98 protein-coding genes (2 of these 98 running past the window's edge) are annotated in these 115,343 nt (G+C 56.9%); 47 read left to right on the top strand and 51 right to left on the bottom strand.

Annotated elements, in window-relative coordinates:
- On the top strand, positions 1–36 hold the final stretch of the coding sequence (locus RBB76_RS11450; RefSeq protein ID WP_429632615.1) for a threonine ammonia-lyase. It extends 1,197 nt beyond the left edge of the window; the window shows 36 of its 1,233 coding nt (coding positions 1,198–1,233); its start codon lies beyond the left edge, outside the window; the stop codon is at positions 34–36.
- A 26-nt stretch (positions 37–62) separates the two neighbouring features.
- Here RBB76_RS11450 and RBB76_RS11445 read toward each other — a convergent pair whose 3' ends face one another.
- Positions 63–698: an energy transducer TonB gene (locus RBB76_RS11445; protein WP_429632613.1), complete on the bottom strand. Its 636-nt coding sequence runs from the start codon at positions 696–698 to the stop codon at positions 63–65.
- Between the two features lie 46 nt (positions 699–744).
- Entirely contained in the window at positions 745–1,947 is a 1,203-nt protein-coding gene (locus RBB76_RS11440; protein WP_429632611.1) for a D-alanine--D-alanine ligase, read from the bottom strand.
- Positions 1,948–2,179: 232 nt separating this feature from the next.
- On the opposite strand from RBB76_RS11440, the gene RBB76_RS11435 reads away from it, so the two are divergent.
- Positions 2,180–2,629, top strand: a complete 450-nt coding sequence (locus tag RBB76_RS11435) for a DUF3253 domain-containing protein (protein ID WP_429632609.1) — start codon at positions 2,180–2,182, stop codon at positions 2,627–2,629.
- Here the strand turns inward: RBB76_RS11435 and RBB76_RS11430 are convergent.
- Complete coding sequence (locus tag RBB76_RS11430) at positions 2,626–2,886, bottom strand: hypothetical protein (protein ID WP_429632607.1); 261 nt, start codon at positions 2,884–2,886, stop codon at positions 2,626–2,628. The two genes, RBB76_RS11435 and RBB76_RS11430, sit on opposite strands and share 4 nt — an antisense overlap.
- A gap of 225 nt (positions 2,887–3,111) precedes the next feature.
- Here RBB76_RS11430 and RBB76_RS11425 point away from each other — a divergent pair, with 225 nt between their 5' ends.
- Positions 3,112–3,429 (top strand): hypothetical protein, encoded by a 318-nt coding sequence (locus RBB76_RS11425; RefSeq protein WP_429632605.1) that lies wholly within the window; start codon positions 3,112–3,114, stop codon positions 3,427–3,429.
- Positions 3,396–3,854: an MmcQ/YjbR family DNA-binding protein gene (locus tag RBB76_RS11420; RefSeq protein ID WP_429632603.1), complete on the top strand. Its 459-nt coding sequence runs from the start codon at positions 3,396–3,398 to the stop codon at positions 3,852–3,854. The genes RBB76_RS11425 and RBB76_RS11420 overlap by 34 nt, the downstream gene beginning before the upstream one ends.
- Before the next feature lie 123 nt (positions 3,855–3,977).
- On the opposite strand, the gene RBB76_RS11415 is transcribed toward RBB76_RS11420, so the two are convergent.
- A complete protein-coding gene (locus RBB76_RS11415; RefSeq protein WP_429632601.1) occupies positions 3,978–5,291 on the bottom strand; it encodes a hypothetical protein in 1,314 nt (437 codons plus the stop codon).
- A 277-nt stretch (positions 5,292–5,568) separates the two neighbouring features.
- Positions 5,569–5,958, bottom strand: coding sequence for a DoxX family membrane protein (locus RBB76_RS11410; RefSeq protein WP_429632599.1), 390 nt, complete (start codon positions 5,956–5,958; stop codon positions 5,569–5,571).
- 89 nt (positions 5,959–6,047) lie between these two features.
- Between RBB76_RS11410 and RBB76_RS11405 the strand changes: the two genes are divergently transcribed.
- From RBB76_RS11405 to RBB76_RS11370, 8 genes are all read left to right on the top strand, one after another.
- Positions 6,048–6,851 (top strand): SDR family NAD(P)-dependent oxidoreductase, encoded by an 804-nt coding sequence (locus RBB76_RS11405; RefSeq protein ID WP_429632597.1) that lies wholly within the window; start codon positions 6,048–6,050, stop codon positions 6,849–6,851.
- An 11-nt stretch (positions 6,852–6,862) separates the two neighbouring features.
- On the top strand, positions 6,863–7,723 hold the full coding sequence (locus RBB76_RS11400) for a hypothetical protein (RefSeq protein ID WP_429632595.1): 861 nt from the start codon (positions 6,863–6,865) through the stop codon (positions 7,721–7,723).
- A gap of 50 nt (positions 7,724–7,773) precedes the next feature.
- Complete coding sequence (cysK, locus tag RBB76_RS11395; protein ID WP_429632593.1) at positions 7,774–8,829, top strand: cysteine synthase A; 1,056 nt, start codon at positions 7,774–7,776, stop codon at positions 8,827–8,829.
- Positions 8,830–8,894: 65 nt separating this feature from the next.
- Positions 8,895–9,416: a 3-hydroxyacyl-ACP dehydratase FabZ gene (fabZ, locus tag RBB76_RS11390; RefSeq protein ID WP_429632591.1), complete on the top strand. Its 522-nt coding sequence runs from the start codon at positions 8,895–8,897 to the stop codon at positions 9,414–9,416.
- Complete coding sequence (lpxA, locus tag RBB76_RS11385; RefSeq protein WP_429632589.1) at positions 9,413–10,198, top strand: acyl-ACP--UDP-N-acetylglucosamine O-acyltransferase; 786 nt, start codon at positions 9,413–9,415, stop codon at positions 10,196–10,198. Before fabZ ends, lpxA begins: the two co-directional genes overlap by 4 nt.
- A gap of 50 nt (positions 10,199–10,248) precedes the next feature.
- Positions 10,249–11,400 (top strand): Gfo/Idh/MocA family protein, encoded by a 1,152-nt coding sequence (locus RBB76_RS11380; RefSeq protein ID WP_429632587.1) that lies wholly within the window; start codon positions 10,249–10,251, stop codon positions 11,398–11,400.
- Positions 11,401–11,416: 16 nt separating this feature from the next.
- Positions 11,417–12,283 carry an LpxI family protein gene (locus RBB76_RS11375; RefSeq protein ID WP_429632585.1) on the top strand — a complete coding sequence of 289 codons (867 nt, stop codon included), beginning with the start codon at positions 11,417–11,419 and terminating at the stop codon, positions 12,281–12,283.
- 127 nt (positions 12,284–12,410) lie between these two features.
- Entirely contained in the window at positions 12,411–12,959 is a 549-nt protein-coding gene (locus RBB76_RS11370; RefSeq protein ID WP_429632583.1) for a peroxiredoxin, read from the top strand.
- A gap of 76 nt (positions 12,960–13,035) precedes the next feature.
- Here RBB76_RS11370 and RBB76_RS11365 read toward each other — a convergent pair whose 3' ends face one another.
- The 3 genes from RBB76_RS11365 to RBB76_RS11355 form a co-directional block, all read right to left on the bottom strand.
- Positions 13,036–13,851 (bottom strand): hypothetical protein, encoded by an 816-nt coding sequence (locus RBB76_RS11365; protein WP_429632581.1) that lies wholly within the window; start codon positions 13,849–13,851, stop codon positions 13,036–13,038.
- A gap of 158 nt (positions 13,852–14,009) precedes the next feature.
- Complete coding sequence (locus tag RBB76_RS11360; protein WP_429632579.1) at positions 14,010–15,896, bottom strand: transglycosylase SLT domain-containing protein; 1,887 nt, start codon at positions 15,894–15,896, stop codon at positions 14,010–14,012.
- Between the two features lie 149 nt (positions 15,897–16,045).
- Entirely contained in the window at positions 16,046–17,338 is a 1,293-nt protein-coding gene (locus tag RBB76_RS11355) for a PP2C family protein-serine/threonine phosphatase (RefSeq protein WP_429632577.1), read from the bottom strand.
- Positions 17,339–17,729: 391 nt separating this feature from the next.
- On the opposite strand from RBB76_RS11355, the gene lepA reads away from it, so the two are divergent.
- Entirely contained in the window at positions 17,730–19,532 is a 1,803-nt protein-coding gene (gene lepA, locus RBB76_RS11350; protein WP_429632576.1) for a translation elongation factor 4, read from the top strand.
- 440 nt (positions 19,533–19,972) lie between these two features.
- On the opposite strand, the gene RBB76_RS11345 is transcribed toward lepA, so the two are convergent.
- Complete coding sequence (locus RBB76_RS11345) at positions 19,973–20,650, bottom strand: OmpH family outer membrane protein (RefSeq protein WP_429632574.1); 678 nt, start codon at positions 20,648–20,650, stop codon at positions 19,973–19,975.
- Between the two features lie 126 nt (positions 20,651–20,776).
- Complete coding sequence (locus RBB76_RS11340; RefSeq protein ID WP_429632572.1) at positions 20,777–21,472, bottom strand: OmpH family outer membrane protein; 696 nt, start codon at positions 21,470–21,472, stop codon at positions 20,777–20,779.
- A 1,030-nt stretch (positions 21,473–22,502) separates the two neighbouring features.
- Here RBB76_RS11340 and RBB76_RS11335 point away from each other — a divergent pair.
- A complete protein-coding gene (locus RBB76_RS11335; protein ID WP_429632570.1) occupies positions 22,503–23,627 on the top strand; it encodes a response regulator in 1,125 nt (374 codons plus the stop codon).
- 102 nt (positions 23,628–23,729) lie between these two features.
- On the opposite strand, the gene RBB76_RS11330 is transcribed toward RBB76_RS11335, so the two are convergent.
- From RBB76_RS11330 to RBB76_RS11320, 3 genes are all read right to left on the bottom strand, one after another.
- On the bottom strand, positions 23,730–24,098 hold the full coding sequence (locus RBB76_RS11330; protein WP_429632568.1) for a histidine triad nucleotide-binding protein: 369 nt from the start codon (positions 24,096–24,098) through the stop codon (positions 23,730–23,732).
- Positions 24,098–25,417, bottom strand: a complete 1,320-nt coding sequence (locus RBB76_RS11325) for a M48 family metallopeptidase (protein WP_429632566.1) — start codon at positions 25,415–25,417, stop codon at positions 24,098–24,100. The genes RBB76_RS11330 and RBB76_RS11325 overlap by 1 nt, the downstream gene beginning before the upstream one ends.
- Before the next feature lie 80 nt (positions 25,418–25,497).
- Positions 25,498–25,956 (bottom strand): DUF6249 domain-containing protein, encoded by a 459-nt coding sequence (locus tag RBB76_RS11320; RefSeq protein WP_429632564.1) that lies wholly within the window; start codon positions 25,954–25,956, stop codon positions 25,498–25,500.
- A 99-nt stretch (positions 25,957–26,055) separates the two neighbouring features.
- Between RBB76_RS11320 and RBB76_RS11315 the strand changes: the two genes are divergently transcribed.
- From RBB76_RS11315 to RBB76_RS11300, 4 genes are all read left to right on the top strand, one after another.
- A complete protein-coding gene (locus RBB76_RS11315) occupies positions 26,056–26,616 on the top strand; it encodes an RNA polymerase sigma factor (protein ID WP_429632562.1) in 561 nt (186 codons plus the stop codon).
- A complete protein-coding gene (locus tag RBB76_RS11310; protein ID WP_429632560.1) occupies positions 26,598–26,942 on the top strand; it encodes a hypothetical protein in 345 nt (114 codons plus the stop codon). The genes RBB76_RS11315 and RBB76_RS11310 overlap by 19 nt, the downstream gene beginning before the upstream one ends.
- A gap of 162 nt (positions 26,943–27,104) precedes the next feature.
- On the top strand, positions 27,105–28,856 hold the full coding sequence (locus tag RBB76_RS11305; RefSeq protein WP_429632558.1) for a metallopeptidase TldD-related protein: 1,752 nt from the start codon (positions 27,105–27,107) through the stop codon (positions 28,854–28,856).
- Positions 28,856–30,544 carry a metallopeptidase TldD-related protein gene (locus tag RBB76_RS11300; RefSeq protein ID WP_429632556.1) on the top strand — a complete coding sequence of 563 codons (1,689 nt, stop codon included), beginning with the start codon at positions 28,856–28,858 and terminating at the stop codon, positions 30,542–30,544. Before RBB76_RS11305 ends, RBB76_RS11300 begins: the two co-directional genes overlap by 1 nt.
- A gap of 5 nt (positions 30,545–30,549) precedes the next feature.
- Here the strand turns inward: RBB76_RS11300 and RBB76_RS11295 are convergent, their stop codons facing one another.
- Both RBB76_RS11295 and RBB76_RS11290 read right to left on the bottom strand, forming a co-directional pair.
- Positions 30,550–31,086 carry a septal ring lytic transglycosylase RlpA family protein gene (locus RBB76_RS11295; RefSeq protein ID WP_429632554.1) on the bottom strand — a complete coding sequence of 179 codons (537 nt, stop codon included), beginning with the start codon at positions 31,084–31,086 and terminating at the stop codon, positions 30,550–30,552.
- A 242-nt stretch (positions 31,087–31,328) separates the two neighbouring features.
- The gene (locus RBB76_RS11290) at positions 31,329–31,571 is read right to left on the bottom strand and encodes a hypothetical protein (protein WP_429632552.1); all 243 of its coding nucleotides are present in this window, start codon (positions 31,569–31,571) and stop codon (positions 31,329–31,331) included.
- Positions 31,572–31,813: 242 nt separating this feature from the next.
- Here RBB76_RS11290 and RBB76_RS11285 point away from each other — a divergent pair, with 242 nt between their 5' ends.
- From RBB76_RS11285 to RBB76_RS11275, 3 genes are all read left to right on the top strand, one after another.
- Entirely contained in the window at positions 31,814–32,659 is an 846-nt protein-coding gene (locus RBB76_RS11285; RefSeq protein WP_429632550.1) for a hypothetical protein, read from the top strand.
- Between the two features lie 54 nt (positions 32,660–32,713).
- On the top strand, positions 32,714–33,625 hold the full coding sequence (locus RBB76_RS11280; RefSeq protein ID WP_429632548.1) for a hypothetical protein: 912 nt from the start codon (positions 32,714–32,716) through the stop codon (positions 33,623–33,625).
- A 313-nt stretch (positions 33,626–33,938) separates the two neighbouring features.
- Entirely contained in the window at positions 33,939–36,029 is a 2,091-nt protein-coding gene (locus RBB76_RS11275; protein WP_429632546.1) for a radical SAM protein, read from the top strand.
- A 76-nt stretch (positions 36,030–36,105) separates the two neighbouring features.
- On the opposite strand, the gene RBB76_RS11270 is transcribed toward RBB76_RS11275, so the two are convergent.
- From RBB76_RS11270 to RBB76_RS11250, 5 genes are all read right to left on the bottom strand, one after another.
- Entirely contained in the window at positions 36,106–37,131 is a 1,026-nt protein-coding gene (locus RBB76_RS11270) for a TolB family protein (RefSeq protein WP_429632544.1), read from the bottom strand.
- Positions 37,132–37,319: 188 nt separating this feature from the next.
- The gene (locus RBB76_RS11265; protein WP_429632542.1) at positions 37,320–38,747 is read right to left on the bottom strand and encodes an MFS transporter; all 1,428 of its coding nucleotides are present in this window, start codon (positions 38,745–38,747) and stop codon (positions 37,320–37,322) included.
- Positions 38,748–38,798: 51 nt separating this feature from the next.
- Entirely contained in the window at positions 38,799–39,284 is a 486-nt protein-coding gene (locus RBB76_RS11260; protein WP_429632540.1) for a hypothetical protein, read from the bottom strand.
- A gap of 128 nt (positions 39,285–39,412) precedes the next feature.
- Positions 39,413–40,186 (bottom strand): YcbK family protein, encoded by a 774-nt coding sequence (locus RBB76_RS11255; protein ID WP_429632538.1) that lies wholly within the window; start codon positions 40,184–40,186, stop codon positions 39,413–39,415.
- 199 nt (positions 40,187–40,385) lie between these two features.
- Complete coding sequence (locus RBB76_RS11250) at positions 40,386–41,303, bottom strand: ornithine cyclodeaminase family protein (RefSeq protein ID WP_429632536.1); 918 nt, start codon at positions 41,301–41,303, stop codon at positions 40,386–40,388.
- Positions 41,304–41,358: 55 nt separating this feature from the next.
- Here RBB76_RS11250 and RBB76_RS11245 point away from each other — a divergent pair, with 55 nt between their 5' ends.
- The 3 genes from RBB76_RS11245 (at position 41,359) to RBB76_RS11235 (ending at position 47,134) form a co-directional block, all read left to right on the top strand.
- A complete protein-coding gene (locus tag RBB76_RS11245) occupies positions 41,359–42,069 on the top strand; it encodes a YceH family protein (protein ID WP_429632534.1) in 711 nt (236 codons plus the stop codon).
- Positions 42,066–45,104 (top strand): PAS domain-containing sensor histidine kinase, encoded by a 3,039-nt coding sequence (locus RBB76_RS11240; RefSeq protein ID WP_429632532.1) that lies wholly within the window; start codon positions 42,066–42,068, stop codon positions 45,102–45,104. Before RBB76_RS11245 ends, RBB76_RS11240 begins: the two co-directional genes overlap by 4 nt.
- 104 nt (positions 45,105–45,208) lie before the next feature.
- Positions 45,209–47,134 (top strand): glycoside hydrolase family 2 protein, encoded by a 1,926-nt coding sequence (locus tag RBB76_RS11235; RefSeq protein WP_429632530.1) that lies wholly within the window; start codon positions 45,209–45,211, stop codon positions 47,132–47,134.
- 422 nt (positions 47,135–47,556) lie between these two features.
- Here the strand turns inward: RBB76_RS11235 and RBB76_RS11230 are convergent, their stop codons facing one another.
- Entirely contained in the window at positions 47,557–51,159 is a 3,603-nt protein-coding gene (locus tag RBB76_RS11230) for a carboxypeptidase regulatory-like domain-containing protein (RefSeq protein ID WP_429632528.1), read from the bottom strand.
- 672 nt (positions 51,160–51,831) lie between these two features.
- Here RBB76_RS11230 and RBB76_RS11225 point away from each other — a divergent pair.
- The 5 genes from RBB76_RS11225 to RBB76_RS11205 all read left to right on the top strand — a co-directional run bounded on the left by RBB76_RS11225 (position 51,832) and on the right by RBB76_RS11205 (position 60,656).
- Entirely contained in the window at positions 51,832–55,407 is a 3,576-nt protein-coding gene (locus RBB76_RS11225; protein WP_429632526.1) for a TonB-dependent receptor domain-containing protein, read from the top strand.
- A 183-nt stretch (positions 55,408–55,590) separates the two neighbouring features.
- On the top strand, positions 55,591–58,494 hold the full coding sequence (gene gyrA / locus RBB76_RS11220; protein ID WP_429632524.1) for a DNA gyrase subunit A: 2,904 nt from the start codon (positions 55,591–55,593) through the stop codon (positions 58,492–58,494).
- Between the two features lie 287 nt (positions 58,495–58,781).
- Positions 58,782–59,327, top strand: coding sequence for a hypothetical protein (locus RBB76_RS11215; protein ID WP_429632522.1), 546 nt, complete (start codon positions 58,782–58,784; stop codon positions 59,325–59,327).
- Positions 59,328–59,529: 202 nt separating this feature from the next.
- Positions 59,530–60,102 (top strand): hypothetical protein, encoded by a 573-nt coding sequence (locus RBB76_RS11210; protein ID WP_429632520.1) that lies wholly within the window; start codon positions 59,530–59,532, stop codon positions 60,100–60,102.
- Positions 60,099–60,656: a hypothetical protein gene (locus RBB76_RS11205; RefSeq protein ID WP_429632518.1), complete on the top strand. Its 558-nt coding sequence runs from the start codon at positions 60,099–60,101 to the stop codon at positions 60,654–60,656. Before RBB76_RS11210 ends, RBB76_RS11205 begins: the two co-directional genes overlap by 4 nt.
- On the opposite strand, the gene RBB76_RS11200 is transcribed toward RBB76_RS11205, so the two are convergent.
- Positions 60,627–61,301, bottom strand: coding sequence for a hypothetical protein (locus RBB76_RS11200; protein WP_429632516.1), 675 nt, complete (start codon positions 61,299–61,301; stop codon positions 60,627–60,629). The two genes, RBB76_RS11205 and RBB76_RS11200, sit on opposite strands and share 30 nt — an antisense overlap.
- Before the next feature lie 78 nt (positions 61,302–61,379).
- Positions 61,380–61,913: a hypothetical protein gene (locus tag RBB76_RS11195; protein ID WP_429632514.1), complete on the bottom strand. Its 534-nt coding sequence runs from the start codon at positions 61,911–61,913 to the stop codon at positions 61,380–61,382.
- 377 nt (positions 61,914–62,290) lie between these two features.
- Here RBB76_RS11195 and RBB76_RS11190 point away from each other — a divergent pair, with 377 nt between their 5' ends.
- Positions 62,291–62,548 (top strand): DUF3606 domain-containing protein, encoded by a 258-nt coding sequence (locus RBB76_RS11190; RefSeq protein WP_429632512.1) that lies wholly within the window; start codon positions 62,291–62,293, stop codon positions 62,546–62,548.
- 90 nt (positions 62,549–62,638) lie between these two features.
- Here RBB76_RS11190 and RBB76_RS11185 read toward each other — a convergent pair whose 3' ends face one another.
- Positions 62,639–63,001 (bottom strand): hypothetical protein, encoded by a 363-nt coding sequence (locus RBB76_RS11185; protein WP_429632510.1) that lies wholly within the window; start codon positions 62,999–63,001, stop codon positions 62,639–62,641.
- A gap of 264 nt (positions 63,002–63,265) precedes the next feature.
- Here RBB76_RS11185 and RBB76_RS11180 point away from each other — a divergent pair, with 264 nt between their 5' ends.
- On the top strand, positions 63,266–63,442 hold the full coding sequence (locus RBB76_RS11180; protein WP_429632508.1) for a hypothetical protein: 177 nt from the start codon (positions 63,266–63,268) through the stop codon (positions 63,440–63,442).
- Positions 63,443–63,451: 9 nt separating this feature from the next.
- Here RBB76_RS11180 and RBB76_RS11175 read toward each other — a convergent pair whose 3' ends face one another.
- Both RBB76_RS11175 and RBB76_RS11170 read right to left on the bottom strand, forming a co-directional pair.
- Entirely contained in the window at positions 63,452–63,784 is a 333-nt protein-coding gene (locus RBB76_RS11175; protein WP_429632505.1) for a CsbD family protein, read from the bottom strand.
- A gap of 58 nt (positions 63,785–63,842) precedes the next feature.
- Entirely contained in the window at positions 63,843–64,523 is a 681-nt protein-coding gene (locus tag RBB76_RS11170) for a hypothetical protein (RefSeq protein WP_429632503.1), read from the bottom strand.
- Positions 64,524–64,748: 225 nt separating this feature from the next.
- Between RBB76_RS11170 and RBB76_RS11165 the strand changes: the two genes are divergently transcribed.
- The 5 genes from RBB76_RS11165 to RBB76_RS11145 all read left to right on the top strand — a co-directional run bounded on the left by RBB76_RS11165 (position 64,749) and on the right by RBB76_RS11145 (position 67,496).
- Positions 64,749–65,105: a hypothetical protein gene (locus RBB76_RS11165; protein WP_429632501.1), complete on the top strand. Its 357-nt coding sequence runs from the start codon at positions 64,749–64,751 to the stop codon at positions 65,103–65,105.
- A 52-nt stretch (positions 65,106–65,157) separates the two neighbouring features.
- Positions 65,158–65,559, top strand: coding sequence for a hypothetical protein (locus RBB76_RS11160; RefSeq protein ID WP_429632499.1), 402 nt, complete (start codon positions 65,158–65,160; stop codon positions 65,557–65,559).
- Between the two features lie 33 nt (positions 65,560–65,592).
- A complete protein-coding gene (locus RBB76_RS11155) occupies positions 65,593–66,054 on the top strand; it encodes a nuclear transport factor 2 family protein (RefSeq protein ID WP_429632497.1) in 462 nt (153 codons plus the stop codon).
- An 81-nt stretch (positions 66,055–66,135) separates the two neighbouring features.
- Entirely contained in the window at positions 66,136–67,026 is an 891-nt protein-coding gene (locus tag RBB76_RS11150) for a hypothetical protein (protein WP_429632495.1), read from the top strand.
- Between the two features lie 2 nt (positions 67,027–67,028).
- A complete protein-coding gene (locus tag RBB76_RS11145) occupies positions 67,029–67,496 on the top strand; it encodes a hypothetical protein (RefSeq protein ID WP_429632493.1) in 468 nt (155 codons plus the stop codon).
- A 358-nt stretch (positions 67,497–67,854) separates the two neighbouring features.
- Here RBB76_RS11145 and RBB76_RS11140 read toward each other — a convergent pair whose 3' ends face one another.
- Together RBB76_RS11140 and RBB76_RS11135 are read right to left on the bottom strand one after the other, a co-directional pair.
- Positions 67,855–68,100: a hypothetical protein gene (locus RBB76_RS11140; protein WP_429632491.1), complete on the bottom strand. Its 246-nt coding sequence runs from the start codon at positions 68,098–68,100 to the stop codon at positions 67,855–67,857.
- Between the two features lie 47 nt (positions 68,101–68,147).
- Positions 68,148–68,567, bottom strand: a complete 420-nt coding sequence (locus RBB76_RS11135; RefSeq protein WP_429632489.1) for a c-type cytochrome domain-containing protein — start codon at positions 68,565–68,567, stop codon at positions 68,148–68,150.
- A gap of 110 nt (positions 68,568–68,677) precedes the next feature.
- Here RBB76_RS11135 and RBB76_RS11130 point away from each other — a divergent pair, with 110 nt between their 5' ends.
- The gene (locus RBB76_RS11130) at positions 68,678–69,889 is read left to right on the top strand and encodes a DUF5715 family protein (protein WP_429632487.1); all 1,212 of its coding nucleotides are present in this window, start codon (positions 68,678–68,680) and stop codon (positions 69,887–69,889) included.
- Positions 69,890–69,992: 103 nt separating this feature from the next.
- On the opposite strand, the gene RBB76_RS11125 is transcribed toward RBB76_RS11130, so the two are convergent.
- The 4 genes from RBB76_RS11125 to RBB76_RS11110 form a co-directional block, all read right to left on the bottom strand.
- The gene (locus RBB76_RS11125; protein WP_429632485.1) at positions 69,993–70,994 is read right to left on the bottom strand and encodes a Gfo/Idh/MocA family protein; all 1,002 of its coding nucleotides are present in this window, start codon (positions 70,992–70,994) and stop codon (positions 69,993–69,995) included.
- A 44-nt stretch (positions 70,995–71,038) separates the two neighbouring features.
- Complete coding sequence (locus RBB76_RS11120) at positions 71,039–72,157, bottom strand: SurA N-terminal domain-containing protein (protein ID WP_429632483.1); 1,119 nt, start codon at positions 72,155–72,157, stop codon at positions 71,039–71,041.
- 22 nt (positions 72,158–72,179) lie between these two features.
- The gene (locus RBB76_RS11115; protein ID WP_429632481.1) at positions 72,180–73,181 is read right to left on the bottom strand and encodes a DsbA family protein; all 1,002 of its coding nucleotides are present in this window, start codon (positions 73,179–73,181) and stop codon (positions 72,180–72,182) included.
- Between the two features lie 72 nt (positions 73,182–73,253).
- Complete coding sequence (locus tag RBB76_RS11110) at positions 73,254–75,785, bottom strand: LPS-assembly protein LptD (protein ID WP_429632479.1); 2,532 nt, start codon at positions 75,783–75,785, stop codon at positions 73,254–73,256.
- A 225-nt stretch (positions 75,786–76,010) separates the two neighbouring features.
- Between RBB76_RS11110 and RBB76_RS11105 the strand changes: the two genes are divergently transcribed.
- Positions 76,011–77,417: an RDD family protein gene (locus RBB76_RS11105; RefSeq protein ID WP_429632477.1), complete on the top strand. Its 1,407-nt coding sequence runs from the start codon at positions 76,011–76,013 to the stop codon at positions 77,415–77,417.
- Positions 77,418–77,621: 204 nt separating this feature from the next.
- On the opposite strand, the gene bamA is transcribed toward RBB76_RS11105, so the two are convergent.
- The 6 genes from bamA to RBB76_RS11075 all read right to left on the bottom strand — a co-directional run bounded on the left by bamA (position 77,622) and on the right by RBB76_RS11075 (position 87,069).
- On the bottom strand, positions 77,622–80,588 hold the full coding sequence (gene bamA, locus RBB76_RS11100; RefSeq protein ID WP_429632475.1) for an outer membrane protein assembly factor BamA: 2,967 nt from the start codon (positions 80,586–80,588) through the stop codon (positions 77,622–77,624).
- A 220-nt stretch (positions 80,589–80,808) separates the two neighbouring features.
- Entirely contained in the window at positions 80,809–80,994 is a 186-nt protein-coding gene (locus RBB76_RS11095) for a CPXCG motif-containing cysteine-rich protein (RefSeq protein ID WP_179580454.1), read from the bottom strand.
- Between the two features lie 8 nt (positions 80,995–81,002).
- Positions 81,003–82,952, bottom strand: a complete 1,950-nt coding sequence (locus tag RBB76_RS11090) for a S9 family peptidase (protein WP_429632473.1) — start codon at positions 82,950–82,952, stop codon at positions 81,003–81,005.
- A gap of 115 nt (positions 82,953–83,067) precedes the next feature.
- Positions 83,068–83,805, bottom strand: a complete 738-nt coding sequence (locus RBB76_RS11085; protein WP_429632471.1) for a hypothetical protein — start codon at positions 83,803–83,805, stop codon at positions 83,068–83,070.
- Positions 83,806–83,867: 62 nt separating this feature from the next.
- A complete protein-coding gene (locus RBB76_RS11080) occupies positions 83,868–84,866 on the bottom strand; it encodes a threonine dehydratase (protein ID WP_429632469.1) in 999 nt (332 codons plus the stop codon).
- Positions 84,853–87,069 carry a molybdopterin-containing oxidoreductase family protein gene (locus RBB76_RS11075; protein ID WP_429632467.1) on the bottom strand — a complete coding sequence of 739 codons (2,217 nt, stop codon included), beginning with the start codon at positions 87,067–87,069 and terminating at the stop codon, positions 84,853–84,855. The genes RBB76_RS11080 and RBB76_RS11075 overlap by 14 nt, the downstream gene beginning before the upstream one ends.
- Positions 87,070–87,217: 148 nt before the next feature.
- Here RBB76_RS11075 and RBB76_RS11070 point away from each other — a divergent pair, with 148 nt between their 5' ends.
- Complete coding sequence (locus RBB76_RS11070; protein WP_429632465.1) at positions 87,218–87,835, top strand: TMEM175 family protein; 618 nt, start codon at positions 87,218–87,220, stop codon at positions 87,833–87,835.
- Here the strand turns inward: RBB76_RS11070 and RBB76_RS11065 are convergent.
- The gene (locus tag RBB76_RS11065) at positions 87,832–89,016 is read right to left on the bottom strand and encodes an acyltransferase family protein (protein WP_429632463.1); all 1,185 of its coding nucleotides are present in this window, start codon (positions 89,014–89,016) and stop codon (positions 87,832–87,834) included. The genes RBB76_RS11070 and RBB76_RS11065 overlap by 4 nt on opposite strands.
- A 216-nt stretch (positions 89,017–89,232) precedes the next feature.
- Between RBB76_RS11065 and RBB76_RS11060 the strand changes: the two genes are divergently transcribed.
- Positions 89,233–89,709: a YybH family protein gene (locus RBB76_RS11060; RefSeq protein WP_429632461.1), complete on the top strand. Its 477-nt coding sequence runs from the start codon at positions 89,233–89,235 to the stop codon at positions 89,707–89,709.
- Here the strand turns inward: RBB76_RS11060 and RBB76_RS11055 are convergent.
- The 5 genes from RBB76_RS11055 to RBB76_RS11035 all read right to left on the bottom strand — a co-directional run bounded on the left by RBB76_RS11055 (position 89,706) and on the right by RBB76_RS11035 (position 95,065).
- Positions 89,706–90,092 carry a PilZ domain-containing protein gene (locus RBB76_RS11055; RefSeq protein ID WP_429632459.1) on the bottom strand — a complete coding sequence of 129 codons (387 nt, stop codon included), beginning with the start codon at positions 90,090–90,092 and terminating at the stop codon, positions 89,706–89,708. The genes RBB76_RS11060 and RBB76_RS11055 overlap by 4 nt on opposite strands.
- A 151-nt stretch (positions 90,093–90,243) precedes the next feature.
- Positions 90,244–90,828 (bottom strand): ribosome recycling factor, encoded by a 585-nt coding sequence (gene frr, locus RBB76_RS11050; RefSeq protein WP_429632457.1) that lies wholly within the window; start codon positions 90,826–90,828, stop codon positions 90,244–90,246.
- A 133-nt stretch (positions 90,829–90,961) separates the two neighbouring features.
- Positions 90,962–91,231 (bottom strand): hypothetical protein, encoded by a 270-nt coding sequence (locus tag RBB76_RS11045; RefSeq protein ID WP_429632455.1) that lies wholly within the window; start codon positions 91,229–91,231, stop codon positions 90,962–90,964.
- Between the two features lie 11 nt (positions 91,232–91,242).
- On the bottom strand, positions 91,243–92,436 hold the full coding sequence (locus RBB76_RS11040; protein WP_429632453.1) for a pyridoxal phosphate-dependent aminotransferase: 1,194 nt from the start codon (positions 92,434–92,436) through the stop codon (positions 91,243–91,245).
- Positions 92,437–92,650: 214 nt separating this feature from the next.
- Complete coding sequence (locus RBB76_RS11035) at positions 92,651–95,065, bottom strand: TIM-barrel domain-containing protein (protein WP_429632451.1); 2,415 nt, start codon at positions 95,063–95,065, stop codon at positions 92,651–92,653.
- 247 nt (positions 95,066–95,312) lie between these two features.
- Between RBB76_RS11035 and RBB76_RS11030 the strand changes: the two genes are divergently transcribed.
- Together RBB76_RS11030 and RBB76_RS11025 are read left to right on the top strand one after the other, a co-directional pair.
- The gene (locus RBB76_RS11030; protein WP_429632448.1) at positions 95,313–95,789 is read left to right on the top strand and encodes a PepSY domain-containing protein; all 477 of its coding nucleotides are present in this window, start codon (positions 95,313–95,315) and stop codon (positions 95,787–95,789) included.
- Positions 95,689–96,570 carry a PepSY-associated TM helix domain-containing protein gene (locus RBB76_RS11025; protein ID WP_429632446.1) on the top strand — a complete coding sequence of 294 codons (882 nt, stop codon included), beginning with the start codon at positions 95,689–95,691 and terminating at the stop codon, positions 96,568–96,570. The genes RBB76_RS11030 and RBB76_RS11025 overlap by 101 nt, the downstream gene beginning before the upstream one ends.
- A 144-nt stretch (positions 96,571–96,714) precedes the next feature.
- Here RBB76_RS11025 and RBB76_RS11020 read toward each other — a convergent pair whose 3' ends face one another.
- Positions 96,715–97,833 carry a WD40/YVTN/BNR-like repeat-containing protein gene (locus RBB76_RS11020; protein WP_429632443.1) on the bottom strand — a complete coding sequence of 373 codons (1,119 nt, stop codon included), beginning with the start codon at positions 97,831–97,833 and terminating at the stop codon, positions 96,715–96,717.
- Positions 97,834–98,092: 259 nt separating this feature from the next.
- On the opposite strand from RBB76_RS11020, the gene RBB76_RS11015 reads away from it, so the two are divergent.
- On the top strand, positions 98,093–100,840 hold the full coding sequence (locus RBB76_RS11015; RefSeq protein WP_429632440.1) for an MGH1-like glycoside hydrolase domain-containing protein: 2,748 nt from the start codon (positions 98,093–98,095) through the stop codon (positions 100,838–100,840).
- Between the two features lie 3 nt (positions 100,841–100,843).
- Here RBB76_RS11015 and RBB76_RS11010 read toward each other — a convergent pair whose 3' ends face one another.
- Genes RBB76_RS11010 through RBB76_RS11000 form a run of 3 tightly spaced genes read right to left on the bottom strand, consistent with a single transcriptional unit; the run spans position 100,844 to position 106,631 of the window.
- Complete coding sequence (locus RBB76_RS11010) at positions 100,844–102,238, bottom strand: efflux transporter outer membrane subunit (protein ID WP_429632437.1); 1,395 nt, start codon at positions 102,236–102,238, stop codon at positions 100,844–100,846.
- Complete coding sequence (locus RBB76_RS11005) at positions 102,235–105,399, bottom strand: efflux RND transporter permease subunit (protein WP_429632434.1); 3,165 nt, start codon at positions 105,397–105,399, stop codon at positions 102,235–102,237. Before RBB76_RS11005 ends, RBB76_RS11010 begins: the two co-directional genes overlap by 4 nt.
- A 2-nt stretch (positions 105,400–105,401) precedes the next feature.
- Positions 105,402–106,631: an efflux RND transporter periplasmic adaptor subunit gene (locus tag RBB76_RS11000; protein ID WP_429632431.1), complete on the bottom strand. Its 1,230-nt coding sequence runs from the start codon at positions 106,629–106,631 to the stop codon at positions 105,402–105,404.
- A 458-nt stretch (positions 106,632–107,089) separates the two neighbouring features.
- On the opposite strand from RBB76_RS11000, the gene dhaL reads away from it, so the two are divergent.
- Positions 107,090–108,802 carry a dihydroxyacetone kinase subunit DhaL gene (gene dhaL, locus RBB76_RS10995; RefSeq protein ID WP_429632428.1) on the top strand — a complete coding sequence of 571 codons (1,713 nt, stop codon included), beginning with the start codon at positions 107,090–107,092 and terminating at the stop codon, positions 108,800–108,802.
- A gap of 402 nt (positions 108,803–109,204) precedes the next feature.
- On the top strand, positions 109,205–109,450 hold the full coding sequence (locus RBB76_RS10990; RefSeq protein WP_429632426.1) for a hypothetical protein: 246 nt from the start codon (positions 109,205–109,207) through the stop codon (positions 109,448–109,450).
- Between the two features lie 121 nt (positions 109,451–109,571).
- On the opposite strand, the gene RBB76_RS10985 is transcribed toward RBB76_RS10990, so the two are convergent.
- From RBB76_RS10985 to RBB76_RS10975, 3 genes are all read right to left on the bottom strand, one after another.
- A complete protein-coding gene (locus RBB76_RS10985) occupies positions 109,572–110,264 on the bottom strand; it encodes a hypothetical protein (protein WP_429632424.1) in 693 nt (230 codons plus the stop codon).
- A 147-nt stretch (positions 110,265–110,411) separates the two neighbouring features.
- A complete protein-coding gene (locus tag RBB76_RS10980) occupies positions 110,412–111,428 on the bottom strand; it encodes a pyridoxal phosphate-dependent aminotransferase (RefSeq protein ID WP_433963567.1) in 1,017 nt (338 codons plus the stop codon).
- Positions 111,429–111,573: 145 nt separating this feature from the next.
- Positions 111,574–114,054, bottom strand: coding sequence for a hypothetical protein (locus tag RBB76_RS10975; protein ID WP_429632418.1), 2,481 nt, complete (start codon positions 114,052–114,054; stop codon positions 111,574–111,576).
- Positions 114,055–114,329: 275 nt separating this feature from the next.
- Between RBB76_RS10975 and RBB76_RS10970 the strand changes: the two genes are divergently transcribed.
- Together RBB76_RS10970 and xylA are read left to right on the top strand one after the other, a co-directional pair.
- On the top strand, positions 114,330–114,611 hold the full coding sequence (locus RBB76_RS10970) for a hypothetical protein (protein ID WP_429632416.1): 282 nt from the start codon (positions 114,330–114,332) through the stop codon (positions 114,609–114,611).
- A gap of 326 nt (positions 114,612–114,937) precedes the next feature.
- A protein-coding gene (gene xylA, locus RBB76_RS10965) for a xylose isomerase (protein ID WP_429632413.1) crosses the window boundary here: on the top strand, positions 114,938–115,343 show its 5' end (the start). 914 nt of this gene lie beyond the right edge of the window; only the first 406 of its 1,320 coding nucleotides appear in the window; it begins with the start codon at positions 114,938–114,940; its stop codon lies off the right edge, out of view.

Raw genomic sequence — 115,343 nt, 5'->3', positions numbered from 1 at the left:
ACGGCTGGTGGTTATAGATACAGCCAGGTGATCTAGCGGCCCTTTGCCGAGATTCTGTGCGGTCAGGACCTTTCGTAGTGGAAGTGGAGTTCCTGCTCGCTGGCGACGGGCTGGCCGTCTTTCGTGGCTGGGTGAAAGGTCCACTGCTGGATGGTTGCAATGACGCTTTCGTCGATTCCGTGGCCGAGGCCGCTGGTCATTTTGATGTCGGCGATCTTGCCCGTGGTGTCGATGACAATGTCGAGGATGACGTCGCCTTTGGTGCCGTGCGGGAGGGTGGAGAGGTCGGGCTTCGGCGTGGGAAAGTAGCTGACCAGAGCGATGTTGATGTTGCCTGAGCCTAAGGAGTCGGCGCCAGCGGTAGAGTCTGGCTGTGTTGAGGCGGGTGAGTTGGTGTTGGGGGAGACAGTGGTCTCCTTCGGATTTTGCGTGACTGGAGTCGGCAGCGGAGTGGCGGACTCAGCCTGCTTGGGCGTCGTTTTAGGGTTTGGAGTGGAAGTTTGGAGAGGGGCTTTGCCTGGGGAATAAGTCAGAAGTAGATTGGTGCCATGTGGGCTGCCGGGGAGGCGGATGGGTGCGACCCACGAGGCGCGCTGGTGGATGAGCGCGACGATGAGAAGCAGATGCAGGAGGCAGGAAGCTATGGCGTACTTCGGTGTTCGACGCTGGGCTGTGATGGGTTTGCCGATGGTATCCATGCTCAATCTCCTCCTTTCTGCGATGTAGCTGCAAATACGTCTCTTGTTAGACGCGGGTGAAGGTGGTCTGTTGCTTTTCCTGGTGGCGTTCGGCGGCGAGCGAGATGAGGCGATCGATCAGTTGTTTGTAGGGTAGGCCGGAGGCTTCCCAGAGCTTGGGGTACATGCTGATGCTGGTGAAGCCGGGCATGGTGTTGATTTCGTTGAGGTAGATGCGGGCTTTGGATTCCCTGCCCTTTTTATTTTTGGTGGCGGGCTCCATGAGGAAGTCGACACGAGCTAGGCCGGCGCAGTCGCAGGCGCGGAAAGCGGCTATGGCCATTTCGCGGATTTGTTTTGATTCAGACTTTGAGAGTTGCGCGGGGATGATGGGGACGGAGGCGTCGGAGTGGTACTTGGCGTTGTAGTCGTAGAACTCGGCTCCGGGAACTATTTCGCCTACGACCGAGGCCTCAGGGGAGTCGTTGCCGAGAACGGCTACTTCGAGTTCGCGGGGTTTGGCGCCGGGGCCGCCTACTCCCTGCTCGATGATTAGCTTGCGGTCGAAGCTGGCGGCGAGGTCCATGGCGGGGGCGAGTTCGCTGCGGTCGTGAACTTTGCTGATGCCCACGGAAGAGCCTAGATTCGCGGGTTTCACGAAGACAGGATAGGTGAGCTTCTTTTCGATGCGCTTGATGCAGCGTTTGGTGTCGGCCTTCCACTCGCTGCGCAGGAGATTGACGTGGGGGGTTTGAGGCAGGCCGGCCGCGGCGAAGAGCTGCTTCATGGCCGTCTTGTCCATGCCCGTGGCCGAGCCTAGGACGCCGGAGCCTACGTAGGCGATGTCGGCTAGTTCGAAGAGGCCCTGGATGGTGCCGTCTTCGCCGAAGGTGCCGTGGAGGACGGGGAAGATGACGTCGAGCGATTGGGCGAGGGAGCCGTTTTGTTGCGCTAGGGCTTCATGGCCAGAGGCGCTGGCGCGGAGTGCTACGGATTTAGTGGCGGCGCGTTTCTTATGGATTGGCGCGGGTTTTGTGTTACCTGCGAGAAGGTGCTGGGCGTCGGTGGCGGTGAGCCACTGGCCTTGTTTGGTGATTCCTATAGGAATTACTTCGTATTTTGTCTGGTCGATGGCTTTGAGGATGGAGGCGGCGGAGAGGAGGGATACCTCGTGCTCGCCGGAGCGGCCGCCGAAGAGGATGCCAATGCGGAGTTTTTTGGGAGTGGGCTTCGTTGCTTGCTTTTTGGTCTGCTTCTTCTGTTTCGTCATGGATAGGTACAAGTCTCTCCTAAATTTGATCGGTTCTGGGGGAAAAAAATGTTGAGTAATCGAAGTGGTCTTTTTGCAGGGGGTTTTGCTGATTTTTGTGTTTTTGGTGGCGGTTTTTTGTGGTGAAGATGTGGTGATTTGCGTGGCTGACGTGGTGTTTTGGCAGTCACTTTTTGACGGTCAAAAAATACGCCACCTTTTTGTAAAATTTTTTCAGGATTCGCATTGGTGGGTGAATGACGCCGCTGCCTTCTGCATCTTTCTTTCTATGCCGGACCGGAGACGCAAACCCGAGCGCACTACGCCGCACAAGGAGAAGATCTGCAAGACCTGTGGCCGTGCCTTCGAGTGGCGCAAAGCGTGGGAGCGGGATTGGGACGTGATCAAGTACTGCAGCGATGCGTGCAGAGGGCACAAGCCTGGAGAGGCTGATGTGGAGCTTGAGAAGGCGATTCTGGAACTGCTCGTGGAGCGTGGGAGAGACAAGACGATCTGTCCTTCCGAGGCGGCGAAGGCGGTGGGAGGGCTGGAGAACCGGCGGGATTGGGAGGGGCTGATGGAGCCGGCGCGGGCTGCCGCGCGGCGCCTGGTTGCGGCGGGGAAGATTGTTGTGACGCAGCATGGGCACGTGGTTGACGCTTCCACTGCGAAGGGTGCGATTCGTTTGCGACTCGCTCGCTAGCCGGGCGGTAGGATGTCGGAGTCTCGCTTGGTAACAAAGCCGTCTCCGATCCATCCGGTGAGCAGAAGTAAAACGCCAGCTATCAATAGAAGATAGCCGGGACCAAGGAAGAAGTCTGCGGAAGAGTAAGTCAGCTGACTAGGGACCCTCGATTCCCATAGCCGAATGAAGAAGGCGAGCAGCAGCAGGAGCGCACCGGTAATGGCTGTTCTTCTACCAAGAGTGGTGATGCGTCGAAATCCTTCGCTGGCAGCCATTCAACCCTCCAGAATGGTTCGGGGAGAAGGAGAGCGTGTTGGCCCGTCCTTCTCGGCTTCGAGACAGAATAATGGCAGAGAAGGAATCTCTCAAGCAGAGTTTCCGCGATGATCGGTCAGGCGTGTTTCGTTCGCCATGAAAAGGTGTGTGCTGAGTTGTGACGGGGTTGAAACGAATCGTCTCTTTCGGAGTATTGGGCATCGAACCACTGCGTCCAAAGGACAATGACAACTGCAAAGAAGTCGGACCGAAAAACCTCCTCGAAGACCACCTTGTCTTCCTCCAAGAAGTCCTCTGACGCGAAGCGAAGCTCCCGGTGCTGGCCTGGATTTGAACCGGTTGCGGGGAAGGCTCCAGGCGAGAAGGGAAGTTGTAAGCCGAAGCCGGGAAAGAAGTCGGCTGCGGTGAAGCGGGCGGACCAGAAGGCTGCGGCTGCGAGCAAGCTGGAGAAGCAAGGCAAGCCGAATCCGCGTCGCAAGGCTGCTGGACCCCGCGCTATACTGCCGGCATGGACGCCGAACGTATCCGCGCGTATCTGCTGACGCTGCCGCATGTGGTTGAGACGGCGCAGTGGGGTGGCCTGGTCTTCTGGGTGGGGGATAAGGCGATTGGCGGGAAGATGTTTGTGATGTTGCCGCTCGATGAGAATGAGGGTCTGGAGCGGAGCGACAAGGCACGGGTTATCTCCTATCTGGTTGGAGCGGAGCGATATCCGGAACTGCTCGAAACTGAGGGCATCTTTCCTGCGCCTTACGTGGCTCGTATCTTCTGGGTGGCGGTGTCGGGGTGGGATGTATTTCGCAAGGCGGAGTGGGAGCGGGAGTTGAGTGCGGCGCATGCGCTTACGCTGGCGAAGCTGCCGCCGAAGGTTCGCGCTGCGCTTGCTTTGCCTGCGGCGCAACAGAAGCGGTTGATTGCGGAGCGACGGAAGGTATTGGCTGCGAAGGCTGCGGCTAAAGCGCGATGAGCGGCTCGTTTTGCAGATCGGAATGGATCGGATCAGACTGAGTTCGATGAGTGCGTCAGCTTAATGCACTCATCGACAGGGCGCAATGACTTATCTGGATACAATTTCCGCTTGATACGGAACTTATTCCTTAACTCCGTCATTGATCTGCGCGCAGTCCATGCGGAGGGTGCCGTTGTCGTTGAACACCAACCCGTAAAAGCGAAAGATACTGCCCGCGGCGAGCGAAGCCTTATTGAGCATCTGCGTGTTGCTGTCGGCGTAGACCACGACGGTGTTCGGATTCGTCAGCAGCGTCGTTTGTCCCGGCTGCACCGCGAATTGGGGGAACAAGTCGTATGGTTGGAGCGTCACCGTGTATTCGGTAAAGCTGCCCTCGTTGGAGATCGCACTGACCGTGCCGTTGATTGTTTGCGGCCGCAACACCATGGCAGTCAGCGGAAAATATAGAGGGTCGGGTAAATTGGCTGTCGCCTGTGTGGTTACCGTCACGTCTTGACCCGGCACAACAGTCGCGGAATTGAAAGTGGGCGTAAAAGGAAGGGACGTAAGATTTTTGTACTGGCCTGCCGTCTGGAACTGTGAGTTGTCGAAATTGACATAGCCAAATCCGCCGAGTCCTGTGGGCAGGTAGCCTTGTTGCGCCTGCCCAATGAGATTCGCGACCGGTGTGGTGTTGGAGACTAATATCAACGGTCCGCCAGCTACCGTGAGATTTGTCGTTTCCGTGCTGATTGCCGAAACTCTCGTAGCCACGAGCGAGCCATCCTGTTGAAGGGCCACGTCCATATCTACGGGCACTCCCGCGGCAAACTTGGATGCCCCCAAGATTCCCTGAAGGACGGTGCTGCTATTGAGGCTGACTTGCCACGTTGGCGGTGTCTGGCTGGTCACGAGGCCGTTGACCGAAAGCTCGGTCGCGCCTGAGCCGACCGAGCTAATCGTCCCTTCAAGACCAAGGGCCAACCCGTTTGTGCTGTTAGTTGGTTGTGCAGCGATAGTCAAAGGAGTGAGATCGAAAGCTGACGTGACCGGCGGAGCAGATGGAAATTCTGCCGCAGTTGGACATTTCCCGGGGTAGGGGTCCACCTTCAGGTCAAGAAGCAGCCCCATGGCCGTGCCGTCCACCGTGATGGAATTAGGCAGGTTGATGGTTTCGTTGGCTTCGCTCATAAAATAGTCGGTGTTACTGGTTCCGGGGTACTGTGCACTGCAAACGGGAGTGGCACCGCCGTAGGTTGCGCTGGCAGAGACGTAAGTGTCCTGTGGAATGCTCACTGTGGCGATCGGCTCGACATGGCCATTCAGGTGGATGAACTCTTCGCTAACCGGCGAGGTAAGCACATTAACTGTCTTGCCCGCCTGGTTCGTTAAGGTCAGACTCAAGAGTGTCGTTGTAAACGCCGACAGCTGGTCGTTCGCCGTGCTCGACGCCAAAACCACGACTCGAGTATTGCCACTCAAAGTCGTGTTTGGTCCGCTGCTACTGCATCCGACGATAAGGATTGCGAGCAGGGTTAGAGAACAGGTCCGAATAAATAGGGGAAGAAAAGTCCGACGCGAAGGGCAAGGCAGTGTGTCACTCAAGGGATAATCCGAAATTTACAATGAGAAGCGATTTAGTAAGTAAACAACCTTTGATCAGCGCAAGTATACCCTCCTAAGTTGATTCTCAGCTGTTATTTGTTCGTCAATGCACAGTTGCGGAAGCGACTTATGCTCGGCGGCCGTCCAGGGTGAAGATGCCTTCGAAGGCTGGCCAGTAGGCCCAGATGAGGAAGAGCTCGAGAAGAACGCAGACGACGCCGGGTCCGATTCCTGCGCCTCCGGTCAGGGTCAGGTGGAACAGCAGGATGTTGACCAGGATGGGACCGAGGATAACGAGTGCGACGGGGACGTAGCGGCCGATGAGCAACAGGATTCCGGCGATGGTGTAGAGAATTCCGTGAAAGGTCATCCACCCATGGCTGAACAGGATGTTGGCGAAGACCCCGGCGTCACCGGGTATCGGTGGACTGGGCATGAAGTGGAAGAAGTTGTTGAGCCCAAAGACGAGAAAGACGAGTCCAAGCAGAATGCGGGCGATCAGGACGGCTATTTTCATCAGCGATGAACTCCTTGGAATGGATTAGTAGAGAATTCTCTGTGTGTGCTTCAATTGCGTCAAGCAGATTGATTGGATATGTCGAATCTATGTTGAATAACGGTAACTCTGGTGTTGTGATGTCGCTGGCTGGGAAGGTCGCCCTGATTACGGGCGGCTCGCGTGGAATTGGAGCGGCGACGGTTCGGATGTTTCGCAGGGCGGGGGCGAAGGTGGTCTTCAACTACCGCTCGGCTGCGGAGCAGGCTGAGGCTTTGGTAGCGGAGTGCGATGGAAGTGAGGTATGTCTTGCGGTTCAGCAGACTCTGGCTACGCCTGAGGATGGAGCGGCTTTGGTTGAGGCAGCGGTGAAGGCGTTCGGGCGGATTGACTGCGCGATTCTGAATCATGGCGTGTGGCCGGCGCATGATGCGCCTATCTCGGAGATGACGAGCGAGCAGTGGCGGACGACGCTGGGGACGAATCTGGATAGCGTGTTTGGCGTGGTGCGGGCTGCAGTGGCGCAGATGAAGGCTCAGCCGCAAGTGGGGTCGGCGCGGGGGCATATTGTTTTGATTAGTTCGACTGCTGGGCAGCGCGGGGAGGCTTTTCATGCGGACTACGCGGCGACGAAGGGTGCGCTGATCAGCCTGACGAAGAGTCTGTCGACTGAGTTGATTGGTGAGGGGATCTATTGCAACTGCGTGGCGCCGGGGTGGGTCGCTACGGAGGCGACTGCGGGAGTGCTGAGCGATCCTGAGGTTTCTAAGAAGCTGCTTTCTTTGATTCCGCTGGGGCGTCCGGCGGATGTGGATGAGATTGCGGCTCCTGTACTTTTTCTTTGCACACCCTTCGCTGGGTTCATCTCCGGCGAGATCTTTAACGTGAACGGCGGCGCGGTGCTGGCCGGATGAGCGGAGCTGGTATGAAGCAGGTTGTCCTTGGAATCGGCGTTGCGCTTGCTCTTGGTGTGGGATCGACGCTGCCGCTGTGGTCGCAGGCGAGCGAGATTCCTAGTGCCGGGCAGGTGGTGCCGAACGGGGAGACGCCGGAGCAGCACGGGAAAAAACTTCTCAATGAGATGGTGGAGGCGCTGGGCGGGAACGCGTGGCTGAATCGTCGGAATATTCGTGAGCTTGGACATCTTGGGCGGTTCTTTCATGGCTCGCCGACGGGGCTGGTGATCGACTTTACTTCGACGCGGCAGTTCCCTACTGACAACCGCTTTGAGGCGACGCGGGTTGGATTTATTACCGACAAGAGCATTCTTTTTCCGGGGAAGAAGATCGACGTTGTGCAGATCTGGACGGCCGGCAAAGGGTATGAGGTGACGTATAAAGGCAAGGCTGAGCTGCCGAAAGATCAGGTTGATGATTTTTATCGACGCCGCGATCACTCGGTGGAAGCGGTGGTGAATACGTGGCTGAAGGCTCCGGGGGTGGTGGTGGTTTATGAGGGAACCACGATGGTGGAGCGGAGGCTCGCGGAGAAGGTGACGGTGCTGAGCGACAACAATGACGCGGTGACGATTGAGCTGGATTCGACATCGCATCTTCCGCTGCGTCGTACGTTTCAGTGGAGGAATGAGACCTTCAAAGACTTTGATGAGGATGCCGAGGAGTACGCGGATTACCATACGATTCAGGGGCTGCCGACGGCGCTCTCGATTACTCGATACCATAATGGCGACATGGCGAGCCAGACGTTTTTGCTGAAGGTGGAGTATGACGTGGATGCTGCGCCGGATCTGTTTAATCCCGATGTGTTGTTGAAGAAAAAGCAGTAGGGACGGCCGGGCCTGAGTAGACTCTCTGCAGATAAAAAAGGAGCGATGCGATGAAACGGAAGTTTGCGAATATTCTTGAGACCGTTGGAGATACACCGGTGGTGCGGATTAACAAGCTTGCTCCTGCGGGAGTGGATCTGTTTGTGAAGGTGGAAGCGTTTAATCCGTTGGGGTCGGTGAAGGACCGGCTGGCGCTGGGTGTGATCGAGGACGCTGAGCGGAAGGGAGCGTTGAAGCCGGGGCAGACGGTGATTGAGGCTACGAGCGGGAATACGGGCATCGGACTGGCGATGGTGTGTGCGCAGAAGGGGTATCCGCTGGTGGTGGTGATGGCCGAGACGTTCAGTATTGAGCGCCGGAAGCTGATGAGATTTCTGGGCGCGAAGGTGGTGCTGACGCCTGCTGCGGAGCGGGCGGTGGGGATGATCAAGAAGACGAATGAGCTGGCGGCGAAGCATGGGTGGTTTCTGACGCGGCAGTTTGAGAATGAGGCGAATGCGGATATGCACTCGCGTACTACGGCGCAGGAGATTCTGCGGGATTTTGAGGGCGACCGTCTGGACTATTGGGTGACGGGATTTGGTACGGGCGGGACGCTGAAGGGCGTGGCTCGGGTGCTGGCGGAGAAGAGGCCGGAGACGAAGATTGTGGTGTGTGAGCCGGATGTGGCGCCGATGATCTCGAGTGGCGCTGCGCAGCCGCGGAATGCGGATGGGACACCATCGGCTGGCCACCCGGCATGGACTCCGCACCCGCAGCAGGGATGGAGCCCGGATTTTATCTCGAGCCTTACGCAGGATGTGATCGATTCGCATGGCATTAGCCAGGTGCTGCGGATTGAGAACGCTGAGGCGATGCGGTGCAGCCGGGAGTTGGCGTTGAAGGAGGGGATCTTCGTGGGGATTACGTCGGGGGCGAGCTTTGCCGGGGCGCTGCGGGTGTGTGCGGAGGCGCCGAAGGGCTCGACCGTGCTTTGCATGCTGCCGGATACGGGAGAGCGGTATCTGAGTACGCCGCTGTTTGCGGATATCGCGGTGGATATGACTCCGGAGGAGCTGGAGATTGCTCGGTCTACTCCCGGGGCGCAGCTGCAGCCGGTGGGGTGAGGGGAGCTGTTTGCAGTGCCGTTTCGTCCGGTTGGCGAGGTTCGGCATTTATACTCATCTTTGCTATGAGCGAGACTACGACTGAGCAGATTGCCGACGAACCACCGGCGGTGCGAACTACGATGGACATCCTCGAGATTATGTCCCTGCTGCCGCACCGCTACCCCTTTTTGTTGATCGACCGCGTGGTAGAGATGGAGCGGAAGCAGCGCATCGTTGCGATCAAGAATGTGACGATCAATGAGCCGCATTTTCAGGGGCACTTTCCTGACTACCCGATTATGCCTGGGGTGTTGATGGTCGAAGCGATTGCGCAGACGGGTGGGGCGTTGCTGCTGAGCGAGATTCCTGATCGCGACTCGAAGCTGATGGTGTTTACCGGGATTGAGAACGCGCGGTTTCGCCGGCCGGTGGTGCCGGGAGATCAGCTTCGCATTGAGGTGACGGTGCTGCAGTGGAGGAGCCGCGCGGTGAAGATGCTGGGGAATATTACTGTGGATGGGAAGCTGGTCTGCGATGCTACGGTGATGTGCCAGGTTGTTCCGCGGGTCACAAAGAAGGCTGCGGTCGAGGCGCCCTCAGAGTGAGTATTCATCCCACAGCGATCGTTGCGGCGGGGGCACAGATTCCTTCGAGTTGTACGGTTGGGCCTTACTGTACGGTGGGGCCCGATGTGGTGCTCGGGGAAGAGTGTGAGCTGGTTTCGCACGTTGTGCTTGACGGGCACCTGACGATGGGGCGGCGAAATCGGGTTTTTTCGTTTGCGTGCATTGGGATTTCGCCGCAGGATCTGAAGTATGCGGGGGAGCCTACAGGCGTTGAGATTGGGGATGGCAATTCGATTCGCGAGTATGTAACGATTTCTCGCGGAACCAAGGGCGGCGGAGGCGTGACGAGGCTGGGGAACGATTGCCTGATCATGGCCTATACCCATATCGGGCACGATTCGCAGATTGGGACGGGATGCATACTTGCGAATTCTGCCACGCTGGCGGGCCATGTGACGGTTGAGGACTACGCGACCGTCGGAGCGCTCTGTCCGGTGCACCAGTATTGCCGTATCGGGAAGTATTCGTATATTGGCGGCGGAACGACGATTACTCAGGATGTGCTTCCCTATTCGCTCACCTCGATTGAACGAAACAACCATGCGTATGGTCTGAATAAAGTGGGTTTGGAGCGTAAGGGCTTTACGCCCGAACAACTGAAGGAGCTGCGCGCGGCGTACCGCACGCTGATCGCTTCGAAACTGAATATCTCCGATGCGCTGGCAGCCATTCGCGAGATGATCGCGTCTGGCGGTGCGGGCGAACACGTTGTTTACCTCGCCGATTTTATTGCAAGCAGCGAGCGAGGCATCATCAAGTAGGTACACCGGTTGGATTTGGTATACAGAATTAGATTGGAGTTTTCCCTCTTATGATCTCGTCGGTTCAAACTCGTCTTCTAGTTGCTGCTTCCCTCCTTATGGCGGGATTTTCTTCTGTAAATGCACAAGCTCAGACGGCTGCTCCTGTGCGTGTTGCTATTGTTGGGCTGGTTCATGGCCATGTGCAGGGTTTTCTGCATAACCTCGCCTCGCATCCTGAGATCGCGCTAGTGGGCATCTCTGACCCTGATGCTGCACTGCGCCAAAAATACATTACGAAGACACACCTGTCGGGAGATATGTTCTTTGCGACTGAAGCAGAGATGCTGAAGAAGACGCATCCGCAGGCGATCCTTGTGTACACATCGATTGCGGGGCATCGCGCTGCTATCGAAGAGGCTGCACCTCTGCACATAGCCGCCATGGTGGAGAAGCCGCTGGCGACTACGGTGGAAGATGCGCTTGCCATCCAGGCGCTCTCGGAGAAGTACAACGTCCCTGTTCTGACGAACTACGAGACGACCTGGTACAACTCGAACACCGCTGCAGTAAAGATGTTGGAAGAGGGCAAGATCGGCGACCTGCGCAAGCTGGTTGTTCACGACGGGCATGAGGGGCCGAAGGAGATTCATGTCGATCCCGAGTTTTTCAATTGGCTGACGGATCCGAAGGAGAATGGCGCTGGTGCGATGTTTGACTTCGGTTGCTATGGGGTGGATCTTGCCACGTGGATCATGCATGGGGAGCTTCCGACGACTGTAACTGCGGTCGCACTGCAGTTGAAGCCGCAGATTTATCCGAAGGTGGATGACGACAGCACGATCATTCTGACCTATCCGCATGCACAGGCGATTCTTCAGGGTTCGTGGAACTGGCCGTTCGCGAGGAAGGATATGGAGGTCTATGGCGCGACCGGTTATGTGGACACCCTGTATGAGGATGCCGCGCCGGGCGCGAAGCTTCGTATGCGTCTGCCGGGAGAGAAAGCTGAGCACGTTGAGACAGCGCCTGCGCTGACGGCACCGGAGAATGATTCGCTGAACTATCTTGCTGCTGTTCTAGGGGGAAGCTTGAAGCCGCAGCACGACCTGACGTCGCTCGATACCAATGTCGCGGTGGTTCGAATTCTCGATGCGGCGCGGCGTTCGGCTCAGACGGGGAAGACGATCTACCTTGCTCGTGAAGTCGCGGCAGCAAAGTAGAGTTCGTTACGTGACCATGAGCGGATCAGATCAAATCGAAAAACTTGGACTTATTGCGGGGAACGGGCGCTTTCCGTTTCTTTTGCTGGATGCTGCGCGGGCGAATGGCTTGCAGGTTGTCGTTGCGGCGATCAAGGAAGAGACCGATCCCGAGATGAACGATCGCGCGGCGGCAGATTCTGGTATTCGCGTTCACTGGTTGTCTCTGGGCGAGTTGTCGAAGCTGATCGACACCTTGCGCGGCGAGGGTGTGACTCGTGCCGTGATGGCGGGCCAGGTGAAGCATAAGCAGATCTTTTCCAGTATTCGTCCGGACTGGAGACTTGCGAAGTTGCTGCTGAGCCTGCGTACGCGCAACACCGATATGCTGCTGGGTGCGATTGCGAAGGTGCTTGGAGATGAAGGGATTGAATTGATCTCGTCGACGCAGTATCTAGAGCCGCTGCTGGCGAAGGCTGGTGTGCTGACTCGTAGGGAGCCCGATGGGGAAGAACTGAAGGATATTGCCTACGGGCGAACTGTTGCACAGGCTATTGCTACGTACGATCTGGGCCAGACGGTGGTGGTTGCAGCTCAGGCTTGCGTTGCGGTGGAGGCGATGGAAGGGACCGACGCTACGATCGCTCGCGCAGGTGAGCTATTTCGCACGCTCGATACGGGGGGAGAGACGACTCTTCGTCGTGCTCTCACTGTAGTTAAGGTCGCTAAGCCCAATCAGGACATGCGGTTTGACGTTCCTGTGGTCGGTGTGGCAACCATCGAGGCGATGAAGGCCGCGGGCGCCACCTGTCTGGCTGTCGAAGCAGAGAGGACGCTGATGTTCGATCCCGCAGCGATTCTTAACACAGCGGATGAGGCCGGTATTTCCATCGTCGCGAAGTAAAGATATTGTCACGAAGCTGTAAAGAGACCGGCCGGAACGATAAAATTGCAACGCAGCATATGCGTCTTCGAGACTTTCGCGGCTTTCACTCGTCCACAGATAACAGAATCACATAAGGGGAAACACCATGCGCAAGGCAGTTTGGATCGCAGTAATCATCGGCGTAGCAGCGGCGTGCGGCATCGGCCTCAGAGCCCATGCGGCGCCTGCGGCAGACACAATACAGGCTGGAGCCGTGGCACCCAACTTTACCCTGCCCTCGCAGGAAGACAAACCGGTCAGCCTGACGGACTACAAAGGCAAGTGGGTTGTGCTTTACTTCTACCCCAAGGACCAGACCACCGGCTGCACGATTGAGGCGCACAACTTTCAGCGCGATATGGCCAAGTATGACGCGGCGAACGCGGTCGTGCTCGGTGTAAGCCTGGATACGGTGGAGGGCCATAAGACCTGGTGCTCGAAGGATACGTTCAGCTTCAAGCTGCTCGCCGATCCTGATCACAAGGTTGTCGATATGTACGGCGTTCCGGTGAAGAACTTCGGCGTGATGAAGTTCGCCAATCGCGAGACGTTTCTGATTTCGCCAGATGGCAAGGTGGTGAAGGTATGGGAGAAGGTCGATCCGAACGTCCACAGCACGGAAGTTCTTGCTGAGATCGCTGCCAACAAAAAGTAAATATTTATCAGCAGACGCAAAAAGGCCCGGGCTCTCAATTGAGGAGTCCGGGCCTATTTGCTTGCCTGGAGCGTACTTACTTCTTTACGGCTTTCTTTGCTGGGGCCTTCTTTACAGCCTTCTTTACGGCTTTCTTTGCAGGAGCCTTCTTGGCTGCCTTCTTAGCAGGAGCCTTCTTTGCTGCTGCCTTCTTCGCTGGTGCCTTTTTTGCTGCTTTCTTAGTTGCCATAGTACCTCTCGTCTTTAGTTTTTTACTGCTTGCAGTGCTCTTGTTGCCGGCCACCTTTTTAGGGGTGGTCTTCCCGCCGCGCAGAGCACTAACTTTCTTCGCGGCAGACTTCGATTTGGCAGAGGCCTTCTTCGGTGCAGCCTTCTTTGCCAGAACTTTTTTCGCTGCGGGCTTCTTCGCCGCAACCTTCTTTGCAACGACCTTCTTGACGGCTGGCTTCTTCGCGGCCGTTTTGGTTGCCGTTGGCTTGCTGATCTTCTTGGCGGCCGACTTCGCAGGCGCGGCCTTCTTGACTGGAGCGGCCTTCTTGGCTGGCGTCGCAGCAACTTTCTTTGCGGCCGGCTTTACGGGGCTCGCAGCTGATTGCCTGACTGGCAGTTCGGACGCTTTGGTCGGCGGCTCGTAGCTGCTCACCGGCGAAGGCGGCAGTGCGAAGAGCTTTGCGTCTTCGGCATGGGTTCCATGAAGATCGTCGTCGGTGTCTTCGTCATCGAGCTGAGACTCCGCATCGTCATCCTCTGAGGTCATCGTGACCTCTTCTTCTTCGTCATCATCGCTGAAGCGGTTGTTCACATCATCCAGTTCGTCATCGGGTTCATCGCCGAAGGTATGATCGTCATCGGCTGCAGCTGCGTGAAGCTTGATGGTGTCGTCGAACATCATTGTTGTTGTCCCCTCACTGCTCTCTACTTCTATCGCTCTCTGCGTTGTCTTACCAGCTTCGATGCAACAAGAAACATCTTTACATACCGGGATGAGATTCTAGCAACAGGATGCATCCAAGCGCTACCGAAGGCAAGCAATCTTTTTCACGAGGAAACTTATCGTGTAGCTTTCTTTTTCGTTTTGGTCGTGGAGTTGAGCTCCGCTTCGCTTGAACTTTTCTTGCTGGTCGCCTTACCGGAAGCGGAGGACGTGGCGGGCTTCGAGTTCTTGTGTGTGCTGGCTGGATGCGCGGAACCCTGATGAACACTGGTTGAAGCGGCATGCACGCTGCTCTTTCTTCGAGTGCCTCTGCCGTGCACGTGTGTGCCGGGCGCGAGCTTGACCGGCTCGACAACTGCGAGAGAGGTTCCGGGATGCACGGCCTTGGACGAGAGATGATTCCACCGCCGCAGATCTTCTACCGAGACGCCGAATCGATCGGCGACGGTTACCAACGTGTCGCCGCGACGCATGGCGTATCGCTGCGGCCGTGTGCCTGCAGCGGCTGTCGTGACGGGTATGACGAGCTCGTCTCCGGTATCGACGCCATCATTCAGAGCGACGCCATTTGCAGCTACGACGTCGCTTACATGGGCATGCAAGCTGGTTGCGATGCCGTCGAGCGTTTCGCCCGGGCGTACTACGTGAAAGCGCCAGCTGCTGCGTTTGTCTTCAGGAATCTCCTTGAGGCGCTCAGTGAAGACGTCGCGGGTGCCAACGGGGATGTGCAGATCGAAGGAGGTGTCGCGCGGCGTCGTCATTCGCAGGAGGCTGGGGTTCAAGGCGACGATTTCTGTGAGAGAGGAGTCGGTCACGTCGGCCACCAGACGTAGATCGATTGCGTAGTCGACGGTCACGGTATCGGAAACGACGGGCGCGTCGGGGACCATCTTGTCGAGTCCATACTTCTCAGGGTTCTTCGCCATGATGACGGCGGCGAGAATCTTGGGAACGTAGTCTCTGGTTTCCTTTGGCAGCGAGTTGCGGCGGTAGAGCTCCCAGAAGTCGGCGTAGCCGGTTCGCTGCACGGCGCGCTGGACGTTGCCGGGGCCCCAATCGTAGGCGGCCATGGCGAGATACCAGTCGCCGAACTGGTTGTAGAGGGTCTTCATGTACTTCGCGTAGGCGATGGAAGATTTTTCGGGATCGAAGCGCTCATCGAAATAGCCGTTGCGCGCCAGGCCGTAGGCTCCGGTGGGCATGAACTGCCACATGCCGCCTGCTCCGGATTTTGCGTTGAGAACCTGCGGCTGAAAACCTGATTCGGCTACGGCGAGGTAGATCAAGTCCTGAGGCACGCCGTTGTCTGCCAGCGCCTTCAGGATCATTGTCTTGTATTTTCCGGCGCGCTCCATGCTGCGAAGCATGTGGGCGTGGAAGGAGGGCGAGTTCGCGAAGTAGCCGATGTAGCCGGCGACCTGGTCGTTGATGACGAGAGGGAGATCGGAGGAGATCTGGAGTTCGGCCTTCAACTTCGCGGTCAGTTCGGGATCGGCGGGGAAGGTGAGGTCTTCGGCGGTGTCGAGGGGCGCCTCTTCGATCTTGGGAGAGAATCCGTTGCCTTGTTTGAGCGCGGCCATCTCGAGCGAGTTCACGGCATTGAGGAGATGATCGAATTCATCGGCTAGTTGCGGGTCGCTCTTTAGATTCATGCCGCTGGTAAGCATGAGATCGACTGCGGAGTCGAAGTCGAGTCGTGCAGCATCGAGACGACCCGCGCGATAGTTGTCGACGCCGCTGCGATAGGCGGACTCAGCGGAGTTGATCAGTTGCTGAACTTTGAAGGCGTGAGCTGAGCTATCGACGGACTGCTCGGTCGACTGGGCTGCTTGACTAGTTGTTGCTGCGTCCCCGCTGGCCGGCGGCGTAATTGTCGGTGCTGTTGCTTGTACCGGAGCATTACCCGGCGCGGCGGTATCTTCCTGCGGACAACCGGTCAGCAGTACCAGCGGGGCACACATCACCGCGAGTGCCGAAGTTCGCACCAAGTCCCTTAATGTCATTCGCACCATCTTCGCTTTTCATTGTAAGGGGTGCAAGAAGCAAATTCGCAGACTCTCGCGGATAGCTTTGCGAAAAGGATTCAGCTATCCGGAAGATAGTGTGGTGCGGTGGACATAAGGGTCAGTTATGGGTCGGTGCTGCTTGTGTTTTATCGGCTTCGGATAAGGACTGCGGTTGCGTCGTCAGTGTGATTCGAGTGGTGGGAGTGCCTCCGCACATCCTCGATGAGTCCCTCGATGCATGCGCTGGGCTGCAGGAAGTGTTCGACCAACCGATCTACGCCATACTCCTCGTCGTTGTGATTCATTGCCTCGGTGATTCCGTCGGTATAGAAGAGAAGCTGAGTGCCTGGAGGTAGAGTGACCTTGTATTCGGGATACGAGGTCGTACCGAGCCCGAGCGGCATGCCGGTGTCGATATCAAGGAACGAGCACTTGCCGTTGATGAGGAGAGGCCGCAGATGTCCAGCGCTGGCAATGGTGATCTCGCGCGATTGGGCATCGAGTACAGCGTAGATCATGGTGACGAATTTTCCTGTCGGGAAGTCTTCCATGAGCAACTGATTGAGCTGCATGAGGGTTCTTCCTGGTGAAGGATCGAGTTTTGCGAGTGAGCGCAGGATGGCGCGGGTTGATGACATCAATAGTGCAGCGGGCATCCCCTTGCCGGACACATCCGCCAGCACGATTCCGGTGCGTTCGTTGCCGAGATCGATGAGATCAAACCAATCGCCTGCTACAGACCCTGCCGGATTCCACGCAGTTTCAAAGGCGAAACCACAGACCAGCGGCACGGCTTTGACGAAGAGAGACTGTTGAACGGCCCGTGCTTCTTCTGCTTCGCGCCTCAGTTGTTCCCGCTCCAGGCGTTCGTTGCGGAAGAGCCTCGCGTTTTCGATCGCCACGGCGATGTGACCGGCCAAGGCCTCCAGTACCATGACCTCGTCTTCGGCAAAGGCGTTTGTCTGTTTGTGATCTACGCAGAGTACTCCGGTGACCTCGCCGCGGGTCATGAGTGGAATCGACAACTCGGAGCGGGTGTTGACCTCGCACGAGACGTAGTAGGGATCGACCGTGACATCGCGGGCGTAGCGAGTCACGCCAGTGGCAGCAACGTGGCCGACCATGCCACGTACGCCGATCTTCAGGCGGGCACCTTTGCGATAGGTGGTGCACCCTCGAACACCGTGAAGCACCATCTCCTCACCGTTCGGATCGCGCAGCCAGACTGAAACTTCGACGCAGCCGATGGCGTCGGCGATATCGTTTACTACGCGATCGAGCAACATCTCCAGATCGAGACTGGAGGTAATCAGTTGCGCGGCGCGCTGGAACTTCATCATGGCCTTCGCGCTCATCAAGGCCTGCACGAAGGCGCTGGAGGAGTGAACGCGGGGAGGAATTTTACTGAGTGTATCGATCGGAGATGGTTTGGTAGCCATGGTCTCCTCCTTGCAAGGAACCCAGGAATCTGTGGTCCATTGGATGTTTGGGCTTATGTCGCGATGCAAAGTTTGATCCGTCGTAGAGTGCAATGTCGACAGGAAAATCGGTCAGGATCGGCGCTGGCCGCAAGTTGTTTCGGATGAATCCTATTTGTCTGAGTGTTCCTGCGGGTCTGCGAAATCTCATCCAGACAAAGTCTCGCTGCCTGTTGATACGGGCCATTGCGCCGATTGGTTCCGCGCCGCCGAGGTGCTATCGTTTGCGTAGAGAGAGTGGGTGCATAAGACGGACTTAAATCGCTGACTTCAAAAGCGCAGGACCGTCTGGTTCCCTCTTTGTAGACGCAGCGGGGTGTTAACATGGATATTGAGGCTACCCAGCTACAAAATGGATCCAAGTCACATCCGCAACTTCGCGATCATCGCGCATATCGACCATGGCAAGTCCACCCTTTCCGACCGGCTACTTGAGCTGACCGGCTCCTTGACGTCCCGTGAGATGCAGGCGCAGGTGCTGGACGCGATGGACCTGGAGCGTGAGCGCGGCATCACGATCAAGGCCCACACCGTTCGCATGATGTATAAGGCGCACGACGGCGAGACCTATCAGCTGAACCTGATCGATACGCCCGGCCACGTCGATTTCTCTTATGAAGTTTCTCGCTCGCTGGCATCGTGCGAAGGAGCTTTGCTGGTGGTCGATGCGTCGCAGGGTGTCGAAGCGCAGACGCTTGCGAATGCGTATCTCGCCATCTCGAATGGGCTTGAGATCATTCCGATCATCAATAAAATTGACCTGCCCAGCGCCGACATCGAACGCACCAAAGAGATGATTGAGAAATCTGTCGGGCTGCCTGCGGATGACGCCATTGCTGTCAGCGCAAAGACCGGGCTGAACGTCGAAAGCATTCTTGAGGCTGTTGTCACACTGCTGCCGCCGCCGCTGGGCGACCCGGAAGCGCCGCTGCAGGCGTTGATCTTCGACAGCTGGTTCGATCCTTATAGAGGGGTTATTGTGCTGGCGCGCATCATCAACGGCAGACTGCGCAAGGGGATGAAGATCAAGGTCATGTCGAATGGCAAGACGTTCGATGTTGAGAGCATGGGAGTGATGACCCCGAAGCCAGTCGAGCTTGCCGAATTGAGCGCGGGCGAGGTTGGATTTTTTGTCGCGACCATCAAGAACGTAGCTGACACGAAGGTCGGCGATACCATCACGTCGGTTGAGAATCCCTGCGCTGAAGCACTGCCTGGATTTGAAGACATCAAGAGCATGGTGTTTGCCGGGCTGTATACGGTGGACTCGCATGAGCATGCGATGCTGCGCGACGCGCTCGAAAAGCTTCGTCTGAACGATGCGAGCTTTTCCTTTGAACCAGAGTCTTCGGTTGCGCTTGGCTTTGGCTTTCGGTGCGGCTTTCTTGGGCTGCTCCATCTGGAGATTATTCAGGAGCGTCTGGAGCGTGAGTACGATCTTGATTTGATTACGACTGCTCCGGGTGTGCGCTACAAGATCACGATGACGGACGGAAGCGTGCGCGAGGTGGATAATCCTTCGCGCTGGCCGGAGACTACGGAGATCGAGCAGATCGAAGAGCCGGTGATCGTCGCGAAGATTTTGACGAACGAAGAGTACGTCGGCGGTATTTTGAAGCTTGTCGAGGAGAAGCGCGGGCGTCAACAGAACATGGAGTATGTCTCTGACACGCGCGTGTTGATCACGTACGAGCTTCCGTTGAATGAGATCGTGCTGGACTTTTACGATCGGCTGAAGACTGTGTCGCGTGGTTATGCTTCGCTCGACTACCAGTTGGCCGGGATGTGGGTTTCGCCGATGGTCAAGATGGATATTCTGATCGGCGGCGATCCTGTGGACGCGCTGTCGATCATCATCCATAAAGATTTTGCGCAGCAACGTGGGCGCGCGCTGGTATCAAAGATGCGTGAACTGATTCCACGTCAGATGTTCGAGGTTGCGATCCAGGCCGCGATCGGTTCGAAGGTCATCGCACGTGAGACCGTTACTGCGATTCGCAAAAACGTAATCGCGAAGTGTTACGGCGGGGACATTAGCCGTAAACGCAAGCTGCTGGAGAAGCAAAAAGAAGGAAAGAAGCGCATGAAGCGGATCGGGAAGGTCGATATTCCGCAGGAGGCGTTTCTCGCGGTGCTCAAGGTAGGGGAGGAGTAACCTGGCGCTTCTTCACGGTAAGCGACGGATTCGGTTCCGGGCGCAACTTCTTCTCTGAAAAAGACTAATTCGCGTGGTTTTGTGAGTAGATGTTCCCCTGCAAAACAATTAGATGCGGGAATTTGTAACTTGGGCGTAACGTCGAACTGTGGAAACCCTTGAAACAGCGTTAGTTGGCGAAACCTGCGGATGAGTCATGCTCGGAAAATCAGTAACGAGTGAGCAACACACTGATTTTTAGGCACTTAGTCGAATTTAGCGGGCGCAACATGACCTATACAAGTTGAGTCTGGACTGATGGGTCCTGCTTTTCGGCTTCGACGATCCACAGGTTTTTCCACAAGTGACCTGTGCTTAGAGCTTTTTAAAAGCTGCACACCGCGGAGGAGAGGATTCGTGGAGCACTCTCTTCGCCGCGGCGTGCAGCCTGGTCTTCGGGCTTACTGTTTCGGTGCAGCTGGCTTGGGGGTGGTGGTAGTTGGACGCGGACGAGCCGTCGTAGGACCGGAGGGGCCTGACGGAGCCGGAGCAGCGACACCGGAGGACGCGTTGTAAGCGGTCACGATCGCCTGGGTCACATCGGTGCTCTGGTTTGCCCACATGACGTTGCTCTGTTGTCCGCTGACATCGAGAAGCAGCGTGTAGCCATTCTTGCTGACGTAGTCTTTGAGAGTGACCGAGACCTTGGCTGCTACTTTTCCGTAGGCTTCCTGCAGGTCCGCGTTGTAAGCCGTCTGGGCATCTTCGGCGTTGCGGTTCAGCTCTTTCTCTTTGGTGTCGATGTTGCGGAGGCGAGTGGCGCGCTCTTCATCAGAAAGAGTTGCCGGTGCACTCTGCAGCTGAGCCTTGAGCGAATCGACTTCCTTCGAGAGGGTGTCGATCTGATCCTTCTTCGGCTTGTACTTGTCCTGAATCTGTTGGACGGCGCGCTGGCCTTCGTTCGTGGCGAAGACCGCCTGCTCAAAGGCAACCAGCGCAATTTTTGCGGGAATGGCTTGTGGCTCAACAGCAGCAGGTGCAGCGGCGGGAGCAGATGGGGCTGCGGCAGTCTGAGAGATTCCTGCGGTGGTCATCAATCCGGCGCTTAGCGCGGAGACAAGAACAAGAGTGCGATTCATGCGGTTTGTGGTGCTCCTTCGAAAGTTCGATTCGGTTCGATCGTTCAATATTTTGCTACAAAGATCTCGGGTGGGGTGGCTTCTAACCGGTCTCACCCCACCCAGCCTGATTCTGTCATGCCAATGTTACTGCTTCGGCAACGGGGGCTTTGGAGCGGCCGAGGCGTGCGGATGAGCCGCGGGAGAGGGTGCCGACGGAACTGGAGGTGCGACTCCCGAAGATGCGTTGTACGCTTCGAGAACTGCGCGAGAGATATCGGTGCCGTCGCTGGTCCAGAGCAGGCTTACGGAACCGCCCTGCTGGCCAGTGATGTCGAGCAGCATGGTGTAGCCGTTGTCCTCGACGTATTTCTTGACGACCGGCGCAAGCTTCTTCGCGACGACTCCAATGGCCTGCTGCTGTTCACCGCTGACGGCCTGCTGTGCATCCTGACCATCGCGTTGCAGTTGCTTTTCCTTTGTGTCGATGGCACGCAGCTTGGTGGCGCGTTCGGCATCGGTCATCGTCGCCGGGGCGGCCTGCAGCTGCTTCTTCAGTGTGTCGATCTCCTGCGCCCTTGCCTGCAACTCAGCACCCTTGGGCTCATATTTCTTTTCCAGGGCCTGGAGCGCGCGCTGACCTTCGTTGGTTGCAGCGGCGACCTGCTCGAACTCAATGGTCGCAATTTTCGCCGGTACGGCGTGTGGCGCCACTGGCGCGGGGGCTGCGGCGGGCTGGGTGGAAGCGGCTGCAGGAGCGGCCGGAGCAGCTGTCTGGGCCACTCCAACAGCGGACGACATTCCCGCGGCGAGAGCGGTAGCAAAAGCTAGGGTACGATTCATGCGGTGTGTGGTACTCCTTCAGGGATTGATCAAACTTGTGCGTGCGGCTTCGGGCGCACATGGAGTGCCGTCTAGGCCGTTCCCTCCATCCACTCGATCAACGCACCCTTGAGACAGAGCACGCCCATCTTTTACCTCGATTGAACAGACTGCCATAGGGGCAAATCGGTAGCAAAACGAGAGGGCTGCCGGAACAGATAAATTATAGGGTCCAGCCGGGGGCGGGTCAATCGAGTTAGATCTCGCTGGTCTACCGAAATATGGAACCAGGGACTGTCATTTTCCCGTTTTTCAGATTTCTCGGTTCCTGGTTAGCGGCTGCTTTCGGAGTTTGCCAAGGAATGCCCTGCTCCTCTTTTTGGCGAATGAATTGCTTCTTCATGAAAGGCAACACGTTGGCTTGATCCGATGTGTGCCAGACATGCCTCCGGCTCAGCAGAAGCTACGCCCAATCGATGGTGTAGACCAAAGTCCGGAGGTCCGCTTCCTTGATTGGAAGTTTTTCAGGAGGCCAGTGACTGGCCATTCAAGATAGAGGGGCCGCTCTCGAGGAGCGGCTCTTCTGATTTTCAGCGAAGTTTTCGAACCGGTTGGGTGCTCACCAGGAAGTCGTAGAACAGGGCCTTGCCAAGTTTCTACTTTGAGCGTACCCTAGGAGTTGCCTTGTGAACCGGCTGTGGGTGCCGATCGCTGTGTGGCCACCAGAAAGCTACCGATTGCGTAGGTTTGGCGGCAACGATACAGGATTACAGTAGACCGGATTTGTCGGACTCTGTCGCAAACAGGTAGAGGGTGAAAAACCAGGATTCGCTGTTGTCTAGCGCTCCAGGCTGTGCGTAAGCGGCAGATTCGCCGATTTGATCGCAGCCAGATACCAATAGAAGACGTCCGTTCGAGTAAAACTTGAGACCGTTTCATCCGACGCTTCAATACCGGTTTGGTTCCTCCTCCGTGAGTCTCACGGGGAAGAAGAGACCGTCGCGTGGGAGAGAACCGCTAATTGCGATCTAAAGCAATAGGAAGTGGAAGCATGACTTCAGAGCAGAATGTACCCGAGGTAGATTCTCACCAGGGTTCGACAATGTCTCCCGTCCAGCAGGACGGAGAGGCTCAATTCGCCGGGCAGAACGTCCCGCACGGCATGGGTCAGTCCAAAAGTAGCCGCCGGCGCCGCCGCAAGCGGAAGAGCAAGGGTCCGGACGCGCCGCAGGCGGGCCAACCCAGCGAGCAGGGCGCGGGTCAACCCATCGGCTCTATTCAGGGTGCAGCCGCTCCTCAGACGTTCCAACCACAAGGCGGACAGGGCTTTCAGGCCAATGCCGGCCAGCAACAGAACGGCTCCTCCAGCGGCAAACGCTGGAAGAAGAAGTTTCGCGACCGTGACCGTCAGCGTTCGCCGGAGAATCCGGGAAACGTTGCCAGCGGGAGCAACGGCGGCGGGTTCAGCAGCAATGGTGGCGGCTATCGCGACCGCGATACGCACCAGCCGGGTAACAACAGCGGCGGGTTCAAACGCAAGGGCGGTGGGGGCAAACAGCAGTCTCGTGGACCTCGCAGCTTTGTCGGCCCGATGGACCATAGCTATCGCGCCGTGAACGGCAACTTCGCGGATACTCCGCCCTCCACCATGGATTCGCATAACGGGAATTACCAGGGCCGCAGCAACGGCCATGGCGGTGGACGCAGCTATCAGAGCGACTCCCAGCCCATCGACTACTCGCAGGGACGTGCGATTCCGATCGCTGAGGATGCACCGACGAAGATCTTCTTTTTTATTGAAGATCTCTTCTTCATCGCCAAGATCTCCGAGACGGCACGTAAGCTCGGGGTGAAGGTAGCGTTCGTAAAGAACGACAAAGAGGCGGTTGCCGCGTTGGTTGGCGGCGAAGAGGAAGATCGACCTGGCCTGATCGTCTTCGACCTAAACAATGCGAATGCCAAGCCCTTGACCTTGATTCCAAAGTTGAAGACCAAGCTCAAGCGCAGCACCTCCATCATCGGTTTCCTGTCGCATCTGCAGGGAGACTTGAAGGCGAAGGCTGTCGAAGCGGGTTGCGATACTGTAATGCCTCGCGCCGCGTTCTCGCAGAATCTTCCGAACCTCCTGCGCCGCTATGGCATGGAAGAAGAAGACGAGCCGAACTTCAACCAGTAAACGCAAGGCGCGAGGGCCTTTTACGGTTCAGCGTTAGTGAAGAGCCCGCGAGAGAGATCTTTCGGGCTCTTTTCTTTTAATGCGCCCCCTTTTGGCGACTTGCTATCCGGGAGGCCAGTTCATGTGTCTTCCACCGAGTAGGTGAAGATGCAGGTGATTCACGGTCTGTCCCCCATCGTCGCCTGTGTTGACGACAATTCGGTAACCTTTGCTCAGCTTCTCTTTGCGCGCGATCTCAGCGGCTGCAGACATCAGTGAGCCTAACAGCGCGCAGTCTTCCGCCTCTGCCTTTGCGAGAGAAGCGATGTGCTGTTTAGGGATGATGAGCAGATGGGTTGGGGCTTGTGGATTGATGTCAGGAAAACCGATGCAGAACTGGTCCTCGTAGACACGGTTTGCCGGAATGTCTCCGGCTACGATCTTGCAGAAGAGGCAATCGGAAGATGCGATATTGCTCGGCGTGATCTTCATTATGGTTGAAAGTACTTCGGATGTTGCCCTGCTGTCCAGGGGTTGTAGGCTAATGCGAAGGCGGCGCGTGATGCTGTGGAGGGGTGGCCGTCTAACCAGAAGTCGACCAACGGATGCGGTGTTGGGTCGTCGAGCGAGTTTTCGCCAAGCTTCTGGAACCCTTGCTGGGTGGTGGTTTGCGGGTCGGCGACGATGCCGTGAATCGCCTCCTGTCCGTACACATCGGCAGCGTGCTCGATCGATCGGCTGAAGGCGTTTTCGATCGGCTCGGCGACGAAGTTCAGCACATTCAGCACGAGTACCAGCACCGCCAGGAAGGCCCAGTCGTTCTGCGAGCGGATCTGCCAACATGCTCCATACTTCGCGAGGAGCCACCGTGTAATTCGTTGTCCGGCAAAAAACCCGGCCAGTAGGCACACGGCGCTGAACAACAATCCCTGGACGATGTGATGCAGGGCGTAGTGGCCGAGTTCGTGGCCAAAGACTCCAGCGAGTTCGTCGGGAGTCGCTGCGGAGATCGTGGTGTCCCACAGCACGAGCCGCTTGGAGGGCCCGAAGCCGGTGACATAGGCATTCATGCTCGTCACCTTGCTGCTGGCTCGCATGAAGAACATTCTGTCCGGTGGCAGAGTTACGCCACTGCGACCGACGACTCGTTCTAACTGCGCGACCAGCGCGGGGTCGTGTTGCTGCAACGGCTCGAACTTGTTGAAGAGCGGATCGACAATGATCGGTGAGAGAAAGACGCCGAATAAGACAGCGACCATGGTGGGGATCCAAAACCAGAACCACCAACGTTTTGGCGACCACCGGATTACCCAGAACAACACCATCACGAGTAGCCCGGCTACGATCCATTCGAGCAGAAAGCTTTTACTAAGATCCGCGAACCAACTGCCCCAGCGCTGCACTGATAACCCATACGCGAGCGCGATGTGGTGTCCGAAGAGACGTAGTGGTATGTTCAGGAGCGCAGTGATGAGAAGGAAGAGAAAGACGAAGATGAAACATTGGCCCCAGCGGATCTTTGTCATTTTCTCGGCGGCATCACGCATTCGCTTCGGTATGCGAAGGGCCAGTAGCAGAATTAGCTGGAGGATGCCCCACCCTTCGGCCAGGAAATGCAGCGTGGTGCGGTCGCGAAACAACTCCTTTGCGAGCTTGAGCTTCTCCGGAGGCAGGGTGTAGGCGGTGTGATTCTGCGCGGCTTCTCGCAGGGCCTGCGCCTCGGTTGGGGTTGTTCCCAAGGCTTGAGCTGAGGGGATCGAGACCAGAAAAAGGCCGATCAGCAGAAGCAGAGCTGCACGTACATTGGTCAATTCAAGGCTCCATTCCGAATGAAGCCAGTGTGCATGATTCGCATAGCCCAGCGCAAAATACCGACGACCGTAGCGGAAAGCTACCGCTCCGAACCAAGACCTGAGGATTCTGCACCGATCTCCAACCCGAAGCGCGATAGCTCGCGCTTCTGCAGGTTGTAGTCGACAAAGAAACCAATTCCAATAGCTAGCGGAATGAGACCAGCGGCGGCACCCGCCAATACTTCACGCACATGCACAACGACGCTGAGCGCAGCAAAGAATAGAACCAGCCCCACACCGAGCGAAACGAGAACGATCCCAGCGCGCCGTGCGTTCGCTAGACTGCGTAGTGGATCTCTCACCCGCTTCTCTTCGTCGCCGCTGCCAAGCAGCTTCTCGATCTCGGCGATAGGAACACCGCGCGCAATCATGGCCATGCGTTGCTCCGCTTTATTACGGCGCTGTTGAGCTTCGAACCAGATACCTGAAACGATGGCGACCGCGCCAACGGCGCAACCGGCTACAGGCACGATAAAGGGACTCATCATGAAATCCATATGCTACCTCCTCTTTCTGCCCGCGTTAGACAGGAACGCTGTTCGAAAGTTTCACTCGCTTCGATGAAACTTTCGGAGCACTCTATTGTCTAACCTCGCTTGGACGTCGATCTCACCTTCGAGCAGCTGGTACGTGACCATCAGGCGATGGTCTTTCGCACCTTGGTGCGCCTGACAGGGAGTCGTGAGCATGTCGATGATCTTGCACAGGATGTCTTTTTGCGGCTCTACCGTGCGCTGCCGAGTTTTCGCGGTGAAGCCCTGATCACAACCTATCTGTATCGGATTGCGGTGAATGTCGCGCAGGACGAGTGGAAGCGTAGGCGACGTGTTGACCGCGCCCATGTTTCGCTATCGGACGAGACTTCAGCGTGGGAGGAACGGCTTGCGCACCCCGACCGCAACGCCGAGCAGCAGCTTGAAGAACGCGAGTTCCAGCAGACGGTGGAGGAGCAGCTTCAGCTCCTCAGTCAGATTGAGCGGACGATACTAATCCTCTATCATCAGGAAGAACGCAGCTACGAGCAGATTTCGTATGCGTTGGGGATGCCGATCGGTACGGTGCGGACTCACCTTCACCGTGGGCGTAAAAAGCTTCGTGAAGCCATCCAGCAACGTCAAACGAAGGAGAGGAGAGCGGAATGTCAGACGAATCGATGAATTCGAAGCTCGTAAATAAGGCCGCAGATGACGAGCTGGACCTGCGCATTTTCCGTGCTCTCGAGGCCGCACCCAGCATTGAGATTCCGGCGGACTTTGTCGCGCGGGTCGCTCGCAGGCTTCCTGCCCGTCGCCCGGTGTCGTTGACTCCTACTTACTATGGCCGGAACGCGGTGTTCCTTGGCATGATCCTGACGCTGGTGGTGCTCATTGCTTTGTCACTGTCCAACAGTAGGCACGCAACGTTTGGACTGGCGGAGTCCCTGCTCCTCACCCAGTTCATTGTGCTGACTGTGTGGCTTAGTGTTCGGCGTTACAGCGTCTAAGCGGCTTGTCGACAAAACCCTCGTAGTTTCGTCCAACTCTCGGTTGTCTGCGGAAAGACTGCACGTGGTACTACGGACCGCAGGGGGACTAAGCGCTATAGCGTCACTTCCGATACACTCGGCAACAGGCGTATTTTGCAGGCGAAACGAGTTTCCTTTTCCATGAAGAGACAAAGAGTGGCAGTGGCCTGGGTTAGTTTTGCCGGCCTGGTAGGGGTGGCGATCTCCTCCGTCGATTACAGTGCAGCGGCAACCAAAAGTCCTGAACCCGCTCCAGCGGCTGTCCTGATCGACACCATGGAGTCTGAGTTGCATCGTGCGATGACTTCGCTTGGCAACAACGCTACAGACGCGACTCAGCCGAAGCCTTACTTTCTCAGCTATGCTGTCTCCGATAGCGACAGCATGAGCATGACTGCGCAGTTCGGGGCGATCACTGGCTCACGTGAGAACCGTCGGCGCGTCGCCGATGTCCAGGTCCGGCTTGGCACAGCGGCAGAAGATAACACTCATGGCGATCATAGGAACAGCGCCCTGACGACAATCCCTTTGCCGCTCGCGAACGACAGCGACGCCATCGAGCGTACCCTGTGGTTCGCTACCAACCGCGGCTACGGCAAGGCGCTCGACGGGTATCTGAAGGTGAAGACGGAGCAACAGGTCCGCGCGAAGGAGGAAGACGCCTCAGCCGATTTCTCGAGTGAGAAGCCAGCCTCGGCGATCCTTCCACCGTCGCCGGCGCTGGTCGTCGACACCGCAGCGTGGCAGGCTCGTCTGCGCGAACTCTCCGGACTCTTTAAGCAGTATCCCGATGTCTTTTACAACGATGTCGCGCTCGAGGCGACCACTGAGACGGACTACTTTGTCTCTTCGGAAGGCGCTAAGGTCGCAACCCCGAACCATGTCGCGCGGCTTGTTATTGTCGCCAGGACACGCGCCGCCGATGGAATGGATCTTTTTCGCGCCGAGACCTTCGAAGCTGACGAGGTGGCGCATCTTCCCGATCAGAAAGCACTCATCGACAAGACTGTCGCCATGGCGAAGAATCTTGAGGCCTTGCGGGAGGCGCCTGTGACCGAGCCTTTCAACGGCCCTGCGATCCTTAGTGGCCGGGCTTCAGCTGTGTTCTTTCATGAGGTTCTTGGTCATCGGCTCGAAGGCCAACGCCAGCGAGGCGACGACGAAGGACAGACCTTCACGAAGTTGCTTGGGAAACAGATTTTGCCGACATTTCTCAGCGTCTCTGACGACCCGACGCTCTCGGAATTCCACGGAACGTCACTCAGCGGGCACTATAGTTACGACGATGAAGGACAGCAGGCACGCCGTGTGGATCTCATCAAAGATGGCGTTCTCGATACCTTCCTGATGTCGCGACTTCCTATCGCCAGTTTTTCGAACACCAATGGCCACGGCCGCGCCGAGACCGGGCACATGCCGACGGGCAGGCAGGGAAATCTTATTGTCACTTCCTCTAAGACTGTCAGCGATGCCGAACTGCGCGAGATGTTGAAGGCCGAGGCGAAGAAGCAAGGCAAGGCTTATGGTCTTTACTTCGAAGACATCTCTTCGGGCTTTGCCGTTACGACACGCCGTTCCCCGCAAGCCTTCCAGGTGATTCCGCTTGTGGTCTATCGCGTCTACGTTGATGGTCGCCCCGATGAACTCGTACGTGGAGTGAGCATTGTAGGGACACCGCAGGCCGCACTGAACCGCATTCTCGCGACGAACGATAAGCAGGATATCTTCAACGGCATCTGCGGAGCCGAGTCCGGGAGTATTCCTGTCAGCGCCGTTGCTCCGGCGATGCTGGTCAGCGAGATTGAAACCCAGCGTCAGGCTCAGGGCACAGCGCGGCCACCTATTTTGCCGCCGCCTGGGGCGGCGGCCTCTGGTGGAAAGGGTGGCCAATAATGAGCTTACTTCGGAAGACACAGGTTGGCGGTATTGTTTGTGGGGCGCTCTGGTCGATAGTTTGTTTGAGTACGACTGCAGTTACAAATACGGCTATTGCTGAAAGTACACCTGCGGCGAGCGATCCTATGATTCGTGCGATGCAGGTAGAGCTCGACCGCGAGAAGGCGCTGCTGCTTCCCGGCATGCAGCATCCCTACTTTGTGGAGTACCGTCTGGACGACCTGGCCTCCTATGAGGCTGTCGCCAACTACGGTGCGCTTACACGCGAAGAAGAAAATCATCAGCGGATCGTCCGCGTCACAGTGCGCATCGGCGACTATGCCGTAGATAGCAGCACCAGCCGTGGTGACGGCTCAGTTGAACTGGCCCCGACTGACAATGACCCCGAAGCACTGCGGTATGCGCTCTGGACTGCAACTGACACCGCCTATAAAAACGCTCTCCGAGCTTATTCGGCCAAGCAGGCTGCATTGAAGCAGTTTCAATCTGTGCAGGCCCAGCCGGACTTTGCCCAGGCCAAGCCGGTCGTGCAGATCTCTCCCCTCGTCACGCTTGATCTTGATCGCGCAGAGTGGAAGCGCCGTATTGTTGAAGCCAGCGGCCTCTTTGCCTCGGACCCACAGGTGCGGCCTTTCGCCGAGCACGTCCAATACTCGACCGCTAACATTCGCGGCATCGCACTCAACCGCTACCTGGTTAACACCGAAGGAACCGTAGTGCGTCAAGGCTACACCGGCTACGATGGTGCAATCAGCGTAGGCGGACAGGCAGGGGACGGGATGCGCCTGAGCCGCGATAACGGAACTGTCGCTGCCAACGCGAAGGAGCTCGAAGACGCAAGCGCCTTTCGCAAACGCGTCATCGAGGATCTCAAGAGCTTTGAAGAGCTTCGCAATGCTCCAGTCGTTTCAGCGGATGACTACCATGGGCCTGTGCTCTTTAGCGGAGATGCCGCTTCGGACGTGATCGACCGTCTGCTCGTGCCCAACATTGAGGCCGACAGACCGGAGATGGGCACTACTGCGCGCACTAGCGGCGCCTACTCTTCGAGCTTCAAGGCGCGCGTTCTGCCGGAGATGCTCAGCGTAACGGATGATCCGTTGCAAACAAAGTTCGACGGCAAGGCTCTTCTTGGCGCTTACAAGATCGATGATGAGGGCGTCCCTGCACAATCAGTCGACATCGTTGTAAATGGCAAGCTCGAAAATTTTCTTATCGGCCGCGAGCCCATCAAAGATTTTGACACGTCGAATGGCCACGGACGCGCCGCGCCTGCACAGTCAGCTCATTCGCGCGCTGGAGTCATTCTGGTCAAGTCGAGCCATCCACTGTCGCGAGGCGAACTGAATCAACGTCTTCTCGGTATGGCGAAGGAGCAAGGCCGCGACGTCTACTCAGTCGAGACTCTAGGTGGCGAGCTTCTTCCGCGGCTGCTGTATCTCGTGCATCCTGATGGCTCGCGCCAACTCGTTCGCGGTGCAATCTTCGATGAGCTCGACAACCGCAGCCTGCGCTCGGATATCGTCGCCGCCGGCAACGACCCCTATGTTTCGAACTCGCTCGGCACGGTGCCTCAGACCACCATTGCTCCCAGCCTGCTCTTTGACGACATCGGCGTGAAGCGTGCAACGGTGGAGCAGCAAAAGCTTCCGTACTATGATCCTCCTGCCCTGCCCGGCAAATAGTATCGCTAATCGGTTCGGATTAGATAGGGCGCAGCGTCAGGATCTTTGGGGTGAATGCTGTCGGCCACCTCCGTTGCATTGCTTTTGTTCGGCAGCTTTGGGCTGATCCTGACCCAATGCCCGGTGGGCCCGGGGAACTCGATGACCTTGGCGGTGGCATAGCGCCGAATCATCTCGTCTTTGAGCTTTATTGCGTCGGATTCTCGCGCGAAGGCCCCGACCTGCACGCACCAGTGTCCGCCAGGATCGGCGTTCACACGAACCGGAGCGGCGAACGCTTCCACCTTCACTTTGGCGACACCGGCGCGATACACTCCGGTCGCCTTGGCAGCGGCAAGTGACAGATCGATAATGCGCCCATGGACGAACGGGCCGCGGTCGGTGATCTTCACCACGACAGATTGGTTGTTGGTCAGATTGGTCACGCGCACCATCGTTCCCATTGGGAGAGTGAGGTGAGCAGCAGTCATCGCGTTCTGGTCGTAGACCGTGCCGTCAGCGCCTTTTCGACCGGCGTAGGGAGGACCATACCAGCTCGCCATTCCGACCTCGCTTGAGACGGGCTTTCCAAGACTGCCTGGAATCGGGGCTGGAGCGGGCGGAGGTGCTACTTGAGCGGCTGTCGAGTTAGTCCGCGATCCCCTCGAAACTTTGCCTTGGTTGGAAGCAGTTGTCGTCGACGGCGGAGGTGGCGGCCGGTAGGCTCTGGTTGTTTCTTTATGGCAACCGCTGAGTATCAGCGCGCACGCCGACAGCATAGCGGCACACGTACGCCGGACGGTGATCACGGCTTCGCTGTATCTTTCGGTGGTGGGGTTGAAGACCTTCGCGCATGATCATCCATTCGCGACGCGAGCTTGTGCAACTCTGCCGCAGCGGTTCGCAGCGCCTCTGAGCCATTGCGTCGGACATCCGGCACCACTTCATCGTTAATGAACTTTACGACGTTCTTAAGATCTGCCTCCAGATGGGTTGCCGCATCCCGCAACTGCTGCTCCCACGGTCGTTTCGGCTCTTCGGTTGACATGCGCGCACCTCCAACAATTGATTAGATGATGTGGAAAAGAGAGCGTCAATGGTCATTGCGTCTACGTGCCGGGATGGTAACAAGGTTTTGGGGAATCAGGCGGAGCGGGTAAATACAACTTGCCGTGACGTTTGAGCGTCCGTTATACCTAGGCAAACGCTCACATCATGCAGTTTGCGACCAATAGCCAGTCGCTGAACTCTAACCGGTGGTGGGATATTTAGCCTGTAAGGGAGTTATTTTTGACTATTGCAAGGGTACGGCTGACTTTAAGAAAGTTCCTCAATAAAAGCCTTATCTTCATCACTGTGGCATTTTTTGCCTCGACGGGGCTCATTGCGCAGGCACAAACCGAACCCCGCCCGCCGGCCGCGACGAACGCCATGCTCGCTCTTCCCGACGCTCCTGAGGTCTCAAGTAGCACCTCTTCCACCGAAGAATCCAACAGTTCAGGCAACGAAACACACAGCTTCGCGAACCCGGTAGGCGACGCCTTGAATCCAGCCTCAGTGAAACGCAGGATTCTGGCCACTCGCAGCGATATCACCATCTACCCTGGGCAAGTAGCTCCACCCCTCTCCGCGCACGATAAAGAGGTAATGGGATTCAAGCAGAGCTTCACCCTCTTCTCCCTCATCGGATGGACTACTTCAGCGGCATACACTCAGCTCATCAACGGCACCCCCAACTACGGTACCGACAGTGGTGCTTTCGGGGAGCGCCTTGGGGCGGCCGCTTTGCGCAACACCAGCCAGAACATCTTCGGCAACGTCGTCTTCGCTCCGCTATTTCATGAGGATCCGCGCTACTACAAGATGGGCAAAGGCCACAATGTGGTCAAACGCGTGGCATACGCCGCCACCCGCGCTATCATCACTCGCGCGGACGATGGCCACGCCACACCCAACTACTCCCTCATCTCCGGCCGCGTCTTCGGAGCTGCCCTCAGCAACGCATATTACCCTGATTCGAATCGCAGCTTCAGCCAGACAGCACAGACCTTTGGCACCTCGATGGCCGGCGGTGCAATCGGCTTTGTCGTTACCGAGTTTCTCGACGAGGCGCTCGAAATCACTCACCTCAAATAAGCCTGAGGTAGGTTTCGCTACGTCTGTTTAGGATAGGCAACGAGGGCTATTCGTATGCGTTGGTTGTTGAGTTCGGTTTTGCTGCTATCTGCTATTACTGCAGCAGCACAACTCTCAACACCCACAAGCACGGGGACTGTGTCCGCTTCCTCAGACTCAGCTTCTGACGACCTGCCAGACTCGCCTGGCGCCACAGCTTCGAATCAGGAAGATGTCGTCGCAGTAGCCGAGGCTTCCTTTCGGCAGACCGGAGATGGAGTCAAGCCGTGCAACGCCTTTCGTGCCTTGAAGGTTGTCTACTACAACCCCAACCGCCTCGATGCGGTCCCAAAGCCCTGTAGCAATCTTGTCTATCCTTATCAAAATTTTATCGGTACGAATATCGTCATCCCGCTGACCTGGCAGGAGAAGGGTTACCTTGCTCTCAACAATCTCGCTGATCCTGCTAACTTCGGCACCATCGTCGGCATCTCTGCGATATCAGTTGCAGCCGATTCCCACTCTGCGTACGGTCCCGGTCTGAAGGGATTCGGCAAATCTGTCGGTATCAGTTACGTGCAGGATATCTCCAGCGAATTCTTCAGAGGCTTCACTTTTCCGATCCTGTTCCATCAGGATCCACGTTACTTTCGCATGCCAAACGCGCCGCTGACGAAGCGGATCGTTTATTCCGTCTCCCGCACCGTAATCTCGCGCCACGACGACGGCAGTACGATGCCCAACTATTCCGTCTTACTGGACTATCCGCTCGAGGCCGTCCTTTCAAATCAATATGTGCCCGGTGTGCATACGGATCTCTCCTCGACCATTACCCGCATCGCGACCGGCTACGCGCTCGATCCAGTCAACAATCTGATCGACGAATTCCTTCCTGACGTGGCCAGCCACATCCACGTTCGCATCATCTTCGTTCAGCGAATCCTGAACAATATTGCCAGCGGGAGCAGTGGGGTTACTTCTCAGTGACATATTTTCCGTATTTAGCGTAAAAACTTCGCCCCATCCACCGCTCTACATTGCCGTTCAATGCAGATTCTTGCCGTTCGATACCACATGCTTCGATATGACCCCCAAGCTGGGTACTGTTAAGGGGTGAGTCGAACGGGATCCCCGCTGCATCTGACAGGAAAAGCGATAGATAGCTTCAATCAAGTGAGGGTTGCTCCTTGCGATACCAGCATCGGTCAGCAGCGTAAAAAGGGACCTTCGTAGATCGAAATTAAGTAACAATCCAGAAGATATCTAGACAATCAGACGGACAATCAGGAGACAAAAAGACATGCCGAAGGCCAAAATCGCGGAAAAAGCTCTCACCTATGGAGCAAAGGCAGGCTGGGCAGTATTCAACAAGCTGAACTCGTTCAGCCCCAACGCCAGCTTCACACCCAAGTGGAGCGATAAGCCGCTTCTGAAGAGCTATCAGAAAGAGAAGCCGCCCCTCGGTTGGCCGCGCACAACTGATTCTCTCTGCCCGAAGTGCATTCCGGAGATTCGTCAGCAGATCGTCGACGGCAAGCTGCCTCACGAGATTCTGCTCAATGAGAAGGTCGGCGAGATCAAGGCCCAGATCATCGAGCGCGACGGCCAGATCCTGATGGTCAAGGACTGCCCGATTCACGGCCACTTCGAGGACGTTATGTCCATCGACCCGCCGATGATGAAGCACCTTGAAGACGTCTTCCCGGGCCGCGACATCCGCGCCCACAACGACGAGAAGCTGCACAACCACGGCACCTCGACCGTGACGCACGGCCGCGGATCGGTTCTTACGATCGACCTGACCAACCGTTGCAACATGATGTGCGATCCCTGCTTCATGGACGCTAACCAGGTCGGCTTCGTGCACGAGCTGACGTGGGACGAGATCAAGACCATGCTCGACAACGCGATCACGATCAAGCCGCGTCGTCAGATGAGCGTGCAGTTTTCTGGTGGCGAACCGACGCTGTCGCCTTACTTCCTCGACGCCGTCGCCTATTCCCGTAAGGTTGGTTATAACTCCGTACAGGCCGCAACCAACGGTATCGAGTTCGCAAAGTCGAAGGAGTTTGCCAAGGCTGCTGCTGAGGCCGGTCTCCGCTACGCTTATCTCCAGTTCGACGGTATCGGCAACGCCGCCAACTCGCACCGCAAGGTTGGCAACGCGTTCGACGTGAAGCTCCAGGCCATCCACAACCTGCACGAAGCTGGCGTCGACATCGTTCCCGTAACCACCATTGTCAACGGCATCAATAATGAGCAGGTCGGCCGCATCATCGAGTTCGCGCTCGACAACCCGAAGAAGATCAACTTCCTCTCGTTCCAGCCTGTCAGCTTTACCGGACGTGACGAAGATATCTCCGACGAGCGCCGCCATGCGCAGCGTTACACTCTGTCGCACCTCGCGCACGACGTCCGTGACCAGACCGGCCTCGGTGAATCGACCCGCGACTGGTTCCCCATCTCGTTCATGTCTACCTTCTCCGACTGGGCCGACCTTGTACATGGACCCGACCGCGACTGGGGCCAGCTCTCCTGCGGTTGCCATCCCAACTGCGGCATCGGCATGGCGCTGATGATCGATAAGGAGACGAAAGAGGCCGTTCCGGTTACCTCCTTCCTCGATGCAGTACAGCTTGCAAAGGACGTTGCGCAGGTCAACGACGCCGCACGCGGCAAGTTCCTCTCAATCGTCGGCGTTTCGCTCGCGCTGCTGCGCAACTACAACCCGTCGAAGGCTCCTACGCACTTCAAGATCGTCGACCTGCTGCAGAAGTTCGACAAGTGCTTCGGTGCTACCGGAAAGAACTACGGCAAGGTCACCGCGGACCGCACCATGGCCGACATCGAGAAGCGCCGCGCCGACCGCTGGAACTTCCTCTTCATCGCCGGCATGTGGTTCCAGGACCTCTTCAACTACGACTTCCGCCGCACCGAGCAGTGCATCATCCCCTATGCCACACAAGAGGGTGAGATCAGCTTCTGCGCGTACAACACTGGCGTGGGCTGGCGCAACATCATCGAGAAGATGCACATGACCTCCACCCTGACCAAGTGGTACGAGGAGCATGGCCGTCACGAGATCTTCGCCGGCGGTAAGAAGGTCGGTCTCGAAGCCGAGATGAAGTATGACCTGGTCCTCAACGACGAGCATGTCAACGCCGCCGCCAACGACACCTTCGACAAGTCCGGCATCGCGAAGAACTCTCGCGAAGAGAAGATCCGCGCACGCGATGCGAAGATCAAGCAGGACGCCGAAAACGCCCGCATGGCCAAGCTCTACCGCAAGGAGATCCTCCAGGAGCCGGATGCTCCCGCTGGTTTCATCTCCCTCGGCGAGATCAAAGCCGCTCCGGCGCCGAAGGTCGAAGAGACCGTCTCCGGCGACTAATCGAGAAAGTAAAACCGATGCAAAGGAAGGCCGCCAGCAATGGCGGCCTTCTGCTTTTGGCACCCAGTTGCTATGTTCAGAGCTTGGACTGCGAGGAGGCCGCCTCCTTCAGCACTGGGCTCAGCGAGATCACCCATATGTTGGAGTTGCTGTTGTCCCAGGTTTCGAGACGCTGGTAGTCTTCGCTCGCTTGCTCATGCGTCCGAGGAAAGTGGACCGCCAGTGTGCGATCGCTGCTGAAGTAAACCGTTCGATGATCCGCGCCGAATCGGGGATCGTTGTCCTCACTTGAGCCATTCGCGTCGTCACCAGCGTATCGGATCGGCACGATGGAACCCCAGACGCCGCCCTGGTTATAGACGATAAACAGATGTTCATGCGTTGTGTCACCAGGCCTGGGACGCTTGCTGGTGAACACCAGAAACGACTGATCGGGCGCTATCTCAGGATCAACATCCTTTACGCTGCCGTCGCTGAAGGAGAGAGGTTCCACGTTGCGGTAGATACCGTGTTGACAAGGCGAGCGAAACAGGCTCAGCTCCTTCCCCTTCACAGCAGCAGTGAAATAGATACTTCCGTCCGCTGCGACACTAGGTCGAAAGATCCATTGGAAAGAGTTAATCGATTCAGGAAGCTGCAGCGGCTCGCTCCAACCCGATCCGACGCGGTCTACTCTCCAGATATGAGACGCCATAGCGGGGGCGCCTTTAGCCTGCGAAGAATCCGTTGAGAGAGGTCGAACCGAAACAAAGAGAATAAACGAACCATCTGGAGAAAACGCAGGTGACGAATCGGACCATTCCCCGGAGAACGATGCGACCTTAGGCTCGGACCATCGATCTTTGAGGCGATGCGATTCGAGGATGATGGACCAGTGCGCGCTGCTTCGAGTGAAGAAGAGCGTACCTCCATCGGGAGAGAACGTCGGCGACCCATCGTTGGCAGGGCCGGAGATGATGCCCGGAGCGAATACTTCGGGTACGGGCAGCGCAGTGTCCTTCGCTGGAGTCGGTTCAACGATCGCGTTGGCGCGCGATTGCAGATAGCTGGCAAAGAAACAGAAAAGACCTGCGACCAGCACGCGTGATCGTACTTTGGACATGGAAATCTCCTTGAACAAATTTAGGGAGCCCGGCCGAACCATCTAACTCATTGACTAGTCGTCGTAGACGAACGACACGGCGTGGAAGTTAGCGAATTGCTGGATGCAATTTCATCGCTACTGTCGAGTGTCTAACCCTCAACGCGACCAACCATCGCATCGACCAAAGCGGTTCCTTCGTCCTAACCTCAGACTGGGTTGACCTCAAGATTCGCCTCCGTATGGCCGCTTGTGGCCACGCCCGCGTTCGGTGAGAGCCCCAGGCTATCCACCACCGGTCCAAGCGCCAGCACCGCCATCACCAGGATGGCAACATGAAAATCGCGGAGTTGCGGAGTTGCGGCCGAGTGTCCATACGCATGCGCTACGAGCCGCAGCGTTATCGCGCCCACGGCCACCCCAAGCCCCATGCTGAGCTGCATGATGGCGCTCAAAAATCCATTTGCGCGGCTCATCCTGCTCGCCGGGATCTCCGTGTACGCCAGCGTCGTCATGCAGGTGAACTCCATGGATCGGCACGCCCCGTGAAAGAACAGAATCGCCACAATCAGCATGGGCGGCGTCGCCGGCGTCAGCGTCGCACATAACATCATCGAGCCAGCCGTAATCACTCCATTCACCAGCAGAATCCGCCGAAAGCCGAACCGGCGAAGCGCTTGAATCACAAACGCCTTCATGCTTAGGTCGCCTGCAAATAGCGCCAGCAGATAAAGCCCCGACCGAAATGCATTCAGCCCAAATGCAATCTGGAACATCAACGGGAGAAGAAACGGAAGCACTGACACCGCGACGCGAAACGCGCTCGCCCCATACACCGAAAGCGAGTACGTCTTCAGCCGTAGCGACTCGAAGTCGATCAGCGAGATTGCCGGCCTGCGCCTGCCAACCGCCACCGCCACCGAACCGCTCAGCAGGCTCAGCACTAAGATCGTTGCTGGTAACTGCCAGCGGCCTCCTTCGCCGCCCAGCTTCTCCATCGCGTACACCACGCCCACCGAGGCAAACCCTCCCAGTACGAAGGTCAGCCAGTCGAATGGATGCCGCTCGTCGGTCCGTACATTCTCAATCCAAAGCAATGCCAGCGTCAGGGCCAGCACGCCCAGCGGCAGATTCAGAAAGAAGATCCAGTGCCAGCTTGCATACGTCGTGATAAAACCGCCCAGCGCAGGCCCAATCACCAGCGCCGTGAGCCCAGGCCAGGTGATATAGGCGATCGCCTGCGTCAGCTCCTCCTTGGGCGTATTGCGCAGCACAATCAGCCGTCCCACGGGCACCATCATTGCGCCGCCGATGCCCTGAACAATCCGCATGAGCGTGAACTGGGTCAGCGTCCGCGCCTCCCCGCAGAGTAGCGACGCCAGAGTGAAGATTGCAATCGCCGACGCAAACACCGACCGCGAACCATAGCGGTCCGCTACCCACCCGCTGATCGGAATGAACACCGCCAGCGTCAGCAGATATGCCGTCATCCCGATGTTCAGATTCACCGCACCTACGTGGAAGCTGCGCGCCATCTGTGGCAGCGCCGTGGCGATAATCGTGCCGTCCAGATTCTCCATGAAGAAGGCGCCCGCGATCAACGTGGTGACATACAGCGGCGAACGGCTCTTGCTCATCCCTCTATTTTACGAAATTGAGTGACGCCCACGATCATCTCTGCGACGCCATCATTTCTTCTGCTCTGCCCTCGCCCAAGTCCGCTGCACCCCACGCGCTCTGCTCTTCATCGCCACCGTTCCGTCGCGCAGATACCTCTCCACCATCTCTTCCGCCTCGTCCCGCAACGAAGGTTCTCGCAACGCTAGCAACCCCATCCCCTCTACGGCCGAGCATCGCACCACGTTGCTCTCATCCTCGGCGAGCAACGACATCGTCCGCGCTGCCCGCAACCGCTGGGCACAGGTACACGCCACCCGCGGCACCACCAATCCGAGATGCCACCGCGTCCGCGACTCCTCCACTGGCAGGGTCTCCAGGAGTCCAGCGAGTTCGTCGGCGTAGGGTTCCAGCAAGGTTCCGTCCGTCTCTGTAATTCGCTTGGCCACGTCTGCGGCGCTTTTCCGCACCTCGATCTCGTCGTCGAACAGTTCTCTCACCAGCACTCGGACTGCGGACTTGTCTCTCCCGATCTTTTCAGCGATCGTCCGCGCCAAGGGCAGGCCCCACCTTGGCCCTCTGAGTTGTCCACGCAGGATATCCATGCGGCGAAGTATAGCCAACCGCATCGCGCGCAAACAAAAGGCCCCGGAAACCGGAGCCCTTGCCTATTCGATCCTCAACTTTACTCGCCCGAAACAGTTCCTGAGTGAGCACCATGAATCCGCCGCACTGGCTTGCGAGGTGTGATTCCGAATGCCCATTCACGCACGGGCCCTACATCCACATGGACGAATTGTGAGACAGGATAGTACCCGACGCCGCCGGCACGAAGCGAAAGGGCCGTATTCCGCACCTGCACCGTCGAAACTCCCGGGACCCTAAGGTCGATCGCATGACCTTCCATATGCTGACTATGTTCGGCGACTCCAGTCTTCACCGACGCGTGCCGAAGCGCCTCATTGGTTTCGGGAGTTCTGTACCCGCAGACCACCTGGATGATGCCATTCACCCGCCCCAGCCGCGACATCATGGCGTGCAGTACATCAAACTCTTTCGGCTCGTAGTGAACCACGTCCTGCGTGTAGTGATCGCGCAGAAAGTAGTCAAGCTTCTCCAGAGCGTCGGGCACATAGGTGTCGCCGATACGGTAAACCACATCCAGACTTTCTCCGGTGTGCAGATTTGTCATCCGCAGCTGATAGGGCTTTCCATCATCGGGCAGCTCACCTGAGGTAATTCCTGAGGAAAGCTCGTCCGGCATTACTCCAGGCACAACCTCTTCGCCTGTAATCGCCACCGGATGCGTCTTCGTCCGCGACGAGGTTCGCATGGAACTATGCAACCCGGCGTGGACCCGTGTCCGCACGGTCCGGGCCCAGGACGATCCACTCATCCCAAATAGGACCATCAAGATGGCCGCAGCCGCTGCAACGCCCTTAGCGTGCGATCTCTGCATTCAGACTCTCCAAGCTTCCAGTGTTCGAATGCGCCCCAACAAATGCTCTTCGCAATTCGTCATTTCCCTCTTCTAGTTTATAGAACCCGTCCAAAATCGCCGACTTTGTTTCTGTAACTTTAGTGTCATATTCGGAACTGTTGCCAAACATGGGAATTTCAGCCTCATGGAGTTCGAGTAAACCGTTCGGTATCAACACTTACCTCTTACCGTTGGATATCCTGTCGTAAACCAGTTTCGCCGATGCTACGTCCTCGATCGCAATCCCTACCGATTTGAACACCACTGGTCGATCTCTTCTATCCAACTGCTTTCCCTGCAACAACTCTCCGATCTCAGCACTCACCTCGGCCTTTGCCAGCAGGATATCCCCGGGCTCACGCAGAGCTGCTTCTCGGGATTCCACGACTACCGCTCCGCGCATGGCCTCGTCATCGAGTTCCCTGCGATTCGGCGTCGCGGCTCCGACGGCACAAACGATCGCGTCCTTCTTCAGCCATCGCCCACGCAGAACTGGCTCCGGCGAACTTGTCAGTGTCAGCACCACGTCCGCTCCTGACACTGCCTCTTCCGCCGTCGTCACTTGTGCTCCAACTTCCTCAGCGAACCTTCTCGCGTTGCCCTCCGTGCGGCTCCACACCCGAATCTCCTCAAACTTCCGGACCCGCGACAGCGCCTGCACATGGGAGCGAGCTTGAACTCCACTGCCCAGAATCCCGAGCACCTTTGCGTCGGGTTGCGCTAGCAGGTCAACAGCTACGGCCGATACCGCCGCCGTCCTCATCTCGGTGATCAACCGGCCGTCCATGATGGCCAGCGGTTCGCCAGTATCCGCACGAAACAGCTGAATCACTGCCTGATGCGTATGCATTCCTTTATCGGCGTTCCCGGGGTAAAACGTGACCATCTTCGCGCCCATTACGCCGCCATAAGCGGCTGGCATTACCGCAAACCACCCTGTGTGCGCGGCCACGGACATCACGGTTCGGAGCGGCTGGGCCGCTCGGCCGGCTGATAAGTCCGTCAATGCCTGACGCATGGTTGGAATCAGATCGTCATAAGAGAGCGCTGCTCTCACCTGGGCTTCGTCGAAAAATTGCAACCGGCCATCTGTCATAGTTCTTTATTATCCGCCGAGCCAAGCCAACCCTGGGTATGGCACCCTAGTAGGCATGCAGCTCGATCCCATTCAGCTTCGCGTCCTCGGCTCGCTCATCGAAAAAGAGATCACAACTCCCGAGAACTATCCCCTCTCGCTCAACGCGCTGGTCAACGCGTGCAATCAGCGGTCCAGCCGCGACCCGGTCCTCGAACTGAGCGAAGAGGAGTTGCGGCAGGCGCTTCATACGCTCGAAGACCTTGCCCTGACCAACCCGGTGCGTGACGCGCGCGTCCCCAAGTACGAGCATCGCATCCGCACTGTCCTCAACCTCCGACGCGACGAGACCGCAGTCCTGTGCCTCCTGATGCTGCGTGGCCCCCAGACTCCTGGAGAGCTCCGCAGCCGCGCCGACCGCCTCTATACTTTTGACGATCTTGCCGCCGTCCAGTCCACACTGGAACGCCTCTCCGCTCGCCCGTCAACGAGTGAGGGTGCGCCCGAGGCCACCGGCCCGCTGGTAACGATCCTGCCTCGCCAGCCCGGTTCACGGGAGGCCCGCTACGCCCATCTGCTTGGCGCCGCGCCCGACCTCGCCGCTTACCCCGTCGAGCGAACCGAGGCTCCCGCGAGCTCAAGCCAGCGCCTGGCTCAACTGGAGACTGAAGTTACGACTCTGTCAGCCGCCCTTGAAACCGTGAAGTCGCGGATGGACCAACTCGAAGCGCGTCTTCAATTGCAAGCAGAAGGATCTGTGTCAATCAACGATTCCTCTGTAAGATGAAGCTTCGTCCGTACGTTGCCGCTATGTCTGACTCGATCGTCGCCAAAGCGCCTGTCACTCTCAACCGCCGCGCTCAGTTCCGGCGTGAGAGCGATGCCGAGAACGACAATCTCGCGCGCCTTGTCGCCCAGCTGCCCGAAGCCGTCCTCTGCTTCGACCGTAACTGGGTTATCACGTATGCCAATGCGGAAGCGGTCCGGATTAGCCGTCTCGAGCCATCCGATATACACACCAAAACCCACTGGGAGCTCTTTCCCGAGACGGTCGGCACAGCTGTCGAACGGACCTACCGCTCTGTCATGCAGACGCGCGAACCGCGGCATATCGAGCACTTTTACGCCCCCTTCGACGTCTGGATCGATGTGCACATCCTGCCGACCGAAGAGGGTGTGGCGCTCTATTATCGCGATGTCACCGACCGCAAGCGCGCCGAGTCTCTTCGCGACTCTGCCGTTCAGCAGCTGCAACAGATCTTCGATGCCTCCCCGGACTCCATCGTCTGTATCGATCGCAACTGGATCTGCACCTTCGCCAATCGCGCCGCGCTCGACATTCTCAAAACCGATACTCTCGTTGGCGAGAATCTCTGGGAGCGGTTCCCCTCCAACCAGAAAGAGCCCTTTCGATCTCACTACCGTACGACCATGGAGCGGCGCATCGCGACCGAGTTCGAGGCCTATTACCCCGAACCGCTCGATATCTGGTTTCGAGTTTCCGCTCGCCCATTCGAAGACGGCATCATCATCTTCTCGAGCGATATTACCGACCGCAAAGGTGCGGAGTTGCTTCGCGCCACCGCGGCCAGACAGCTCCGCCAAGTTCTTGAGATCACTACGGACGCGGTCGTAAGCCTCAACCATGATTGGAACTTTACCTATCTCAATCGCCGTGCCCGGGAACTTCTCAGCCCGTTGGGCGAGCTACTCGGAAAGAATCTCTGGGAGGAGTTTCCTGCGGCTGCTCAACGCCACAGCGAGTTCCGCTATCACTACCATCGAGCGATGGACGAAGGTATCCCGGGCGAGTTCGAGGCCTTCTACCCCGAGCCGTTCAATCTCTGGCTCTCCATTCAATGCCGTCCTTACGACGATGGCATCGTGCTCTTCTTCCGCGACATCACCGCCCGCCGTCAATCGGATCAGGTTCTCAAGCGACAACAGGATCTTCTCGCTTCGGTGCAGCAGACCGCTCGTGCCGCTACGTGGGACGTGGACTACGCGACGGGCAAAGCCATCTACGGGGCCGGCTCTTATCCCGTATTCGGCCATCCTTTGGCCGACATCCCCGACGCCCGCGCGTTTAAAAATATTCTTGTTCCTGAATATCTCCCTACCATCGCTGCTGCCGTACAAGCCGCCGTTGAAACGGGGCAGATGATTGTTGTGGAGTGTCAGGTACAGGCAGCTGATGGTCGCGTTCTGTGGATCGAGAATCGTGGCCAGATCATCTCCGTCGGTGGCAAGCCAGCCCGTCTTCGCGGTCTCACGATCGATATCACCGCCCGGAAAAAGAATGAAGAAGCGCTTGTAACCAGCGAAGCGCGTTACCGTGTCCTGGCTGACCTCAACCCGCAAGCTATCTGGATGGGCGCGCCAGACGGCAGCATTACCTACGCTAACCAGGGATTTCTCGATTACATCGGGCTCACCATCGAGACTCTCAATGGCCTCAACTGGCTAACGGCTTTCCACCCCGAAGACCGGCAGCGAGCCCTGGAGGCCTGGACGCACTCGGTTGCGACGGGAACGGAGTACGATCTCGAAGCCCGTCTTATTCGCGCCAAGGATGGCGTCTCTCGCTGGTGGTGGCTCCGTGCGCAGGCCGTCCGCGATGACTCAGGAAAGATCCTCCACTGGCTCGGCGTCGCCATCGACATCGACGATCGCAAGACCTTTGCTGAAACCCTCCAGAAGCGACAGGAAGAGACGGAACGCCAACGCGCCGAACTCGAGTCGATCTATCAGACTGCTCCTGTGGGCCTCGCTCTCTTCGACGCCGCCACGCTGCGCTATCTCCGCGTCAACGATCGTCAGGTCGAGATCATTGGACTTCCCCGGGAGAAGATTCTCGGCCAAGTGATTACGGACATCGTCAAACTTCCTGGCCTCAAGGAACTCCTCCAGACGGCCGCTTCAGGCAGACCGGTTCGCAGCAACCTGCTGCATGGCGACCTGCCTGGTCGTCCCGGCGAACAACGCACCTTCAACGTCAGCTACTCACCGGTCTTTGCTGCGGACGGCTCGGTCGAAGCCATCGCTGCAGTCGTGCTCGAAGTTACTCATCAGAAGAAAGCCGAAGCTGCCCTCATCCAGAGCGAGAAGCTTGCAGCAGTCGGCAGGCTCGCCAGTTCCATCTCGCACGAGATCAATAACCCGCTCGAGGCTATCACCAATCTTCTCTACCTAATCGCCCTGACGGAGGACCTTCCCGAGTCGACCCGGCAGTACCTGCAGACTGCACAGAGTGAGCTCTCCCGCGTCTGCCAGATCGCCACACAGACCCTGCGCTTCCATCGGCAGGCCGTCCGCGCCACCCGCGTCAGTGCAGCCGATCTTGTCGATGCCGTCCTGAATCTCTATCAGGGTCGGCTAGCCAACTCACATATCCAGGTCGACGCGAGGTATGCCAGCAGCACGCAGATCCTTTGCTTCGAAAACGACATTCGCCAGGTGCTTAACAATCTCATCGCCAACGCGATCGATGCCATGCGCCCTGGCGGCGGCCGCCTGATCGTACGCGCCCACGACGCCACCGATTACTCTCCCGACCAGATGCAGCCTCGTCATGGCATTCGCATTACTATCGCTGACACTGGCCACGGCATGTCTCCTACCGTAAAGGCCCGCCTCTTCGAGCCCTTTTACACCACCAAAGACCTCAACGGTACCGGACTCGGCCTCTGGATCTCCGCCGGCATCGTCACTCGCCATCAAGGCAAGCTGACTTATCGCAGCAGCGAACACCCGCTCCACCGCGGCACCATTTTCTCTCTCTTTCTTCCGTGGGCTGAGGTCGATGCCCCGGTTTCGGCCTAACAACCTTGCCGTTCACACGCCATGGAAGAGCGTACTCGCATTTGGATGTTGGCCCGCAGCTCGTTCGAAGCTGAACCAAGCAATTGTTCAGAGACCGAAGTATTATGGCTTTCGGAACTCTTTCGGCACACTTGCACAAACCGAGCACCACGACCGGAGAACACCTCATGCAGCAGTCCGCCATCCGCACACTTGTCTTCTCTTTGCTTCTCACAGCGCCCGCGTTTGCCCAGACCCCTCCTCAGAACACCAACCAAACAGGGACTACGCTGCTGGTCGACGTCGACCACCGCCCCGCCATCTCGCTTGATGGCGAATGGCACACCATCATCGACCAGTATTCGACCGGTATCTACACACTGCATCAGGAACTGCGCAAAGATGGCTTTTTCATGAATGCGCCCTTTGACCCGAATGGCAATCCACGGGACTACAACTTCGCCAACGCCCCCACACTTCGTGTTCCTGGCGACTGGAACACGCAACGTCCCGAACTTCTCTACTACGAAGGCCCGATCTGGTATGAGAAGGACTTCCAGTTCACTGCCGCTCCAGACACTCGCACCTTCCTGCACGTCGGCGCCGCCAACTATCGCACCGTTGTCTGGGTAAACACAAAGAAAATCTGTGAGCACGAGGGTGGCTTTACCCCATTTGACTGTGATATCACCGCGGCTCTCCACGACGGCAAAAACTTTGTCGTCCTTTCAGTCGACAGCACTCGCATTGCGGATGGAGTCCCAACGCTCCAGACCGACTGGTGGAACTATGGCGGTCTCACTCGCGATGTCTCACTGGTCACGGTTCCTACTCAGTTTATTGATGACTACGATCTGCATCTGAGCAGGGCCGACCACTCTATCATCGAAGGCTATGTTCACGTTGAAGGCGCGTCTCCGGGCACTCCGGTCACTGTGACGATTCCTGAACTTCAAGCTAAAGTCGAATCCACGGTCGATACGAACTCGCGTGCGGCCATCAGCATCCCTGCGAAGTCTCTCAGCCTCTGGTCGCCCGAGAATCCTAAGCTCTACGCGGTTGAAATCTCTTCAGGCCCCGATAGAATCGAGGATAATATCGGCTTCCGCACGATCGAAACCCGCGGCACCGAGATCCTACTGAACGGACAGCCCGTTTTTCTTCGCGGGATCTCCATTCACGCCGAGGCCCCCTATCGCACCGGCCGAGCCTATTCCGAAAAGGACGTCGAAACTCTTCTGGGTTGGGCGAAAGAACTAGGCTGCAACTACGTCCGCCTAGCGCACTATCCCCACGACGAGCGCATGACGCGAGCCGCGGATCGACTCGGCCTCATGGTCTGGGCGGAGATCCCAGACTACTGGGCCCTGCAGTTCGACAACCCCGCGGTTCTCGCGAAGTCGAAGCAGCAACTCGCTGAGATGATTCGTCGCGACCGCGACAAGGCTTCTATTATTTTGTGGTCGGTTGCTAATGAGACGCCAAACACCGAGGCTCGTACGAGATACCTAACGACGATGGTCGATCTCGCGCATCAGCTTGACCCCACTCGTCTCGTCACCGCCGCGCTTCTCGTTCGCACGGAAAAGACTGCAGCTGGCTCGAACAAGATTGTCGATGACCCGCTTGGCAAAGTGCTTGATGTCATTGGCGTCAACGAGTACATCGGTTGGTATGAGCAACATGCGGAGGGGGCCGATACCACCACGTGGGAGATTCGCTACGACAAGCCTCTGATCATGAGCGAGTGGGGAGGCGATGCAAAAGCCGGTAATCACGCGCCTTCTGGCGATACTCATCCTGCGCTTTGGACTGAGGAGTATCAAGCCGAGATCTATCGTCATCAGATTGCGATGCTGAATAAGATCCCCCAGCTTCGCGGCACAAGCCCCTGGCTTTTGATGGACTTCCGGTCTGCGCGCCGCGTGAATCCGGGGCTGCAGGACAACTTCAACCGCAAAGGTCTTATCTCCGACCAGGGAGTCAAGAAACAGGCATTTTTCGTTCTGCAGAAGGCCTACAAAGACAAAACCCTCGGTAAAGCCGAGTAGGGAAGTTACTTTTGCGGAAAAAATTTCGAAGCCCCGGTCGAGCCGGGGTTTCGCGGTTTTGCGGGCGTTTTTGAGGGGTGTTTTGGGAAAACTGGCTTCGTAGCGGTGGGTTTTTGCTGGTGTAAACGTGGTGGAATGCGTGGTAAACGTGGAGAAAAAACAGTCACTCTGACGCGGCCTAAAAGTACGCCATCAATTTCAAATATTTTTTTGCGGCTTCCCAATCTGGCATTCGCCGTCGACAGGGATTGCATCGCCGTTCCTTCTGGAATCGGGTGTTTCTGCAAACCCGGACAGCTTCGGAGGTTTCCTTCCAACGCGTGCCGCTTCGTTTTAGAAGAGAGAGCCCTGAAGAGATAGACAAAGGTGCAAGAAAAAGGTGGAGACCGAAGTCTCCACCTTTGAGTTAGGACTGTTTCGAGTTAGAAGTTGAACTTGAGCTGGAACTCTGTGGTACGAGGTCCGCCCTGGTCGAAGGTACCGGAGTTACGAGTAGTACGAGCCTGGTTCAACGTTGCTTGATCGGCAGGGCCGTTGTAGTAGCCTCCCGGGACACCGCCTGCTGCATCAGTTGTATTGATCAGTTCTCCAACCGCCTGGCTTACGATGCCGGGGATGGCCTCGAAGTTACTCATGTTGAATACGTTGTAGATGGCAACACCCGGGACGAGGCTCATACCCTCGTGGAGGCGGCCAAGGCGAATCGGGTAGTTGGCGCTGAGATCGAACGTGCGAAGTGCGGCGTTGTTGAGTGGTTTGTTGGGACCAAGCGCAATCGCCTGCTGTACGCCATTTGCGGCATATAGCTGTCCTGGGGTGAAGAGACCGGCGGCAATCAATGCCTGACCTGCGGGCGTTGGAGTACCAGCGGACGTGGCGTTGTAGGTGTTGATCAGCCGGTTGAGACCTGCCCCTTTGATCTCGTGCTCATAAGAGCCAGGACCGGTGCTCGGGACGAGATCTCCGATGGTTCCGTCGCCGTCCACATCGGTTTGGAAGATCTGTCCCGTGTTCCCGGCGGTAGTATCGAGAACGAGGGAGGCGGCAGAGGCGGAGTAGAAGTGACCAATCATCGCGAGGTTCAGCCCGTACTTGATACCGAGACTGCCACCGAAGCTCAACTCGTTGGTGTGATCGAGCGGGGTGCGACCCATGTAGCGGTTGGGATCATCGTTGTCGAATGCCTGAGTTCCAGCGAAGAACTGGTCTCCCGGGTTCGTTCCTGCGTTGACGCCAACGACTTTCGAGAGCGAGTAGGAGATCTGAACGTTGCTGCTCACGATGCCAGGAGCAGGATGCGACTTCTGCTGCTGAAGCACAACCTGAAGTGCATCGTAGCCGGACCGGCCGATGGGAAGGATGAATTTACCCTGTCCGACATTGGGGTTGGTGCCAGGGAACGCTGCTCCCGTGGCGATGGTTTTACCGTTATACGAAGCGGCCGTTGAACCGAGGAAGTTCGTTCCGGAGTCCAGACCGTTGCCTGCGAAGTCGGTTATCTGTGCTCCCTGTCCGGGGTGAACAGTATTGTTGGTTTGTGCGATTGCGCAGTTAATAGCCGCCGACGAAGCGCCTCCGGCGCAACCGAAAGCTGCGGTTGTGGCGGCAATGGCGTTTTGCGCTGCTGCGGTGTTAAGCGTACGCGCCGCGCCGACATGGTTTACGTCCTGCGAGATGGGAATCTTGAGCGTCGCGTTGTGTACATAATCGGCGCTGAACACCACGCCCTTGAAAATTTCGCGCTGAATTCCGCCGTTGAACTGAATCGAGTAGGGGCTGACATACGGTCCGGCGTAGATGCTGTTCGCATAGAGACCGGTGGTACCGATGTACGAAGGATTGACGCCGGCCACGCCCTTTACCGCTGCCTGGTACTCGGCCTTGATGGCGTTGATTTCAGGGGCGGCTAGTCCAATTGGCTCGTTGAGAATCGTGGAGACGGGAGTGCCGTCGGGAGCCGCAGTGACTGAGCCATATCCAGGAAGGGTGATGCTCGAATTTCCAGCAAACGCCAAGCCATAGTTGAAGGCCGGGAAGTCGGATTGAACGGACTCCGTACGGGAGTTGCCAGTGTTGTTGAAGACGCTGCTCTCATAGAAGATGCCGATTCCTCCGCGGAGGGACGTCTTGTGATCTCCGGGGCTGAAGTTGAATCCGAACTGCGGTCCAAAGTTGGCATAGGGCTGATGAGTTTGGACGCCCAAGCCAGCCTGGTACTGGTCGAAGAGCGGGGTATTTCCTGTGCAACCGGAGAATTGCTGAGCTGGCGCTACACTCGAGCAAAGGGGAGTGGCAAGATCCTGATTGGCGCGGTCGGTATCGACGCTCCAGCGGAGACCTGCAGTAAGCGTGAGAGACGACGATGCCTTCCAGGTGTCGGCCACGTAGGCGCCAAAACGCCAGCTGGGTGAAAGACCGCCAGGTAGACCGAAGCCGGGGCGCTCAGAGAAGAGTCCATTGCCGTTGCCGAGGGCGTACAAAGAAGCCACATAGTCGAGTGGGTTGGCCGCATTGCCTCCAGCAGCGAGGTTGCCCGGGGTAGCTGAGATATCCGTGTAGAGGGATGCGCCGTAGAAGGCTGCGAATCCGCCACTAGCAAGGCGGTTCAAGTCGAAGCCGAATTTGAAGGTATGTGAGCTCTTGGTCCAGCTGCCGTCATAACGGAACTGCTTGTCGGTCTGGAAGGTTCCCTGAGGAGCGAGGTAGTTCGGTCCGGCGTTGATGCTGCCGATGAGGGTGACTTGGCCCAAGGTCGGCGACGAGGGGTTGTAGATGGAGCTGCCGAGAGCTGCAGTTCCGTCTTCGAGGAGGTTGTGGAACTTCTCATAGCCTCCACGGAAGGAGTGGGTGAAGTGGCCGGTGGTGAAGTCGGCTCCGCCTACGAGTCCCGGGACGTTGTCGCGGTTCTCATAGACCTGGTAGGGAGCGAGACCGAAGGTGGCGAAGTCGGAGTTGACGCTATAGACGGCGCGGGCGAAGAGGTGGATACCCTTGGGGCCGTTGTAATCGAGACGGGCTGTGCTGAAGTTATCGGTGAATGGAGCAGGGACGAAAGGATACTGCTGGAGGATTGAAGAGAAGACCGGGGCTGCGCCCAGCGCGGCGTCCTGTTCATGCTGGAGAATACGCTCGGCTCCGCCAAAGAAGAAGAGCTTGTCCTTAATGATAGGACCGCCGATGTAGCCACCGAACTGGTTACGCTGGAAGGGAGCCGTAGATCCGCTGATATCGGCAGCGCCTGCACGGGCATCCTGGAAGTTGTAGAAGGCGTTGCCGTGAAATTTGTTGGTTCCTGACTGGGTCGAAACAAGGACCTGACCGGTCGAGGTGACTTCACCCGAGACGTCCTGGGTGGAGCGATTGAGCTGGAACTCCTGGATAGCGCCCGAGGGTACGTTGTAGATGGTCGTTCCGACGGTCTCGTCGGTGATGTCCTGACCGTCAAGCAGAATGCGTGTTGTACGTCCGCCGACGCCGCTGACCGAGATGGCCGAATAGCCTGCTTTGGTGGGATCGAAGGTTTGACCGGACTGGAGAACGACGCCAGGCTGAAGCTGAGCGACGTCGAGAATGTTGCGGCCGTTGACGGGAAGGGCGTCGATCTGCTCGCGGGTGACAACACCGGAGACGCCGATCTGCTCCGTATTGACCTGGAGGGCGCCGGCGTTGACTTCGACCGTTTCAGCAGAGGAACCAAGGGTCAGTTTGAAGTTACCAGGAGTAGCGGTACCGGTACGCACAACCGTGGTCACGGAGAGCTTTTCAAAGCCGGCTCCTGAGACGGTCACCGTATAAGGACCAGGGTTTAGCGGACCGACACTGTAGAAGCCAGCCTTATCGGTGGTGACGGTCTTCGAGACGCCGGTATCGACGGCAAGAATCGTAACCGTGGCGTCAGGCACGTTGGCGCCGGAGGGGTCCGTAATGGAGCCCTGGATCGATCCGCCGTTCACCGAGGTGGCCTGGCCGTAGCTCAACGTCACGGTGGCGAATAGGATCATCAATATCGAAAGAAGCCTTTTCATCTTTATGTGCTCTCCTGGGTCTTGGTCGGAACAATCCCACTGTAGGGGCAATACTGTCGTCGCGACGCTGTTCCTGATGCATATGCATCTTTAGGGCCATTGCAAAGAGAAATTTCTCTCACTCGAAAAGTCAGCTAAACCAAGGATTTTTTTGGCGGCATGTCTGATAAGTCACCCTTTGCGGGGATCCTGTTTTATGGAATAGAGAATTTCTTCTCCCGAAAAATGGATTGACCTAAGTCTTAGCTCATTTCGGGTACGCGCCTTCGTCGAGGTCTCCCTCAACCGATAGCTTGCTCCACAAAAGCACGTTTATTGCCCCATGAAAATATTCTTTTATTCTATGAAAACCATTTTTGATGTGAGGTCCAGCTCTTCCTAGCTGCAAGTTGCGGCAGGTTGCCGCACACATTTCGGAGGGCGTCAACTGTCAAGTGTTGATCGATCAAGAAATGGATGGTCCTTGGCTGGCGATTCGCCGAATGCATATTTTGAAATACAGATTTTCATAGAGGTTTAACCGGCATTCATGCTAACTGTCCTGTTTCTTTAGCGGCGGGTCGATGACAATTTGGCACTCCACTTGCTTATAAGGGAAGTATCCCCCTCCCTGCGCGCTTGATCCGCGTCGCTTTCCCATCGTAATAAGACCCCTAATGGAGCCATATACAGTTGAAAAGCAATGAGTTTCACGAATCGCATCCTTTTGCGAAATGGATATCCATTTTCGTAATTGCTCTCTTCGCCCTCTTTTTAACCGCACCCGCTGCAATCGCTCAATCTTCCGGCGAGGTTGCAGGCACGGTCACGGATGCAACCGGCGCAATTATCTCTGGCGCCACGGTCACTCTCAAAAACCTGGCTACGAATGCCGAGCGTCAGGTCAAGAGTGACTCTGCCGGTATCTATGCTTTTACCAACGTGCAGCCGGCGCAATACACGGTGACGGCGACCAGTTCGGGCTTTGGAACGACAAAGACCGACATCGTGGTGGCGATCGGAGGTCATGTTACGGCCGATGAAAAACTGCAGGTCAGCAATAATGCGGTCACGATCGACGTTGCGGCGACCCAAAACGCCCAGGTGAACACTCAAACCCCCGAAGTCTCGCAGGTGATCGACCAGCAGGAGATCTCGCAGCTGCCGTCGCTTACCCGCAATCCTTATGACTTCGTCGCTCTCTCGGGCAACATCTCGTCCGGTGATAATACGGCGGCGGGCGGGGTTCAGAATGGAGCAAACCGCGGCGTCAACTTCTCGCTCAACGGCCAGCGCAACTCAGGTACGGAGATCCTTCTGGACGGTGTTGAGAACATTACCGTCTTCGGAGATTCGGTTGGCATCATCGTGCCGATCGACTCTGTTCAGGAGTATCGCGTCATCACAAACAACTTCGGCGCGGAGTATGGACGTGCGTCCGGCGGCGTCGTTGCCGTGGCGACCAAGAGCGGTACCAACTCTTTTCATGGTTCTGCCTGGGAGTTCAATCGTCTGGGCGCAACGACCTCTAACACCGTGGCGAATGCGCAGCAGGGGAACCCGAAGGGCAACTACACCCGCAACCAGTTTGGCGGTGCGGTTGGTGGCCCGATTCTTAAGGATAAGCTCTTCTTCTTCGCCTCAACAGAGTTGACTCGTGTCCGTAGCTCGGCGAATCAGATTGCGGTCGTTCCGACGAGCCAGTTGCTCGCAGCTGCTCCCGCGAACGTTCAGAGCTTCTTCTCAACCTACGGCGGCAATCAGAACTTTAACGTTCTGAGCACTACCACAAACCTTCAAGCTGGCAAGCCTGCGACTGCTACGACCCCGGCCACGCCGTTGTATCCGACCCTGGATCCAGGCCTGCCGATCTTCGCTAACATTGGATATGCTTCGCCGAACGACGCTGGCGGCGGAGTTCCACAGAACACGTATAACGTCACTGGCCGTCTTGACTACAACCTCGGTGAGAAGACTCAGGCGTTCTTCCGCTACGTCAACTATCACGAAGTGGACGAGCTTGGCTCTGCGGTTGGCTCTTCGACTCCGTATGCGCAGTACAACGTCGGCACCTCAAACATCGGTCAGGCTTACCTTCTCAGCGTAGCGCACGAGTTCAACCCTGCTCTGTCTACTGTGACCAAGGCCAGCTTCGCTCGTCTCAACGTCAGCAATACCTACGACACTTCGCTCCAGCAGACGCCGACACTGATCGTGGCGCCAAACGCCAAGGATCCGTTCACGCAGAACAGCTTCCAGTTCCCTGGCTTCTATGACACCAATCCTGGGAATGGCGGTCTGCCTTTCGGCGGACCTCAGAACACTGTGCAGATCAACCAGGATGTGAACCTGACCAAGGGTCGCCATCAGATACAGGGCGGCGCTCAGATACTTTACATCCAGGAAAACAGTGCCTACGGTGCATACGCTCAAGCCAACGAGCAGCTTGGAAATAACACGCAGAGCGGACTCAATAACTTTTTGACCGGAAACCTCTTTGAGTTTCAGGCAGCAGTGAATCCTCAGGGCGCAGTTCCTTGCGCACGTAATCCCTACACCAGCGTGCTTGCGCAGAACGCGGGTTGCACGATCAACCTGCCGGCTACCCAGCCGCAGTTTGCCCGCTCTGATCGCTTTCATGATTGGGCAGCCTATGTGCAGGACCAGTGGAAGGTTACTCCGAAGTTTACCTTCAACTATGGTTTGCGGTACGAGTACTACGGCGTTCAACACAACAACAACAGGAACCTCGATTCCAACTTCTACTATGGACCGGGCAGCAGCATTCCTGAACAGGTCCGCAGTGGTCAGGTACTTACCACTCCCAACAGCCCGATCGGGGGACTCTGGAATCCGCAGTACGGTACTGCGTCGCCGCGCATCGGATTTGCCTATGACCTCTTCGGAGACGGCAAGACTGCAATTCGTGGAGGCTATGGCATCTCGTACGAGCGCAACTTCGGCAACGTCACCTTCAACGTTATTCAGAACCCACCAAACTACGGGGTCGTTGTAATTCAAAAGTCGGGGACGCTGAACCCGGTCGTCACCAACTCAAACTCTGGTCCGCTCGCAGGTTCCGGCACGTCAGTTCCGCTGCCTCCAGTCAGCCTTCGGCATGTAGATCAGAACATCCGTACCGCTCAAACGCAGTTCTATTCGCTCTCACTCGATCAGCAGATCGGTCTTAGCGTAGTTGAGCTGACTTACAACGGTGCACGTGGTATCCACCTATACGACATCAAAAACTACAACATCCCTGGCAGCGGAAACTTCTATCTGGGCGATCCGATTAAGGATCCTGTCTCCGGGAACTCTGCTCTCACTTACGTCAATCCACAATATACAAACGACAACAATCGCGGATCGAACGGCGACTCTTACTACCAGGCTGCTAACCTCCAATTCACAACTCAGGACATCCATCACACTGGTTTGTCTCTGGTTGCGAACTACACGGTTGCGCATGCCACGGACGATTTGAGCACAACCTTCTCTGAGACCTCGGCTGGCAACTTCTCGCTCGGCTACACGAATCCGTACAACCCAGCGCTTGACCACGGCAATAGCGACTTTGACATTCGTCAGCGTATCGTGATCGCCCCAATCTGGCGCACGCCTTACTTTGCCAAGAAGACTACCCTTCTCGGCGAACTGCTCGGGGGTTACGAGTTGACCGGTATCTTCACTGCTCGCACAGGGACGCCGTTCACTCTTTACGACTCCACCAACGACAATTCGGGCTACAGCATTCCTCGCTACACGCCCTCTACGCCAGTCACACAACATACCTTCAAGTCGATTCCGAAGGGCGTGACCGGCGGCGGAGCCAACAACTATCAGATCGGCGCACTGCCTACAGCAGTCCCGATCTCTAATCCGGCACTCCTCGGGATCTCTGACTTCGGTCCGTATCCCGCGGCGATGACGGCTCGCAACGCTTTCCGTGGTCCCGGCGCGTATAACTTCAACGTGTCGATCTCGAAGCAGTTCCCCATCCACGAGGGTGTCAACCTCGAACTGAGGGCCGAGGGCTACGACGTGACCAACCATCACAACCTCTACATCCAGGGAGCTTCGCTGGACGTGGCGCAATCGGGTACAGACGCCGACGCACCCTACGGTGCAGGTGCAACTGATCCTCAAACCGCAGGCAGCCCGTACGCCGCCGGAACCACCTATCCTGTTCTCGCCTCCAAGGGCGGTGTAACAGGCGGTGCAAACGATGAGCGTCGCTTCCTGCAGTTCGCCGGGAAGATCAACTTCTAAACCAATTGCAGCACCTTACCAAGGGACAGGCCCATAAGCCTGTCCCTTTTTTGTTGCCCAAAGAATTTGACCGCTCGATGACCTCTAAGTCCCGCATTTTCTGCGTCTAGCTGATGTCCAAGATTTGGTTCCTGGGGAGCGGCTTTACCCAGCCAAATCAAGCATTTATCATGGTAGTACACCATGGCTGACGATCTGTTTCCGCAGGACCCGAAGAACCCCAACGCACCCTCCCCGCAGGACGCTAATTCAAATAACCCGCCCCCGGCCGGATCTCCTCCCGACGGCTCGACCGTTCAGGGCCGCGGCGCCGCGTTCATGCTCTCTATCAATATTGAAGAGGAGATGCGGAGATCGTATCTCGACTACTCGATGTCGGTCATCATTGGCCGAGCTCTGCCCGATGTCCGCGATGGCCTGAAGCCCGTTCATCGCCGCATCCTCTACGGCATGCAGGAGATGGGTCTTCAGTTCAATAAGAAATACACCAAGTCGGCCAAGGTCGTGGGACACGTTATGGGTAACTACCATCCTCACGGCGACTCGGCGATCTACGACACCATGGTGCGGCTCGCGCAGCCATTTTCTCTTCGCTATCTATTAGTAGATGGCCAGGGAAACTTCGGCTCGGTCGATGGCGATTCCGCTGCGGCGATGCGTTATACCGAATCGCGCCTGACGCGGCTCGCTGGTGAGATGCTCGCCGATATCGACTACGACACGGTCGATTTTTCGCCTAATTACGACGAGTCTTCGCTCGAGCCTACTGTTCTGCCGGCGCGCATTCCGAACCTAATCGTCAATGGCAGCTCGGGTATTGCTGTCGGCATGGCGACGAACATTCCGCCACACAATCTCACGGAGATCGTGAACGCGTGCATCTCGCTGCTGCAGAAGTCTCCGCAGGATCACCGGCCTGATCTTGACCTGGTGCTCGAGCATGTCCTCGGCCCCGACTTTCCTACTGGCGGCTATCTCTTCGGCAAGACGAATATCCCGAATGCTTACCGCACAGGCCGCGGGCGCTTCATGATGCGCGCCAAGTGCAGCATCGAAAACATCTCCGGCGGGCGTCAGGCGATCATCGTTACCGAGATTCCGTATCAGGTTAATAAGTCGAAGCTTATCGAACGCATCGCAGAACTGGTCAATGAGGGTGTTATTACTGACATCGCTCGCGATGAGTTCCGTGATGAATCTGATCGCGATGGAATGCGTATCGTCATTGGACTGAAGCGCGGTGCAGAGAGCCAAATTGTTCTGAATCAGCTGCACAAACATACGCAGATGCAGGAATCGTTCTCGATGATCTTCCTGGCTGTTCATAACGGTCAGCCAAAGGAACTGCCGCTCGATCAGGCGATTCGCGCCTTCCTTGATCATCGTACTGAAGTCGTTCGTCGCCGGACTGCGTTTCTACTTGCGAAGGCCCGCGACCGCGAACACATTCTGCTCGGTTACCAGATCGCGCTCGACCACCTCGACAATGTCATCAAGATCATTCGTCAGTCTTCGAGCCGAGCCGACGCCCGCGAGAATCTGTTCTCTTACTTCTCGAACAAACGTATCAACCTTCGCGGAACTGAGCTTCGCGGTGTCACGCTCGACCCTGCTAAATACGGCGTCGACATGACGTTTAGCACCACCGGGACACTGATTCTCAGCTACAAGCAGATTGACGCTATCCTCGAACTGCAGCTGTACCGCCTGACTCAGCTCTCGATCGACGAGCTTCTGAAGGAACTGGCTGAAGTCCGTGACAACATTACGGAGTTTGAGTCGATTCTTGCTTCGCCTGCGAAGTTGCGCAAGGTGATCGTCAAAGAGCTGACCGAGATCCGCGACAAGTACGGGGATGCTCGCCGGACGCAGATCATTGATGAGACCGCCGAACTCCAGCTAGAAGACCTCATCACGGATGAGCAGGTTGCGGTGACGGTGTCGAATACAGGTTATCTGAAGCGCACGCCTATCTCAATTTATAGACAGCAGCGTCGCGGAGGTACTGGGCGTCTCGGCATGAAGACGCGCGAAGAGGACTTCGTCGCGCAGCTGATCATCGACTCTACGCACGCCTATCTGCTGTGCTTCACCAACTCCGGGCGCGTGTACTGGCTGAAGGTGTATGAGGTTCCGGATGTTGGCGCTGCGGGTAAGGGCAAGGCGATGGCTTCGCTTGTTGCTCTGCAACCGGGGGAGAAGGTTGTTACCATTCTTCCGGTTAGGGATCTAGAAGAAGACAACAAGTACATCTTGTTTGCGACGCGTAATGGAACCGTCAAGAAGACTGCTTTGAAAGACTTTTCGAATGTGATGGCGCGAGGGATTATCGCTATCAACATTGAGAAGGATGATGAGTTGATCATCGCGCGAGTTACCGATGGCGAGCAGGTGATCTTCCTGGCTACGCATGACGGTATGGCTATCCGATTCAATGAGCAGGACTTACGTCCGATGGGGCGGCCGGCTACCGGGAATCGTGGCATCACGTTGAAGAAGGGCGACTATGTGATTGGGGCGGCGGTTACGCCTTCGAACGAGGCGCGGAACAAGGCCCGGCTGGAACGTGCTGCTCAGAAGGGGCTTACGGATCAGGTGGAGGCCGCGATCGATGAGGCTACCGAGTCTACTGAGGGGCAGCCGCTGGAACTTGCTGAGCCTGGGGAACTTGCGGCACCGGTGGCTTCTGCGGAAGTGGCGGCGAAGCTCGAAAAGCTTGATAAACAGCTGGGTTTGACGCCTTGCCTGGTTTTGACGGTGAGTGAGAATGGGTTTGGGAAGAGGACGGATGTTGACCAATATCGCCTGCAGTCGCGGGGTGGTAAGGGCGTGATCAACATGAAGACTACGCCCAAGATTGGCAAGGTTACGAGCATTCAGTTGGTGGATGACACGACGGAGATGATGGTGATCAGCCAGTTTGGAAAGATCATTCGCATTGATACCAAGAGTGTTAGGTCCGCTGGAAGAAGTACGCAGGGGGTCAAGCTGCTGGATCTTGAGGATCAGGATAAGGTGGCGGCTGCTGTGGTGATTCCTCCGGAGGAGGCTAAGACCTTGCCGGAAGAAGGAACTTTGCTGCAGTAGTTTTGTAATTTTATTTTGTGGGTGGACGTGCCCGTTTTTGCTGGGGTTTTTGGCAAAAACGGGCATTTCTTCGTGGTGTTTTGGTGGTGAGAACGTGGTGGATTGCGTGGTGAACGTGGTGTTTAAGCAGTCAGCTTTTGGGGCTTAAAAAATGCGCCAGGTTTTGCGGATTTATTTTTGATTGTTCCCTTTTTGGGAATGGGGTTGGGGTGGGGCTGCTATTCTTCTCTCGATTCGCTGTCGCGCGCGCCCTGTGGTGATCGGGTTTGCCGCACAGGAGAACTCCCATGAGCGACAACGAGAAGGCAAAGGTTGGCTTCAAACAGAAGGCCAAGCATGAGTTTGTGGAGTTCGTAGTGATCGCCGCATATCTGGCGATCTTCTTCTGCGCGCTCGTGACCTACACGATGCTGCTGCTGAAGAAGTACGACGTCGACAACGACGTTCTGAACTACAGCTTTGCGCTGATCAATGCGCTTGTGATCGGCAAGGTGATTCTTATTGGGGAGATGCTGCATGTGGGCAGGGGTTATGAGAAGAGGCCGTTGTACCAGTCTATTCTGCTGAAGTCCTTGATCTTCGCGGCGCTTGTGCTTGTCTTCCATATCCTCGAAGAGTTCGTGAAGCGGCTGATTAAGGGTGAGCCGTCGGGGACGGTTATGCACGGTCTCCACTGGACGGATATGGTTGCGCGGGCGCTGGTGATCTTTTGCGCGTTCGTTCCTCTGTTTGGATTCAGGGAACTTCGCCGGGTGCTGGGCGAGGAGAAGCTTCATGCGTTGTTGATGGGTCGTGGAGTTGTCGAAGGGGCGAAGTCTCCTGCGGGAAACTGACTGACCTCGCTTTTCTTGCTGCTAACAATCTTTCCTCACAAATCGCTCTTCGGTGGTGGGCCATTGCGTTGTCCGCGAAGTTGACGCTTGTTTTCGCAGGAATGACGGGGGCTTTCGCGCTACCAACAATCCACAGATGACCGCACGTCAGCACAACGCGGTGCGGTATTGCCTGCATCAAGGGATGCAAAGGGGGTGAAGTATGGACCCAAGAGCTATGGACCCGAAGGTATTGATTGCGATTGTTGCTGTGGTGGCTTTGCTGGTGATTGTCGCGGTGGTTTTGTATAACCGGCGCAACAGTTCGGCACGGCTGAAGGAGAAGTTTGGACCGGAGTATGACCGGGTTGTAAGGCAGCAGGGGGATCCCAAGCTGGCTGAAAACGTTCTCGTAGAGCGCGAGAAGCGTGTGTCTGCGCTGAAGCTGCGTGAGCTGCCGACTGCCGACCGCGACCGGTATCTGCGTCAGTGGACCTTCGTCCAGAAGCAGTTTGTGGACGATCCCAGAGGCGCGGTGAACGAGGCGGATCGGTTGGTGACGGACGTGATGAACTCGCGTGGCTATCCGATGAGTGAGTTCGATCGGCGCGCCGAGGATATCTCGGTTCATTATCCCGAGACGGTCGGCAACTACCGGAATGCACATGAGATTGTTCTGCGCCATGCGAAGGGCCAGTCTACGACTGAGGACCTGCGACGAGCCATGGTGCACTTTCGTTCCCTGTTTGACGAGTTACTGGGCGTGACGGCCGCGACCCATAAGGAGGTAGCATGATTGGCGATCGTGATGATGCGAGACTGACGGCAGATGAAGTGGCGAACCGGGTGACGGGCTCTGAAAGAAGGATCTATCCGGCGGAGACTTCAACGGAGGTCATCGACGATCGCCGCGATGATCTTGTACGCGATGGGCGAGTTGTTGACGAGGATTGGCGAACTACGGATGGTGCGGTTATTGGGGAGCCAAGAATTGTTGGAAGGACAGACGATAGGTATGGCGAGAGGGCGGCTGCAGGACAGACAACTGCAGCGGTCGACTCTACGCTGGGATCTGATCAGCCGGGACAACTGTTCCCGGCGGGAGAGCTGAGCGATCTTCGCGCCAAGTGGGATAAGGCTCAGATTAGTTTTGTGGACGAGCCGCGGACTGCTGTGAAACAGGCGGATGAGCTTGTCGCTACTTTGGTGACGCGAATCTCGGAGCAGTTCAGCGCGACGCGCACGGAGCTTGAACACCAGTGGGATCGCGGGGATAACGTGTCTACCGAAGATTTAAGACAGGCGTTGCGGCGATATCGCTCATTCTTTGATCGGCTTCTGGCGTTCTAAGCCCTCCAGGCTGTTTAAAAGCCCTACCGACAACGAGTTGTAGTCGGTAGGACTAGTCCATTCTGATGGCCGGGTCCGATTAAGCGGTCTTATTTTTTTCGATTGGAGTCTTGGGGAGAACACGTTCAGCAGTTCCGAGCGTGTCTTCTTTAGCAGTCTCACGCTGCATGACCCTTCATGTAAGAAATAGAAGGTTAAGGCCCCTACAATAGAAATTGAGAGTAGCTTCATCGTGAGGCTGATTGGTGTGCAGAAAATTCCGCCTGCGGTGATCACGCTACCGAACCCCATACCGAACTCAAACTTCATACGTAAAACGACTGTTCCGATATACCGAAGCCCGATCGGTTGAGGATCGAACGCTAAAGCGAGATAGTCGTACCAGTCGGAATCGTCGGAACCTTGACCTTCGCATATTCTCTCTGCTCTTGCGCCTAAATCCTCAAGGATAATTCCTAACGCTGTCGCCGTAATTACAAACACTAATCCGGAACCGTTCTTATGTTTACTTGCGAATACCCAACTAGTTGGGTAATGAAGAAACATTGCAACCGTCCACGCTGTCAAAGCCCAAAATCCAGGAATAACGAGGGTGACGATTGGCTTGAAAACTTCTGCCGCAAATCCCGCCAGTAGCTCTTTCATTTTGACCCCAATCGTGTGGTGATTGCCGAAACAAGGTGCGTGGTTTCGCTTCTAGCGACGATTAGTAATTGATCCACGTTAGGGAATTTGTGCATACCAGTGAAATTTTTGGTCGGTCTGCTTTCGCGCGATGACAGGGAAAACCCTACTAAACGAATGAGGGATTAGAGGGAGGCGATACTCCACGACAATGGCGCCATCTGCAGACAACATGTAGGGTTGATTACCCCAGATATCATTTAGACCAAACTCGATTTCGTCGTCATGATTTAAGGATTTAGGCGCCCAAGTGTTAGTTAACCGAATCATATTTTTGTCGCCAAGAACCTTTGACGGATTGGAAGGATCACCGAACGTCATCTCGTGCAGCTCCCACAATGGCCGCACTCTAAGAAGGGGTATAAATCCGGTATTTGTAATTGTGACTGACGCTGACATCGCGTTTTCCGGATCAACAGGCTCCGAGACAATGATGGTCATGCGCGGCCAAATCGCGATCAGGGATGCGACTATGCCGAGGGTTCCACCCGCCCATCCAACGATTTTGCCAATCGTCAGATCGGTCCTCATCTCGATTTTCTTCGCCTTTTTTTTGACGAGGTGATTTGACATTCTTTATTCCGTGGCCCGGGATATTTGGGATCTGTCCGCAAAGCTTTGGCTGGACCAGGAGTTGCTATCGGTTATGTAGACGCGGGGTTTGTCTTGATCGCTTGCAGGTGCAACGGGCGCTGCACTTTGTTGTGCTAGGGCGGAAATGCCGAATCCAGAAAGAACCAAAACAAGTGAAGCAAGGGGGTAACGCATATTTTTTCGTACGACCTGATCTCAGTAAGTGAAAGTCATTACGGAAGCTACGCTGTCTCCACTCAGAAGACAAGTAACACCTTCGTAACTTTGCTACTAAAGTCGCAGACGATTCGGTCTAGATGGGCGTGCGTCACCACTTCGGCATCTAATCTGGTGAACACGAAAAGGGGAATGAATCCATGTCTCATCCAGATCCTGCACGGCCGCACGAGCATGAAGAAGTTGAGAAGTCGAAAGCACGTGCCCCTCATACGGAGCACGTCGAGCCGGAGAAAGGCCCGCATGATCCGAAGGAGATTAATCCTAAGATGTCGTCCGATATTCATTACTGGGCGAAGGAGTTTGGTGTGACGGGCGATCAGCTGCATGAGGCGATCCGCGTGCATGGTACGCATGTGGAGAAGGTTCGCGCTGCGCTGCAGCATCACAAGAGCTAACCGAAAACAGAGATGCCCGCTATCGTGACTGATGCATCGTCAGGATAGCGGGCATTGTTTTGTTTCTTGAGTTGTCGTACTGCGCGAGTGCTATTGGCCCTTGTAGGCGTTGGTGTAGCCCTTCACGAAGGCTTCACGAAACTCGGTCTTGAACGCGTCTTTGTCCATCCCCTTCGGGATCTTCGCGTGGGCATAGGCCTTGTTGTCCGTGGGCTTGAACGACTGGCCACGCGATAGGTCGGCCTGACCCTGGTTGAAGCCTGCAGCATAACCTTGACGAGCCACCATGTTGGGGGTGCCGTTCTCGGGATAAGCCATATCGTAGCCGCGAGGCGCAGACCAACTGTTCACATCGCTGTCTTGCTGGACTTGTGCGAGCCCAGCGGGCACAACGCTGAGAGAAAGCACGCCGGCAAGCATGAGATGCGCCCAAGCGTTTTTGCGAAAGATCATAAGAACCTCCAGATGGGCAGCCTTACAGCACCACCTCACCTGATAGGTACGACTCTGTATGGATCGGCGGAGTTGCCCTGCTCACTACTTCGAAGACAAATACAGGGATCGCTCCCGTTCGGCTTCGCTCAGGGACAGGATGACGACATGGGGAGGGTTGCGACGTTTATCAACCTGTGAGGACAGGGCTTTGCGCGAGTGCCAACTTGGTTTTCTTGAGAGGGGGAGAGCGATAAGAAGACGATCGACGGGGTGAACTGCGTGATGATTGAGCCGGATATGGACTACTACCGCGATCCGGCGGCACACGTGATCCTGGAGGTGGTGCCGAATGCGCTGACGCACTCGTTGACCGAACCGGTACAGGTGTATGTGCTGCGCTGGATCGCGGGGCAGACGGCGGGGATTCCGGAGTTTGCGCCGCTGTATACGATTACTTAGCGGGGCGGGTTAGCGGTTGAGGTCGTGGATGGTTTGGCCGACGGCCTGGCCGACTTTTCCGGCGGCGTCCTTCACGTTTCCGACGATGCGGTCGGCGGTGCCCTCGTCGGCGAGGTCCTGGTTGCCGGTGAGATTGCCGACGCCCTGCTTGATGGCTCCGGCGACGGAGGTGGCTTTGCCTTTGACTTGTTGTTTGGTGCCCCAGGCGAATGTCTTATGGGCTGCGTCGGCCAGGTTGTCGTCGACGGTTTCATAGGCGGGCTGCGGCTCACTGGTTAAGACTGCGTAGGCGACGATGGCACCAATTCCGATACCGGCGAGAATCCAAGGAAAACCCTTCATGGCAAAAACCTCCACGCCGTAAGATGCAATTTGTTGCGGGTTGGTGTGAGGAAAAAACTCAGCGGGTGGAAGGGGCGGTGCTGCTGGCGCTGCGGAGGGGCTGGAGGTCCTGGTCGAGCATGCCGGCGAGGTCGGTGGCGAGGCCGGCGCCCTTTGCGTCGGTGTAGGTGCCGAGGGTGCCCTTGAGCTCGACGTCGGTTTTCTTGCCGGCGATCTCTTCGGTGCAGGGGGTGGCGGTGAGGTAGGAGGCGGTGAAGCCGATGGTGCGCTTGGCTGTGGTCTGCTCCTGGATGACGACGTGGAGGGCGCGGTCGGCGGCGGCGGAGGTATCGACGATGAGGACGCCGGTGAGGGAGCTGATGGCGTGGAGGATCTGGCCGGCGATGGCGCCGGTGGAGTCATCGCCGGCGACGGTAACCAGGACGTGGATCTGGCCGACGGGGGCGGTTCCGCTGGCTGGGCAGACGAGCCAATGCTTTTTGGGGTCGGGCCTGGCGGAGGCCATGAGGTTTGCGAGTTGAGGCTGGGTGAGCTTGTTGAGGCCGTCGGCTTTGAAGTCGTCGGAAGAGATGCCGAGGGCCTTCTGGACGTCGGGCGACCAGACTGCCATGGTTGTTTTGGCGGAGGGTCTGGGCTTGTGCGGGGCGGGTGTGGGGGCGGTTTGCGCTGGTGTGGGCGCGGCGGCGAGCGCGGTCGCTATGACCAGGACACCCGATATGTTGCCAATCAATTTCTTCACTGATCCTCCAATCCCGCTGTTTGAAAGCTACCGTAAGAAGAGACGTTTCGGGACGGTAAATGGTCGAAATCTATTGGAACTGTTTCTATTTTTGGCGATGGTGGGGACCTAAGCCCACGGGGAGCGGGGTTTAGCGAATCAAAGCCTGAATGAAATGATTTCGCGGACGCCGTAGAAAGATCCGGCATCTAATCTGGAATGACCAAGATAAGAAATGCGGTCCTAATGGCTCCTCTGCTTATCGCGACTGGCATGGTTCCGGGATTTGGGACTGCCGGTTATGCGCAGCGTAACAACAACAACAGCGCCTACTACAACGGAGTGCGCCAAGGCGGCCGTGGCGGCAACTACTATAACGATCGCGACCGTCACTACCATGACGACCACTACCGCAACAATCAGGGCGGTATCGGACCGGGCAAGGGCGCGCTGATTGGCGCGGGCGGCGGTGCGGTGCTTGGGGCGGTGTTCGGTGGCGGACTCAAGGGAACCATCATCGGCGGTGCAGCCGGCGCTGGTATTGGGGCTGTCGTGGGACAGGCGGCACAGAATAATCGCGACAATCGTTATAACCGCTACTAGACACGATCACCGCAACTAGATTCTTCAACTACGAACGTAAAGGACGACTCCAATGCGCATGATCCATCGCCTCGCTCTTTGTTTCGCTCTGGCCTCTGCGGCTACGCTGACTGCGTCGGCTCAACAGCCTGCGGCGCCCACGATCACACCCTCGGCTGCGGCGGACTCCACCGCCAACCACACCTGGAATACGGAACAGATACTTACCTGCACGGTGTCGGACTGCTGGCAGCTTGCCGGCAAGAATGAAGCCACCTTCTTTGACATCATTCAACAGCTTGCCGGAATCTCGGCGCAGGTGCGCGGGCTGACTTTGCCTGATAGCGCGGAGGCCGGCAAACGCACCGGCGAATATATCAAGGCCAAAGCGAAGACCGATCACGGACAGCTGCTCTATGCGATCGTCGACGCCGCCGTGCGGCATGTCGGTACGAGACCCGCTGCCACCAACTAACGCCCGCCACAAAAGAGGGAGGCAGACGCTAACATGGTTGCCATGCGTCTCCTCCCTGTCGTCCTCGCCTCACTCCTTGCTTCGAGCACGTTTGCTCAGACACCTGCAGCACAGTTGCCTGCTCCGGTGGACATCGTGAAGCTGGAACAAAATCTTTGGACCACCATGGCTGAAGGCGACTTCGCGACTGTGCGGGGTCTCTTCACGACAGACTTCATTCAGGTCGACGAGCATATTCAGGCTCTGGATACGCTTCTGATCACGCTGAAGCACTGCAAGCTGGAGTCTTACGAACTGCGTGATCTGCAGGTTCGCATTTTGACCCCGGACTCGGCGCTTACCGCGTATCACGTGCTGAACACCTTCAACTGCGGTACGGAACACAACCCCACTCTGAAGATCAATGACAACAACTCTGTCACTGTCTGGGTGCGTCAGCCCAAGAGCGGGAGGTGGCTGGCACAGGTTCACACGGAGACACCTGCGAAGCCTTGATCTCGGCATGGATGCGGGCTCAGTCGGGATGCAAATTTCAGGAATTTGGCATACATTCGATCTGCCCTGAAAGAGGTGTTTGTGTCAGTACCGAGGTTTGGCCGGACTCTTTGGTTTCGAAGCTTTGCGATTGTGACCCTGTGCGCGTCCTTGAACGGCTGTGTCGATCTTGATGATGCTGCCGGCCTCTCCAAACTATCTGATGAAGCGCGGATTGCGCTCCCGAAGGTTTCGAACGATGTCGCAGCGACGTGCGCGCGACAGAATACGCTGTTTGAGAACACGCCAGCAGCAGAGCGGGCGAAGACAGAGCAGGCACAGGACTGCAAGCCTTATCAGGAGCTTGCCGATCATCTTGCGAAGGATCAGGAGGCGCTTATCGCTTACTTCGATGCTCTCGGGAAGCTCTCTTCGAATAAGCCGCTGGGTTACGACGCAACGATCGACGAGAATGTAACTTCCTTGAGCACAAATACAGCGTTTTCGGCCAACGCGATTACGGCGGGTACTGATGCGCAAAATCTGATGAAGGCTTTAGCGGATGCAGCGACACAGGGGTATCGCGAAAAACAGCTTGGGCAGTTGGTGATTGCCAATGATGGTGCCGTTCAGTCGCTTACACGGGCGCTCAAGAAGGTGATTACGGGCGACTACGGCAACGTGCTTCTGGGTAACGAGGAGCTTGGTCTCGACACTTTCTATCAAGGCCCAATGGCCAGTGCCCAATCGAATGAACGGCTCGCTCTGATCCTGGTGCAGCGGCAATATGCTCATGACAAGGCTGAGCTTCAGACTCGCAAGGACGCTGCTGCGAGCTACGCCAAGGCCATGGACGATCTGGGGGCACTGCATGCGAAGCTGAAGGACGAGGCCGGGAAGAAGATGAGCATGATCGAAGTGGCAAAACAGGTTGGGCCGATCGCCGAGTCGCTGAAGTCGGCGCTCTCAGATATTCAGTCGAGGTCGAATTAGCCATGAAGAAAACTTCCAAGCCAGTTGCCGCGAAGATCGTTGCCAAGGCGGTAGCGCCCGCTGACACGACGCTGACCGATGATCAGATGCAGGCGCTGGCACAGGCTTTTCATGACATCGCTGTGGAGGTCGGGCAGGTTCGGCTGGATGCGATTAGTGCGGGCAGCAAGCTGACGGATCCTGCGATTGTTCAACTTCAGGGATACGTCTACTCGCTGATGACTGTTGCGGGAAACTTCGCTGTACAGGCGGCAAATCTTACGCTCGCGAATGCCGAGCAAGCCGTGGGCGAGATTTCGCTGGCTACGCAGGCGGCGGATAAGGCGCTCAATAAACTTCAGGACATCGACAAGGCGGTGAGTATCGCGTCTTCGGTGATTGTCCTGGCGATGGCCATTTCGACAAAGGATATGGGACAGATCGCATCGGCTGCGAAGGGCGTGGTTGCTGCCGCGGGGGTGTCGGTGTAGCGCTGAAGTGACCACAAAGGAATAGCTGTACTTCTTGAGATAGTTTGGGATAGGCGGCTTCGCAGGATCGTGCACGGGATGGTGCGCGAGCTACTGGATTGCGAGACTCACCGCCTTCTCAAGCTGCGGGTCGTACCCATCGCTTGCAGGCTTCGGAGGCGGGAGGCTCGGCCACCTTGTTCCGATATGGTCCACGCCAAATTTTGTCAGGCAACTTAAGCGCCTGAAAATGTCGGTAACGAAGTAGGATCGCTTTAGATGTTTCGACCACGAAACGCAAGCAAAAAAAGGCTTAGCGTCCTGTAATATGGAAATATTCATCGAAGCGAAACTTTTCGCTGCACTTCGCGTCTTCACTTCAAGTGAGATTGCGCACGCCGAGGCGCACCTCCCCAGGGGAAACCAAAGAATGACTCATACGCTCAAACTGTTCGCCGTTTCCGTGATGCTTCTTGTTGCGCTCAGCTTTACGTTCGAGCGGCAGGCGCACGCCTACGTCGACCCAGGCTCCGGTCTCCTCTTGTTTCAAGGCATCAGTGCGACGATCTCCGGAGTGCTCTTCTATTTCCGGCGCCGCATCAAGAACCTCTTCGTCAGGACGCAACCCAAGTCGGACCCGGAAACGACACCGTCCCCTTCGTTATAAGACCGTTACTTCTGCACGTCATCCGGCATGATGGCCCCAGCCTTTACCCATTTCTCTACCGTGGCGATGTCGGCGTCGGAGAGCTTTGGCTGCTTGGGCGGCATCGGCATGGGATCCTTCGGCGGGCCCTCATGGCGAATCAGCCTCACCAGCAAACTATTTTCCGGGTCTCCGGGAATCAGCACCGGGCCGTCGTGTCCACCCTTCAACATTCCTGCGCGCGTCTGAATATTCAGGCCTCCGCGATGGTTCATTCCGCCGTGACACCTGTAGCAGTTCGCCTGAAAGATTGGCTGCACCTTCGTTGTGTAGAACTCGGGGGTCGCTGCTTCATCCTGCGCTGCGGCATTCGCGGTTCTCACCTGTAGCCCCCACCCCATCAACCCAATGGCGATCAAGCCAAAACCCAGCGGCAACTTCTTCATTCATTCCTCCCCGTTAATCGATAAGTATACGGAACCCACTTCGCCACTTACCCCTTCACTCACCAACGTTTAACGTAGAAATTGCTCTGGCGTTCCGCGCCTCCGAAAACATGATGCGTTTGAACGCCCCCATACCGGCCCTTCTGGCGCTTGCAGCCCTGTCTTTATCATCTGCGAGCAGCCTTGCCAAACAGACGCATCATCCCTCGGGTCACAAAAAGACCGTTGCAGCTACGACGGAGAAGCATGCGACGAAGCACCAGTCGGGTGCCAAGCAGGCGCATGCGGCTCATAGCGCAAAACACCATTCTGTTCCTCGCGTCGATCCTCCTGTGACTGCGCGAGTGCGTGCGCAAGTTCCTTCGCGGCGTCGACTGCGCCATGCTGTGAGTGCTCCTGCGCCTGTACAGACGGCGACCGCGCCGCAGAAGGCTACATCGGAGGATTTTCTTAAGGCGGCCACGTCCACTCAGGTCGAGACCCAGGCGGCGGTCGCGATCCACGGAACCTCACGTCCCGAAGAACTCAACGAGACCCGGCAAGCGCCGATGGTATCTGCGCGCAAGCCCGCCACGGCGTCGAAGCCTGTGTCGGTGGCCAAGCCGGTTCCTGTGATCAGCGTTGTTCGGCCGGCTGCTGAGAGGCCACAACTGGCCAGCGTCGAAGAGGTCGCCTCGACTCCTGTTATTCTGCCGAATCTCTACAACAAGCGTGGACACCTGATCGTTCCTCCGCCGCTCAAAGGCTCGCATGAGATCCTCGTGCATCAGAACGAAGTTGCAGACCGTGACGGGTTGTCTCGGATTCAGAATGACGATGACCTTCTCGATATGCGTAACAAGAGGCTTCTGGTTGCGCTGCCTGAGAATGAGTCGCTGCAGGTGGACGATCGCCTGCCGACGAATCGCCGTTATTGCCGACCCTGGACTGCACAGTTTCTGGCCACGTTAGCGCGCGCTCACTATGCACGGTTTCATACGCCGCTGCAGGTTAATTCCGCGGTGCGTACGGTGGAGTTTCAGCAGCATCTGATGCACATCAACGGGAACGCTGCACCTGCCGAGGGAGATACGGCGTCGCCTCATCTCACCGGGCAGGCGATCGACGTCGCGAAACACGGACTTTCGCTGGCTGAGATCGCTTGGCTTCGCGGCTACCTTCTCCCGTTGGTGCAAGAGGGAAAGGTTGATGTCGAGGAGGAGTTTCAGCAGTCTTGTTTCCACGTCAGCGTCTATAAGAAGTACATGCCGCCTGCTCCTGAGCGTGACCTCGCGATTCTGCGTCACGGTGGAACTTCGGCGCTTGCTACTGCTCTGCGCTAGTGCGAGACGCTTCAGTAGTTAGGGAAGAAAGCCATGGAATGGCCGCACTCCGCGCAGGAGGCCCTCCGGTAGGACTGTCTTTCAAAGCAATCTGCGTAGCAAATTAAAGGAGCTCGCGAGCCCCGCTCCGCCAGCTTCTCATTGCTGCATCGAGCGCTTGCATATTGTGAATGGCGTCTTGGCCGGTGGCCGCGAAGTCGTTGCCACCGCGTAGGGCCGCGGCGAAAGCATCGAGCATCCGGGTGTAGCCGTCAGCATTGTCGAGGGTGACGGTCTCCTCTACGTCTGCACCCCGGCGCACAACGATTTGCACGGGACGATCGACGGTCAGGCCTCCTTCGGAGTACATCACCCCGTCGCTGCCGTTCACCTCCACATACGAGCGGTAGGGTGTACGTGCGCTCGTCGTCACAGTCGCGAAGACATCGCCGGTCATCTCCATCTGCAGGGAGGCAACCGCTTCGACTTCGCCTGAAGACGCATCCTTCCTGGCCAAGGTACTGACGCTTACGACATCGTTGCCGAGAACGAAGCGCAGCGCGTCGATGCAGTGCACGCCGACGTCTCCGATGGGTCCGCCGTAGGCCAGGGTCGCGTCGACAATCCATTTTCTCGACGAGTTGTTGGCCGGGTAGCAGTATTCTGCTCGCGCTAGCTGTGGCTTTCCGATACGTCCGGCGGCAATCTGGTCGCGCATCCACTGCAGGCTGCGGTTATAGCGAAAATTTTGCGCAACTCCGAAGAGCAGTCCAGCCGCCCCGGCAGCGGCGTTCATCTCTTCAGCCTCTGCCGCGCTCATTCCCAGCGGCTTTTCGCAGAGGACTGCCTTGCCATGCTTCAACGCCAGTAACGTATCGTCGCGGTGCATGGCGTCTGGTGACGTGATGAAGACAGCATCCACATCGGGCGAAGAGCAGAGCTCCTCCCGCGTCTGGAAGCAATGAGGAATTTTAAACTCGGCGCAGTTCTGGAGCGCTGCGGCGTGGTCTCTTCGCCACATCCCGCTGAGCGTTGCAAGCTCGCATTTGGGAAACGCCGGCAAGAGTCGCTTGACTGCATGGTGGCCGAAGCCAAGAATCGCGAACCGCACCGGCGACTGCGTCATGAGACCCTCCCAAAGAGAATGAGTGGCGAGATTGAGTTGGAGAGTTAGTGGGCGTCGTTCTTGAAGATCTGTTCGGCGAAGAAGTTTTCTACCTTGGCCTGATCATGGACCATCTCGAGGTAGGCGCTCTTCAGCAGCTGCGAACGCACGTCACGAAGCTGCTGCCGGATCGCCTGCTGCACCCGCGGATCGTTCACATCGCGCTGTCCGGCGGGGTCCCGCGAGATCAGTTTGTAGATCGCATAGCCTGCCGGCCTCTTGGTCTGGGCATCGAGCAAAGGCAAAATTTCGGTGATCTGGCCGGCCTTGAGCTTGGTCACTGCAGCGAAGACCGTCGGGTCGGTATGGAGTTGCGACTCGTCGATGAAGCCCATTTCTCCGCCGTTGGGCGCGGTCTGGGGCTGCTCAGACCAGTTGCTCGCGATGGTGCCGAAGTCCTCGCCGCTGTCCAGACGATTCTTCAGCGCTTGAATCTTCTTCTTTGCTTCGACGTCATTAGTGGCTTTGCTTCCCTGTAGGTTTCCCGGCTGGGACGAGGGCTGATCGGTCACCTGAATGGTCGCCAGGTGGTACTTGGTCTCAAGCAGATTGAACTCGGCCTTGTGCTGGTTGTAATAGCTGGCCACATCGGCGTCGGTGACGGTGATCTTGGAGTTGATCTCTTTGTTGAGCAGCTTATTGATGGTGAGGCTGCGGCGCAGCGAATGCTTTACATCGTCGAGGGTCTGGTTGCTTGCCTTGAGCCGTTGCTGAAACTGCTCCTCGGTGTAGGGAGCTTTCATCTCGGCCAGCTTCGCATCGACCTCTTCATTGGTAGCCGTCAGATTCATCTTCGCGGCACGCTGTTCGACAATCTCTTCGTCGATCAACTCGCGCAAAACATTGAGACGCAGCGAGTCCGCTTGTTCCTGCGAGGGCTGTTGTTGCTGGGCCGCGTCTCCGAGCTGGAGCTTGTAGGCTCTATCCAGATCAGCCTGCATGATCGCGTGGCCATTCACCGTTGCGACCACGTCTGCGTTGTGCCCACGATTGCAGCCTGCAATCGGCAGCAGCCCGGACGCCAAAATCAGAACTACCGGAACAGAGATGTTACGAAAAGAGCGCGCAATAAAAGTACGTTCGGTATCGGTCGACAAGCTCAGCACGTCCTCGGTATTCCGCATCCAGATCTCCTGCATTCTTCTGCTAATTACCGGGTTTGGTCGCCGGCGGGGTTTGAGGCTGTGCCTGAATTGGTGTCTTCGTTGGCGGTGGTGGCGGCGTCTGCCCGGAGGCAACCAGCGCGCTATCGATCATACGATACACGTCTTCGACCGGCTGCGCTCCTTCCACCTTTTCGCCATTGATGAACAGCGCCGGAGTCGAATCTACGCCGAGGCTTTCGCCCAGCTTGATCGACTCCTTGATCGCGGTGTCATCCTGCTTTGCGATGCATGCGTTGAGTGCGTTGGCATCCAAATTTTGCTTCTTTCCTTCATCACGCGTCAGGGTGTCGAGGGTGTCGTTGGCCTTCGCGAGACTCTTGTCTGCGCCACCCAGGTCAGCAGCATGCGCGTGGATATAGTCCACCAGGTTCCAATAACCCGTCGCGCTCTTCGCGCCAACGCAGTTGGTGTCAATTGCAGCGCGCATGGCCCATGGATGCTGATCGAGCGGAAAGTCGCGATAGACGATGTGAATCTGATCTTTGTAGCGCTCTGTCAGAGCTGGAAATAACTGCTCATGCATCTTGGCGCAGAAGGGGCATTCCAGGTCGTCGAACCCAACGATCAGCACGGGAGCGTTTGCAGGACCGCCGCGCGCCGGACGTCCGTCGCCACTGACCAGCAGCTTGGGATCCTTGCTGATGTCGAACTTGCTGAACTGGGCTAAGGTATTTCCGTCGGTCGAGATTAAAAATTCCGTCGGCTTGCTCGCCTTGCCGTCGGAGAGAAAAAAGACGGTGATTTTGTCGAAGCCCGGCACCTCGCTTTTGGTGCGCGGCCCTACCTGAATGACATAGCCGGCCGGGATAGAGGCGTGCGACCGGATCAGCACCTCGACACGGCGCACGAGTTCGGGCGAGAGCTTCCCTGGGCCGTCTGCGGCCTGGGTCGGAGCCTGGGTCGGAGTCTGGGCATGGCAGCCGAGGGCGGCCAGCGTAAGGGCAAAGATGAGGTTTCGGAACGGCTTCACAGCAATCAGCACAATACCTCGATTATCTCACGCAGAGGCGGTTTAACAGGCCGCGGAGCCCACTGACGGCCGCGCAAACAGGACTCAAAACAGACTTGCCGTTCGCCGCAGATTGCCCGCGGTTCCGATATTCAGCAGCGTGAAGTTGAATCTTTCGGTCGTCTCATTTCGCACCGAGCCGAGTTCGTACTTCCGAACCTCGACACTGAAGCCGCAGCAGTCCCAGTTATAGGACCCCTGCACGGCCCCATATTGAACCAGACCGGTGTTGTTCGCGTTCAGATCGAGACCTACATTGCCGGCGACGCCGAGGCCTGGTTTGGTCGGCGAACCATACCCCAGCAACAGCCGCAGTTGGTTGAAGTTCGAGACGGCCGAAATCACTCCCTCGGTGTAGAAGCGGCCGGGAGCATTGAGCCGCGCGTAGCTCAATCCGGCAAAGACGTTGTTCTCGTGTACGTCCACCAGCACATTGTTGGACGTAAATTTCTTCGCTCCGGTATCAAGGTCAAAGTCCCACTCGACATCCATATGGGCTGAGGTCCTTACCCGCAAGCGCGAGATCAGGGGCGAGATCGCGCGAGGTTCCGTCAAAAAGGCGATCCCGGAGAAGTTCAGCGTTGTGTCGAAGATGTTCCGTCGGCCATTGATGACGGCGCCGCCGAAGTTCTCGTTGAAGAAGTACTTCTGCGCAAGCCGCCAGCTGATGAGGGGATGGCTGCCACAGCTCGGAAGCGAATCTTTCGCATCAGCGATCTGTCTGGTCTGGACCTTTCCGATGTCGTCATCCCAGTTTTGTGACTGTGCCGTGCTCTCGGGTCTTTCCTTGCAGGGCCGATTCTTTACTGGACGCAGGAACAACCGCTGCGTCACTCCATACTCGAGTTCATTCGTATCGCTTACGATGTCGACGTCGTCGAAGCGGAGAACAGCCAGGAAATTATTGACTCCGGTGACGTAGCGGTAGGTCAGCTCGGGCTCGATTGTGTGCTTCACATCGTTGCCGCCGAAGAACTTTTCTACTCCTGGCGAATCGAATACCCGCTCCACCACTGGAGCACGCAGGTCGCCCTCAATCTCCAGATCCGATCGATTCAATGAGTTCGGCAGTTCGACCGGTATTCCGGTGTCGTTGTAGGGAACCTGCCTGCTTCTGCTGTAGGCCGTCTCCCGCACGCCGATGGAGGCCCGCATTCGCCATCCGTCGAAGCCCAGCGGATAAGAGAGCTCCGGATGCAGATCGAACCGCTGCGTTAGCCCTCCGGTAGAGAAGTTCGGCTGCACCCGGGATAGCCCGGCCTCCGAGGCGTCCACGCTCCACATCAATCCAGTCCTGCCGATCTCATGCTCTGTGCTGTCGAAGTCCAGCGACGGCGCGTGAAAGATCCTTATCTGTTCTTCAGGGACCGCCGGCGTGGTGGGAGTCGCGGCCACAGCTGCCTGCTTCAGTCCTTGATATCGATCCGCTCGCCCTGATGCCGCATATCCGTCCCATTCATGCACGCCGTAGAGGATCGAGAGGATATCGCTCGAAACTGCGACGCTGAAGTTCTCGGCAAACGCTTCGCGGTAGGCATACGAGCTGAGATACTCGACGTCGCCGGCCACGCGGGTCTGTGAATTGAAGTCGTGGCGGCCGGAAAACGTGACATCCTGTCCGCCCTGGTTGAGATACACACCGTTGGTGACGATGCCGCGGTCGAGCAGGCCGGTATATCTGGCCTTGGCGAAGTTATTTCCGAGGCCGCGGTAGCGAAACGTCGCTGACTGCTCCCAGCCGCGGAGCGAGTAGTACTGGGCTCCGACCGTCAGATCGGTGCTGCGATTGATGGCCCAGTAAAACTCCTCGCCGAGCGTGAAGCCCTTCGTCGAAGAGTACCCCGGCACGGGAATCATGAAGCCGGTCTGTCGTTGCTCCGAGTCTACCGGGTGGGTGACGTAGGGGAGAAACAGCACGGGAATATTCATCAGGCGAAAGATGCTGTTCTGCGCCTTGGCCTTTTCGCTGTCCACCATAAACTTCCCGGCGTTGAGCATCCAGTCAGGTTTTGGCAGCTGGCAGGTGGTCAGCGTTCCGTCGTAGATCTCATAGGACTGCGGCCCGGTTCGCACGACCATTCGCCCGGTGAACAGAAACGGGTTGCTGCTCGAATAGGTCAGAGTGCGGCCCGGACCCGCGCCCCCGCCCTTCAACCCCACTGAGCCGGTCACATCGTAGAAGGTTGCTGTCTGGTTCTTCAGGTTCATCGTGCCGTGGCTGGCGGTGAGGTCCTCATGATTCGCGCCGCCGCTTACGTGCAGATGCCCGGTCGCGGTGAGCTCGCCGGTATCCTCATTGAACTCGATGTGATCGGCCTGGATCACCCGGTCGCGATAGTGGATGACTACGTTTTTATCGAGCGAGAAGACGTTGCCCGTCTTGCGCTGGTCGCCGTCTGACTCGAGGGTTACGTCGGTCGTATCGTCGTTGTCGGGCAGGATCTCTGCCACCGGATATTGCGTGGCTCCAGGCGCGTCCGGCAGGCTTGAGGATGACATCTGATCTTCCGGGAGGGGGGTTGCCTGAGTCGTCACCTGCTGGGCCGACAGATGTGGATGACTTGCCGCGAGCACCATGATAGTTATCAAGAGGTAAACAGTGACGCGGACGTTTCTGGAGCGCGTTCGTCGGACGTTCAAGGCTGTACAAAAAGCAATCGATTTGCCTGACAGCAAAGCCGCTAAATGCAGTCGGCGCTGCCAATGGGTCTTCATCCCCGTATCGTTCGGCTTGAGACTTGTCAGACGTGCCACCCTTTGAGGCTAAACGATTTTACGGAACCGAGTTTGGATTTGAGCACAATGAGCTCTGCACAACGTGACCTGCTACCACTTGACGAAGCCCCGGCCGAAACGGAAGCGGCCGCACCCTTTGCACTGAGGGAACAGGTAGCGCAGCGCCTTGCAGCGCACCGGGCCCGGCGTACCCAGCAATCCAATTCCTCGGTCACTCCCATCGCGCAGCCAAACGCAGGGAGGGCACGCTCGTCCCGCATCGCGGAAGCTGTCGCTGAACGCTACGGCAACTCTCCCAGTTACCGCACCTTCCTCGCCGAGCAGGCTGAAGCGGCGATTCGTGAGGCCAAAGCCGCTGCGGAGGTTGCAGCACTCAGTGCCCAGGCCGTTGCCGACGCACAGTATCAGCTGCTTGCCGAACTCGATCAGTGGACGCTCACGCCACCTACGCCCGCTCCGGTCCCACCATCGCCCGCACCTAAATTCAGCGTTGCAGAACCGTTGATCGTTGAAGATCTGCCTGTAAGTCTTTCAGCGGACCCTCCGTCGTCTCCCGGTCTCACCGTGAAGCTCTACGAAGACGTAAGCCGCACCCCCTTTCAGGAAGCAGTTTCCTCCCCGAGCCGTCCGATGATCTACGAAACTCGCGAGGCCTACGCAACTGCCAACGAAGAGGAAGCGCTCGCACTCGACGAAGAGATTGCGTTCCGCCAAGCCCCCGTGTTCGAAGAGTCCGGACCACCCGTCGAGATTCCTGCCAACCTGATCGAGTTTCCTCGCCAGCTTGTCGCGGCGCGCAAAGCCCGCCCCCGTCTCGCCGAGGGCCCCCTTCGCGAAGACGCCGATCAGGCTCCGCACAACGTACCTGCGGCCCAGCTTCGCATCTTCGAGGTTGAAGCGGCGCAGATCTCTACCTCGCCGGTTGTGGAATCTGTGACGCCCGAATGGTCCTCCATTTTGCTTGCGGCTCATCCGGTATCGGCTCCGGTCGAAACCCGCGAAGCCCCTTTCCAGCTTGAGCACAGGCCTGAAGCCGCTCCGCTCAACCTGCGCCTGATGGCCACCGTCGTCGACGGCTGCATCATTACCGCCTCCTTCTTCGTCTTTGTCGCGGCCTTCGCGCTGACAGTGGGTAAGCTCTCAGGCAATCCCGCGGGCCTCGGCGCTAGCATCGTTCCCATGAGCCTGCAGACTGCGGCTATTGGCACGGCCGGCACGCTGGCTGTCCTTACGCTGCTCTATCAGCTGCTCTTCTTCACCTTCAGCGAGGCCACCCCTGGTATGCGGTACGCCCGCATTGGCCTCTGCACGCTGTCGGACGATAACCCTACGCGGTCCGCCATGCGCCGCCGCATCTTCGCCACGGTGCTCGCCGCCTGCCCGCTGGGGATTGGGTTTCTCTGGGCATGGATGGACGAAGACGGCCTGGGCTGGCACGACCGCATCTCTCGCATGTATCAACGCAGCTACTAGGGATTTGTCTCCTCTAGCCGTGGCCTAGCCCGAACCGGCGAAGGGGCGGCAACAGAAGGGTTCGTATCCGCTGCTGCGCTCTGTTGTCCTGCCGGACGGGCCTCCTACGCGGAGGGCGGCCACTTCGTGGCGCGCATACCCTAACGAGAAAAAGCCCGCCCTCGGATCGATCGCTCCGAAGGCGGGCTCATAAAATGGACCGGGTTAGAAGGTCGTGCTCACCGTCAGACGGAACGTCTTCCTCGGCTCGCGCAGAATGTAGTCAGCCCCATAGAACTGAAGCGCCTGCTGATAGCTGAACTGACCTGCTCCATCGCTCGGGAAGTAGCTCTTGAAGGTATTCACGTTGTCCGGACCAGAGTTCGGTACGGCAAGCTGCTGCGGAACACTCTTGTAAAGACGCAGCGGGTTGTAGGCGTAGAAGATGCGGAACGGTGCGTTGACGACCGGCAGAATCACCTGCAGTTCGGCGCCGAGGGAGTCGCGCGGAACGTAGTTTGTCCCTGGCACAATCGTCAGCAGGTCCGGAAACTTCACCGACTGGCCGCCAAAGCAGGCGCCGTTGACAATCGTCGGGCATCCATACTGGGCACCATTGATCAGCGATTGACCGGCTGTGCTCTGACGCAATTGGCCGTGCTGCGCGTCGAACGTCATACCGAAGTCGTTGAAGAAAGCAAACGTCACCTGGTTGACGATCGGAATCCGGTATTCCAGGTTCGCTATGAACGACGTATCTCCACCGATGGCCACCATACGGTAGATCGGCAACGGGATCTGCACGGGGCCCAGGGCCGGGTTCGTCGGATCGCGGGGAACGGAGGTTCCGTCGGGGTTCGTCAGGATGTACTGAACTTTATTCGGAATGAAGGTGTAGGGGCCGACCGACCGGATATCGAAGCCGCGAAGATCCGTCTCGCCGCCGCTGTAGAGACGGTGCGTCGGCGGAGCAACCTCGCCCCCAAAGCCCGACGTGTGAGCCAGCTGGATACGATATCCCAGCACATTGTGGCCATCATTGCTGACCCTCAGCCCCTTCATCGGGAAGAACTGGCGGTAGCTGGCGATCGGTGAGTAGTACTTCACATTACCGCCGACACCGGCCAGCTGCACCGACACGTTAAAATCCTTACCGCGATGCGGGCCAACCGCTCGATCGAGGCTCGAGAACGTAAAGCTCGGCGTTACTACCGAAGTAATGATGCCCGTGAGCTGATTCTGCCCCGCTACGCCCGACCGGAAGGCCAGCGACTGAAAGACGTTGGTCGTATTCTGGTTGAACGTCGTCACGGAAGACCGCGACAGCGAGTACGAAAGACCGACACGGGTCACACCGGTTCGCGAGAAAAGATGCCGCAGCGGCTCACTCGACGAGACTGTCAAACCCGTGGTCGACTGGTTATAGTTCGTCAGCAGCGACTGCTGCGCCGTCGTCAGATTGCCAGCCGCAGCACCGGTCGCGGACTGACTCTTGGAGGGATTGAAGTCATACTTACTGGCAAATACCTGCGCGCCCAGCGAGATAGGCTTATCCCGTAGATACGGCTCAGTGAATCCCAGGCTCAGATTGCGTGACAAGTCGCCGATATTTGCCTGCACGGACAGCGTCTCGCCCAAACCAAGGAAGTTATTGGTCTCATAGTTCAAACCAACAAAAGTTCCTGACAGTCCGCTGATACCGCCGTTCAAGCCGATTGAGTTCTTACCTTTTTCCTTCAGCTTCAGCAGCAGATCGACGGTTCCGTCATCGGTGTTCTGGCGGCTCTCGGAATCCTGCTCCGCTTTCAACGCTTCGAAGTAGTTCAACTGGTTCAAGCGCAGGATCGAAAGGTCCCAGAGCCTGCTGTTATAGACCTGTCCTTCTTCGAGCAGCAGCTCGCGGCGAATTACCTTGTCGCGCGTAATGGTGTTGCCGGTAAACTCGATCCGCGACACATAGAACGGCTTGCCCTCGTCGATATCGATGTTCAGGGTAATCGTCTTCTTCGCCTCATCGATCTGGGGCACCGGTGTTCCGACGAAGTTGATATATCCGAGCTCGCCGTAGGCTTTGCGTAACTGATCCAGCCCCTTGCCGAACTGGGTTGCGTTGAAGTATTCGCCGTCCTTCTGCGTGAACTGCGACCGCAAGGCCTTCGTGTTCGGTACATGCGTGTTCCCGGTGAAGGTAATTCCGCCAAGCTTATAGCGCGCGCCCTCCTCCACCGGCATCAGGATGTCGATTCGCTTTCCTTTGGACGGATGCAACGTAAAGGGATTGATCCCGCCCGCGTCCCGGATGTGGGTCGTCGGATCGCTAGTCAAAGCCTTGAAGTAGCCGCGGTCCCGATAGGCCTGACGTACGCGCTCGGTGTCTTCGTCCAGCTTGCTCGCGTCGAAGGTCCGCGCAAACAGATTCTCCAGAATGATGGAGTGCGGGATCCCGATCGGCCGCAGGTTCTTCATCGCCGCGCGCAGGGTGCGATCATTAATGCTGTTGTTGCCCTGAAACGCGATCTTGCCCACCTTTACGGTAGGCCCTTCTTTGATGTTGAAGGTAATTGCCACAGCTGCCGGCGGAATCGTCTTCACTTCGGTCCTGATGGTAGCGAACTGGTGTCCATGCTCTGCCAACAGGTCCCTGAGTACTACCTCGGCACGCTTGATCTTAGTGGGGTCGTACTGGCTTTCGACCGACAGCGGCACCTTGGCCTTCTTGAACCGGTCCAGAATGTCAGACTGCGTGACCGCGCCGAGACCCTTGTAGTTGATCTCGCGGATGGTCGGCTTTTCTTTCACGTAAATGATTAGTTGCACGCACTTCGGGCTGTCGACGCGTTCAATCCGCACGTCATCGAAGTAGCCCGTATTCCAGAGCGAGTTGAAGTCCCGCTCCACTACCAGCGGGTCATACAGGTCGTTTTGCCGGCTGTAGAGCCTGGCGAGCACGGACTCCTTCGGGATGCGTCGATTACCGATCACCTGAGGCTGGCAAAGAGTCTCCACATTGCCTGATGGGGATCCGGTCTGAGCCGAGAGGGACGGGGCCGAGAGCGACGAAGCGGCCATTGCCGTAAACGCAATCATGTACGCGGCATAAGCGATGCGGGAGCGTCTGGAGCGCGTGCACACAGTCTTGGTCTTACTATTCAGGGAGCTTCCGCTCTCTCGATTCACGGTAAAGATACGCACACCCTCACTGCTCTAAAATGACGCTCGCCAGCAAAGTCAGCGAAGTTCTGATTATATGGGAGCGGCCAGCGGTTAGCGAGTTCGCGCCCCGGTTCAGGTCGGACAAACTCAATCCAACCAACGAATTCTGCTGTGCTCGTTTGACGAAGTGCGCATCCAAAGGCATCTTCGCGCTTTATTGATGGAGATTGTGCCACCGCGTGGGATAGGCGTCACCGCATCAGCTTTCCAGCTCGGCCGTGATCGTAAACTCCTGTGCCGACCCATCCCAGCGCACTGTCAGGACGTTCGGCTGGCAGCAAACCTGGCAATCCTCGACATATTGCTGCTTCGAACCGCCCGATTCATCGACAGTGGTCTCCACCCACTCCCCGCAACCTGCGCACTGAAACCCTGCTGCATGCATCGCCAACCTCACTGGGTGTTCGTCACTCCTTTAAGATACTTCTCGAACCAGTCCACCGACCGCGTCAATTCGTCGACCTGATGCTCCCGCTTGATGAAGCCGTGTCCCTCTTCGGGGTAGTACACCGCGTCCACTGTTCGCCCCTCTTTCTTCAGGATCTCCACTACCTGTTCGGCCTCTTCCTTCGGCACGCGAATATCCCGCTCGCCCTGCAGGACCAGCAGCGGAGCTTTTTCATCCCGGATGTACTTCAAGGGCGAGCTCGCCTCATACACAGACTTATCTTTCACCGGGTCGCCCAGCAACGTCTTCTCATACTCCTGTAGCCGGGCGTCTTCGTGGGCCAGCATCGTGTACCAGTTCAGAATTCCGTACTCATCCACCGCCGCTGCCCTCAGATCGGGATTTTTGCCAATCGCCATGAGCGTCATGAATCCGCCATAGGATCCGCCCCAGATGCCTACCTTCTTCGCGTCTATGAATCCTGTGGACTTCAGAAAATCCACGCCGGCGATCTCATCCTTTAAATCAGCCCCGCCCAGGTCCTTGTAGTTCGCCTTCTCGAACTCCATCCCATAGCCGGTTGAACCGCGCACATTCGGCGCAATCACCACAAAACCACGCGATACCAGCAGGATCGCACGCGGACTAAAGCTATCGAGCGTCTGCCCTGTAGGACCGCCGTGCGGCATTACCACCACGGGCGCGGTGCCGTCACGTTTCAAATTGAATGGCACCCACACGAGCGCCGAGATCATCTTTCCATCGAAGCTCTTGTAGGTGACCAACTGCGAAGAGGGCAGCACAGCCGAGGTCAACACCGGGCTCTCGTTATGGGTCACCTGCGTCACGGCGCCGCCTGTGCTCAACAGATAGAGATTCGGGGCGTGCGTCGAGTCCTGATGCGAAAACAGATAGCTTCCATCCTCGCGAAAGGCCGTCGGGGCGGCGCCGGCAGTGTTCAATCCGGCCGGCACACCTCTATCGCTTGCTTTTAGGGTCTTTGTATCCACGAAGTAGATCGTTGCGCGCCCGTCCGCATTCAGGACGTAAGTAAATGTGTCTCCCTTTGGCGAAAAGCTCCCCGGACGTGCCTCCCATTGCGTATCCGTCACCCACCGCTTCTTCTTCGAAGCCAGGTCGAGCAGCGCAATATTTGGGTAGCCGCCCTTTTCGTTCGAAGAGATCAGCAGCGTCTTCCCATCCGGCGACACCTCGCTTCCGTAGACCAGCACGTTGCCTTTATGCCCCGTCAGGTTCTCTGCCGCGCCAGTTGCCACCTCAATCCGATACACATCGGCATCGTCATTCCCCACCTGACGCCCTGCATAGACGTACCGTCCGTCCGGGCTCCAGTCGACTACATCCCAAAAGGCCTTCGGTTCCTTCTCATTCGTCAGCAGCCTGACTTTCCCCGTTGCCCAATCCATCACCGCGATATTGGTTGAAGACGCCACCTTCTCCTTGGTGACAAACGCCATCCACTTCCCGTCTTTGGAGAACTGCGGTTCGCTCTCGCTTGTCTTATCGGTGTTGGTGAGATTCCTCGGGTCGCCACCAGCCACCGGCACGGCATACAGGTCATAGAGCTCATCACCGCCCTTGTCCTGCTCGTAGACGATCTCTTTGCCGTCCTTCGTAAACACCGGATTCGACTGCCGGTCATCGGACTTCAGCAGTTGCCGTGGGCCAGTTCCGTCCGCCTGCATCACCCAAAGATTTAGCCGACCGGAAGAGTTGCTGACGTACCCAATCTGCTTGCCGTCGGGCGACCAGGTCGCGCCGCCGATCCGCACGGTCTGCAGCAAGTCAGCAACCGGCATAGGAGCTGACGTGGCCGCATTCTCTGCCGAGACCACGCTCCTGGGATCCGTCGCCACACGGTCTCCCGGTCCCGAAGCAAATCCGTTTAGCGAAGTCAGCACGAGCAATCCGGGCAGGAGGCAAAGACGTGTCATGGCAAACTCCACATAAGTTGAAATGAACTTCAGAAACCGACCGCGCCAGACTAGCACGCCCCCAACTCTGGGAATCGCCGAAAATTGCTTGCCGGGCGTTCGCGAAGATGAGCGCCTACTGCTCGCCGCTGATCTCCTTTGTGACCTTCCCCTCGGCGTTGAGAAACTGAAGTACCGGCTCCCCATCTGGCTTCACCGTCAGGCTGGCCCGCACCCTCCCCTGAATATCGCGAAGGCTCATGCCCACTGAATCGTCTGTCTGCCTGCCGAAGAACCCGCGCTCTGCATCTCCCGGATACTTCCGTCTAAACTTCGCCCACTCCGCTGTACGAGTTGCGCCGGACGGCATTCCCTTCACTCTCTCGGCGTCGGCGATAAACTCCGGCGTGATCACGTAGGAACCTACATCATTTATCGTTACACCCGAAGCTTTTTTCCCGTCCTCAAGACTCGCGCCAAGCACCAGCGTCTGGTCCTGGTCATACTGATCGAAGCTCAGATGGCTGAAGCTCGACGGACCTTTACCGGTATCTTTGCCGGCTCCGTAGATCAGGCCGCCATCCTCGGTGCCTTCGTCGTTGACGAATAACATTCCTGCAGAATCACTGCGATCCGCTCGCTTGATCTCTTTGCCATGCAGATAAAGGCCCGGAAATTCAGCTTTATCCGAGATCACCAGTCGAACCGTCCCGTCTGGTTCCACCACATTCACGCGGCGTACCGAAATCTGGTCGAAGCTCGCGTTACCAGACTGTGGCCGCGCAAATCCTGCGAGCACTGTAGCCGCGAAGACCACCGTAAGACATCCAGAGTAGATTGCCAGAAAGCGCTGACTGGAAAAGAAACGAACCATGCTCGCACCTCGAAAGATTGCCCTATCTAAAACTCTTCAGGGCAATCTCGCAAGTGCCAACCTTAGACTGCACCACCATCGCCCAACACACGCGCAAACACGTCACTGTCCACATTCCCACCGCACAGCACCGTTCCCACACGCGCTCCGCCGCTGCGCCGATCCTGTAACAACGCTGCCAGCCCAATCGCACCAGCTCCCTCCGCTACATTATGTGTATCGACGAAGTAGGCCCGCATCGCTTCCTTCACTGCCTCATCATCTACCATTACAACGCGATCCAGCCCAGCCTTCAAGATCTCCAACGCCATCGGATGAGGCTGCCGGCAGGCCACGCCGTCGGCAATCCTGGTCGCCGACTCGTGCTCCCGTACATAGCCCGCAGCGAAAGAGAGCGCATAAGCGGGCGCAAGGCTCGACACCACTCCGACGACTTTCGTCTTCAGCCCCAGCGCATTTCGCGCTGCAATCGCGCCGCATGAGCCCGATCCCATCCCAATGGGCACGTAAAACGTATCCAGTTCTGGACAAGCCGTGAACATCTCCCATGCGTAGGTCGACACACCTTTCACCAGCAACAGATCGAAGCTCGGCACACGATGCCATCCAAACTTCTCTTCGAGCGAAGCCGCGTGCTCACTCGCCTCCTGGAAGTCGCGTCCGAACTCCACCAGTTCCGCACCCAGACACTGCATCGCTCGATTCTTCTCTGGACTATTTCCTGTCGGCACCACGATCACTACGCGAAGTCCGAGCTGCTTGCCAGCAAAGGCCAACGATTGACCATGATTTCCGCGCGTTGCGGATACAACCGTCTTCACCTCAGGCCGCTTGCGCCGTAGCCAATCCATGTACACGAGCCCACCGCGAACCTTGAACGCTCCCACCGGCGTATGGTTTTCGTGTTTCACCCAAACCTCAACTGACCCTGCGATCTTCGAGGCTCGTTCATTCAACAGCGGCCAGCTATATTGGGGCGTAGCCGGCACTGTCTGGTAGATCAACTCCGCCGCGGACTCGATCTCTTCGAGCCCCGGCAACGCTACCTCATTTGACACCATTGTGCCCCCTCCGTACCTCCACCAGCGTCGAATAAAACGTAGCCCCACCGCCAATATCGGTCAGCGTCTCCGAGGTCAGCGCATTCACATTCGCGCCGTTCCCCGAAAGATCCGAACCGAGCTTATTCCAATCCAGCCGCGCCGCCACCACACCTGCAGACACCTGTGCGTTCACCAGAGCGCGCAGCGTAATGCTTCCACGCCCGTTGAATACCTCCACCTCATCGCCCGTGGCAATCTTCCGCACGGCTGCATCGGTCGCATGCATCTCCAACACTCCTGCGGTTCGCGCCTCCATCCGCTGATGCAGAGGAATGTTCGCAAACGTCGAGTTCATGTAGTTGTCCGCCTTCCTCGGCAGAAACTCCAATGGATAAGCCCCTTTCGTCGCGTGCGCACGAGATTCGGTCGGTGCAGCAAACACCGGTACTGGCACCAGTTGTCCGCGCCCGTCCGGCGTGCGAAACCACTCCGCAGTGCTAAACGGCAACACTTCGCCCTTCGCATCCAGCGGCATCTGCAGCGGAACATGGCCCTCCCGCTCCAGCCGCTCCCGCGTGATCCCTGCAAACCATGGATTCTCGGTCTGAAGCGCCTGATCGATCATCTCGTCTTCGCGATCGTCAAAGCAGGCCTCTTCAAATCCCATCCGTCGCCCCAACTCGCCGAACATGGCGACGTTGCTACGCGCTTCGCCCAGCGGCGCAATCGCCCGGTTGCTCACCTGTGCGAAGAGATGACCGTAGGCTCCCTGCACATCCTTTACCTCAAGAAACGTCGGTGCCGGAAGCAGCACGTCGGCATAGTCGGTCGTGTCGGTAAAGAACTGTTCATGCACGACCGTGAACAAATCATCACGCCGGAACCCGCTCAACACCGCATTCTGATTTGGAGCCACCGCCCCCGGATTCGAGTTGTAGACGAACAGCGCCCTCACAGGCGGCCCATCGCTCTCATGGTCCCCGAGCGTCGTCAACGCCTGCCCGAGCTGACTCATATTCACAACGCGCGCCGCTCTGCGCAGAGGACTGGCCATCATCAGCTCCGGCATCTGGAGTGCCTTGTCGTTGAACGGAAACGACCCTGAGGTAGAGAGCAGCAGCCCTCCGCCCTTGTGCTTCCATGCCCCCGTCAGTAGCGGCAACATGCATACCGCTCGCGCCGCCGTGCCGCCGTTCTCACTTCTCTGGATTCCGTAGTTCAACCGAATCGCGGCTGGACCGCCAACGTTCGAACCCTGGCCAGTGTTTTGGGTCGCGCGTCGCCCCGCTGCAGCGTAGGCACGGGCCAGACGTACAATTGCCCCGGCATCGATTCCCGTAGCCTTCGCCACATTCTCAGGCGAATGTTCGGGCCGCAACGCATGCGCCCTTAGCTCCTCAAATCCCGTTGTGCATGCATCCACATACTCGCGATCCTCCAGCCCCATGCTGAGGATCACATGCATCAGTCCCAGTGCCAGCGCCGCATCGGTCCCCGGATTGATCGCAAGATGCTCATCGGCCAGCGCCGCCGTACGTGTTCTGTACGGATCGATTACCACCAGACGAGCGCCCTTGCGTCTCGCCTCTTCAATAAACGGCCAGAGGTGCACGTTATTCCCGTGGATGTTCGCGCCCCAGGCAATCACCAAGCCGGCATGCGCAAAGTCCTGTGGCACTGTCCCCAGCTTCACCCCGTACACACTCTTCAGCGCGGTTCCGCCGGCTTCGGCGCAGATCGTTCGTGCCAGCTGCGAGGCCCCGAGCCGATGAAAGAACCTGCGGTCCATCGACCCATACCCAAGCTGTCCAATCGTCCCGGCGTAGCTGTAAGGCAGTACACTCTCCGGTCCAAACTCTGCAGCGATCTTCGTGAGCTTCGCCGCCACTTCATCGAGCGCCTCGTCCCAGGAGATCCGCTCAAACGCCTCCGCTTCGCGGCCTTGCGGGAGCGGCCCTTTGGCCACACCGTTCCTGCGACGCATCGGGTACAGCAGTCGATCCGGTGAATAGACGCGGTCCAGGTACTTTGCTACTTTGCCACACAAAAATCCCCGCGTCACCGGGTGCGATGGATCGCCCTGAACCTTTATCGCTCGGCCGCTCAGTTCATCGACCGTCACCAGCACGCCGCACGAGTCAGGGCAGTCATGCGAACAGACCGCATGCACCACCCTGGTCGCGCTCAAACCCGCGTCCGTACTGGTGGAAATTGTGCTCATTCCATAATTTTAGCCTTTTTGTGCTGCCGCACGGGACTCCTGCGCGGAAAGCGGCCACTTCGTGGCGTGTATATCTTGTCGTGGCAAGATAATCTGCACAGGTCTAGCGATGCTCGGGCCGACCAACGGAAGGACTCGTCAAGAGAATATGTCCCATCACGTAAGCTCTGCAGCCCGCCTCGAAGCTTTCTCCGACGGAGTCATCGCCGTCATCATCACCATCATGGTGCTCGAGCTCAAAGTCCCTCATCAGGACGGGATCACTGGGCTCTACGCGGTGCTCCCCACCATCGCCCTCTACGCCATCTCCTTCGCATTTGTTGGTATCTACTGGATAAATCACCATCATCTCTGCCACCGCACGGACGAGGCTGATGAACTCGTTCTCTACACTAACCTGTTCTTCCTCTTCTGCCTCTCGCTCCTGCCCTTCTTCACGTCCTACGTCCTCGAAAAGAAGTTGGACTCCTTCTCCGTCGCCCTTTACGCGTCTTCGATGGTCGTTACCGGATTCAGCTTTCTTCTTCTCCGTCTCTCAATCGCGCGGCGCCTTCGTCTGGCCGGCAAGCTGGAAACTCAGGACACCTCGGTCCAGCACAAGCATCTGTACTCACTCTTCACTTACCTTGTTGCAATTCCGTCGGCCTTCTACCACCCGCACCTCGCTCTTGGCCTCTGCGCGTTCGTCACCGTCATCTGGGTCACGCCGACCGCAGGAGTCAAGCCTCGAGAAGACGCATCCTCTCCAACGTCTAACCCGCGCTAGAGCGCCGGCTCGCGAAGCATCTCCACATCAACGCTTTTGGTCTTCTTCCGTTCGGAGCGATCCCGCAGAACCATAAACGGGCGCTCCACCAGCCCATACAACACGCTGGCCGCCAGCAAACAAGTCACCGCATAAATCACGACCGTCTTCGCATCGCGGGCCTCGGTAAGCGATGGCAGGTACGTCCGGTCCAGATGCGCGACCTCTTTGTGTGTCAGGTAAAGGCTGAATGCGAGCATAGCCAGCAAATCCGCTCCGGGCAAACGAAACCTGCTCAGCCACCCATTGCTGCTCACGCTTGAAACCACAAGCAATCCCAGCCCGGCCGCCAGCAGCGGATAGCCAACGACCGTAGCCCAGGCCGCAATCTTCGTTGCATCTGCCATTCCATCATTCCGAAACATCCAGCAGACAAATCCGGTCAGCGCCAACCCCAACACAAGCGCAGCATGTCCTCTGCGGGTCATCCATTCCCACCATCCTGGTCTGAACAGCCGCACTAACGCCAGCGTTACGCCCACGACAAGGCCATCGAGTCGTGAGTAAGTCGGATAGTAGAGATATCTGTAGTAAAACGTTCCGAAGTCGTCGGAGACTGCGCGGCCGCTCCATCCCGATGGCGCAATCAACGGGAACAATTCATAGCCGCGAAAGCAGATTCCGAACAGAACAACAGCTCCGATCACGATCGCCGTTTTCCGCAGCGATGGCGTCCGCATCAGCCAGATTACAAGCAGCGGAAGCGCCAGATAGAAATGCTCTTCCACGCACAACGACCAGACATGCGAAAAAGCGTGGTGGCTAAAGTCGACGAAGAACAGGTTCACCGTAAACGTCAAAAACTGCCACAGCGGCGGCAGGGCCGGAGACTCTCGCCACGCGGGAAACGCAAGATAGAGCCACAAAACAACAAGATAGGCGGGAAGAATCCGGTACGCTCTCCGCCGGTAGAACTCCCGCACCGAAGGTTTCTCCCCGTAAGCGTACGGCCTCAACAACTGCGTCCCGATTAGATATCCGCTCAGCACAAAGAAGAGGTCGACCCCCATCCAGCCAAACTGCGCGACAGCCATCATCCTCTGAGGAAGAAACGATGCCAAGTGATACAGCATCACAGCCACAATTGCGATCGCTCGCAACGTGTCCAGACCCGGCAATCGCGCTGAGTTCGATCGTGTCATCAACACCCTTGTCAAAACAATACCCGGCAATCCTTGCTCCGTCCCGATACAGACCGAAGACTCACCGAAAGAGTGCTCGAACAGTTACCTAGATGAAGCTCGCGAAGCCGAATCTTTTCACTGACATGATCTACTATCAATCCAACCTGACAAGGCGTCCTGTTGAGCAACCGTACGAAGCAGTGCCAGATCAGACAGCTTCCCTCCGAGGTTTCTATGCCACTGCGTTCCTCTCTTCGCCTTGCTGCCGTCTTTCTCGTTTTTCTCGTGCCGGTTACACTTCCCGCGCAAACTGCCGCGGACCCTCTCCACACCGCGTCCCGCCAGGAACTGGATGTCATCAAGGTCCTCCTCGCCCAGGAGGCTGCCTGGAATAAAGGCGACCTCACCGCCTTCGCCAGCGGCTACAAAGACTCCCCGGACACTCTCTTCATTGGTCACCAGGTCTCCCGCGGCTACGCCGGTATGGTTGACCAGTACAAGCGCGACTACCCGACCCGCGCCGCCATGGGAACCCTCTCCTTCACCGACCTCGAAGTCCACCCGCTCGATGAAAACTTTGCCGTCTGCATCGGCAAATATCACCTCGAACGAGGCAAAAAAGATGGTGGGAACGCTGGAGGTATCTTCTCCCTTGTTCTAGAAAAGACCACCGACGGCTGGAGGATCATCGTCGATCACACCACCAGCTAAGCCTCCCGGCTCAGCTCTGCAATCAATCCCTCAAGCCCCGCCCGCACCTTCGGCGTCATGGCCTCAAACAAAAATCCCGCTCCCCGCGTCCTCACCATCCTGCTGGTCGCGTCACACTTCAACACGCGGTCATGCGCCCGGAACACGATCTCCACTGGGGTTCCGGGAGCCAGCCGCAGCCGAGCTTCGGTTTCGATGTAGCATCCACCCGAGCTCACATCCAGCACGCGCCCGCGAAAGAGCATCGTTCCATCCTTCACCATCACCTCGGCCCAGGCGTCGACGGCATAGCGAGTATGCTCCCGCCTGTCGACGATCCCCTCGACCGCCACGCCCCGCCGCTCTTCCTGTCCCTCCGACTCCCGGTCCTCGAATTCGTCCACGCCCGCCTCCCATATCTCGCCCATCCCGCACGGTGAGGACGGCTGATCCAATCATCGGCACAAACCTTAAATGCATCAGCAGGCGGAAATGGCCCACACCATCTCCGGTGTAGGCCATTTCACATCCCACATTTTCAAGAGAGCGAAGCGATCAGACGGTCATGATCTCTTTTTCCTTCGCCTTGAACAGATCCTCAATCCGCTTGATCTCCACGTCGGTCAGCTGTTGAACCTCTTCGTTCGCCCGCTTCTCATCGTCAGCCGAGATCAGTTTGTCCTTCGCCGCCTTCTTGATCTGATCGTTCCCGTCGCGTCGGATATTGCGGATCGCCGTTTTATGATCCTCGAGCGTTTTATTCAGCTGCTTCACTACATCCTTGCGCCGCTCCTCGGTCATCGGCGGCACAGGCACGCGAATTACCTTGCCGTCCGTCATCGGGTTCAGTCCCGTCCCCGACGTACGAATCGCCTTCTCGATCGCCGAGACCATCCCCGCATCGTAGGGCTGCACCAAGATCAGCGTGGGCTCTGGCGTCGACACCTGACCCATCTGCGCCACAGGCGTATCCGTGCCGTAGTAGTCCACTTTGATCTGGTCGAGCATATGCACGTTCGCCCGCCCGGTCCGCGCCGACAGCAGATGCCCGCGAAAGTCCTCTACGGAGCTCTCCATCCGCGACTTCAACTGCTGATGGGTTCCCTTCAACGCCTCAATCCCTGCCATTGCTGATGCCATACGTTCTCCTCTACTGCACTCGATATTTTACAGAGACGTAACCAACCGTGCGAGGCAGGCCGACAAAAACCGCCGCGCCGCTCGATATTCAGGCTTGCCCCGATTCGCGATTCCGACGCCACAAGGGCAGCTACTAACTCTCTTTCTCACCAGTCTCGACAGGCCCTAGCCCTAGCCCGCGATTCGGTTTCTTCTTCTTCGCCGGATAAACCTTCGCGGCCACGGGAGGCGCCAGCGCATCCTTCACCAGCACCTCGATCCCCCGCCAGTACTTCACATCCCCGGGCAACGCACTCGGTACCGCCTGCCTCATTTGGCAGTACCAGAGCGACCACTCCAGTTCCTTCGAGTTCTTATTCTTGATCGCGGCTTCAATTCGCGTCACTTCAGAGAAAGACGGCATACCACTTTATCTTATAGACCTGCAGGCGACCCCATGGTCCGAAGCCTTCGGCACGCCTCCGCCAGATCCTTATCTTTCTTTGCGAAACAAAACCTCAGGAGATCCTCTCCCCTGCCTGGCCGGAAAAACGCCGACCCCGCCACCGCAGCCACTCCCGTCTTTGCCAGCAGAGCTCTCGCTTTTTCAGCCGCCGTCGCGCCTGGCAACCCTGCCGCAGAAGCCAGCACGTAGTAAGCGCCATCGGGCACATGCGGCCTCATTCCCGCCTCCCGTAGCGCGTCCACGATCATCGTGCGCTTCACCTCGTGCTCGAGCGCCAGCCCGCTATAAAATTCATCACCAAGTTGCTCCACTCCATCGGCCACGCCCTGTTGTAGCGGCGCAGGCGCACACACATACGTCAGATCATGAAAGTAGCCGATCGACCCCAGCCATCGCGCGTCCGCAATCAGGTATCCCACCCTCCATCCGGTCACCGAAAACGTCTTTGAAAAACCTGACATCAAGATCGTCCGCTCGCGCATCCCCGGAATCGACGCCGGGCTCAGATGGGTTGCTCCTCCATAGACGAAGTGCTCATAGATCTCGTCCGTAAACACGAACAGATCGAACTCCTCTGCTATCTTCGCCAAACCCTCCAGTTCCACACGTGTGAAGACCTTCCCCGAAGGATTCGCAGGCGTATTGATCACCATGCCCCGTGTCCTGGGTGTAATCGCCGCCCGCACAGCCTTCAGATCGAGCCCCCAGTCGGGCGCGGTCAACGGCACCGCGACCGCCGCCACTCGCAATGAGCTTAGCGTATTCACGTGATAGCCGTAGAACGGTTCGAACACCAGCACCTCATCGCCGGGATTGAGTAGCGCCATCGCCGCGGCCTGAAACGCGCCCGTCACTCCACTGGTCACCAGCACCTCGCGCTCCGGATCGACCACGATACCCAGCGTCCGCTCCACCTTGGCTGCAATCGCCTTTCTCAGCCGCGCAATCCCATCCAGGCGCGTATAGATATTCAACCCATCCCGAATCGCGCGAATCGCCCCTTCAGACACGACCTCCGGCGCCTCGGTATCGCAGACGCCTTGTGCCAGATTCACTCCACCCATCGCATCGCACGCCACGCTCATCGCGCGGATCTCTGATTGCACGAGCCGCGGCGCCAACTCACTCAGCCCCAATCTCGGTGAAACCTCAACCTGTCCCATAACCCGATCCCCCTTGAACCAAACCCTTAGCCCAGCGTGCAATCATCTTACGTCTGATCAGCACCAACAAGCGCGAGAACAGAGGACGCGACCGACGCCGCACCATCCTGATCCCGACCAACGGAAGGGCAAGGTAAGCCCTCCCCAAACAAGGTATACCCGCCACGAAGTGGCCGCCCCACGCGCAGTGGGCCCGTCCGGCAGGACACCAAAGCTAACGCCCCTCCCCAACGACTTCCACCAGCCCATCCTCCGATACCACATCAGCCTTCGCCCCCGACCGCGTTAGCTTCTTTGCCCCATCCGACCAATGAAACCGCGTCAGCTCCGATTTCCCCTTCTCGTACTCATACGTTGTCCCATCGTCGCGATACAGCTCAAACTCCCCATCCGCACCCGGATAAACCTTCACCTTCGCGATCCTCTGCCGCTCATTCGTACTCTCGACCGCTTCACCCAGCGGAAGAATCGACCCCGCCTTCACAAACAGTGGAATCACATCAATCGGCGCGGCTGCCGTCACCTTCTGTCCACCGCGGAGTCGCTCGTTCGTCCAGAAGTTATACCAATCCGTCCCAGCCGGCAGATACACCTCGCGTGACGTGACGCCTTGTTCCACCACGGGCGCGACCAATAGCGACGGCCCAAACATATATTCATCGCCAACATCGGCCACCTTCGGATCACCGCCAAAGTCCATAAACAATCCACGCATAAACGGCGCGCCATTCTCGTGCGTTCCGTGCGCGAGCGAGTAGATATACGGCATCAGCTCATATCTCAACTTGAGATATTTCTCGAGAATAGGCTCAGCCTGCTTCCCATACGACCAAACCTCATTCTGCGGCCGGCTTCCATGGCTCCGAAAGTTCGGCTGAAACGCACCATACTCAAACCACCGCACATACAGCTCCGGATAGTCGTCATACCCGCCCACATTTGCACGCGCATCCGAAGGATCAATCAACGGCGTCCGCTCGGGCTTGTGCACCGCTGGCAGATACTGCCAGCCGCCAATATCCGTGCTCCAGTAAGGCATCCCCGACGCGACAAAATTAATCCCCGTCGGGACTTGCCGCTTTAATGTATCCCAGTTCGCATTGATATCCGAAGACCAGAAGATCGTTCCGTTATGCTGCGCCCCGAGATAAGAGTCACGAGCCAGAATCAAAGCCCGCGTCTTCAAATCCCTTCTGAATCCGTCATAAAACGCGGCCGTATGAAACAGCGGGAACACATTGAAGTACTGCGTTCCCGGCCCGATATGCCAATAGCTTCCATTCGGCGGCAGGTCCGGCTCCGTCTCATCCGCCCAGAACGAATCGAATCCCTTCGCAACATAGTTCTCTTTCACAACTCCCCAGAACCATTTCGCAGCTTCTGGGTTCGTCGAATCAATATCCGACCCCGCTCGATCGTACGGCAGCCCATTCGTCGGCGTCCCATCTGCCAACGCCTCGAACCACCCGTTCTTCAACACCGTCTCGTAGTAACGGCTCTCGGGTACGAATCGCGGCCACACGCTGATCATCGTATGAAAGTTCATCGCATGCAGTTGCTCGTTCATCGCGATGGGATCAGGCCAGCGCGCCGGATCCATATCCATCTCACCCATCTTTGTGTAGTGAAACCAGTCGATCACCAGGTCATCAATCGGCAGATGCCGCTCGCGATACCCTCGCGCCACTGCCATCAGCTCCTCCTGGCTCGTATACCTCTGTTTGCACTGGATATATCCGTACGCCGACTTCGGCAGCATCGGCACATCTCCCGTAAGCAGCCGATATCCTGCGTAGATCTCGTCATACGTCTTGCCTGCAATCACGAAGAACGAAACCCTCTGACCTACATCCGACGTCCAGCGCGTCACATCATTAAAACCAAACGCCACCGTTGTCGCCGAAGGATTATCCCAGACAATTCCATATCCTTTATTTGTAACCACAAAGGGAACACATACACTCTGCCCCGCCGGAGCGTTGTAGTCATGCGCGCAGCGAACGACATGGCCCCGCCGATCGAGATACCCTTCCTGGTTTTGTCCCAGGCCGTAGTAGTGCTCGTCCTTCGGCGAAGCGAATGTAGCACCCACCTGAAAGAACGGCGCATCCGAAGGACGCCGGTCATACAAAATATCCGCATTCCCGTCCTTATGGTTCGGCACCGACATCTGCCATCCCTGCATCTCGAGTATTGACGCCCCATCCGGCGTCTTAATCGAAATCCCCACTCCTGGCGTAGATCCGTTGAAAAACTTCGCAATATCCGCCTGCGTCCCCTTCACACCGGCCACCGACTCAGGCCCACGCCTACCCGCCGGGGCAACCGTCACCACCATGCGCGAAGACCGCAGCACGTCCCCTATTTCGCTCGACTCTGCAACCCACCCCGCTCCCGCCGCTTTCGCCGAAATCCCATACCCAGGCCCAGCCAGCGCATCGTCGCGGCGCAAACTCAAACTCACCCGCACCACATTCGCAGCATAAGGCTCAATCAATACTGTGGCCTCACTCCGGCTCACCGCAATCTTTTGCCCACCCGCAGTTCCACCAAAGCAAACCCAGACCAACATCGCAAAAAACAATCTCGGCGCACCGATCTCCCAGCACGTAGTCCTCGGAACACGCATGCAAGGAGCTCCTTTTGCAGTCATCGACAAATTATGGCGCTTACACTCAAAAAATCATACTCAACTTGATATAGGACCAATCATGTCGTAGATTGGAATGAACGGGAAAAACCTCCCCCGGCTGTCTTTTGGCGAAGCACCAGGGGAGGTTCGAGACCGACAACCCGAAGGCTGACGATTGCTTGCAGTATAGCCGAGCGAGCCGTCACCAAGGTATCCAGGGAGGCTTTGGCTTGGCGACCATAGTGTGCAGGAAGCCTCTGCGACAGATGAAGTATGTCAGGCATTCCGGCCAGCCAATTTCGGCGGTCGTGCGATAACCCTTCGTCGACTTCTGTTTTGGGTTCACCTCGGCGTCGGAATCATCATCGGTTTAGTCATTGGCTTTCTTGCTGTTACCGGATCCATTCTTACCTTCCAACCACAGATTATTGCCTTCGCGGAAAGAAGCATTCAGCTCACGTCGCCCACACAAGGTTCGTGTGTAGCTCCTTCCGATCTATTGAAGAACGCTTCGGACTATTGGCACGGTTCGGCAACTGCTCTTGCCCTCTTCTCCGATCCGCACCGTCCAACTGAAGTTTCCTTTGGGTCGGATTCGGTCGTACTCGTAAATAGCTGCGATGGACGCGTTATTGGCAATGGGTGCAGAAAGACTGCGTGGTTTTTTTTCGGGCGTAAGGGATCTGCATCGCTGGGTCGCTCTCAATGGTGTGAGGCATGAGCAGTTGCGAAACATCAAGAATGCCTGCGTTGTTGGCTTTGTGTTCATGATTCTTAGCGGACTCGTGATTTGGTTCCCGAGGAAGCTGACCTGGCAGTACCTTCGACCCGCCGTGTTTTTCCGGCGAGATCTTCGTGGCCGAGCGCGGGAGTGGAACTGGCATAACGTGTTTGGCTTCTGGATGGCCGGTCCGTTGGCTGTGATCGCTCTATCGGGCACCATCATGGCCTATCCTTGGGCAAAGGCTCTCCTCTATCGAGTCGCGGGAGATCATCTTCCCACGGAGAGGGCGGAAACAGAGCCAAAGAGAGCAAAACCGTTACATGCTGACAGGTTTGCATCGCTCGATCTGGCGATTCGAGCCGCAATGACGCAGGACGCTAGGTGGCAGAGCCTGGAGATGCGGCTCCCCTCCGACAAGGACCCGAATATAGCTTTCAGGCTCGAAGAGGGAGATGGCAGCGATCCACGTCAGCGTGTGCAGCTCGTTCTCGCTCGGACGGACGGCCATGTGGTTCGGGTGGAACCCTTTTCCAACAACTCACCTGGCCGACGGTGGAGACTCTATGCGCGATTTGTTCATACTGGGGAGATGTTCGGTACAGCGGGCAGGATCGTCGCATTGCTGGCGTGCATAAGCGCATTGACGCTGGTGTGGACTGGCTTTTCACTAGCGTTGCGCCGATTCGCTTCATGGAGAAAACGCAAAGCTTCGCATGAGAGGGCTGGCGGTCCGCACAATAGGCCGAAGTCTCCGGCGCAAGAGGCTGCGAGAGTCTGACAAAGGCAGCAAAGCAAATTGTAGATACGGAGGTCACTGCGGAGTCTTTTGGCGAAGAGCCGCAGTGACCGTTGCATAGCAGGAGGTCAGGAACGCGTGACCATGCGCGGTTTCTTGACCGACCCTTGAACGAGCTTCGGAACGCTAGAAGCTGATCTTTAGAATCTGGCCGTTATTACCGACAAACCATCCGGCTTCCGGATTCGCAAATGCGATACCCCAGTAACCGCTGACGTCGGGGAGTTTGTACCAGGTTTGACCTTCATCGGGAGTCCAAGCCGCTGCACCGGAGCTGAAGTTCGGCTGAGTCTCTGTCGTGATCACCACGCTTCGGTCGTGTTTGTGCCCGGCGTCGTCGCGATGCCACCAATCATCGTAGGGTTCAACGCCACGCACATAGGCGAGACAGAAGATAGCTCCTGAAATGGGAGGTTTGGTCGTTAGGGTCCATTTTTGCCCGCCATCACTCGAAGTTGCGGCCTGGGTAGCACTGTCGTTGGTCAGGTCGCCGCCACCCACAATGCCATGCCATGGATCGCGGAACGCTACCGAGAGGCCACCAGCATTGGGGTTGCTCACGAGCGGTGTGTCATAGGCATTCCAGGTGTAGCCGCCATCCCGAGTCGCCAGGATCCGTGCGATGCTCGAGCCCCCGGTAGTAATCCAGGCGTTCTGCGATCCTTGTGTCGTAATGCAGGTTCCACTGGATGAGAACGAAGCTTCACCTGACAAGGCAGGTGGCATTCTGGGGGCGATCGAGTGCCAGGTTGTGCCGTTGTCGGTGCGAATGTCGGGGAATACCCCGTTGACCGAATCGCTGTGCGCGATGCCACGATCCGGCGACCAGAACGCGAAGCAGTCATAGAAGGCGTTCGTCGTCTTATTCGTAAACTGAATGGTCCAGTGCGCGCCGGCGTCTTCCGTCTTGTAGATGCGAAAGTCGCCGGTATTGTCCCCGATGGACATCAGATAAGCGACTCGATCGCTTACGCCCTGCACGTCGCGGAATTGCAGACTTTCGGCGCCCGGCACGACACCGGATCTCCAGGTCGCTCCGCCATTGGTCGTAACTACGTACGTTCCACCGGTTCCGGCTGCCCAGACGACTCGGGAGTTCACCGGACTGACGGCGATCAGCAGTTGCGTTGTGCCACTATGCTGTGGAGTGAGGGTGGGTTGATGACCTTTCCATGCATCTTGTGCGTACCCGCCAGGAACGGCAGCGGCTATCAAGAGAATGAGCGGCAGCGAGCGCTTTAACATAGAATTCCTCCTTGGAGCGGCTATGGAGCGTGGAGAAGTATAGGAACGCCGCCAAAGCCGCGTCAAATCACGACCCACTTTCTTATCAACAATTCATCCACCAGGATGAATTCGCGCCTATGACCAGCTTCCGCAGCGCTCCGGCCACTGCGTCAAGTTGGCGCTAAGCCACCGTCCTTGGCGTTAGACTGTCGCCGTACGGCTGATCTAAGTGCGCTGTGCAGTCTGTTGTTAGGCTATGTTTGAGTGAGAATGGATCATGCCCGATACAGCCCCGAAGACCGCAGAAGACCAACGCCTTGCTGAAAACAAAGATCGGACGAAAAACTGGCAGCGATGGGGTACCTATCTTCCGGAACGGCAGTGGGGCACTGTTCGGGAAGACTACTCTTACAACGGTGACGTATGGAATTCGTTTCCGTATGAGATGGCGCAGTTCAGGGCCTTCCGCTGGGGTGAGGACGGCCTGCTCGGATGGACAGATCGGCAGTGTCGTTTGTGCTTCAGCACGGTGCTCTGGAATGGGCAAGACCGGACTCTGAAGGAGCGGCTCTTCGGCCTCGGCAACAACGAAGGCAATCACGGCGAAGACGTTAAAGAGCAGTTTTATTATCTGGATGCAGTTCCGACGAATAGCTATTGCAAGGCGCTTTATAAGTATCCGCAGAAAGCCTTTCCTTACGATCAACTTCGTGAAGAAAACAGGCGGCGGGGCTATGACATGCCCGAGTATGAATTGCTCGACACAGGCATCTTCGACAGCAATCGCTACTTCGACGTCTTCATCGAGTACGCTAAGTCCGACGCGGAAGATATGTTGGTACGAATCACGGCGCACAATCGTGGACCGGAGGCGGCGCCACTCACGATCATGCCGCAACTCACACTTCGCAACAACTGGTCGTGGAAGAATTTGGAGGCAACAGGAAAGACAAAGCCTGTCATCTCGCAGACCGGCCCTTTCCAGGTAAAAGCGGAACATAAAATTTTGGGGGCTTATCGATTCGAACCTCTGGACGGAAATGCGATATTGCCCGAGCGTCTTCTCTTCACCGAGAACGATAGCAATATGCGCCGCCTGGATCCAAACTACAAAGGCCCCGACCATTTCAGCAAAGACGGCTTCGATCGATACGTTGTTCACGGGGACCAGAACGCCGTGAAGGAGAGCAATGGCACAAAGTGCGCGCTGCTATACCGATTCAATCTGCAGCCTGGCGCCAGCCAAACGCTTTACTTCCGTCTCGTACGCATCGATAGTGACAGGCCAATTGACAAAAAAACCGAGACCTTCGCTTACATTGAACCAGCGGGAATCGACATCGCGCAGGCGGAAAGCCTCTTCGCAACACGCAAGTCTGAGGCGGACCTTTTCTACGCGCAACGCATCCCGCAGGAAGCTACAGCAGAGGAGCGCAACATCTCACGACAGGCGTTTGCCGGCCTGCTGTGGTGCAAGCAATTTTATTACTTCATCGCTGAGACATGGATGAGCGGTGATCCAACACAGATCGCGCCTCCGCCAGAGCGGATGAAGAAGTCGGAAGACTGGCGTCACCTCTTCTGCCGAGACATTCTTTCGATGCCCGATAAGTGGGAGTACCCTTGGTTCGCTGCGTGGGACACGGCGTTCCACATGATTCCCATGGCAAGGATCGATCCGGAGTTTGCGAAGAATCAGCTTCTCCTCCTCTTACGCGAGTGGTACATGCATCCCAATGGGCAGATGCCCGCGTATGAATTCGCCTTTGGCGACGTCAATCCGCCAGTTCACGGATGGGCTGTGTTGCATGTTTATCGCTTAGGGTTAGATGAGAACGGCGTCGGCGATCTCGACTTCCTGGAGCGCGCCTTCCAGAAGCTCATGCTGAACTTTACATGGTGGGTCAACCGCAACGATGAAAAGGGACGGAACCTCTTCGGTGGTGGTTTCTTAGGGCTCGACAATATCGGTGTCTTCGATCGTTCCGTCGCTCTGCCGGACGGTGTAAACCTGCATCAGGCTGACGGCACCGCGTGGATGGGCCTGTACTGCGCGGTCATGCTGCAGATCTCACTCGAGCTTGCCCATCACCGCTCAAAGGCTTACGAAGACATTGCCAGCAAGTTTTTCGAGCATTACATCGCTGTCATCGACGCGATCAATTCTGTTGGGGGCTCCGGTCTGTGGGACGAAGAAGAGGGATTCTATTTCGATAAGTTAGATCACGACGACGGGCGCAGCATATCGCTGAAGGTGCGTTCCATGGTTGGCATCGCCCCACTCTTCGCCGTTTGCATTATGCAGCGCGACACGATAGCGGGGTTGAAGGACTTCGAGAAACGCAAGAAGTGGTTTTTAACCAATAAGGAAGAACTCTCGGAGTACGTCAGTACCGCCAAATGCGGCAACGAAAAAGTCAATGGTTCGGAGTGGATTGCCATAGCACCTCGCGACCGATTTCAACGTGTTCTACAGCGTGTTCTCGATGAGTCAGAGTTTCTTTCCCCTCACGGGATACGCGCACTGTCAAGACATCATCATGACAATCCGTTCGAAGTAGAGCTTGAGGGACAACGCCTCAGAGTTCGCTACACGCCTGCGGAAGGAGACAGCGGTATGTTCGGCGGCAACAGTAACTGGCGCGGCCCCGTATGGTTCCCTATGAACATGCTGTTGATTAATGCGTTGCAGCGTTATTCGCTAGTCTATGGCGATGATTTCAAGCTCGAATACCCCACCGGTAGCGGGCAGCAGCGGACGCTGATCGAGATTGCCGAGGACATTGCACGACGGCTGGTGAATCTCTTCCTCCCCGGAAAGGATGGCCACCGCCCGAGCCATGGCCGAGAGGAACGTTACGCTACTGACCCGTACTGGAAAGATCTGATCCTATTCAGCGAGTACTTCGATGGCGATACGGGGCGCGGTCTCGGTGCCTCCCATCAGACGGGTTGGACCGCGCTGGCTGCGACGCTGATCCAAGCGCTCTACACCGCTCGCGAGATGCGTAACAGCGCGCAATAGGAGCTACGGCTGCCAGCCTCCGCCCAATGCCTGATACAGCTGGACGTAGTTTTGCATCTCAGTATTCCAGGCAGCTGCCAACGACAACTCCGAAGTGAAAAACTGCTGTTGCGTAACAAGCACTTCAAGGAAGCTTGTCACTCCACCTGAAAATCGTACGTTCGCAAGACGCGCAGTCTCCTGGTAGGTGTTCGTCTGCTCTTCGATCTTCATCCGAAAAAGGCGTGCCTGGTTATATCCCACCAGACTATTGGCTACATCGCCAAACGCATTCAGTACCGTCTGTTTATAGGTCAATTCTGATTCGTTGCGCTGTGCCCAGGCGAGTTTGTAAGCACTCGTGATCGCACCGCCAGCGTATAACGGCTGGAGCACCTCTCCACCCAACGACCACACCGTCGCAGGCCCTTGGAGGAAGCTCGTCAGAGCCGTGCTCTGCGCTCCAAACTGACCCGTCAACGATATCTGTGGGAAAAAAGCCGCCTTGGCCACCCCAACGTTGGCATTTGCCGCGACCAGTAGTTCTTCACTCTGCCGGACATCGGGCCGACGCTCAAGTAGGGCCGAGGGAATCCCGGTCGGAACAGTGGCCAGATGAGGTTGATCGACCAGAGCTATGCCGCGAGCGATCGGTCCTGGGTTGCGTCCCAGAAGAATGCTGATCTGGTTTTCAGTTTGAGCGATCGACTGTTGGGCACTGATCACCTGAGCCTGGGCCTGTTGCAACAGCAGGTCAGCCTGATACACATCGGTAATGGCGCTGTCGCCGCCCGTGTATTTGACGGTGTTGATGCGCACGATGTCGGTGTCAGCAGCGACGTTTCTCTGGGAAAAGTCCAATTGATAATCAAATTGCCGTAGCGCGAAGTAGGCAGTAGCTATGCTAGAGATCAAAGTCGTCTGGACTACATCGCGGCCATAGGTGGTTGCGAGCAACTGTGCGCGAGCGGCTTCGGTGGCACGGCGATATTTGCCCCAGAAGTCCACGATGTAGTTGAGCGAAATGCCCAACGAATCCACGGTCGGCCCATTGAGGGCGAAGGCGTTGCGCTGATAATCCACGCCGCCTGAGCCAGAGACATTGGGCAACTGGTTGGCGCGTGTTATCCCCACCACTGCCTGCGCCTGAAGAATGCGAGAGGCAGCAATCAGCATGTCGTAGTTGTTGGTTAGGGCTTCCTTAATGAGTGCTCGGAGCGCTTCGTCCTGGAAGACCGTCTCCCATTGCATCTCCGCAAATGGCTGCACGGGAGGTTGACCGGGCAGGTCGGGCGCGACGCCTCGGTATTGATCAGGCGTCACCACTACTGGACGTTTGTAGTTTGGCCCTACCTTGCAACCGTTCAATAAAAAAAGTATCGACGCAAGGACGGCCGCGAATTTTCTCGTGCCGATCATGTGATAGGCCCCTTCGAAGTAGACTCTGTCTTGATCTCCGGCTCCTCCTTCTTGCCGAAGAGATTGCCGAAGCGTTCAACCACATCGAAGCTAACGGGGATGAAGAAAATCGCAAGCAGTGAAGCTGCCAGCATCCCGCCAATGACCACCGTGCCAAGTACCTGTCTCGAGATAGCGCCTGCGCCCGAAGCTCGCCACAAGGGAACGCACCCAAGAATAAACGCAAACGCAGTCATCAAAATTGGCCGAAGCCTCAGCTTAGCGCCGGAGAGCGCAGCATCGATCAACGATTGGCCACCCTCGTATTCCGACTTGGCGAACTCAACGATGAGAATAGCGTTCTTGGCAGACAAACCGATGAGCATCACGAGGCCGATCTGCGCATAAACGTTGTTGTCGAGCCGTCGCAAGTAGAGTGCGGCAAACGCGCCAAAGACTGCGATCGGAACGCCCAGCAAAACGCTCAGCGGGAGCGTCCAGCTCTCATACTGCGCAGCCATAATCAGAAACACAATAAAGAAGGAAAGCCCAAAGACCACGATCGGTTTGACTCCCTGTGCGGCCTTGACCTCTTGATATGACATGCCGAGATAGTCGAAGCCCATCTGATTTGGCATCGTCTTCTTGAATACATCCTGCAGCGCCGCAATCGCTTCCGACGAACTATATCCAGGGGCAGCAGAACCATTGATCTGAACGCATTGAAACTGGTTGTACTTCATAACGAACTCTGGCCCGCTCCGTGGGCCATTTCCCGTCAACGTACTCAATGGCACCATCTGTCCAGTGGCGTTAGTCACATAAAATTTGCCGAGATTGTCCACCGAAGTTCGATAGTTGCTCTCTGCCTGTACGTAAACCTGCCACTGTCGGCCGAATCGGTTGAAGTAGTTCACCAGCGATCCGCCCATAAACGTCTGTAGGGTCTGGTAGACGTTCGCCAGGCTTACCTGTTGAGTCAGCACCTTCTCCTGGTCGACGGTAATTCCCACCTGAGGCACTCCGAACAGCGCAGTGGTCATCACTCCAGCTAACTCCGGGCGTTTGCGCGCCTCCGCCATAAACACTTCCGTATTTTTTGCCAGGAATTCAATTGGGCTGCCAGATCGATCTTCGAGCACAAACGTGAATCCACCTGATGTTCCCACGCCCGGGATGGCTGGGGGTGGAAAGGCGAAAGCGACTCCCGCTGTCACTCTGGAGAGGGCACCCATCAAGTGTCGCTTGATTCCGGCGTAGCTCTCTGCCGGAGTTTTGCGTTCCTCCCAATCCTTGAAAGAGACAAAGAAGAATGAGCTGTACGTGGTATTCACGCCGCTCAGCATGCTGTAGCCGATAACGGAGCTGACATACTTCACGCCCGGCGTCTCCATCATGATCTTTTCGACTACCTTCGACGCGTTCGAAGTACGTTCGAGTGACGATGCGTTCGGCAGTTGCAAACCGCCGAACATATAACCCTGATCTTCATCAGGAAGAAAGCCTCCCGGCGTCTTGTTTCCAAAATATCCGGCACCGACGACAAATACCAGCAACAGCAGAAAGGCGAATCCCGCTTTGTGGATGAGGTGTCTGCAAGCGCCAACGTATCCATCCGTCACTCTGCCGAAGATGCGATTGAAACCGCGAAAGAAAGCTCCCAGCGGGCCACGAGATTCTTTCTTTGGTCGAAGCAGCATGGCCGAAAGAGCCGGACTCAGTGTCAACGCATTAAACGCCGAGAATGCGACGGACACTGCGATGGTCACGGCAAATTGTTGGTAGAGTCGTCCAGTGATTCCGGGAATAAACGCGGTCGGCACAAAGACGGCGCTTAATATCAAAGCAATCGCAACTACAGGGCCGCCGACTTCTTCCATGGCCTTGATGGTCGCGTCATGCGGAGTCATGCCGGCTTCGATGTGATGCTCTACAGCTTCGACAACGACAATCGCATCATCGACCACCAGCCCGATCGCCAGCACGAGCCCGAACAGTGAAAGCGTGTTGATTGAAAAACCCAGCAGCGGAAAGATCATGAACGTTCCGATAAGCGATACCGGAACCGCGAGCAGTGGAATCAGCGTAGCTCTCCACCCCTGCAGGAAGATATAGACCACGATAATGACGAGTGCCAGAGCTTCGAAGAGCGTGTGTTCGATCTCCTTGATCCCGGCGGTGACTGAGAGGGTCGTGTCGAGTGCCACCACATAATCGAGATCCTGAGGAAAGCGGGTCTTCGATTCCAACATCAACGCCCGAACTCCGGCAGCAGTCGCAACCGCGTTTGCCCCAGGAGCCTGGTAGATCGCGATCAGCGCAGCGGGCTTGCCGTTCAAGCGGCCAATCATGTTGTAGTTCTGCGCTCCCAACTCCACTCGCGCCACATCCTTCAAGCGCAGTATGCCTTCACCCGATCTCGCTCGCACGATGATCTGACCGAACTCCTCCGCGGAAGGGAGGCGCCCGGGTGCCCGTACCGTGTAGGTAAACTGTTGTCCCGCAGGAGCGGGATTACCGCCAATCTGGCCCGCGGGGTTCACATTGTTCTGAGCTTGAATCGCATTGATAATCTCTGGAACAGTAATCTTCAGGCTCGCCAGTTTGTCTGGATCGACCCAGCACCTCATTGCGTACTGACCAGCACCAAACACTGATACCGAAGCGACACCCGGCACCCTCGTCAGTGCATCGTTCAAATTGATCGTGGCGTAGTTCGCGAGAAAGATATTGTCATAACTGTTATTGGGGGAGCTGAGATCGATCAGCATCAACGGCGCCGCAGTCGACTTCTGAACCGTGATGCCTTGATTTAACACAGCGCTTGGCAACTGCGAGTTCGCCTGCGAGGCACGCATCTGGGTCAGAATCTGATCGGTGCTTGCGACGGTGTCGATGTTGAAATCCACCGTCAACGACATCTGCCCGTTGCTGGCGTTCAGCGAATACATATAGTTCATGTTGTCGACGCCGGACATCTGCTGTTCGATAGGCGTCGCCACAGATTGTGCGACAGTCTGGGCATCCGCGCCCGTGTAGTTGCCGATAACCTGGATCTGCGGGTCGGCAATGTTTGGAAACTGGGCGGTGGGCAGGCTCAACATCGAGACAACGCCAGCAAGGACCATCAGGATCGAAATAACAATCGCCACGATCGGCCGGTTGATAAAAAAATTCGACATAGTCAGTTGCCCTCGGGCAGCGACGCAACGACATATGGTTTAGCACTGACAGGCGTACCTTCCCGCACCTTCATGAAGCCCTGCACGATCACCTTCTCTCCAGGCTTCAACCCCTCCTTGATGATCCAGTTGGTTCCAACGCGATCTCCCACTTTCACCGGTCGAAACATCGCTTTATTCTCCGGACTGACGACAACCACTTGATACATCGATTGCACTTCGATGACGGCCGCCTGTGGAACCAGCAATGCGTCTTTGGTCACTCCAGTTTCAATGCGAACATTTCCGAAGCCACCGGGCCGAAGTATGCCATCCTTGTTCGGAAAGTCCGCTGCAAGCTGAATCGTGCCCGTCTGCGATGCAATCTCTCGACTGACCAGCATGATCTTGCCCTTCGCCGGGAAGGGAGTTCCATTTGCCTGGATGAACTCAACCGGAAAGGACGGTCCTTGTGCTTTGCCGCCGCGGACCGCCTGCGAGATCAACCGCGCTCTCGCAAGATAGTCGCTCTCACTGATGTTGAAGTATGCCCGGATCGGATTGATATCCGACACGGTCGTCATCTTGGTTGTGGTTCCTACAAGGTCGCCAACGTTCGAGTTAGAAGTACCGGCCAAGCCGTTGATCGGGGACGACACCTTCGTCCAGGCCAGGTTCAACTCAGCCTGAACCATGCTTGCCTGCGCAGCATTCACCTGAGCTACGTTGGCCGCGAGCGTGGAGATATCCGTATCCAGCTGCTTCTGCGGTATCGCGTGCTGCTCGGCAAGTGGACGATCCCGGGTAACATTGTTTTCCGCCTCAGTCCGCTGCGCCACAGCAACCGCCACCTGCGCTTTTGCTTCGTCAAGCGCCGCAACAAAAGGACGAGGATCGATCTCGTAGAGCAATTGACCTTTGTGAACGAAGAATCCCTCGGTATAGGCGCGCTTCAAAAGATAACCCTGCACCTTCGGGGTGATATCCGCGTTTACCTGACCGTTCAGCTGCGCTACCCACACCTGATAGTTCGGAACATTCTGTTGCACTACGTTGATGACTTCAACCTCCGGAGGCATTGGAGGTGGTGCAACTTCCTTCTTCTCGCAACCGACGATCCCGAAGAGCAGCATCAAACATGCCACGATTGCAGCAACACTGGCACTGAGCTTCGGTTTATCCGGCAAGTCACCTACACCCAGCTTGTCCACCCTGAAGTAAAGGAGACTCCGAACCTTAGATCGTGCGTACATTCTGATCCTCCAGAGAACTGGAGCAATTTCGCTATTGAGGTACGTGCTTCTGCCTTGTCTCGCCGCGCTAAAAACTCTTGCGACAGTGCATCCTGTAGCGGTTACACACTAGTCCCGAAGTTCAGGGGCCTCAGCTGACCTTTCTTGGAGGAGCAGCTGTACAGCAATGGTGTTAGGAAACGGCAAAGATGTAAATTGGGAGTTCGATTCTGGCGTCACAGCGCTTTCTCCTGGACATCAAGATTTTGCCACCAGTTCGGAGTCTCCCTTATTTGAAGATGCAAATCATAGCACCAAATCCATGCCCTAAAGGTTATTTTTTCGCTCCTCGGCTACCAATACTAATGATTACGCACGTCGTCGCTTTCGATTCCTTCCTGCGTCCTCAGTCCTGGGCAGCTTAGGCCATTCCCAACAGTTCGGCTGAACTCTACTCAACGCGATAAATTGTCTTCGTGATGAAAAAGTTTATTAACCGCCCCGAAGACGTCGTGCAGGAAATGCTGCAAGGGCTGATGGTGCTTCATCCAGGCTCTGCCGCTCTCTTGGGGCACAAAGTTCTAGTCCGCGCGAATAAAGGGCAAGCCGCTGACCGACAGGTTTCGGTGATCTCCGGAGGAGGCAGCGGCCATGAGCCGGCTCATGCAGGCTACATCGGCGAAGGCATGCTCAGCGCTGCGGTGGTCGGAGAAGTCTTCACATCTCCAAGCGCTGATTCTGTTTTTGCGGCTATCAAGGCGGTCGCAACAAAATCCGGGGTGTTGCTGGTGGTCAAAAACTACACTGGCGATAGGCTGAACTTCGGTCTGGCCGCCGAGATGGCGCGTTCTGAAGGTATTTCGGTTGATATGGTCATCGTGGACGATGACGTCGCATTGAAAGGAATAGAACAGGCCACGGGCGCGCGCGGTCTCGCTGGGACTATTTTCATCCACAAGTTGATGGGAGCTGCCGCGGATGAGGGCAAGAGTCTGACTGAATTAGCAAGAGTGGGAAGAGAAGCGGTTGGGTCTCTGGCGACCATGGGTGTTTCGTTTTCGGCGGGAACCTCACCCACGGTCGGAAAGCCAAGCTTTCAGCTCGGTGAGCGCGAGATGGAGCTCGGTCTCGGGATTCATGGAGAACCTGGAGCAACACGGACGGAACTACAGCCAGCCGACAAACTGACGGAGACATTGCTGACCACAATTCTGAAGCACGGAAAGTTTGGCGACGAAAAGCGCGTGGCTGTGATGCTCAACAATTTAGGAGCAGTCACAGAGATGGAGCTGGCGATCGTGGCTCGCCACGCATTACCTTTCCTCGAAGACAAAGGTTTTACGGTGGAGCGAATATATGCTGGAACGTTCCTCTCATCACTCGACATGGCTGGGATCTCGATCTCCGTTCTCGGGGTAAACGATGAGCGGCAGCGTTGGCTCGATGCGGCGACTTCGGCCCCTGCGTGGCCAAACGCCCTGAGACAAAGGCCGGGCAACCCGGAATCGCGAATCGCCACGTTGGTCGATGCAAAGGTGAACTCGCCGACCGGCATCGGCGCGCAATCGGAGAACGGCAGAAAAACAGAGCGGGCCATCGACGCCGCATGCCAGGCGCTGATCGCCGCCAAAGTCGAACTCACGGAGATGGATCGCGTAACGGGCGACGGCGACCTGGGTATTAGCATGGAGCGCGCAGCCAGGGCCGTGCAAAACACGGTGGGGTCGTATCCTTTGGACGAAGCTCCGGCTACGCTCAAAGCGCTTGGTCATACTCTCCAACGTGAATTGGGTGGATCTTCAGGACCGCTGTACGGAGTGTTTTTCCTGCGTTGCGGCAGTGTTCTGGAGAGCGCAGGCGCAACCGGATTAGCGAACTGGGCCGACTCGCTCGATCAGGGCTGCCGAGCCATAAGCGAACTTGGTGGCGCAAAGTCGGGCGATCGGTCCATGCTGGATGCGCTCGATCCCTTAGTGAAGGCATTGAAGGAGAGTGTGAATGGAGACAATTTCGGCAAAACAATCATGAACGCGGTCGAAGCCGCGGAGCGCGGCGCCGAGGCAACAGCCACGATGAAACCACGGGTAGGCCGGTCCAGTTATCTAGGCGATCGCGTGCTCGGCCATCCCGATCCAGGGGCCAAAGCGGTTGCCATTTGGTTGCGCGCAGCCTGCGAGATCCTTGTCGAATAAGCCCGTAATTCGTAACCTCGCCTCAGCTATAGATGAATCTAGAAGCTGCCACCAGAGGCATCGTCTGATTTACTACTAATTAGTCTCTTCGGACCAAAAATGACCTGCTTACTTTCGCCAGTGCGCCTCCTTAGCGCAGCCGCAGACGTACGTCTTAAAAGCGAACGACAAATGAATCAGATCTTTTCTCCACGCGGCTTTTCCTTTGCTGCACGACGGTTCTCTTAAGATTTGTTGTTTCCGGAGCCGACGCTTTCGGCTACGGTGACCCAAATCACGCGCTAGACTCCGCGTGTTCTGTGTCGCCGTCGGCTTCCTTCGCTGACCTTACGATTCAGGTTACCGATCCAACTGGGGCAGTCGTAGACCGGGCAGGAGATCGAGGCTCGTTGTGGGCTCACCGTGGCAACCGGCATCATCAACAGCGATGTCGCCGCAACGATCCATCTGCGCAGCGGGAACTACACTCTTACTTCAAGTGCTCCTGGCTTCGCGAAAAAGTCTCTCGAGGTACATCTTCCGCTCAACGCTCCCCTATCGATCAAGATGGATCTGAGCTCTGCTACCGATATCGTCAACGTCTCCGGAGACAGCGGCTGTGTTCCCTATGATCGAATGCTGGATCGAAGACCAATGCGCTGCTCCTAGAGGTGCCTCAGTCCATGTCGATTACGGTAATCACTCCGCGTGCTCGATCTCTCGCTGACTCACGATTGATGTACTGGAATCGTTATCTTCGCTCGGCTACGTTGCGACCTACGGTTCGCCTTCAATGTTCCGGTTGACCCACGACGCGCATGCTGAAGCTCGCGATGGCGGCAGGGCTCGATTCTGGACGCACCTGGAGCGTGCCAAGCACCTCAGTCCGCAAGGGGGTCTGGTCGCGGAGTCGGAACACGAGGACGCCGGGCTGGACCTCTTTAGCAGAAAGCAGATTGAAGCCTCCGGTCTGCTGCCGTAGTTCAATTTGTGCAGCCGCAGCGGCGGCGAGTGCGACATTCGGCAAAGCGTCGCCGAGCTCAGAATAGCTTGCCTGGTTGAAGGCGGCGAGCCAGGCATAGAGCAGGCGGCCCGCAGGCGTGTCGGGGATGAGGCCCACCTGGTCGCCGAACCGGGGCAGACGAACGAGGATCGTGGGATGAACGGGGCTGACGTGATCTCCACGCCGAGCGGGCACAGGAGCGTCGGCGGGATCGCCGAGTACGATGGTGTCGATCTGGGATGGATCGTCTTTCTCATCGGCAGCCGAGGCAGCCGCCGTTGCGGCGCTGGCGGAACGGCCTACGCCGGAGGTGAGTTGAGTATGTCCGTTGTGAGCCAGTGCATAGAGGACCGAGAAGAGCGCACCGACGGCGGCTACGATAGCCAGCAGAATGGCGCCAGGACTGAGCGTCTGGCGGCCGGTGATATAGAAGCGCGGAGCGGTCGCAGTGGAAACTCCGGTGTGGAGAGGCTGCTGCATCGTGGGCGATCCTCAGGCGTCCTGGGGGCGGACCGGATCGAAGGAGAGGTCCGGCGGCGTCGGCCGCACTTATAGTGTAGACGCGCTGCCAGTAGGCGACGTGAGCTGATCGGCAGCGATAGCGAGACCCTGCTGCAAGGGTAGATCTCAGGAGCGCGACGATAGCTCATTCAGCACCTGACGTAGCTGCTGTTGAGCAAAAGAATTTTCATCGACTTTTCCGATCGTGATACGCGCCCAATTGGAATAGGAAGGAAAACTCCTGCCAATATCAACTCTGCGGACACGCATTGCAGCTGCGACTTCAGATTGCGGATGACCCGAATTGAAAAAGATGAAATTGGTATGAGAGTTTGCATGCGGCAACTTAAGTTCATCCAGCGTAGAGATCCATTTGCCTCGTTCATCAATGGTTATGGATCGAATCTGGCGGACGTGGGATGTGTCTGCAAGCGCGGCTGAGGCGGCGGCTATATTAAGGCGTCCGAGAGATTCCGCATCCCCGATTCCCTGTTTGCGCAGAGTGGCGGCAAGCTCGCGCGGAACAAGTGTGTAGCCGATGGGAAGTCCAGCAAGTCCGTGAATCTTATCGAAGGTGCGAAAGACGAGGACATTCGCGCCATCCCGAGTCAAAGACACGGCGGAGCGGGTTTCAAAGTCTGGAGTGTATTCAAGGTAAGCTTCGTCAACGATAACTGGGGTACGTTGTGAAACGTCGTGAAGAAACTTCTTGAATGCACTGTCCTCGCTTATGGTGCCCGTAGGATTGTGGGGGTTAATCAGGTAGAGGGCTCGCGTCTTGTCGTTGACCTTTGCCGCCAATGCCGGCAAATCGTTTTCATACTTTTCGTTCAGAGGCACGCCTACTCCAACTCCCCCGACCCGTGCAGCGGCATTGATAAGCGCAAGGTATCCGGGTGTTGAGTATAGGAATTCACCGCCAGAACCTTTCTCGCTTCCGAAGTAGAGACCGAGTTCTCCAAGGATCTCTCCTAACACCACTTGTTCCACGGGTACGCGTTCGTAAGCTGCAATCTGTTCTGCGAATGCGTGGGCAGCCGTCGCATCAGCGTAACGAGAGAGGCGCTGTAGTTCATCTCTCAAAGCAACTTCGACCTTGGGTGACGGACCAAATGCGTTTTCGTTCAGGTTAAGGTGGATCATTTCTCTGGGTGTTTGCGGCTGCGGCGTCGCAATCGCAGAGGTCGGAAAGAAGCTCGCCCCCAGGGCAAGAGTAGAGTTTTTTAGAAGAGACCTGCGAGTAAGCACTGATTGCATTTTTCCTTTATAGATAAGTGTCGTACTTGAGTCAGTAAGTTATATGCAGACCGAGCTGAAGGTAGCGCGGGAAGTTGGCTTGTGCCGTGATTGCACCGAAGTTTGCACTTCCGAACGCGGTGTTTGGGCCCGCAAACAATGGTGTATTGAAAGTGTTGAAGGTCTGCGCGCGGAACTGTACGTTCAGTCTGTCGCGAATCAAAACGCTCTTAAACAGAGAGATGTCCCAGTTTTCATAGCCGGGACCACGCAACGACAGAGTGCGCGGAGCGTTGCCAAACGTGTAGGCCGCAGAGGTTGTGAATGCTCCCGAGTTGATATATCCGTTTAGCCGATCATAGAGGGTGCCTTTGGTCCCGAGTGCAACTCCGGATACAAGATTCGGACGTTGCACACCGTTGCCCGCAATGGTGTTGTTCGGATTGCTGCTCTGATAGATGGAAACAGGAAATCCGCTCTGGAAGGTGGGTAGAACGTTCAACTGCCACCTGCCGATGATCTCGTCACCCCAGCGAGTACCAGTTGAAAAGCGCTCTCCTCTGCCGAACGGAAGATCGTAAAGAACGCCAGCGACGAATCGATAGGGAACATCGGTGACCGAGTGAGCATATTCGGCTTCAAGGTCATATACATTCTGCGGTGCGGAGATGCCTGAACTCTGAATGCTGTTTGCCGTGGCAAAAGAGGAATCCATGTTGCGTGACCAGGTGAAGGAGGTCACAAGATTTAAACCATGACCTGCGCGTTTTTCTGCCTTGATCAGAAGCGCGTTATAGTTCGCGTGCGCAGAGCTGACGAAGAGATTCACGGAAGTAAATTGAGGGAAAGGGCGTAGCGTTTGCGACCGTGCCACTGTAGTTTGACCTATGATTCCAGGTCCTCCGGCGACATAGTTTGGATTTGGCACCTCATCGCTGAGGGAGCTGCCCAGGCTGAAGTTTGATGGATCGAGCTGATTGAAATTGACCGGCGTGCTGCTGGTTGGAGAAGGGTTGAGATTGATGGATCGCGATCCTATATAAGAAACATCGAGCGCGATATGAGAAGGCAACTCCTGCTCGACCCCGACCGAGAACTGTTGCACCCGCGGAGCATGAAGGTTCTGATCATAGCTCGTAACCGAATTGCCGATCCCTGTGAGCAGCCCCGCAGAGTTTCCAATTGGCTTTTGGAGTCCTGCAGGGAATGGGTTGTTGATGGTGCCCACCGACGTCTGGTTATTGTCGAAGCTGGCAACGTATGAGTTAGCCGCGGTAAAACCTGGCGCTAAAGCACCGATTGGGTCATAACGTAACGGGGCGTAGAGAATCCCATATCCACCACGGAGAACAGTCTTTGTCCTGATTTGGTAGGAGGCGCCAAGACGCGGAGCAAACTTTAGAAGCGATAGATCGCCAATGTCGCGGCGATTGCCGTCCACACCCGCAAACAGGATTCCGCCTGTCACCGTAGCGCCATTCGCCAACTGAGAAGTTGCCGTGCGGTCGAAGCCAACCGCAAGCTGATTGTGGTCTTCTTTCAACCCTGTCTCCCCCTCGTACCGAAGGCCGAGGTTAAGCGTAAGTCGCGAGGTGACTCGCCAGTCGTCTTGCGCGAAGACAGCGAAGTAGTCCAGGTAGGTATTGAGCTGCGTGGTGATATCGACTTCCCCTGACACAGGGTAGCCAAGCAGGAGATCAGCGAGATCTGACCCCGAGCCATCGCCCGAAGCATTTGGGCCCGACTGAGTAAATGCGCCTGAAAAAGTATAGGTACCAGGAGCATTGCTGAAATCCTGAAAGTCCATACGGATGCGGCGGTATTCCCCTCCGAAGGTCAGATTGTGACGCCCCTCCGTCCTGGCAACCGTTCCATTGATGATTTGCGACTTCCAGTTGTCGAGCGAACTGGTGTTCTGACCTAGCTGCGAGAAGTTACGCAAAAAAATAGTTGGAAAGAACTTGGACTGAATCTGAGATGAGTACGACGCGGGGAATCCAAGTGTTGCGGGATCGAAGCCCTGACTAACCTCCGCGATAAGGTTTGGAAAGCGATTATTGCCGTAGCGCGCAGTTACAACCGTCTTAGGATTCAGGATCCACGTGCTATTGACTTGAACGGCATCGACCTGACGATGATAGGTATAGGAATAGCTCCCAGGCAGCGTGCCGAGTGGATTTCCCAGAGGCTGCAAGGCTTCGTAAAAGATATATGAGCCGCTGATGTTCCACCATGGACGAATCTGCTGATCAAGCTTTACCGTCACTTCCTGTGCATGGTCGCGCACATCGTCCGTTCCCGTGAAGTTGTACTGTCCCGTCGGAGTACTCAACTGAGGAAGCGGATAGTAAGAGGCAATGTTTTTGCCTACTGTACTGAGTTGACCGACAGGAATCTTGTTGCCGGCAAACGGTGTTCGATGGGTGCCGGTCGCATCGGTGAAGGTTTTCATCGGATCGTAGATTACGTTCAGCGAGCCGTCAGCGTTGTAGCTTTTTGAAAAGTCTCCAGTACGCTCGAGCGCAGTGGGCACTGCAAAACTCTCGGTGTAAGGAGAGGTCTGAATATACCCTTCCGAGCCAATCCAGAAGAAACTCCTGTTCCTGCCATCGTAGACATGCGGAATAACGACGGGTCCCCCAAGCGACGCCCCCCAGTTGTAGTACGGACTGTCGGGCCGCGGAACACCCTCGCGGTTCGCAAAGAAACCGTTTCGCTAAGCTGAATTGTGAAAGGTATAGGCTTTGCTCTGGTACCGGAACCAATCGCATCCGAATATTCGTTTGGCGAAACATCGTATACATAGCGATGCTGTCGTGTCTGGCGGCGCCGACTCTAGGCGCTGCGACTAAGAAGGAACCCTCGGAGAAACAGACCGTAGAGAACGTCGAGCTGCTTCTGCCTCCGTCGCTTAGTGGCCAGTCGGTCGAGGTGGCCGTTGCGCTCTACGTCACGAATTTTGTGGCCATCGATGAGACCAAAGAGACGTTCGAGGTAAGCGGATACCTCACCGCGAAATGGAAAGATCCCAGGCTTGCTTTGCCATTCGGTGCAACGGAGCAGAAGAAGAGAATTTTATCGAGTGGGTGAGATCTGGGCCCCACTTTCCAACTCACGGTCTATAGAATATAGTTCTATGATCGAATAAACTCGATTAGACGGCGCCATACATTCTATAGGTTCAAAGGAATCATTTGATAATGACTGATTTCATAGCCATTTTTGAAGTGATCTTCATAAAGAAATGGATGGCTAACCGGCAACTGTCATGACTGAAACAAATAACATTTAGTTGTGCTCCGAAATTTTATAACCATATCCCTTCGAATGTGAACAAAGTGGCAATGCTCTTGCCAAGTTGCAACTTCGCCTTATGCATCACCGTAAGTTCGTGATCGACGCCAGGAGAGAGAAAATTGATCGAATCTATTTTTAGCCCCTTCGCTACGGTTCAATATGAGGGCGAAGACTCGCAAAACATGCTCGCTTATCGCTACTATGACGCGAGTAAGATTATCTTTGGAAAGCCTCTCTCGGAGCATCTCCGCTTTGCCATCGCATATTGGCACAGTCTCGCAATGAATGGGAGTGATCCATTTGGCGGACCCACGATTCAACGACCATGGATGCTCGCTAGCGACGCCATGGCCGCGGCTCGAAACAAAGCGGATGCAGCATTCGACTTGTTTCGTGTGCTCGATCTTCCGTTCTATACGTTTCATGATCGCGACATAGCTCCCGAGGGTGATTCACTAGCGGAGTCCCTCCGAAACTTCCACGTAATGGCAGAATATCTCGCCGACAAGATGAGCACCCATAAAG

The sequence above is a fragment of the Tunturiibacter psychrotolerans genome (assembly GCF_051013365.1).
GTDB classification, from domain to species: Bacteria; Acidobacteriota; Terriglobia; order Terriglobales; family Acidobacteriaceae; genus Edaphobacter; species Edaphobacter psychrotolerans_A.
The sequence above is the reverse complement of the archived record's forward strand: the minus strand, read 5'-3'. Positions and strand labels throughout refer to the sequence as shown.

Excerpts from the sequence above, each read along its gene's own strand:
- RBB76_RS11000 (WP_429632431.1), bottom strand. The coding sequence starts at position 106,631 with ATGTACGCACGATCTAAGGTTCGGAGTCTCCTTTACTTCAGGGTGGAC.
- lepA (WP_429632576.1), top strand. The coding sequence starts at position 17,730 with ATGGATCCAAGTCACATCCGCAACTTCGCGATCATCGCGCATATCGAC.
- RBB76_RS11375 (WP_429632585.1), top strand. The coding sequence starts at position 11,417 with ATGAGCGGATCAGATCAAATCGAAAAACTTGGACTTATTGCGGGGAAC.
- RBB76_RS11195 (WP_429632514.1), bottom strand. The coding sequence starts at position 61,913 with ATGTCAAATCACCTCGTCAAAAAAAAGGCGAAGAAAATCGAGATGAGG.
- dhaL (WP_429632428.1), top strand. The coding sequence starts at position 107,090 with ATGAAAAAGTTTATTAACCGCCCCGAAGACGTCGTGCAGGAAATGCTG.
- RBB76_RS11080 (WP_429632469.1), bottom strand. The coding sequence starts at position 84,866 with ATGGTGTCAAATGAGGTAGCGTTGCCGGGGCTCGAAGAGATCGAGTCC.
- RBB76_RS11190 (WP_429632512.1), top strand. The coding sequence starts at position 62,291 with ATGTCTCATCCAGATCCTGCACGGCCGCACGAGCATGAAGAAGTTGAG.
- RBB76_RS11210 (WP_429632520.1), top strand. The coding sequence starts at position 59,530 with ATGGACCCAAGAGCTATGGACCCGAAGGTATTGATTGCGATTGTTGCT.
- RBB76_RS11335 (WP_429632570.1), top strand. The coding sequence starts at position 22,503 with ATGACTTCAGAGCAGAATGTACCCGAGGTAGATTCTCACCAGGGTTCG.
- RBB76_RS11165 (WP_429632501.1), top strand. The coding sequence starts at position 64,749 with ATGGCTCCTCTGCTTATCGCGACTGGCATGGTTCCGGGATTTGGGACT.
- RBB76_RS11265 (WP_429632542.1), bottom strand. The coding sequence starts at position 38,747 with ATGAGCAAGAGCCGTTCGCCGCTGTATGTCACCACGTTGATCGCGGGC.
- RBB76_RS11410 (WP_429632599.1), bottom strand. The coding sequence starts at position 5,958 with ATGAAAATAGCCGTCCTGATCGCCCGCATTCTGCTTGGACTCGTCTTT.
- RBB76_RS11365 (WP_429632581.1), bottom strand. The coding sequence starts at position 13,851 with ATGATGTTCGACGACACCATCAAGCTTCACGCAGCTGCAGCCGATGAC.
- RBB76_RS11250 (WP_429632536.1), bottom strand. The coding sequence starts at position 41,303 with ATGACAGATGGCCGGTTGCAATTTTTCGACGAAGCCCAGGTGAGAGCA.
- RBB76_RS10980 (WP_433963567.1), bottom strand. The coding sequence starts at position 111,428 with ATGATCCACCTTAACCTGAACGAAAACGCATTTGGTCCGTCACCCAAG.
- RBB76_RS11295 (WP_429632554.1), bottom strand. The coding sequence starts at position 31,086 with ATGGCGAGCTGGTATGGTCCTCCCTACGCCGGTCGAAAAGGCGCTGAC.
- RBB76_RS11280 (WP_429632548.1), top strand. The coding sequence starts at position 32,714 with ATGCGTTGGTTGTTGAGTTCGGTTTTGCTGCTATCTGCTATTACTGCA.
- RBB76_RS11205 (WP_429632518.1), top strand. The coding sequence starts at position 60,099 with ATGATTGGCGATCGTGATGATGCGAGACTGACGGCAGATGAAGTGGCG.
- RBB76_RS11180 (WP_429632508.1), top strand. The coding sequence starts at position 63,266 with ATGATTGAGCCGGATATGGACTACTACCGCGATCCGGCGGCACACGTG.
- RBB76_RS11085 (WP_429632471.1), bottom strand. The coding sequence starts at position 83,805 with ATGGTTCGTTTCTTTTCCAGTCAGCGCTTTCTGGCAATCTACTCTGGA.
- RBB76_RS11070 (WP_429632465.1), top strand. The coding sequence starts at position 87,218 with ATGTCCCATCACGTAAGCTCTGCAGCCCGCCTCGAAGCTTTCTCCGAC.
- RBB76_RS11255 (WP_429632538.1), bottom strand. The coding sequence starts at position 40,186 with ATGCAGAGATCGCACGCTAAGGGCGTTGCAGCGGCTGCGGCCATCTTG.
- RBB76_RS11320 (WP_429632564.1), bottom strand. The coding sequence starts at position 25,956 with ATGGATTTCATGATGAGTCCCTTTATCGTGCCTGTAGCCGGTTGCGCC.
- RBB76_RS11300 (WP_429632556.1), top strand. The coding sequence starts at position 28,856 with ATGAGCTTACTTCGGAAGACACAGGTTGGCGGTATTGTTTGTGGGGCG.
- RBB76_RS11330 (WP_429632568.1), bottom strand. The coding sequence starts at position 24,098 with ATGAAGATCACGCCGAGCAATATCGCATCTTCCGATTGCCTCTTCTGC.
- RBB76_RS11160 (WP_429632499.1), top strand. The coding sequence starts at position 65,158 with ATGCGCATGATCCATCGCCTCGCTCTTTGTTTCGCTCTGGCCTCTGCG.
- RBB76_RS11155 (WP_429632497.1), top strand. The coding sequence starts at position 65,593 with ATGGTTGCCATGCGTCTCCTCCCTGTCGTCCTCGCCTCACTCCTTGCT.
- RBB76_RS11305 (WP_429632558.1), top strand. The coding sequence starts at position 27,105 with ATGAAGAGACAAAGAGTGGCAGTGGCCTGGGTTAGTTTTGCCGGCCTG.
- RBB76_RS11400 (WP_429632595.1), top strand. The coding sequence starts at position 6,863 with ATGAAGCAGGTTGTCCTTGGAATCGGCGTTGCGCTTGCTCTTGGTGTG.
- RBB76_RS11130 (WP_429632487.1), top strand. The coding sequence starts at position 68,678 with ATGATGCGTTTGAACGCCCCCATACCGGCCCTTCTGGCGCTTGCAGCC.
- RBB76_RS11380 (WP_429632587.1), top strand. The coding sequence starts at position 10,249 with ATGATCTCGTCGGTTCAAACTCGTCTTCTAGTTGCTGCTTCCCTCCTT.
- RBB76_RS11405 (WP_429632597.1), top strand. The coding sequence starts at position 6,048 with ATGTTGAATAACGGTAACTCTGGTGTTGTGATGTCGCTGGCTGGGAAG.
- RBB76_RS11185 (WP_429632510.1), bottom strand. The coding sequence starts at position 63,001 with ATGATCTTTCGCAAAAACGCTTGGGCGCATCTCATGCTTGCCGGCGTG.
- RBB76_RS11090 (WP_429632473.1), bottom strand. The coding sequence starts at position 82,952 with ATGACACGTCTTTGCCTCCTGCCCGGATTGCTCGTGCTGACTTCGCTA.
- RBB76_RS11270 (WP_429632544.1), bottom strand. The coding sequence starts at position 37,131 with ATGTCCAAAGTACGATCACGCGTGCTGGTCGCAGGTCTTTTCTGTTTC.
- RBB76_RS11425 (WP_429632605.1), top strand. The coding sequence starts at position 3,112 with ATGACAACTGCAAAGAAGTCGGACCGAAAAACCTCCTCGAAGACCACC.
- RBB76_RS11135 (WP_429632489.1), bottom strand. The coding sequence starts at position 68,567 with ATGAAGAAGTTGCCGCTGGGTTTTGGCTTGATCGCCATTGGGTTGATG.
- RBB76_RS11245 (WP_429632534.1), top strand. The coding sequence starts at position 41,359 with ATGCAGCTCGATCCCATTCAGCTTCGCGTCCTCGGCTCGCTCATCGAA.
- RBB76_RS11145 (WP_429632493.1), top strand. The coding sequence starts at position 67,029 with ATGAAGAAAACTTCCAAGCCAGTTGCCGCGAAGATCGTTGCCAAGGCG.
- RBB76_RS11340 (WP_429632572.1), bottom strand. The coding sequence starts at position 21,472 with ATGAATCGTACCCTAGCTTTTGCTACCGCTCTCGCCGCGGGAATGTCG.
- RBB76_RS11035 (WP_429632451.1), bottom strand. The coding sequence starts at position 95,065 with ATGCGTGTTCCGAGGACTACGTGCTGGGAGATCGGTGCGCCGAGATTG.
- RBB76_RS11060 (WP_429632461.1), top strand. The coding sequence starts at position 89,233 with ATGCCACTGCGTTCCTCTCTTCGCCTTGCTGCCGTCTTTCTCGTTTTT.
- RBB76_RS11045 (WP_429632455.1), bottom strand. The coding sequence starts at position 91,231 with ATGCCGTCTTTCTCTGAAGTGACGCGAATTGAAGCCGCGATCAAGAAT.
- RBB76_RS11105 (WP_429632477.1), top strand. The coding sequence starts at position 76,011 with ATGAGCTCTGCACAACGTGACCTGCTACCACTTGACGAAGCCCCGGCC.
- RBB76_RS11015 (WP_429632440.1), top strand. The coding sequence starts at position 98,093 with ATGCCCGATACAGCCCCGAAGACCGCAGAAGACCAACGCCTTGCTGAA.
- RBB76_RS11005 (WP_429632434.1), bottom strand. The coding sequence starts at position 105,399 with ATGTCGAATTTTTTTATCAACCGGCCGATCGTGGCGATTGTTATTTCG.
- RBB76_RS11200 (WP_429632516.1), bottom strand. The coding sequence starts at position 61,301 with ATGAAAGAGCTACTGGCGGGATTTGCGGCAGAAGTTTTCAAGCCAATC.
- RBB76_RS11240 (WP_429632532.1), top strand. The coding sequence starts at position 42,066 with ATGAAGCTTCGTCCGTACGTTGCCGCTATGTCTGACTCGATCGTCGCC.
- RBB76_RS10985 (WP_429632424.1), bottom strand. The coding sequence starts at position 110,264 with ATGCAGCAGCCTCTCCACACCGGAGTTTCCACTGCGACCGCTCCGCGC.
- RBB76_RS11355 (WP_429632577.1), bottom strand. The coding sequence starts at position 17,338 with ATGGCTACCAAACCATCTCCGATCGATACACTCAGTAAAATTCCTCCC.
- RBB76_RS11020 (WP_429632443.1), bottom strand. The coding sequence starts at position 97,833 with ATGTTAAAGCGCTCGCTGCCGCTCATTCTCTTGATAGCCGCTGCCGTT.
- RBB76_RS11430 (WP_429632607.1), bottom strand. The coding sequence starts at position 2,886 with ATGGCTGCCAGCGAAGGATTTCGACGCATCACCACTCTTGGTAGAAGA.
- RBB76_RS11065 (WP_429632463.1), bottom strand. The coding sequence starts at position 89,016 with ATGACACGATCGAACTCAGCGCGATTGCCGGGTCTGGACACGTTGCGA.
- frr (WP_429632457.1), bottom strand. The coding sequence starts at position 90,828 with ATGGCATCAGCAATGGCAGGGATTGAGGCGTTGAAGGGAACCCATCAG.
- RBB76_RS11175 (WP_429632505.1), bottom strand. The coding sequence starts at position 63,784 with ATGAAGGGTTTTCCTTGGATTCTCGCCGGTATCGGAATTGGTGCCATC.
- RBB76_RS11040 (WP_429632453.1), bottom strand. The coding sequence starts at position 92,436 with ATGGGACAGGTTGAGGTTTCACCGAGATTGGGGCTGAGTGAGTTGGCG.
- fabZ (WP_429632591.1), top strand. The coding sequence starts at position 8,895 with ATGAGCGAGACTACGACTGAGCAGATTGCCGACGAACCACCGGCGGTG.
- cysK (WP_429632593.1), top strand. The coding sequence starts at position 7,774 with ATGAAACGGAAGTTTGCGAATATTCTTGAGACCGTTGGAGATACACCG.
- RBB76_RS11075 (WP_429632467.1), bottom strand. The coding sequence starts at position 87,069 with ATGAGCACAATTTCCACCAGTACGGACGCGGGTTTGAGCGCGACCAGG.
- RBB76_RS11275 (WP_429632546.1), top strand. The coding sequence starts at position 33,939 with ATGCCGAAGGCCAAAATCGCGGAAAAAGCTCTCACCTATGGAGCAAAG.
- RBB76_RS11125 (WP_429632485.1), bottom strand. The coding sequence starts at position 70,994 with ATGACGCAGTCGCCGGTGCGGTTCGCGATTCTTGGCTTCGGCCACCAT.
- RBB76_RS11345 (WP_429632574.1), bottom strand. The coding sequence starts at position 20,650 with ATGAATCGCACTCTTGTTCTTGTCTCCGCGCTAAGCGCCGGATTGATG.
- RBB76_RS11235 (WP_429632530.1), top strand. The coding sequence starts at position 45,209 with ATGGCTTTCGGAACTCTTTCGGCACACTTGCACAAACCGAGCACCACG.
- gyrA (WP_429632524.1), top strand. The coding sequence starts at position 55,591 with ATGGCTGACGATCTGTTTCCGCAGGACCCGAAGAACCCCAACGCACCC.
- RBB76_RS11120 (WP_429632483.1), bottom strand. The coding sequence starts at position 72,157 with ATGCGGAATACCGAGGACGTGCTGAGCTTGTCGACCGATACCGAACGT.
- RBB76_RS11215 (WP_429632522.1), top strand. The coding sequence starts at position 58,782 with ATGAGCGACAACGAGAAGGCAAAGGTTGGCTTCAAACAGAAGGCCAAG.
- RBB76_RS10970 (WP_429632416.1), top strand. The coding sequence starts at position 114,330 with ATGCTGTCGTGTCTGGCGGCGCCGACTCTAGGCGCTGCGACTAAGAAG.
- RBB76_RS11445 (WP_429632613.1), bottom strand. The coding sequence starts at position 698 with ATGGATACCATCGGCAAACCCATCACAGCCCAGCGTCGAACACCGAAG.
- RBB76_RS11360 (WP_429632579.1), bottom strand. The coding sequence starts at position 15,896 with ATGACATTAAGGGACTTGGTGCGAACTTCGGCACTCGCGGTGATGTGT.
- RBB76_RS11110 (WP_429632479.1), bottom strand. The coding sequence starts at position 75,785 with ATGGTGCTCGCGGCAAGTCATCCACATCTGTCGGCCCAGCAGGTGACG.
- RBB76_RS11310 (WP_429632560.1), top strand. The coding sequence starts at position 26,598 with ATGTCAGACGAATCGATGAATTCGAAGCTCGTAAATAAGGCCGCAGAT.
- RBB76_RS11095 (WP_179580454.1), bottom strand. The coding sequence starts at position 80,994 with ATGCATGCAGCAGGGTTTCAGTGCGCAGGTTGCGGGGAGTGGGTGGAG.
- RBB76_RS11230 (WP_429632528.1), bottom strand. The coding sequence starts at position 51,159 with ATGAAAAGGCTTCTTTCGATATTGATGATCCTATTCGCCACCGTGACG.
- RBB76_RS11370 (WP_429632583.1), top strand. The coding sequence starts at position 12,411 with ATGCGCAAGGCAGTTTGGATCGCAGTAATCATCGGCGTAGCAGCGGCG.
- RBB76_RS11010 (WP_429632437.1), bottom strand. The coding sequence starts at position 102,238 with ATGATCGGCACGAGAAAATTCGCGGCCGTCCTTGCGTCGATACTTTTT.
- RBB76_RS11290 (WP_429632552.1), bottom strand. The coding sequence starts at position 31,571 with ATGTCAACCGAAGAGCCGAAACGACCGTGGGAGCAGCAGTTGCGGGAT.
- RBB76_RS11025 (WP_429632446.1), top strand. The coding sequence starts at position 95,689 with ATGGACGCGTTATTGGCAATGGGTGCAGAAAGACTGCGTGGTTTTTTT.
- RBB76_RS11440 (WP_429632611.1), bottom strand. The coding sequence starts at position 1,947 with ATGACGAAACAGAAGAAGCAGACCAAAAAGCAAGCAACGAAGCCCACT.
- RBB76_RS11420 (WP_429632603.1), top strand. The coding sequence starts at position 3,396 with ATGGACGCCGAACGTATCCGCGCGTATCTGCTGACGCTGCCGCATGTG.